The following is a 115343-nucleotide window of genomic DNA, read 5'->3' on the forward strand; positions in this document are numbered from 1 at the left end:
AATGAAGTGACTCGTGCTACAGCTGCCGAAGCTGCCATTGCTGATGATTTGGCAACAGAAACTTCTGCAAGAACTACAGCAGACGCTACTTTGACTACTAATTTATCAAATGAAGTTACCCGTGCTACAGCTGCTGAAGCTGCCATTGCTGCAGACTTAGCTATAGAAACTTCAGCAAGAACTACAGCTGATGGAACTCTGACTACTAATTTATCAAATGAAGTGACTCGTGCTACAGCTGCTGAAGCTGCCATTGCTGCGGACTTAGCTACAGAAACTTCTGCAAGAACTACTACTGATGTTACTTTACAAACAAATATTGATGCTGTTCAGGCTGATGTAGATGCGAATGAAACTGCTGTTACTACTGCTTTGAATTTAAAAGCACCATTGATATCACCAGCTTTAACAGGAACACCAACAGCGCCAACTGCAACTGCAGGTACTAATTCGACTCAAATTGCTACTACAGCATTTGTTACAACTGCAATTACTAATGCTAGTACACCAGATGCTACTACAACAGAAAAAGGAAAAATCCAATTGAGTGGTGATTTAACAGGAACAGCTGCTTCACCTGTAGTTGCAAATGATGCAATCACATCTGCTAAAATAGTAGATGGTACAATTTCAAACACAGATATTAGTTCAACGGCAGCAATCACTTATAGTAAATTAAGTTTGGCAAGTTCGATAGTAAATTCAGATCTTTCAGCGAATAGTATAACCACTTCAAAAGTTGCTGATGGAACGGTAACCACATCAAAAATAGCTGATGGTGTAATTACAACCGTTAAAATTTTTGATGCTGCTGTTACTACAGCAAAAATAGCTGATGGTACAATTTCCAATGCCGATATTAGTTCAACAGCAGCAATTGCTTATAGTAAATTGAGTTTGGAAAATTCTATTACAGCTTCTGATTTGGCAGATAATAGTGTTGTTACATCAAAAGTTGCTGACGGAACGGTAACCACATCAAAAATAGCTGATGGTGCAATTACAACCGTTAAAATTTTTGATGATGCTGTTACTACAGCCAAAATAGCTGATGGTACAATTTCCAATGCCGATATTAGTTCAATAGCAGCAATTGCTTATAGTAAATTGAGTTTAGAAAATTCTATTACAGCTTCTGATTTGGCAGATAATAGTGTTGTTACATCAAAAGTTGCTGACGGAACGGTAACCACATCAAAAATAGCTGATGGTGCAATTACAACCGTTAAAATTTTTGATGACGCTGTTACTACAGCCAAAATAGCAGATGGTACAATTTCCAACACAGATATTAGTTCAGTTGCTGCAATAGATTTTTCTAAATTAAATGTTTCAAAATCGGATATCGTAAGTTTAGGTATTCCAAGTGAAGATACTGATACCACTTACAGCGCAGGTTCAGGACTTCAATTGAGTGGGACAACTTTTTCTATTGGATCAAATGTTGTAACAGCTAACTATTCCGGAGTTATAACTACTACTGGATTTGTGAAATCAGGTGGTACATCTTCACAATTTTTGAAAGCAGATGGGTCTGTTGATTCAGCTTCTTATGCAACTTTAGCTTCTCCGGCTTTAACTGGAACACCAACTGCACCAACTGCACCAGCAGGGACAAATACGACTCAAGTTGCTACTACATCATTTGTAACTAATGCTGTAGTTGATGCAACAACAGGTAGTTTTGTTGATTTAACTACTTCACAAACTATTGCAGGGACAAAAACATTTAGTTCTGATTTAACTATTAATGCTACAAAATTTGGTAGAGGAGCTGGTAGTGATTCAAGTAGCAGGAATATTGCAATAGGGAATTTTTCTTTATCTTCAAATTCTACAGGATCATGGAATACAGCAATTGGGACTTATGCTTTGCAAAAAAATACAGGAGCTTCAGCAAATACTGCTATTGGAAATGAAGCAATAAGTGAATCTGCTCCTGGCTCAAATAATACAGGTGTTGGAAGTCGTGCTTTGATGTATACCTCTGGTGCGGGTAATACCTCTGTAGGTACAAATGCCTTAATTAATAGTGCTGCGGGAAATAATAATACGGCGATTGGATTAAATGCATTCTCAACAAATACAACAGGATCAAATAATACAGCCATAGGGGCATCTACAGTTGTTTCATCAACTGGACTAACTAATGCGACTGCAATTGGATATGGGGCTACGGTAGCGAATGATAATACTATTCAATTGGGAAATGTATCAATAACTGATGTCAAAACTAGCGGTGCTATAACTGCTTCTGGTTACAAAATTCCGAGCGGAACTGCATCTCAATTTTTAATGGCAGATGGAAGTGTTTCAACAGGAGGTTCGGGTACTACTGTTACTGAAGAGGCAGATGAATTTACTGCAACAGCTGCTCAAACCAGTTTTACATTAACACAAATACCATCTGAAAACAGTAAAGTGAAAATGTATATCAATGGTATAAGAATTAGTAATAATGCTTATAGTTGGACAGGTACAACATTAAATTATGTTCCCGCTAATAATGGGACATATTCATTAACAGCCGGAGATAGAATCCAATTCGATTATTTTCATTAAAAATCGTTTTAGTAATAAAAAAAAGTATGAATGAATCATTATTAAAAGATAGTTTTAGGATGAGTAATTTTTTTAAAATTATAATTAAAATCTTTGTTTTTTATGTTTTAATTATTTTTAAATGTAATGCTCAATCTATACCGCCTGGCTTTGAACTTATAGCTTATGAAGGATTCGACTATCCAAACAATACAGATATAGCTAATCAAAGTGGAGGATCAGGTTGGTTTGGGAATTGGGAGGCGGGTTTTTATGGAAATAGTACAATGATTGTCAATTCTTCGGGACTTTCCTATACGGGCTTAAATATTAAAGGAAATAAACTTCAATGGGGAGGATATGGGCAATATCAACCACATTCAGTTAGAAGAGCTATTAAAAACCCCAATAGTGGTATAGTATACTTGCAATTTATTTCTGATTTTAATTCTTCGGGCGGAGGAACAGATAGATTAGACCTTAATTCAGGAGGAACTACCATAGCTTCTTTTGGTGGGAATAATGCACAACAAAAAATGAGTATTTTGGCAGGAGGACAAATAATTAATTCTAGTTATTCTGTTTTTGATCTTAGTTTAGTAATTATTCAAATTGATTATAATAACAACACGACTAAAATGTGGGTTAATCCCGTTTTATCAACTTTTGATTATTCGAATCCTGGGAATCCTGCTGCTATTTATAATAGTTCAATTCCTTTTGATACTATTGCTTTGACATTTAGATCAGGTGGTCAAATTGATGAAATTTCAGTTTTTAAGAAAAAAACTTTTATTACGGGTAATGGAAATATTACAGATATGGCTACCGCTCATTTAACTAAATATGGAGCTCTTTCAACAAGTGAAAGAAATGGAAGTATTAATTCCAATGGAAAGATTTCTACAACTATTCCAGACGCTCCAATTATAGGAACAGCTATAGCAACCAGCTCTCAAACTTCAGTTTCTTTTACCGCCCCCATTTCAGATGGAGACTCTCCGATTACTTTATATACAGCAGTAGCGTCTCCCGGAGGGAATACAGGAACTTTAGCACAGGCTGGAAGTGGTACTATCATTGTACCAAATTTGATTAATGGAAAAGCTTATACTTTTACTATTTCTGCAACTAATGCTGTTGGAACAAGTGTATCAAGTGGAGTGTCTAATTCAGTAATAAATATTACTCCTCCTGTTTCGAGAACACTATCCTTTGAATTTGGTGGGAGTAATTTTCCACAGACTGTAAACAGTTCAACTTGGAGTACTTCTGGTTCAGCATACAGTTATAATACTAGTTGGCCAGTAAATTCGGGCAATAATGCCTGGGCAGTTGATTTAAGTGATTATAGTAATACTATAGAATTAATAAACACTGACAACTTTAACGCTAAAAGTATTTGGATTGCAACTACAGATATGACTTCAATTAGTCAAATTACTTTTAAAGGATATGATGCAAATGATATGCTTATAGGTACTGTCATAGCAAACATTTCTCCTAATAATTACTATAATTATGAGCAAGTGATAATTAATATTGAAGGGATTCGTAAGTTAGAAATATCTTCAAATGCAAGCAATTCTATGGATGATACTGTGTATTTTGATGATTTAATTTTTGAGCAATAATAAAGATAATCTTATCATCTTTATTATAAGTTTTGACACTATTATCCTGTTGAAGTTAATGAAATTGAATTGATAGACAGTGGATAAAAGTTTAAAGGAAAATCTCTTTAAAAGATTGACTAGTCCTAAATAGTCGATACAGATTATTTAGGACTAGTCAATATAATTTACAAATCACCCCTCCTTAACAATCTCCCTAACCGCCTGCTCATAATTTCGGATACTTTTCGCTTTTTTTATCTTTTTATGCACTTTATGTGGATTAGAAAAAATCACCGAAAAATACTCCCATAGATGGTGCATTTTCAACAAAATATGGGTAGCTCCCGATAAGGATTCGCTATAACCGTCGTACAAAGTATCATGAAAATCGCTGAATAATTCCATTTTATTGGATGGATATTCGGCGTTATTGTTTTTAATCATAGTGGGTAAGAATGGATCGGCAATTAAACCACGGCCTATCATCCAATGGTCTATGGTTGGGAATCGTTCCTGCATTTTGTGGAATTGGGTTACCGAAGTAATATCGCCATTGTAATACAATTTCAATTTAGTGTTATCCACACATTGTTGGAAACCGTCTAAGTTCACGCCGCCATTGTACAATTGTTTTCCAATGCGGGCATGAATCGCCACATTTTTGATAGGATATTTTTCCAAAAGTGGCAATACATCCAGAATTTCGTTGGCATTATCATAACCCAAACGCATTTTCATAGAAACTATAATGTCTGATTCAGTATGAACTCTTTCCAGAATATGATCAATTTTTTGAGTTTGGCAAATCAGTCCCGAACCCATTCCAGACTTCGTTACCATCGGATAAGGACAACCTAGATTCCAATTCAGTTCTTTATAACCTAATTCCTGAACATATTTAGATACAAATAAAAATTCGTCGGCATCATTAGTAATTACCTGTGGGATAACTTCTAATCCTTCGTTATTTTCAGGAAGTAAATCACGTTGATAAGAAGATTTGATAACCAGTTTTCCATTCAAACGAATGTAAGGCGAATAAAAAGTGTCAATTCCACCAAAGTATTTATTCTGGGCATTTCTAAAACGAAAATCAGTAAATCCTTGTAGTGGGGACGAAAGTAGGGTGTAGCTCATGAAAATTATAATTGTGCAAATATACTCAATGTAGAACTAAACTGCACAAAACCAAAAAAGACTTTCGAATGAAAGCCTTTTTGATTTAAAGTTGAGTTTTCTTTTTTTGAACCATTAAGAAAATTAAGCTCAACTCTTAATGAAACTTAATTTTCTTAATGGTTTTAAAAAAGGTTAAAAGTTTACACTTTACCCAAAGTATATAATTGTTCCATTGTAGGTGTTAAACTTCCTCCGGCTGGTTCCAATGTAATTCCAAATGCCTGAGCGTCTCCGGTATTGCTAACTGCAAAGAAACGTTGGTCATTTGTATCAAAGTTATCCAATAACCCAATACTTGTTGGCGTAAGCGGATTGAGTTTCAATGCCCAAACCTGGTACACCATGCCTTTAGGAGGTTCTGGTAAACCGGAAGCATCTACATATACTTTTTGGGTTTCTTTGTTCCAATATATTTTTGCTGAAGATTCCGGAGCTACGGTTTGACCTCCAAGAGCTACTACGGTATTTTTGTCGTCTTTTATTACGGCTAAAGTGGTTTCAACAGCTACTTTTTTGATAGCTAATTCTTTTAATTCTTTTTCAATTTTAGCTTTTTCATTTGTTGTATTTACGACTTGAGTATTACTTTGTTCTAATTGGGTATATTGAAAACCAATTCCAACTAACAACAGTATTGCTGCAGCCCAACCTATAAATGCAGCCCAATTTTTCTTTGGAGTCATTGGGATTACCTCTGTTTCGTTTAAGCCTAGCTTTTCCTTAATTTTAGTGTAGTTTTCTACAGATTGAAATGGCGAAAAACTGGAAGATAATGATATAATAGATTTTTCAATTGCTATAATTTCAGCATTAATTTCGGGGTGTTTTTTAGCCATTGCTGCTACTTCTGCGCTTTCAGCTTCGGTTAATGAGCCGTAAACGTAAAGTTCTAATATGCCTGATTCTATATATTCTTTCGTGTCCATTGTACTATACTTTCAAATAGTTTCTTAAATCATTAATACAGTTTCGGTTGTGCGTTTTGACAGTTCCCAGAGGAATTTCCAGTTCTTCCGCAGCTTCTTGTTGTGTATAGCCTTTAAAAAACAATAAATCTATTATTTGAATACATTTAGGCTTTAATCTTTTTATGAATTCCTGTATTCCAATTCCATCAACTTTATTAACCAGTTTATTGCTGTCTTCTAATAGATTTACGAAATTATCGGCAGCTAAGTTTTTTTGACTGTTGTTAAAGTTTTTAGAACGTAATTTATCAATAGCGGTATTACGTGCAATATTGAGTATCCAGGTGTAAAAACGACCTTTACTTTCGTTATAACTTTCGATGTTTTTCCATATTTTGATAAAAACTTCCTGTAATACATCTTCGGCTTCTTCGGTGTTTTTAACTAGAACACTAATTACCGAAAAGAGACTTTTAGCATACATATCATAAAGATAAGTAAAGGCTTTTTCGTCCTTTTTATAGATTAAAACTAATAATTCGTCCTGGCTCATAGTTTTTTATTTTTCAATACAAACATAATACAAACTTATTTAGTAATGAATAGCTTTTAGTAGATTAAAGAAATAAAAACCTTATTTTTTCTTTTCTTTCAGCCCAAATGAGTTTCCCTGAAGTAAATTATTAGGGTTTATTTAACCTTTGTTTATCTAAAATTAGCGGTTGAAAATAATTTCGATGAACTGAATTTGATTAATTTTAGCAAAAAAAAAAAGCACATGAAAAAAATAGTATTGATGGTTTGTAGTGCCATGCTTCTTTTTAGCGGATTGGTTCAGGCGCAAAACAAAAAGGTAAAAAAAGTCGATTCCCAAAGTATTTATCAATTTAAAGTTGAGAAATTAGATGGAGATACCTTTGATTTTTCGACTTTAAAAGGCAAAAAAGTATTGATTGTCAACACAGCTTCTAAATGTGGTTATACGTCACAATACGAACAACTAGAAGCAATTTATAAAGAATACAAAGCCAAAGGTTTTACAATTATTGGTTTTCCAGCGAATAATTTTAACGGACAAGAACCGGGAACTAACAAGGAGATTGAAACTTTCTGTAAATTAAATTACGGAGTAACTTTTCCTATGATGGCTAAAATCTCAGTAAAAGGATCTGATATGAGTCCGATTTATCAATTTTTAACTCAAAAAGAGAAAAACGGAGTGAAAGATTCAGAGGTAAAATGGAATTTCCAAAAGTATTTAATTGACGAAAAAGGACATTTGGTAGAAGTGTATTATTCTAAAACCAAACCGGACGCTCCGGAAATTGTAAACTGGATCAAACAATAATTTTTTTCAATTTACCATTAAGAAATTAAGAAGAGTTAATTTGTAAATATTTTTTAATGTTCTTTTAAAATTAAAACTTTGAAAGAGTAAAAAACTTCAATGACTTATATGTTAAAAAATATCATTTTCACGAAGTCTAAATTTTCTTAATTTCTTAATGGTTTTTAAAAAGGTTTTAACAGAATAAAATTCAGTTTTAAAAACCTTAAAAGTAATGCAACTTTGTATCTTTGTTTCTTTTTGAAATAAAAACAATGATTTACCCCAAAATACCTTTAGCACAAAGCATCATCCAAATTTGTCAAGCCAAAGGAATCCTCGATATCGTCATTTCTCCCGGTTCAAGAAATGCACCTTTAACTATTGGTTTTGCCAATAATCCTGATTTTAATTGTTATAGTATTGCCGATGAGCGTTGTGCGGCATTTTTTGCCTTGGGAATGGCACAGCAAATCAAGCGTCCGGTGGCTGTTGTGTGTACTTCCGGTTCGGCATTGTTGAATTATTATCCCGCTGTTGCCGAAGCTTTTTACAGTCAGATTCCTTTGATTGTTATTTCGGCAGACAGACCGCAAAGTAAGATTGATATTGGCGACGGGCAAACCATTCGTCAGGAAAATGTTTTTGCTAATCATTCTTTGTATAATGCTAATTTGACTGAAGAAGTTTCAAAAGAAAACGATTATAAAATCAACGAAGCCATAGATGTAGCCTTTTATAAAAAAGGACCGGTACATATCAATGCGCCTTTTGAAGAACCTTTGTATGAAACAGTTTCAGGACTTTCTATTGATGTGATGGTACATCATTTTGCGAGTTTGAATCCAATAACTCCTTTGGAAGATTTGAGTTCTTTTGTTGAAATTTGGAATAAATCCACTAAGAAATTAGTATTAGTAGGAGTTAACGATCCTAATGCTATTTCGGATGCAGCTATTGAGGCTTTAGCCCAAGATGAATCGGTGGTGGTGATGACCGAAACAACTTCTAATTTACATCATCCTGATTTTATTTCGAATATTGATACTATCATTACACCGTTTGATAATGGTGATTTTGAAGATTTCTGTCCGGAAATCTTAATTACTTTTGGCGGAATGATTGTGTCTAAGCGTATCAAAGCTTTTTTACGCAAGTATAAACCAAAACAGCATTGGCATATTGATTCTTTACGTGCTTATGATACTTTTGGAGTCTTGACTAAACATTTCGAAGTCAATCCCAATACTTTTTTTGAAGCTTTTTTACCATTAACTATTGCTGTAGAAAGTGATTATTTTGAAAAAAATAAGCAAGTTCAATTGCTTCGAAAGGAGAAACAGGAAATTTATTTAGCCAAAACACCTTTTTCTGATTTCACGGTTTTTGATACCGTAATTAAAAGTTTGCCTAAAAACAGCCAATTGCAAATTAGCAACAGCGCAGCTATTCGTTATGCGCAATTAATAGCTATCGATTCTTCAATCGAGGTTTATTGTAATCGCGGAACCAGCGGTATTGACGGCAGTACTTCAACAGCTATTGGAGCGGCATTGGCGAGTAAAAAGCAAACGGTTTTTATTAGCGGAGATGTGAGTTTCTTGTATGATAGTAATGCACTTTGGAATAATTATATTCCGAAAGATTTCAAAATTATTTTGATTAATAATGGAGGTGGAGGTATTTTCAGAATTTTACCGGGGCATGAAGAAAATGCTGTTTTTAATACTTTTTTCGAAACTTCACATGGTTTAACAGCCGAACATTTGGCTAAGATGTATGGTTTGGAATACATAACAGCCACAGATGAAAACAGTTTAGAAAGTGGTTTGAAGCAATTATATGCGCAAAACACTAAGGCAGCTATTTTAGAAGTATTCACGCCTACAACGGAAAACGATGTTATTTTGAAGCAGTTTTTTAAAGAGCTGGTATAGTTTTTCAATCCAATTGATTTTTAGAATTTTAATCTGATAATTCTTTTGAATAAGATTTTTTCATTTTGTTAATTAATAAGATTTTTACATATCTTTAAGCGCTTTAGATATTGTTTAATTTTAATTTACATTTTAAATGTTGACATCTTTTCGAGGAATGAAAAAATACTCAGTTCTTTCTTTTTTATGGCTTGTTTTCGCTGTTAGTTTTATACAGGCGCAGAATAAAAAAACGATTGCTGATGTTGAAAAAGTTTATCTTCATACTGATAGAACTACTTATTTTATTGGTGAAGATTTATGGTATAAGGCGTATAATGTACGTGCTTACAATAATATTCTTTTTGATAACAGCAACATTTTATATGTCGAATTAATTTCTCCGGATTCTAAAATAATTGCCCGAAATAAGACCAATCTGGAAATGGGACTGGGGCATGGAGATTTTCAATTGCAGGATTCTTTGGGGGTAAAACCGGGAAAATATCAATTAAGAGCTTATACAAATTGGAATCGAAATTTTGGAGAAGATTTTGTGTTTAAAAAAAATATCGAAATAATTGATGTTTTCGAAAGTCACTCTAAAGCAAAAAAAACGCAAAATTTAGCAATTGAAAATAAAGTTTCAGTAAAGGGTAAAGAAACTAATTTTAAGCTTGAATTTTTCCCAGAAGGTGGTTCGCTTATAGAAAATGTAGCCAGTGTTGTAGGTTTTAAAGCCGTTGATAGTAGTGGAAATCCAATAGATGTTAAGGGAGAAATTGTTGATTCTAATGACGAGTTAGTTACCATGTTTTTGAGTCCTCATGATGGTATGGGAAAATTTCAAATACTGCCAATGGAGGGGAAAAAATATTTTGCAAAGGTTCAAACATCATCCGGAGAAGAAATAAAATTAGAACTTCCTAATGTCCTCAAACAAGGTTATGTAATAGGTTTCAGAGCTTTGAAAGGGAGAAATATTCTGAGCATTACTACCAACGAAGCTACTTTGGCACAAAATCCGAATCCGGTACTTACAGTGATTTGCAAATCCAAAGGGATTTCTTATTTAGAAACTGAATTTACAATAAAACAAACTGTATTGTCTTTTGAACTGCCAAAAGAGAAAACACCAGATGGTATCAGCCAAATCACAGTTTATGACAGTAACGCTAAACCGCAAAGTGAACGTTTGATTTATATTGAAAAAGAGTCGGACTTAGATGTGCAATTAGTTGCTGACAAAACGATTTATAAACCAAGTGAAAAAACAACAATTGCTGTTTCGTCAAAAACGAAGGCTGGTGTGGCTAAATCAGCAAGTTTTTCGTTGAGTGTTACGGATATGAATGGGGAAACAGAAGATAAAGATAGCGGGACTAATATAAGTTCGTATTTCCTGATGGAGTCAGATATTAGAGGAAAATTACATCATCCGGCTTATTATTTTGATACCAATAATCCAAAGAGACTGGAGCATTTAGACAATTTATTGTTAACCCAGGGTTGGCGTGATTTTGTATGGAAAACGACACCTCAATCTAAGGATACTATTAGTTATAAAGCAGAAAAAGGAATTACTATTTCAGGTAGGGTTAAACAGCTTCTAGGCGAAAAACCATTGGTAAATATAAATTTGACACTGGCTTTAATCAATAAAAAACACATGAATATCTTTAATGCAATAACAGATGCCAATGGAGGATTCAAATTTGAAAATATGATGTTTTCTGAGAAAACCAATATGTTTTTAAATTCCAGAAATGATAAAGGTAAGTTCAGAGGGGAAATAATAGTGAATCCTATTGAGCAGACTCCGGTTGCGGTTTCATTCCAAAAAGAAGCAATAAATTGGACCAATCCTTTACAAAAAGTAGTTGACCATGTGTTTAAGAAAAATGTAGCTTTTGGGATACAACCCGAAAATATTTTGGATGAAGTTAAAATTACCGGAAAAAAGAAAAACACCACATTCAGTCTTCATGGTATTCCTGATTTTTCATACGTTGTTGATGAAAAATCGCCTGTAACGAGTGATATCTATAATTTTATTCAGTTTGTAATTCCCGGAGTCATCACAACGGGTAATTCGGTTCGATTCATGCGTTTTGACGGACCGGCACTTTTTATATTAGATGGTTTTCCTGTGATGAATCAATCCGATATTGATATTATCCAGCCCAGCGATATTGAAAAAATCGAAGCATTAAAAGGACCGGGAACTGTGGTCTATGGTTCAGAAGGAGCTAATGGAGTTATTGCTATTTATCTTAAAAAAGGAGTAAAACCTGTTGAAAAAGGAGGTTTTAATAATATTAAAAAAGAAATAGACGGCTTTTATTCTGCTCGGTTTTTTTATATGCCCAATCCGGAAAAACCTAATTTAGAGTTGGATGATAAAGCAGCCGTAAGAAACACTATTTATTGGAATCCGTATGTACATCCTAACGAAACAGGAACCGCAACGGTAAGTTTTGAGAATACTAAAGTAGAAACCAAAGTTAAAGTAGTTTTAGAAGGAATTACAGCCTCGGGAATCCCGGTAGTTAAGAAAACTTATTATAACATTAAAAAGCAAGAGAATTTAAAGTAGTTTTTTCTATTTTTTTTTAGTTGTTGTAATTAATTTGATACAAGCAGTAAACCGTTGAAAAGAGCAAAGATTTAATTTTTTTGTTTTTTTACAACGGTTTTTTTGTAAATGAAATCATCATTTTATTTGGAATTAATATTTTTTTTGTAATTAATGGCTTAATAATTGTGAGATGATTTATTAAGAATTTTAGGCGTTTTTAGTTGTTGTATTGTATAACGTAAACTTTAATTTATATGGTTTCGATTTTTTTAAGAAGTAAAAAACACAGTTTAGTCGCTGTTTTTTGGTTATTGGTATCATTTGGTTTTTTACAGGCTCAACAACAAAAATCCATTCCTGACATTGAAAAAATATATCTTCATACTGATCGATCCACTTATTTTGTTGGCGAAGATTTATGGTACAAAGCTTATAATGTAAGAGCTTCTAATAACTTGCTTTTTGATAACAGTAATATTTTATATGTCGAATTAATTTCCTTTGATTCAAAAATGATTGCCCGCAATAAAACTAATTTAAAAATGGGATTGGGTCACGGCGATTTTCAATTAGTAGATTCTATTAAAGTAAAACCCGGAAAATACCAATTAAGGGCTTATACCAATTGGAATCGAAATTTTGGAGATGATTTTATCTTTAAAAAAGATATAGAAATTATTGATGTTTTTGAAGCGCAAGACAAAACGAAAAGATCCAAAAGTATTTCTTCAGAATCGAAACCGGCTAAAAAAGAAGTCGCCAAACAAAATTTTTATAAAGTTGAATTTTTCCCCGAAGGTGGTTCACTTTTAGAAAATGTAGCCTGTGTCGTTGGTTTTAAAGCCGTTGATAGCAACGGAAAACCTATTGAAATTAATGGAGAATTATTGGATTCTAATAACGAATTGGTTACCACTTTTGAGAGCGTTCATGATGGTATGGGAAAATTACAAATGTTACCCATGGAAGGAAAAAGCTATTATGCTAAAATTAAAACTTCAACAGGAACAGAAATTCGTCAAGAACTTCCTAATGTTCTTCAACAAGGTTATTTGCTCAATTTCAGGACAATAAAAGGTCGAAATATTATCAGTATTAGTACCAATGAAGCCACTTTATCACAAAATCCTAATACAAAGCTTACAGTGATTTGCAAAGCCAAAGGAATTCCCTATTTAGAAACTTCTCAAATACTAAACGAAACTTCTTTATCATTTGAATTGCCAAAAGACAAAACCCCAGAGGGAATAAGCCAAATCACTTTATTCGACAATAACAAACCCCAAAGCGAACGATTAATTTATGTCGAAAAAGAAAAGAATTTTGAGGTCGAACTCGAAACTGATAAAGAAATATATGAACTCAATGAAAAAGCCGTGATAACGGTTTCTTCAAAATCAAAATCAGGTGAAGGCAAATCAGCCAGTTTTTCATTGAGTGTAACCGATATGAATGGAGTTGAAAACGACAATTTCGAATCAAATATAAGTTCTTATTTCCTGATGGAATCTGATATTAGAGGTAAAGTGTATCATCCTGCTTATTATTTTGATACGAATAACCCAAAACGTTTGGAACATTTAGATAATTTATTGTTGACCCAAGGTTGGCGTGATTTCGTTTGGAAAAACGTGCATCAGATTGACCAAAAAAAATTATTTAAAGCAGAAAAAGGAATCACCATTTCAGGCAGAGTCAAACAACTTTTTAGTGAGAAACCATTAATAAATAATAATTTGACATTAGCTTTAATGAGTAAAAAGAATCGGAATATTTTTAGTACTGTTACTGATTCTATTGGACGTTTTCAATTTGAAAATTTGATGTTTTCAGGAAAAACAAATATGTATCTCAATACTAGAGATGAAAAAGGGAAATTTAGAGGCGAAATTGTTTTGGATTCTATTGAACTAGCTCCAATTCCAATTTTATTAAAAAAGGAAGTAATGAGTTTACCTGATACAATAAGCTCATTTGCTGAAAATGTATTGAAAAAATTTATTGCTAATGGAGTAAAACCAGAAAACATTTTGAAAGAAGTTGTAATTAAATCCAAAAATAAATTTGTCCGACCAGTTTTTTATGGAGTTGCTGATTACAGCTATACAGCCGATGAAAGCACTAAAAAATTAACAACTATTTACGATGTTTTAGATAAAGTTCCGGGTGTTGTAGTTGTTGATAGAAGTGTTTATGTTATAGGGGCTAGTGTTATTGGTGTAGGAGCACGTGACGAAACACCTGAAGGGGAACTTATACCAGATAAAACACCGCTAATTTTAATAGACGGTAGTCCAATGATAGATGCTAGGGAATTAGATTGGATTTTGCCTAATGATGTAGAAAAAATAGATGTAATACAAAGTTCAATTGTTAAAGATTTATTCATATTGGAAAAGGAAACTGATGGTAGCGTTATTTCTATTTTTACAAATGGAAATAGAGGGAATAAATCTAAAAAAGATCCTTTTCATTCCATTAAAAAAGAAATAGAAGGTTTTTACACCGCAAGAATATTCTATTCACCAGATCCGGAAAAACCCAATCCAGAATTAGATAAAAACGCAGCAGTTAGAAATACCATTTATTGGAATCCTTATGTACATCCCGATGAAACGGGTAATGCCAGTGTGAATTATTACAATACTAAGGTTGAAACAAAAGTAAAAGTAGCTCTGGAAGGGATTACCGCTAATGGAATTCCTGTGGTTAAGAATACTTATTACACTATTAAAAAATAAACAATAATCTTAATTCACATTTAAAAGAATAAAAAGAATGAAAAAAATAAAAAATTGCTTTAGGATTATTATACTATTGAATAGTATTATTTCCTATTCTCAAAATAGAGCAATTTTGATATTAGACAGCGTAACTAAATTACCCATTGAAACAGTAAATATTTATTATCCTGAAATTCAGGAAGGTACTTTTACAAATTCAGATGGAGAAGCCTCCATAAATATTAGGGATTATGATTTAAAAATTTCACACATTGCTTATCAGGAAAAAAACATTAATTCTAAAGAGTTACAAAATTCGAATACTTTTTATCTAACTCCAAAATCAATCGATCTCGATGAAGTTGTTGTCAGTTCTTTTAACTTAAATAAAGCATTACTTTATGTTCTTAAGAATTATGAAAAATTATATGAGAATCAGGCTTTTGAAAAAGAATGTAATTTTAAAGAAACACTTTCAATAGATAATAAATTAAAACGATTAATATTGACTAAGGTCAATTGGTGGAGTAAAAGTTATCAAATCAAGCATTTAAGTGATTTAAAAATGCGTTTAGGTGCCATCGATTATAATATTAATAATCCGATGGATGTTTTTATGGATATTCCTAAAGATAATATTCCTTCGAATAGCGGATTTATAAATACAACAAACCTTATTAGTTCTATTTATCTAAATAGCTTTCTGGTTAATTTTATAAAATATAATCCAGATTTGGAGGCTGTTATAGAAAAATCTTCTGATAATGAATTGATTGTTTCTTTTACGTCTGATTGGAAAAGTACTTCTAATTATTTATACAGAAGTAAGGGAAAAATTATTTTTGATAAAAAAACTAAAGCAATCATTTCAATTACTAATGAAGTTGAAAATCAAAACAGAATTACTAAAAGTTTTACTGTCAGAGGAAACAAAAGGTTTTCATATGAAAATATTAATTCTGTTTCAATATTAAATTTTATAAAAAATAAGAGTAATCATTGGTCCCTAAATTCCTTTGAGGTTAGCGCCGATTTTAATATTACATACAATGATGTAAAGCATAATGGAAATATAAAAAACAATTTATTTGTTTTAAAAGATACTCCTATGGAAAAAGTTAAGAATTTGGGGCTGATTAATTTATCAAAACCAATTTATCAAAATTTGCCCAAAGATAATATTACAACCGCAAGCTCAATATTATTATCAAATGAGGAAAGAAGTTTTATTGATGTAAATAGTGGTATTAAAAATAGATGAATGTAACTTTTAAAGTATAGTTTATGCAAAAAGATTTTATCTGTAATAAAAAGTATGTTTTAGGACTTTTATGGGTTGTTTTTTTTCTTCCTTTTTGGATTAAAGCCCAGGACAAAAAATCCATTCTTGACATAGAGAAAATCTATCTTCACACCGATCGATCCACTTATTTTGTTGGCGAAGATTTATGGTACAAAGCTTATAATGTACGTGCCTCAAACAACCTGCTTTTTGATAATAGTAACATTTTGTATGTCGAATTAATTTCCTCAGATGCTAAAATAATTGCCCGAAACAAAACCAATTTAGAAATGGGTTTAGGTCATGGCGATTTTGCATTACAGGATTCTCTGGGTGTAAAACCCGGAAAATACCAATTAAGGGCTTATACGAATTGGAATCGGAATTTTGGAGAAGACTTTGTATTTAAAAAAGACATTGAAATCATTGATGTTTTTGATTCGAAAGAGAACACAAAAGTTACTCAAAAACCGGTTTTGGAATCTCAAAAATCGAATAGAGAAGTCGCCAAACAAAATGCTTTTAAAGTTGAATTCTTCCCCGAAGGTGGTTCACTTATAGAAAATGTATCCAGCGTTGTTGGTTTTAAAGCCGTTGATAGGAACGGAAAACCTATTGAAATTATAGGGGAATTATTGGACTCCAATAATGAATTGGTTACCACTTTTGAAAGTGTTCACGATGGCATGGGGAAATTTCAGTTTGTACCGATGGAAAGTAAAAAGTATTATGCTAAAATTAAAACTTCAACAGGAACAGAAATTCGTCAAGAACTTCCTAATGTTCTTCAACAAGGTTATTTGCTCAATTTCAGGACAATAAAAGGTCGAAATGTTATCAGTATTAACACTAATCAAGCCACTTTATTGCAAAATCCTAATACTCAACTTACGGTGGTTTGCAAAGCCAAAGGAAATTCGTATTTGGAAACCGCACAAACTTTAACCGAAACAAGTTTATCTTTTGAATTGCCAAAAGACAAAACTCCCGAAGGAATTAGTCAAATTACATTATTTGACAAAACCAATAGACCACATAGCGAGCGATTGATTTACATTGAAAAAGAACATGATTTGGAAGTTGAACTCTCAACTGATAATGATACTTACGAACCTAATGAAAAAGCTATAGTTTATGTCTCATCTAAGTCAAAAGAAGGATTGCTAAAATCAGCCAGTTTTTCTTTGAGTGTTACCGATATGAATGGAGTTGAAGATGCCAATTTTGATTCAAATATAAGTTCGTATTTCCTGATGGAATCTGACATTAAAGGAAAAGTAAATCATCCGGGCTATTATTTTGACACCAATAATCCCAAACGATTAGAACATTTAGATAATTTATTGTTGACCCAGGGTTGGCGTGATTTTGTATGGAAATCAATGCCAAAACTGGATGAAAAAAACTGTTTTAAAGTAGAAAAAGGGATTACTATTTCAGGAAGAGTGAAGCAAGTTTTTGCAGATACTCCATTGGTAAATAATAATTTAACATTGGCTTTGATGAGTAAAAAAAATCATGGAATTTTTAATGCAACCACCGATGCTACAGGCAGATTCCAATTTGAAAACTTGCTGTTTTCTGATAAAGCGAATATGTACTTAAACAATGTTAATGAAAAAGGAAAATTCAGAGGGGAAATTGTTTTGGATTCGATTGAACGGACTCCAATGTTTGTTAGATTAAAAAAGGAAATCATTCTTTTGCCTGAAACAACTCATTCGGTTGTTAAAAATGTTTCTAAAAAATATATTGCTTTTGGAATAAAACCGGAGAATATGTTGAAAGAAGTTGAAGTGAAGGCTAAGAAAAACAAAATTAATCCATTTTACGGAGTTCCTGATTATAGTTATAAGGTAAATAAAATAGAAGCCAATAAATTTTACAATTTTGTTGATTATTTGGAACAAGAGTTGAGAGGTGTTGTTTCTGTTAATTATGACAGTATAGTAGCAAAAGATGCTTCCAAAATGCCTTTTGCAGTATTAATAGATGGTTTTCAGGCGGTGAGTGGAGATCAATTACTTTCAGTATCTCCTGATGAAGCACTTAGAATAGAAGTTGTAAGTGGAATACACATACGGGAGCTATATGGCAAACTAACTCTAGTTTCCATTTTTACAAGTGCAAAAGATGGGCAACGTAAAAAAATAGTTCCTGTCTATGCCGTTAATAAAGAACTAGAAGGCTTTTACACCGCACGCACTTTTTATTCGCCAGATCCTGAAAAACCAAATCCTGAGTTGGATAAAAATGTAGGAGTTAGAAATACTATTTATTGGAATCCTTATGTGCATCCTGATAAATCTGGAAATACCAATGTGAATTTTTATAATACCAAGGTAGAAACTAAAGTAAAAGTAGCTTTAGAAGGAATTACTGGTAGCGGAATTCCTGTGGTTAAGAATATTTATTATAACATTAAAAAATAAATGAAGTCCTGCTGTAATATTTTATTCGGGACAGTACAGGACAATTGTATGATTGAACTCTTATATCTTAGCTTTTTAATTTTTCAATTATGTTAAAAAAACAATTATTAGGGATTACTTTGGTGCTATTGTGTTTCTCAATTGAAACAAAAGCACAAAATCAAAACATTAAAAATGATGTTTTTTGGGATACCAAAGACGGATTGCCTATTTACAGTCAGGGAGGTGGGGTTTTTAAGTTTAAAGATCCCAAAGATGGGATTGAAAAATATTTTTGGTACGGTGTACATTATGAAGAGGCTGAGAAATACAGAAAAGAGCCTGTGAAAAAATACGATCATTGCACCTTTAAATCAGTAAGCTGTTACAGTTCAACCGACTTGGTCAACTGGACTTTTGAAGGGGATGTTTTAATGGAAGCTACCGCTAATCCTGACGGCAGGAGAACTTGGGTAGGACGTTTAGGAGTCGCTTTTGTGAAGGAAATCAATAAGTATGCTTTGTTTGTGCAACACGGAAATCAGGTTTTGGTAGCATTAGCCGATTCTCCTGTGGGGAATTTTATTTGGCATCAAAAAATAAATATGCAGCCTTGGATTGGAACTACCAATACCGGCGATCAAACCGTTTTTACGGATGAGGATGGAAAATCTTATCTGATTTATTCTTACGGGCAGGGACGCAATAAAATTTATGTTTCCGAAATAGGAGTAAAAGACGGCAAAGTGACTATTTTAGACTGTACTAAAATTTTTCAGGGAGCAAGTCGCGAAGGAAATTGCATGTTTAAATACAAAAACAAGTACTACATGGCAGCTTCCAATATTTATGGTTGGGATGCCTCTTTTGCTTATTATTTGGTTTCCGATAACATCAGAGGACCTTATTTGCCAACGAATGATATGCAAATCATGCCTGGCTCTGAAGAAGATTATGCACATGTAACACAAACCGGATTTTTTTATACCATAAAACAAAAAGACAAAGAAACGGTTTTGTATTGTGGTGACCGTTGGGCCGATTTTGCGGGGAATGGTTTGGGTTATAATCAGTGGTTTCCACTTTCTTTTAATGGAAGTGAGCCCTATTTTAATTCATTAAGTTCGTGGAATCTGGACGAAAAAACCGGAAATTGGAATGTAGCAGCAGATAATAATTATGTGAAAAACGGCAGTTTTGAAGCCGACAGAAATAAAATCCCGAGTAGTTTTAAACCCGTTCAGGAACAACTTTTGGGTTGGAAAACAGAAATTATAAAAGGAAATAAAATAAGTATTACAGATAAAAATTCGCCACAATTGAATTATTTTAATACCGAGGAGGATAGAAAAGAAGTAATTGGCGAAAAAAGTCTGAATATTACCGACACAATTGATTTTACAAGAGAAATCAGCCAGGAAATCAGTTCGACACCTTATGTTATTTTAGAAGATGGCGTATATGTTTTTACAGCAAAAGTTAAAAATAGTCCAGGTTTTAGCGAATTGAAAATTTATGCCAATAGTGGCGGTGTTGAATATAAAGTTGACATGAAAGACGAAAATGTTTCTTGGAAAACCATTCGTATTGATGATGTTTTGGTTAAAAATGGTAAAATCACTATCGGATTTTTTGCCAATGGAACAGCAAATGCTTTTTGTTTAATTGACGATGTGACTTTAGTTAAGAAATAAAAAAAGTTTTCTTGGTTTAAAAATAAACCGCAAAGTTCACAAAGACTTGCGCAAAGTAAACGCAAAGCTCTTTAAAGTTTTATTTTAAATCTGCTGAATCTGAGTGCTGAAATTTTTTTTAGCATATTTTTTAAACTTTGTAACCTTTGCGAAAAACTTTTGCGCACTTTGCGGTCAAAATCATCCCGCAACGTTGTACCTTTGCGACTTAGAAAAAAGAAGAAAATGCTTAAAATAGGAAAATACAATAACTTAAAGATATTACGTGATACCAAAGTAGGTTTGTTTTTAGGGGATCCTGAAAAAGATCCTGAAGGAATTCACGATGTCCTTTTGCCTAATAAATATGTCCCTAACGAATTTGAAATAGGAGAGGAACTGATTGTTTTTGTTTATTTAGATCACGAACAACGTCCTGTGGCTACCACTTTAGAGCCTTATATTTTGTTGAATGAATTTGCGCTTTTGCGGGTAAATTACATCAATCAGGTAGGTGCTTTTATGGATTGGGGAATGGAAAAAGATATTCTGGTACCGTTTAAGGAACAAGCCCGACCAATGGAAAAAGGGAAACGCTATTTGGTTTACCTTTATATGGACGAAAAAACCAATCGATTAGTTGCTTCAAGTAAAACGAATCAATTTCTTAATAACGAAACGCTTACGGTTGAAAAAGGCGAAGAAGTGGAGTTGATTGTTTCTCACATTACCGAAATCGGAATTAATGTGATTATCAACGAAAAACACAAAGGACTTTTGTATAAAGATGAGGTGTATGACGACAGTATTCGTACCGGTGACAGAATGCGTGGTTATATTAAAAACATTCGACCTGATAACAAAATAGATGTTTCGTTACAAAAACAGGGTTATGAAAGTATTGAGCCTAATGCCGAGAAAATTTTGGACGAACTAAGAGCCAGCCGTGGTTTTTTAAGACTAAACGATAATTCACATCCCGAAGATATTAAAACGGTTTTGAAGATGAGCAAAAAGACTTTTAAGAAAGCCATAGGTGCTTTGTACAAAGAAAAGCTGATCGAAATTAAAGAAGACGGAATTTATCTCGTAAAAGAATAAAAGAATTATTGAAAAGGTTTTCGATGTTTCGAAAAAAGCAAAAGCCATCTTTGTAAACAGGAGATGGCTTTTGTTGTTTAGATTATCTTTTTGATTACCCTGAGTTTGTGGGTGTGTTTGTTAGTTTCGGCATTAAAAATCCCCAGGTGATCGATGCGGTCAATTCTGACCTTTCCGCTGGCATGGATAATGTAATTGTTTTCCATAATAATCCCAACGTGGATGATGTTGCCTTCTTCGTTGTCAAAGAAAGCCAAATCTCCGGGCTCACTTTCCTCAATAAAACTTAAGGCTTCTCCCTGAGTAGCCTGTTGTGAAGCATCTCTTAATAGTTTATAGCCATTTAATTTATAAACCATTTGGGTAAAACCGGAACAGTCAATTCCAAAAGGTGTTTTTCCTCCCCATAAGTAGGGAGCATTTAAGTATAAATAAGAAGTGTTGATAATGTTCTTCTTGTCCTTGATTCCGTTGACTTTAGTGCCTTCAAACTCGTAATTTTGAGTATTAATTTCGCTGTTATTCAAAAAAGATAATGAAGCTCCCAGCGGAATAGGAATTAAAGTGTTAGAAGGTCCTGTAATGTATTCGATTAAATCCGAATTTAAAATCAGCGTTTCTTTGGATAATTGTTCGTAATTGGATTCTGAAATTTCCTGATACTGTTTTGAATCTACCCAACCTTCGTAGTCATCGTATTGTAATTTAATACGAGACCATTGTTTGTGTTTTTCCAATATTTTAAAATGTTCGCCAAACAATACCTGAGAAACAATTTCGCTTTTGTCACTAGGTTCAAATCGAAGTGGGATAATGGCTAAATTACAGATTCCAAACATTAATTCTACTTTTTTAGATTCTTTCAATAACAATTGCTGAAGCTCCGCCACCACCGTTGCAAATTGCGGCAGCTCCTATTTTTGCATTATGCTGTTCTAAGATATTGAGTAAACTTACAATGATTCGGGCACCAGAACATCCCAGAGGATGACCTAAGGCAACTGCTCCTCCGTTGACATTTACTTTTTTACTATCTAAACCAAGGATTTTCATATTAGCCAGACCTACAACGGAAAAAGCTTCGTTGAATTCGAAAAAATCCACATCGTTAATTGAAATGCCTGCTTTGTCTAAAGCTTTAGGTAATGCTTTGGCAGGACTTGTGGTAAAACATTTAGGTTCTTGTGCAGCATCGGCATAACTTTTTATATAAGCTAAAGGTTTTAGATTTAATTCGGCTGCTTTTTCCTCGCTCATAATTACTAAGGCAGCAGCACCATCATTTATAGTAGAAGCATTGGCGGCTGTTACGGTTCCGTCTTTGGAGAACACAGGGTTCAGAGAAGGAATTTTATCTAATTTCACATTAGTGAATTCTTCGTCTTTATTGATGATAATTGGTTCGTCACGTCTTTGCGGAACAGCAACAGGGACTACTTCGTTATCGAATTTTCCCGATTCCCAGGCTTCGGCAGCACGTTTATAGGATTCAATGGCAAAATTATCCTGCTCTTCTCTGCTAATATTGTATTCCGAAGCGCAAAGGTCGGCATAAACGCCCATAGCCTGATTGTCGTAAGCGTCCATAAGACCGTCTTTTTGCATACCGTCAACAAGAGTGGTTGGTCCAAATTTAGTTCCGTTTCTTAAATGCGTATAGTGAGGAATCAGACTCATGCTTTCCATACCACCAGCTACAACAATTTCGGCATCGCCAGCCTGAATGGCCTGAGCAGCCATCATAACCGATTTCATTCCTGAAGCACAAACTTTGTTAATAGTAGTACAAGGAACAGTATTGTTTAGTCCGGCATAAATAGCGGCCTGACGGGCGGGTGCCTGTCCGGTGCCGGCCTGGATGACATTTCCCATGAGTACTTCGTCAACCAGAGTTGGGTTAAGTTTTATTTTATCTAAAGCTCCTTGTATCGCAATAGCACCAAGTTTTGGGGCTGAAATATTGGATAATGCTCCCATAAAACTTCCGATTGGTGTTCTAACAGCTGAAACGATAACAATTCTTTTACTCATGACTGAATGATTATTTAATAGTATAGTAGAAGCAAATTTAGTCTTTTTTGTATAAAATTTAGATTTTCAAGAGTTGATTCTATTTTTATAAAAATAGTTTTGTTGATATCCGAATCTATATATTTGATTGTGAGAGTATTTAAAATAAAGTAAAAAAAATAATAAAAATAATCGCCAAAATAGTTGTGAGAAATGGGATGATGTGTTACATTTGCAACCGCAAAACGAGATACATTCTTTGAGCTTAGGAGAGGTGCCAGAGCGGTAATGGAGCAGATTGCTAATCTGTCGACGGGTAACCGTCGCCAGGGTTCGAGTCCCTGTCTCTCCGCTTAATTTTTGCCTCGGGGTGTAGCGTAGCCCGGTTATCGCGCCTGCTTTGGGAGCAGGAGGCCGCAGGTTCGAATCCTGCCACCCCGACCAAAACTTTACCATAAAGTTTTAAAACAAATGGTTCCATAGCTCAGCTGGATAGAGCAACGCACTTCTAATGCGTAGGTCGAAGGTTCGAATCCTTCTGGAATCACATTAAAACCCCTTGATTTCAAGGGGTTTTTTGTTTTTGTGACTTTTTTGTTTTTATATTTACAGCTGCAAGAACCTGCTTTTTACAACAAAATCAAGAAATTACCGCGGATGAAAATCGAAATAAAACTACTTATGGTCAAAAAACAAATTCTTAAGGATTTTCTGTTTGTAGTATTGGTTTTGTTAGTTGGTGTTTCCGTTTTTGGTCAGGTTAAAAAAGACACCGTTTCTTTATCCGAATTAGTTTTAACTGCTTCACCTATACGGAATACAATTCAAAATTCTGCTGTTGCGGTTTCAGTTATAAGTGAAAAAGAGATCAATCAGGCTGACGGCGTAATCCTGACTCCTGTTTTAAACAAAATCCCGGGTGTATACATGCAGCAGGGCGCTTTGAATACTAATCGGATTACGATTCGCGGTATCGGGGCGAGGACGCAATATGGAACCAGCAGAATTAAGGCTTATTTTGAGAGAATTCCGCTTTCGGATGCCGAAGGAGAAACGGTTTTAGAGGATATTGATTTAGAAGCCTTGGGCGGAATCGAAATTATAAAAGGACCTAATTCGACCAGTTTTGGTGCCGGTTTGGGAGGTGTCATCAGTTTGAAGGCAAAGCAATTAAATCAGGAAACTACTTTTGCAAAATCAGGAAGTACATTTGGGAGTTTTGGGTTGCTAAAACAAATTTTATCGGTGGGTTCTGCTGATTCAAATTCTTCTGTTTTTGCTAATTATAGTAATTTGCAACAAGATGGTTATCGAGCTAATAGTGATTATAACCGACAATCATTAAATTTATTTGCTAAGCAACAGCTTTCTAAGAAATCGATACTTTCGTTTTTTAGCATCGCTACAAGATTGAAAGCTTTTATTCCGAGTTCGATAAGTGAAAATGCTTTTAATAACAATCCGAAGTCGGCGGCGGCTACCTGGCTCGCTGCAAAAGGCTATGAATCCTATGATAAATTGTTAGCCGGTTTGGGGTTTGAACATCAGTTTTCTGAAAGTTGGTCGGCTGATATTAGTCTTTTTTCTAATTTGAAAAATGCTTATGAAGCACGCCCTTTTGATATATTGGAAGATAAAACCAAGTCGGCAGGTTTTCGTTCCAAAGTAAATTATTTGGATTATTTATTCACTTTGCCTAATATTATTAGCGTTGGTACTGAATTTATAACGGAAAATTATAATTTTTCACTATTTAGAAATTTGTACCAATCCAATTCCGGACAAGGAAGTTTACAAGGTGAACGATTTGCTCAAATGGAACAAAACAGACGTTATTGGAATGCTTTTTTTCAAATGGAAACCAAACTCTCAACAAAGCTCAATTTGGAATCCGGAATTGCATTCAATACAACTCATTACAATCAGGCGGATATTTTTTCACAGCTTGGAACAAAACAAAATTACAGCTTTGAGAGTATTTGGTCGCCTCGATTGGGTTTGTCTTATAAAATAGCCGATGGCAAAAATATTTATGCTTCGTTGAGCAAAGGGTTTTCTATTCCGGTAGTTGCCGAAACCTTAACAGCCGAAGGACAAATTAATACCGATTTAAAACCTGAAATTGGGGTGAACTATGAAGCAGGTTTTAAAGGGAACTTTTTAGGAAGGAAACTTTATACAGAACTGATTTTTTATTCCACTCAAATCGGCAATTTATTAGTGGCGCGCAGGGTTGCCGAAGATCAATATGTGGGAATTAATGCAGGAGAAAGTTCGCATCAGGGAATAGAATTTTTAGTGAATTATAAATTTGATGCTAATGCAAATATTCAGTTGAATCCTTATTTTTCGGGAACAATCACTCATTTTAAATTTAAAGATTTTGTAGACAGAGATACTGATTTTTCAGGAAAATTGTTGCCGGCTGTACCTAATGTGCAATTGAATGCCGGATTGGATTTGGTAACGGCAATGGGGTTGAATTTTAATGCTTCTTATCGATATACAGGTAAAAGATATCTTGATGATGCCAATTTAAAGGAAACAAAAGGATACCAACTTCTTGATGTAAAAGCCAGTTATGTTTTTTATATCCTTAAAAAGTTAAAAATGGAAATCAATACAGGAGTTCTAAATGTATTGAATGAGAAATATGCTGCGAGTATATTGCCTAATGCTGTTGGTTTTGGAACTGCTCCGGCCCGTTATTATTACTCGGGAAATCCGGTGAATTATTATGGTGGCTTCAATGCCGTCTATACTTTTTAATTAACGGGCTATTTTGTTTTTGTATTCTTTAGGCGTGTTTCCGGTGTTCTTTTTGAATAGCTTATTGAAATTAGAAACGGTTTTGTATCCGCATTCATAAGCTATTTCCGAAACGCTCATGTCGGTTTCTATAAGGTGTTTGCAGGCATTTGAAATGCGTATTTCGTTCAGGTATTCAATGAAATTCTTTTTGGTTCTTGATTTGAACATTCTGCAAAAAGAAGTCGGTGTCAGATTGGCAATTTGAGCTACTTCATCCAGTGAAATCTCTTTTTTGTAATTGTCTTTTATGTATTGGTAAACGTCCGAAAGACGGTCTTTTTTAATAGAATCATTAGTAGGTGAATAGGTTTCGCTGTTTATGAAATCTAAATCAGTAGTGGTAGCTGATAAAACAGATAAAATTTCAAAAAGCCCAATAATAACTTCAAAATCCTGTTTGATAACGAGTTGTTCTAATTTTTCAGCGATAAGTTTGTTGGTTTTTCCTTTAATGGAAAGTCCTTTTTTTGCTTTTTCAAAAAGGCTGTTGATTTTTTGAGCTTCTTTTAATTCGTAAAAAGCAGGACCGAAAATATCTTTGTTAAAATAAACTACAATAGCTTTGGCTTTAAGTTTATTGATGTTGTGATAATAGATTTCATCGTTTAACCAAACATGGGGAATATCGGACCCCAGAAAAACCATGTCGCCTGATTCAAAATTATCCACCGAATTACCTATAATTCGTTTGCCAAAACTTTCTTTTACATAAACCAGTTCCAATTCAGGATGGGAATGAAAGGGTGCCTGAAAGAAAGATTCCTCTCTGGCATGTACAGATATGGCGCTGTTTAAGTAAGACGATATTTTGGTTCTCTCTAGTTTCATCAGGCTTCAAAGATAAATAATAATTAGATAAGGATAAAATCGAATTATTATTTAGGGTTGTGGCACAGTACCTTTATTTTTTTATATTTTGCCATATGAAAATATCGTAATCAATTGATAGATAAGGCAGTAATGAATTAGGTGTTGTGAGGAAATTGAATCCTTGTTTAAAAAAATACAACAAATTAGTGCTATTTTATCTCTTGAAAACGAAGCATTTATTTATAAATTTGTCCTTTTTAAAATTAATATCATTTATAATAATTTAATACTACGTTAAAATGTTCTCATTAAAAGATAAAAAAGCAATCATAACAGGTGGTGGAAGCGGAATTGGAAAAGCCATTTCGGTATTATTTGCTAAACAAGGAGCTGAAGTTCACATCATAGAATTAACAGCCGAAAGTGCTCAAAATACAGTTGACGAAATCACTGCCGAAGGAGGAAAAGTTTTTGCACATGCTTGTAATGTTGCTAAACATGATGAGGTGGTAGCTACTTTTGAAAAAATTGGTAATATCCATATTTTGGTTAACAATGCCGGAATTGCTCACGTAGGTAAAGTGGATACAACTGGGGAAGCTGATTTTGACAGAATTATGGATGTGAATGTAAAAGGAGTTTACAACTGTTTGTTTGCCTCAATTCCTCAATTCCGTAAGTCGGGTGGTGGTGCTATTGTTAATATGGCTTCGATTGCTTCATGGGTTGGGATTTCGGATCGTTTTGCTTATTCAACGGCTAAAGGAGCGGTGATGTCTATGACATTATCAGTTGCCAGAGATTATATTAACGAAAATATCCGTTGTAATTCGATTTCTCCCGCGCGTGTACATACACCGTTTGTAGATGGATTTATTGCTAAAAATTATCCTGGAAATGAGGCTGAAATTTTTGATAAGTTATCAAAATCACAGCCTATAGGAAGAATGGGAAAACCGGAAGAAATTGCTACTTTAGCATTGTTCTTAGCAAGTGAGGAAGCTGGATTTATTACAGGATCAGATTATCCAATTGACGGGGGATTTATAAAATTGAATAACTAAAAAAAGGTACTAAGGTTCTAAGCTACTAAGTCTTTAAAAAAAGTGCAGTACCTTAACAACTTAGAATTAAAAAAATAATAATAAAAAATATAGAGAAATGAAATTAATACGTTTTGGAGCAGAAGGCAGCGAAAAACCAGGGATTTTAATTGGAGAAAAGAGATATGATGTTTCTTCAATTGTAACTGATTATAACGAATCTTTTTTTGAGAATAATGGCTTGGAAAAATTAAAAGCGGCTATCGATGCAGGTACTTCTTTTCCGGAAGTTGGAGCTGATGTTCGTTTAGGTTCAGCTGTTGCCAGACCTTCAAAAATCATTTGCATTGGGTTGAATTATGTGGACCACTGTCATGAAACTGGTGCTCCAATCCCAACAGAACCAATTATTTTCTTTAAATCGACTACTTCTTTATGTGGGCCAAATGATAATGTGATTATCCCAAAAGGAAGTGAAAAAACAGACTGGGAAGTAGAATTGGCTTTTGTTGTTGGTAAAAAAGCAAGTTATGTTGAAGAGTCTGAAGCTTTAGATTATGTAGCGGGTTATTGCTTATTAAACGATTACAGCGAAAGAGCTTTCCAAATTGAAATGGGAGGTCAATGGGCAAAAGGTAAAGGATGCGATACTTTTGCACCTCTTGGACCATACTTAGCAACTCAGGATGAAATTGCCGATGTAAACAATCTTCCAATGTGGTTGTCTGTTAATGGTAAAAAATTCCAAAACAGTAATACTTCTAACTTAGTATTTAAAATTCCATTTTTAGTACATTATTTAAGTCAGTTTATGACTTTGCTACCGGGTGATGTTATCAGTACAGGAACGCCTCCGGGAGTAGGTTTAGGGATTAAACCGGATCCTATTTATGTAAAAGCAGGTGATGTTATCGAATTAGGAATCGAAGGTTTAGGTTCTAGTAAACAAGTTGCTGTGGCTTATTCTAAATAAGTTTTAGTAAATATATTTTAAAAGGAGTATTGGATTTAAGATTCAATGCTCCTTTTTTTTGTTCTCTTTTTAGAAAATCTTATTGCTGTAAAAGGGTGAAAACCTTTGTTTTAATCAGGAGGTAGTTTGATTAAGTTGTGTAATTTGAAGTGTTTGTGAAAACAATCCATAGATTAGCACAAATTGTCCATATTGAGCTTTGGTTTAGATTCTATTTTTGTGTAGATAGTCTCGCTATTGACTATAATAAACCAAACCAACAAAATTATGAATGCATTACAAACAGCAGATTACATTGTTTTCCTTATTTATTTTGTAATAGTCACCTCTTATGGTATGTATATTTACCGAAGTAAGAAAAATGCAGTTACAAGTTCGAACGACTATTTTTTAGCCGAGGGTTCGCTTACCTGGTGGGCTATTGGAGCTTCATTGATTGCTTCTAATATTTCGGCGGAACATTTTATTGGAATGAGTGGTTCGGGCTTTGCACTTGGGTTAGCAATTTCTTCTTATGAGTGGATGTCTGCGGCAACATTAATTATTGTAGCGGTATTTATTCTTCCGGTGTATTTGAAGAATAAGATTTTTACAATGCCACAATTCTTGGCAAAACGGTATAATGATACCGTAAGCGCCATTATGGCTGTAATTTGGCTGTTGATTTATGTTTTTGTAAATCTTACTTCGATTATTTATTTGGGAGCTTTGGCTATTTCATCGATAGCACCTGTTAGTTTTGAATTTTGTGTTATCGGATTGAGTTTATTCTCGGTTATTGTTACCTTGGGAGGAATGAAAGTAATTGGATATACTGATATGTTTCAGGTAATTGTATTGATATTGGGAGGTTTGGTAACTACTTATTTAGCATTAACCTTACTTTCAGAACAGTTTGGATTTGGGAAAGATATTTTTAAAGGATTGTCTATTATAGCCGATAAAGCTCCGGGACATTTGCAGATGATATTTGATAAATCAAACCCACATTATTCAGAATTGCCGGGAATGTCAGTGATTATAGGAGGGATGCTAATTAATAATCTGGCTTATTGGGGCTGTAATCAGTATATTGTTCAAAGAGCTTTGGGAGCCGATTTAAAAACGGCCCGAAAAGGAATTTTGTTTGCTGCCTTCTTGAAATTATTAGTTCCGGTTATTGCAGTTTTGCCTGGTATTGCTATGTATGTGATGCATGAAAACGGAATGTTCCAACAGGAAATGCTGGATGCCGCAGGAGTTTTAAAACCGGATCGCGCTTACCCTACTTTGATGAATTTATTGCCGGCAGGTTTGAAAGGAATTGCTTTGGCTGCTTTGACAGCTGCAATTGTAGCTTCTTTAGCCGGAAAAGCGAATAGTATCTCGACGATTTTTTCTCTGGATATTTACAGAAAATATTTCGATAAAACGGCATCTGAAAAAAAATTGGTGCGTGTGGGAAGAGCTGTTGTTGTAGTAGCGATGCTTATCGGAGCCATTGTGGCTCCATCGTTAAAATCTTTAGATCAGGCTTATCAGTTTATACAGGAATATGTAGGTTTCTTTTCTCCGGGAGTATTGGCAATATTTATGTTAGGAATGTTTTGGAAAAAAACTACCGCTAATGCCGGACTTGCAGGCGCATTGTTGACTGTGCCTATTGCTACAGTTTTGAAGTTTTTGCCTGTGTGGACTAACGGAGCTTTTCCTGACTATCCTTTTTTAGACAGAATGAGTATTACTTTTGTTATGATAGTTGCCATCATGGTAGGGGTTAGTCTTTTAAAACCGGAACCGCAGCAATTGCATGAAAAACACAAAATTGAAGTAGATACATCAATGTTTAAAGTATCATCAGGATTTATAATTGGTTCGTTTATTATTTGTAGTGTATTAGTGGCTTTATATACTGTTTTTTGGTAAAAGGTAAATTTATTTTATCTTTTCAAAAAGAGTATAAGTGAAAAAAAATATAGATTATAGTTTAGTTTTTAGATTGAAAAGGATTTTGCTTTAAATAGTGAAATCCTTTTTTTTGTTAAGCTAATGCTGTGAAATTTTAGCTAAAAAGCTATTAGTTATTCTCAAATACGGAATAGTTTGTTCTCATGATAACAGAAAATTGTAGTATCTTTAAGGATGATTTTAGTGATTATTTAAAGCCAAATTTTAAAATATACAGTATTATGATTTCGATTACAGCCATTATAAAAAGCAAAAAAGAAAACATTGAAGAAGTAAAAAAAATGGTTCATAATCTGGTAAGCAATACAAGGAGAGAAGCAGCTTGTGTTCGTTATGATTTGCATTATACCGAAAATGTATTTATCATTTGGGAAGAATGGAAAGATCAGGCCGGACTTGATATCCATAATAATCAGTCGTATTTAATCAATTTTATTGCCGATAGTGAGACCTTATTAGCAGCACCTATTCAGGTTTACAAGACTACTCAGGTAATGTAAGAGATTGTTTTTGTTTAATTCAGGATTAGTCTTTGAATATAAAACCCAATCCCATTTTGCGAAGCATTTTTTTTTCGAATGCCCAGAAAAATTTGAATTGGCCAAACAAAAAACCAATTAGAACTAAGAGAATTTGGTATAAAGGAAAAATTAAAATGAGACGAATAGGAGTGTGCCAGAAACCAAAATCCTCTTTAAGGATTCCTAACCAAATACATACTGGTTTTGAAATCCATGCCGAAGCTGATCCTGTAATGGCAAAAACGATAAAAACTATTGTAAGTTGAAAATTAGAAGTAATTCCCCAACGTTTTTTTAATCCCTTCATCTTTATTTATAATGATAACAAATGTAGTAAAGATTATCTTAAAGGAACGTGACCCCATAGTTTTTGACGGTAATTATTTTGAAAATAAATCATATAATTGTAAATCAAATAATTTACTTCATAGCCATAATCAATATTAGGGTCGTAATCAATGGTCATTTCGTATAAATTTCTGCTGTAACGTTGTGGTTGCAAAAAGCGATTATTCCATTCGTTTATGTATAATCTGTTTTTGTTTTCTAAATAACTTTGGGTGTAAAAGCCACGAGGATAGGCCATAGAATTAAGCCACATATTAAAACCGGGATCAATAATGATTACTTCATATTCTAAGTCTTTGTTAGCAATTTTAATTGTGTCGTTACTGCCCGAAGTTAAAGCTTCTTTTTGAGGAATAGTTGTTTTTTGACTGGCACAACTTAGTAGTATGAGTCCTAAAATCAATGTTAATATGTAAAGTTTATTTTTCATGATATTAGCCGGATTTGAGTTACTTAAATTTACGAATTAAATCGCTGATATAAGTCGGTTTTTATCAAAAATGCCATTTGTGAATAAGACAAATGGCATTTTTAAAAGAATTTTATTTGATATTTACTTCCCGAAAAGTTTTCCCAGCATTCCGCCTAAACCTCCTTTTTTAGTTAGTTCTTTGGCATCTTCTAAGTCAATTTTTCCATCGGAGTTTTGATCTAAACCAAAATGAAGTCCGTATTTACCTATAGCGTCCATGATGCTGGCATGTTCAGGACTGTCGCCACCGGTTAAGGCATCCAGTAATCCGGAAAGGCTGATGCTCTTATCTTTAGGGTCATTAGCTTTGTTAATTAAGGAACTGAGTACTTTAGGAATCATGCTTGTAGCTGTGCTAATGGCAGTAGTAGAATTAATTCCTAATTTTTGAGTCAATGAATTGGATACTTCATCGGTGATTTTTTGTATAGTGGGATCATTTTTATTAATGTCCTTACCTTGTAATAAGCCCGCAATTTGAGATAAATCAGCTTCGGTTGCTATTTTTTGTAAACTTGAAAATATAGAATTGCTGGTTTCTTTCAAAACTGCCTCATTTTGTTCGTTTGGGATAGCCTCGTTTTTTACAACAGCATCTTGTCCAAATTCTTGTACTAGTTGATTTAATTGTTCTAACATGAGCTTTTTTTTTTTTTAAATGGTTTAATCAAATATAATGAAAAAAGGACTCATTACCAATTGATAAAGAGTCCTTTTGTGTTATATAATTCTTAAACTATTAGCTCAAAATGCTAATGATTTGAGATGCTAATTCAGTTCCAATTCTGTCCTGAGCTTCTCCAGTTGCAGCTCCAATGTGTGGAGTCAAAGAGATTTTTGGGTGCATTAAAAGTTGAGTAGCAGGAGTTGGTTCGTTTTCAAAAACATCTAAACCGGCAAAAGCAACTTTTCCGCTGTCTAAAGCTTTAACTAAATCAACTTCGTTGATAACTCCACCACGAGCACAGTTTACAATTCCAACTCCGTTTTTCATTGTAGCGAATTCTTTTTCGGTTACAATATAACCGTTTTGTGCAGGAACGTGTAATGTGATGAAATCTGATTCAGCGAATACAGACTCTAATGACTGAGTTTTGATGGTAGTAGTGATAGATTGTCCGTCAAAGAATTCAACTTTTACATCTACCTGAGGAATAAAACTATCCGCAGCAATCACTTTCATACCTAAACCTAGAGCCATTTTAGCTGTAGCCTGACCAATACGACCAATACCTACAATTCCTAAAGTTTTACCTCTTAATTCAACACCGTTAGCATAGGCTTTTTTCAAATCGTTGAATTTAGTGTCTCCTTCTAAAGGCATGTTTCTGTTAGAATCGTGTAAGAAACGTACACCTGTTAATAAATGACCAAAAACCAATTCAGCTACAGATTCTGAAGATGAAGCAGGAGTATTGATTACGTGAATTCCTTTGCTTTTAGCATAATCCACATCAATGTTATCCATACCTACACCACCACGACCGATGATTTTTAGTCCTGGACAAGCATCGATAATATCTTTACGAACTTTAGTTGCACTTCTTACTAAAACTACGCTTACGTTGTTTTCGTTTACAAAGTTAGCTACTTGTTCCTGAGCTACTTTTGTAGTGATTACTTCAAAACCACCTTTTTCTAAAGCTAAGATTCCACTTTTTGAAATCCCGTCGTTTGCTAATACTTTCATTTCTTTTTTTTATTTTTAAAGATTCGAATTCTTTTTGGTTGAAATAAAGAACGATTAAAAGTTTTTGACCTTTAATCGTTCTCTTTATTTGTATGTTTTGTTTTTAAACGTTTTTTTCTAAAGCTTGCATTACATCTACTAACACTTGTACGCTTTCAATTGGCATAGCGTTGTAGATAGAAGCTCTGTAACCACCTACTGAACGGTGTCCAGGTAATCCTGAAATTCCGGCTTCTTTCCACATTTTGTCAAATGTTTCAGTGTGCTCCGGGTTAGTTAGTAAGAAAGTAACATTCATATTAGAACGGTCTTCAACAACAGCAGCACCTTTAAATAATGGATTTCTGTCGATTTCTCCGTAAAGTAATTCCGCTTTTGCGTTGTTTAATTTTTCAACAGCTGCAACTCCGCCTTTTTCTTTAATCCATTTCATAGTCAATAAAGAAGCATAAACAGAGAAAACAGGTGGTGTATTGTACATACTGTCTGCTTTGATATGTTTAGCGTAGTCTAACATACTTGGGATAACACGACCGTTTTTACCAAGGATTTCTTCTTTAACAACTACTAAGGTAGTTCCTGCAGGTCCCATGTTTTTTTGAGCTCCGGCATAGATAATGTCAAATTGAGAAAAATCAATTACTCTTGAAAAGATATCTGAACTCATATCGCAAACCATTGGAATATTAGTTTTTGGGAATGATTTCATTTGTGTACCAAAAATGGTATTGTTAGAAGTACAGTGGAAATAATCTGCATCAGCAGGAATTTCATAATCTTTAGGTACATAAGTGTAGTTGTCTTCTTTTGAAGAAGCAACAATTACAGTTTCTCCAAAGAATTTAGCTTCTTTAATAGCTGCAGTAGCCCAAGTTCCTGAATCTAAATAAGCGGCTTTCCCGTTTTCTTTCATCAAGTTGTAAGGAACCATTAAAAATTCAAGGCTTGCTCCACCTCCAAGAAAAAGAGCTTTGTATCCTTTTCCTTCTAATCCTAGTAATTCAAGAGCCAAAGCTCTTGCTTCGTCCATAACAGCAACAAAGTCTTTGCTGCGGTGCGAAATTTCTAAGATAGATAATCCTGAATTATTGAAGTTTAAAACAGCTTGTGCTGATTTTTCAAAAACTTCTTGTGGTAAGATAGATGGTCCTGCGCTGTAGTTGTGTTTTTTCATGGTGTATTTAAGTCCAAAAAATTAAAATGCAAATTTCGGTAATAGGAGTTGAATAAGCATTAAATTATTCATAATAATTATTAAAAAAAAATCTATGTTATTAACAAAAACGATATAGTATCGGTATTATCGGCATAATCCCATAATTTAGGCTGTTGTGTCTGTCCAAATGCGACACTGTTTTTTACTAAATTATTACTCACAATACATTGAATATTGTCGGCTTCTGAATTCAGTCTTTTTTCTAAATCAGCAAGGTTTTCGTAATATTCATAAAAAATACTCGAAATAGGAGAGGCGTGGCTATTATCTTCTTTGATAGTTAAAAAACCATTGTCTAATAATTTGAAATTACTCATTAGGAAAACAGCTTTGTTGTAATCATAATTATTAGCATATTTTTCATATTTGATAATATCCTGATATTCAAACATGGCTTCGAAAAAAGCGTCAAAATTATATCCTTTTGGAACAAAAAGTTTAGAAACATTGCGGCATCCTAGTCCAAAATACCTAAAAATGTCCTCGCCTAAAGCTACTAATTGCTCTTTGGTTTCTTCTCCGTTTAAAATAGCAACAGAATTTCGGCTTTTGCGAATAATAGACGGTTTGTCTTTAAAATAATATTCAAAATAACGGGCGGTATTGTTGCTTCCGGTGGCAATTACAGCGTCGAAATTTTCTAATTTTCCTTCGCTAAAAGTGATTTTATTAGCTAATTCCGGTTTGATATGGATAAGATATTTGACTAAAAAAGGCAATAAATGTTGGTCATTTGATGATGTTTTTACCAAAACATCATGTCCGGTGATTAATACCGACAGAAAATCGTGAAAACCAACCAGCGGAATGTTTCCGGCTAATATCAGTGCAATTTTCTTTGGTTTTACATTCGTAAAATCATAAGCGTTTAACCAGGTGTTCAGATTTTCTTCAGTCAGGGCATTTGCCCAGGATTGAATTGCATAATACACTTGTTCAGGTGTGTACCAGCCATTATGAGATTGAGATAAGTGAATTAAATCAACAAAGGAATCAAAAAAAACAGCATTGCCTAAAACGTCTTTTTTGGGACTATTTTCGGCTTCGGAAAATTGACTTAAAAATTTTCCCAATTCGATAAACGCATTTTTTTTATTTTCTAATGTCATAATGTTTGTTTATGAAATGTTTTGATTGTAATTTTGCACAAAAGTAAGATTTAATAAGTCGAAAGTCAAAAGTCTTCTATCAAATGTTTTTTTGGTTGTGTGATTTTAACTTTTAAAAAATAAATACAGAATAAAATGGCAATTATCATAACAGACGAATGTATCAATTGTGGTGCATGTGAACCGGAATGTCCAAATACAGCAATCTATGAAGGAGCTGACGATTGGAGATATAAAGATGGTACAACATTAAAAGGAAAAGTAGTGCTTCCAGACGGAACTGAAGTAGATGCTGATGAGGCTCAAACTCCAATTTCTGATGAAGTTTATTATATTGTTCCGGGTAAATGTACAGAGTGTAAAGGGTTTCATGACGAGCCACAATGTGCTGCTGTATGTCCTGTGGATTGTTGTGTTCCTGATGATAATCATGTAGAGGATGAAGAAACCTTGTTAAACAGACAGGCTTTCTTGCATAATGAATAGTTGATTATATATAATTTCAATTTAAAAATCCTGAGTGAACCACTCAGGATTTTTTTTGCGCTACAATTACAAAAGTATCGTAAGCATAAGTTTTTCTGTCAATAATTTCAATGATTTCAAAGTGATTGAGATAGAGGAATAGCTGTATTTCGTTTAGTGTAAAGACTCTTACGGTGGCGTAGTCATTTGCAATTATTTTAGTGTCGTCTATTGTGTCACTATAATATTTAGCGGTCCATTCGAGTAGAAAATTGTCGTGCAGGCTTACTTCCCAACTGCTTTTTCGACTATAATTAACATCTTTGTGTTGGGCTGAGTGAATAATAGGGCTGTTTTCTTTGATATATGGAATGAACCTGTTGGCGTCTATGAAATCAAAAATTATCACACCATCTGTATTAAGATTGTTATGCAGACAGTTAAAAGTATCATTGATGTCGTTGTTTGAAATTAAGTAACTCGTAGAACGACTGGTGATAATTATAGCATCAACTTTCTTTTCGAGATTAAAATCGCGCATATCGGCGTGAATAAAGTGACATCCGGGATTCCTTTTTTGTGCAATGCTAATCATGCTTTTGCTGTAATCAAGACCGATGTAGTTTTGTTTGTTTTCGATAAAGCGTTGAGCCAGATTCCCGGTTCCGCTGCCTATTTCTAAGATGTTTTTAGGTTTGTTTTTTTGCAGTAAGTTGTTGTAAAAAGTATATTCCCTGTCGTAGTCTATGAAACTTTGGTACATAGCATCATATATTTCGGCCATTTTATCAGGATAAATACTGGTCATAATAATATACAATTAGTTATTGATAGCTTTGCTATAAAATCTTTAAATAAATCGAAGTTAATTCGGTTGAAAAGGGCAATTGCAAGATAAGATTTTTTGCTGAAAACATTGGTTTTGTAATTTTAAAATTACCGGCTTAGAATTAGAAAAAAGATAAGAAAAAAGTATTTTGGGGGCTTGTTTTGCGGTCTTGAAAGTAGTGTTGGATTAATTTTGCAAATATGCTATCTATAGATTTTTATATCTTATATTTGCAACCGTTTAAATTAAAAAACTAAAAAAAAGTCTGGTGATAAAAGCGCCGGCTGTAAACAATACGATCATGAAAGCAGGAATTGTAGGATTACCAAATGTAGGGAAATCAACTTTATTTAATTGTTTGTCAAATGCTAAGGCGCAAAGTGCCAATTTTCCATTTTGTACTATCGAGCCTAATATTGGTGTGGTAAATGTACCGGATCCAAGAATTGCCCGATTGGAAGAATTAGTAAAACCGGAACGAGTACAAATGGCAACTGTTGATATTGTGGATATTGCAGGATTAGTGAAAGGAGCCAGTAAAGGTGAAGGTTTGGGGAATCAATTTCTTGGAAATATCCGGGAGTGTAATGCGATTATTCATGTTTTGCGTTGTTTTGATAATGATAATATTGTACACGTTGATGGAAATGTGAATCCTATTCGTGATAAAGAAACAATAGATATCGAATTGCAGTTGAAAGACTTAGAAACGGTTGAAAAACGTTTGGAAAAAGTAAATCGTGCGGCTAAAACCGGAAATAAGGAAGCTCAGGCTGAAAAAGCGCTTTTGGACCGAATTAAAGACGCTTTATTACAGGCAAAATCTGCTAGAACAGTTGTTCCGCAATCGAATGAAGAAGAGGTTTTGATGGAAGAATTCCAATTGATTACTACCAAACCGGTTTTATATGTTTGTAATGTAGATGAAGCTTCGGCGGTAAACGGAAATAAATATGTAGATCAGGTACGTGAATTAGTAAAAGATGAAAATGCAGAGGTAATTGTGCTTTCTGTTGGTGCTGAGGCTGATATTACCGAATTAGAAAGTTACGAAGAGCGTCAGGTTTTCCTGGAAGATTTAGGATTAACTGAGCCGGGTTCGGCAGTATTGATTCGTGCGGCTTATAAATTATTGAATTTACAGACTTATTTTACGGCAGGTGTAAAAGAAGTTCGTGCCTGGACCATTAACATTGGAGATACTGCTCCCAAAGCGGCTGGAGTTATCCACACCGATTTTGAAAAAGGTTTTATTCGTGCGGAGGTAATTGCTTATGAAGATTTTTCGAACTATGGTTCGGAATCTAAAGTGAAGGAAGCTGGAAAATTGCGTGTGGAAGGAAAAGAATACATTGTAAAGGATGGTGACGTAATGCACTTTAGGTTTAATGTGTAGTGTTTTTTAAAATAACACATGATTAAATAGATGAAAAAGAACCTGCAATTAATCTTGTAGGTTTTTTTTGTTTTTGTTAAGTTTTTTTTGTTATTTTATACAACCCAAATCAATACTTTTTAGCTTATGAGACTTCAGCAAATCATTTTAAATGATAAGAAAGAAGAAAGAATTTTATTTACTTCAAAAGATTTTAATGCAAATAAGGCTGATTTGGTATTAGCTTTTGGGGAAAGGATTTTTCTAGATGAAATAAAACCCTATACAACACTAAATAATATATATCCTAACGCTAATATTGTTATCTGTTCAACTTCAGGACAAATTTCTAATACATCTTTGATTGAAAGAAATCTTGTAGCAACTTCAATAAATTTTGAAAAGACAACGATTAAAGCTATTGAAATTGATATTACAGCGAACCATAATATTCAGCAAATAGGAAATATTATACATAAAGATTTTTTTACTGAAGATCTTAAATCGTTATTGATACTTTCAGAAGGTAGTTTTGTTAATGGAACGGAACTTATTAACGAACTGGTTAAAGAAACCGAAGGTAATATTCCTATTTTTGGAGGTTTAGCAGGTGATGAATATCATTTTGAAAAAACAATTGTGGGTTTAAATAAAGATGCTTCTCCTGAAAAAATTGTAGCAGTTGGTTTTTATGGTGATGCCATTCATTTTGGTTTTGGTTCAGAAGGAGGCTGGAGTGATTTTGGTCCGGAAAGAGAAGTGACACTCTCAGAAAAAAATGTTTTATACAAAATTGGTGATAGGTATGCACTGGATTTGTATAAGGAATATCTGGGTAAATATGCAGATGAATTACCGGGTTCATCATTGTATTTCCCACTTTCAATGAAAGAAAATGAAAATTCAGAACCAATAGTACGAACTATTTTGTCTATTGATGAAGAAAAAAAATCGATGACTTTTGCAGGTAATATTCCTGAAGGTTCTTTTGTCAGACTGATGAAGGGAAACTTAGATAAATTGATTGATGCTTCTTATAGTGCGGCTTCTCAAACTTTTTCAAAACAATCTGTAAAACCGGAATTAGCATTATTAGTGAGTTGTGTGGGGCGAAAAATTGTTCTTGGAAATAGAATTGAAGAAGAGTTAGAGGTTGTACAAGAAGTATTTGGCGAAAATACATTGCTTTGTGGTTTTTATTCCTATGGTGAAATTTCTCCAAAACTAAAAAAAGTAGCTTGCGAATTGCATAATCAAACAATGACTATTGCAACGATTTATGAGGAGTTATAATGGAAAGAGAAAATTTACATAGACTTTTGAACAGACAAATCAAAAAGCATTTTTCGGATGATTTCATTGCGAACAATGAATCTGTTCAAAAGTTTATAGAAGTAGTTAATCTTTCGTATTTAAATTTCGAAAAAGATGCCGAATTGTTTGAACAATCTTCGCGGTTGAATGATTTAGAATACAATAAAATAACTGAAAAACTAAAACTTGAATTACAGAAAAAAGAACATATTGAGAGTAAATTAATTGAAGCAATAAAGCAATTAAATGAAAATGAAGTAAAGTTTAGTAATGGAGATGATTCTGAAAGTTTATTAAAAGTTTTGCAAAATGAAATAGATTATAAAAGGGAATTTCAGGATGAGTTGTATCAGGCTAAAATGAATGCTGAAAAAGCAAATGAAGCCAAATCTGATTTTCTTTCCATTATGAGTCACGAAATTAGAACTCCGCTCAACGCTATCATTGGTTTGATTTACATAATGGAAAAAGAAAATACTTTGAATAGTTTTCAGGAAAATCTGGAGGTTTTAAAGTATTCGGCTCAAAATTTATACATGCTTATCAATGATATTTTGGATTTTAACCGCATTGAAGCCGGTAAGGTGGAGCTTGAAAAAATACCGTTTGATTTCAAAGAATTAGTTGTACATATCGCGCAATCGTTAAAAATTAAAGCCTCAGAGAATTTAAATACAATTGAGGTGCTAATTGATGATGATTTCACTCCTTTTTTAATTAGTGATCCTTTAAGGATAGGTCAGATTATAACTAATTTAGTTTCAAATGCCATCAAGTTTACTAAAAACGGAAGCATTAAAATTAAGGTTGATCAGATTGAAAAAAAAGAAAATATTTCAGTCTTTAAAGTTCAGGTTATCGATAGCGGAATTGGGATTGATGTAGTTAAGTTTAAATCTATTTTTCAAAAATTTGAGCAGGCCGAAGTAAAAACTACACGTCAATTTGGAGGAACAGGTTTGGGCTTAGCGATTACTAAAAAATTACTTCGTTTATTAAATTCAGATATAGAATTGGAAAGTGAAATTGGAGTTGGATCTAATTTTAGTTTTATTTTGGAATTGCCATATTTTTTGACCGATTTAGAAATAAAAAATAATATTGTACATCACGATTATAAAGAGGAAAGTTTAGACGGTTTAAAAGTTCTTTTAGTAGAAGATAATTTGATAAACATTAAAATAGCGGAAAAAATATTGAAACAGTGGAATGTACAAGTAGATAAGGCTGAAAATGGACTTATTGCTGTTGAAAAGTTTAAAACAAATACCGATTATGGAATTATTTTAATGGATTTATCCATGCCGGTTATGGATGGTTACGAAGCTACTGCAATAATAAGAAAATCGAATGCACAGATACCTATCATAGCTCTGACCGCCTCATCATCTTATAGTTATCTTGAGAAAGCTTTACAGATTGGTGTTAATGATTATGTTATCAAGCCATTCAATCCCAAAGAGTTGAACATGAAATTAAAGAAATATTATAAATAATGTTTTTTATAGTTAGCAATAGTATTAATTTCAAGTTCAAATAATTCAGCGGAAATCATAGCGTTTTTTCTTGTTGTTATAATCATAATTCCTTAGATAATAATTTTCATTATGTTTAAATTGCATACGAAAGCAGTGTTATTATTATGAGAAAACAATTTGGTGCAAAAGTAACGAAGAAAGAAATAGAAAAATATTCTAAATCTGTTCATTGGAAGGGTAGTATTTTTGAAAATTTAGAAGAAACGAAGATGAGTTTTTCATTATCTAGTATGCCGGCATTTCTTCGTAAACAGTTTTGTGAAAAAGAAAGAAGAGAAGCGAAAAATCTCCCGATTGTTTCTTTTGGAAAATCATTGATTGATGAGGCCTATACCAAAATGCAAAGTATTTGGTATGGACATTCGGCTATTTTTATGAGATTGAATCATAAAAATATATTAATTGATCCTATGTTTGGTAATGACGCTGCCCCGATAGCTCCTTTTAAGATTAAAAGGTTTAGCCAGAACACATTAAATATCTTGAATGAATTGCCGGAAATAGATTTGGTTCTGATTTCTCATGATCATTATGATCATTTGGACTATGAAAGTATTTTGATGCTTAAAAGTAAGGCTAAATTATTTTTTGTCGCTTTAGGAGTCAAAAGACATTTGGTTTCCTGGGGAATCCCTAGGCATATTATTACTGAATTTGATTGGTGGGAAACTCATGATTTTGAAGATATTAAAATTACATTTACACCTACAAGGCATTTTTCAGGAAGAGGTTTAACCGATAGAGCTAAATCATTGTGGGGAGGATGGGTTTTAAAAGCTGCTTCCGAGAATATCTGGTTTAGTGGAGATAGCGGTTATGGTGAGCATTTTAAAGAGATTGGCAAACGTTTAGGTCCATTTGATTTTGCATTTATGGAATGTGGTCAGTATAATGAAAATTGGCATCAGATTCACATGTTTCCGGAAGAAAGTGTTCAGGCGGCTATAGATGCAGGTGTTCAAAAATGTATTCCGGTGCATTGGGGAGCGTTTGCTTTAGCGCAACATCCCTGGAAAGAACCTGTTGAGCGATTTTTAAATAAAGCAATGCAGGAAAAACTAAGTTTTTTAACGCCTAAAATAGGAGAACTATTCAGATGTAATTCAGATAGTCGCTCTCAAAAGTGGTGGGAAGATATAAATTAAAAATACCAAATCATGAAAATAATCGCATTTGGCGGAAGCCCTAGTAAAAACTCCATCAATAAAAAATTAGCCATTTACGCCAGTAGTTTATTCGAAAATGCCGAAGTGGAAATTTTGGATTTAAATGATTACCAAATGCCACTTTTTAGTGTAGATATTGAAGCAGAAGTTGGTCAGCATGAGTTAGCAAAAGCCTTTTTGGCTAAAATTGAATCAGCTGATTTTTTAGTGGTTTCTTTAGCTGAAAATAACGGAAATTACTCTGCTGCTTTTAAAAATTTGTACGATTGGTGTTCCCGAATTAATGGAAAAGTGTTTCAGGGAAAACCAATGTTATTAATGGCAACTTCGCCAGGAGGTCGAGGAGGAGCATCGGTTTTGGAAATAGCCAAAAATGCTTTTCCCCGTTATGGAGCGGATATTAAAGCCACTTTTTCGTTACCGAGTTTTAATGAGAATTTTGATGCTGAAAATAACAGAATATCCAATTCGGAATTTGATAATCAGTTGAAAGAGATTGTTATGAGTTTAGAAAAATAGACTATAGATTTTAAAATTTTTAGAGGTAGAATCATCAAACAAGAATCTTTGGGTTTATTTAAAGAATCTTGATTGATGATTTTTTATTTTTTATATTGAATTCTTTTGATAATTTTTGTTTTTGTGTAATATTTCGCTCTTTTTGATGTTTTTATGTTAATTAAGTGTGGAATTAATTTTGTGTTTCTTTTCGATAATTTTAGGTTTAGAGTGGATATTTTTTATATTTGCTTTAGTATCTTTTTTGTAGTTTTTTTAATTTAAAGCATAGAAAAGATTGAATATTTGATTTAGTTAACGCAAAAATATGATAAATAGAAAGCAAGCATCTTTAGAACTGACTTTGTTGGTGTTTATCATGTCTTTATTTATCATTGGTGTTGGAATTTACGGTGTTTTAAAAATTCGAGAATCAAATAACAATTCAAAAGAATTATATACTGATAGAATAGTACCAATGGATCAATTGGCGGATATTCGTTTTTATACTTCCAATATCATTGCAACTGCTCACCAAATTGATGGAAAACAAATTGGATATAAAGAAGCACTTCAAAAGATTACTCAATCACAAGACAGTATCAAAGTAAACTGGGAAAATTATCAGCAAAGTTATCTTACGAATAAAGAAAAGCAATTGGTTTTAAACGCCAAAATACAGATTGATAAATCCGATAATACTATTGAAAAATTGAAATTGGCGTTGAAAGAAGAAGATGCTAATTTACTGGATTCCATTCTTAAGAATGAGTTGTATCCTAATTTGAATTCGGTTATTATTGAAGCGAGTAATTTGCTTCGTTTGCAAGTTAAAATTGGTAAAGCAATTAATCAAAATAATGATAGTATCTATAAAGCCTACACATCTGAAATTATTTGGATTATACTCATTGCTTTTGGATTTGCAGTTCCGTTTTTATATTATCTTATAAGAAAAAATAGTGCTATTGTCAGTGATTTAAAATTAAACGATGCTAAATTGTTTCTTACTGAGAAGAATTATCGCAACTTGATTGAATATGCGGGGGAAGCTATTTTGATTCTTAATGAAGAGACGGAAATTATTGATTTGAATGAAGCAGCTTGTACTTTGTTTGGTTACACACGGGAAGAATTACTTCGTATTAATATTTCTGAATTAGTGCCTTCCGATGAAATTGAAAAACAAGTAGAAGATGTTGCTTTAATAAGGAAAAACAAATTTGCACAAATAAGCAGAAAAATAAGAAGAAAAGACGGTTCTTTTATTCAAACAGAAATTAGTAACAGATTAATGGATGGAAAAGGTTTTTTTGCTATTATACGCGATGTTACTGCTCGAAAAAATGCTGAAGAAGTAATAAAAAAATCAGAAGAAAAGTATCGTTATTTGTTTGATAATAGTCCTGCTTATATTATAATTTGGGATTTAGAAACGTTGGAAATTTTAGAAATAAATAATGCTGTATTGTGTAAGTATGGCTATAGTAAAGAAGAATGGTCAAAAATGTCAGTTTTGGATTATCGTCCCAAAGAGGATTATTCTAAAATAGAAGAATTTGCGAAGTATATGTTGGTAAATGAGGAGCCAATTGTAACAAGAAATTGGAGGCATCATAAGAAGAATGGAGATGAAATGATTATGGAAATTGCTTCTCATAAAATTGAATATAATAATCGAAAAGCTATATTGTCTCTTGCTAATGATGTTACAAATCAAATAAAAGCAGAAGAGAAATTGAAGGAACGAGAAGCACAATTGGATTTATTTATTGGACACAGTCCGGCATCTTTGGCTATGTTTGATACAAAAATGCACTATATTAAAACCAGTAATCGCTGGATTGAAGATTATAATCTTTCAGGACAGAATATAATTGGAAAAAGCCATTACGAAGTTTTTCCTGAAATTGGTCAGGAATGGAAAGATATTCATCAACGTTGTTTGCAAGGAGTTATAGAAAAAAGAGAGGAAGATTCGTTCTTGAGAGCAAATGGAAATGTAGATTGGGTAAAATGGGAGATACGTCCTTGGCATAAATCTACTGGAGAAATCGGAGGTGTAATTATGTTTACTGAAGTGATTACCGAGCGTAAAAAAGCTACAGAAATGTTTAAAAATCAGTTTGATAATGCTCCGGATATTATTCTTTATGTAAATAAATTGTATAAAATAGAGGCGATAAATAAAGATTCGCCAATAGGGAAGACAGTTGATGAGTTGATAGGTGCCGATTGTATTGAAGTTTTGCCTGAAGAAAGTCGAAAAGATGCAAAGGAAAGATTGGACAGGTGTTTTGCTACAGGGGAGAATCAGGAATTTGAAAATCAGCTGAATTTTGGACGTTGGGTTCGTTCCCGATTAGTTCCCATTGAAGTTAATGGTGAAGTGCAGCATGTTATGATTTTTGCCACGGATATAACCGAGAGAAAACAAGCCGAAATTCAACTGCTACAAGGTGAAGAAAAGTACCGTGTTCTAACCGAAAATATAAGTGATGCTATTTTACTTTTAGATAAAGAGGGTGGGATTTTGTATCAAAGTCCTTCAGCTGAGCGAATATCTGGGCGTAGTTTTGAAGATGTCAAAGAAAAAAGTTTTACCGAGTTTTTAGTTTCAGATGAATTATTCCGTGGACAGCTTTTTTTGAAAGAAATTTTAGAAAACCCTAATGTGCCTAAGCAAAATCAATTTAGAATTAATCATAAAAAAGGACATGAAATTTGGATTGAAGGAACAGCCATCAATCTATTAGAAAATGAAAGTGTTAAAGCAATCATTCTGAATTATAGAGATGTTACTGATAAAAAAATATTTGAAAATGAATTAATTCGCTATAATTCAGAATTAAAAAAAACCAATGCCGAATTAGATCGTTTTGTTTACAGTGCTTCCCATGATTTGCGTGCACCACTAAAATCGATGTTGGGACTTATTTATGTGACTAAAGAATGTGCTGATCCGGAAGATAGTGAGTTACATGAAAGGTTGGCAATGCTTAATAATAGTGTGGGGAAATTGGATGATTTTATTGAAGACATATTGCATTATTCCAGAAATGCCCGTCTGGTTTTAGATAAAGATGAAATTAATTTTAGAAAAATAATCGAAGAGATTAAAGGAAGTCATAAGTTTATAGAAGGAATCAAAGGAGTGCAATTGCATGTAGAGATCAGTTCGAGTGGTTTATTTGTTTCCGATTATCGAAGGCTAGGTGTGGTTTTGAATAATCTTCTTTCTAATGCTCTTAAATATAGAGATCTTTCTAAAGAAAAGTCTTTTGTGAATATTATAATTCGTAGTGATAGAACCAATGCAATTATTGTTATTGAAGATAACGGAGTAGGTATTGCCAGTGATGACAAAGAGAAAATATTTGAAATGTTTTATAGAGGAACCACACTTTCTTCGGGTTCAGGTCTTGGTTTGTATATTGTAAAAGAAGCTCTGGAAAAACTGGGAGGGACAATTAATGTAGAATCAGAGCAGGATAAAGGAACTAAGTTTATTGTTGAAATTCCTAATCAAATTAGTAATTTAAATTAATTTTATGAAAGTCAAACATGTTCTCCTGATAGATGACAACGATATAGATAATTATGTAAATAATCATATTATCACTAAAAGTAAAATTGCAGAAAAGATTACGGTTAAAAAATCTGCAATAGCGGCGTTGGAATATTTAAAAAGTATAGAAGAAAATACGATAGAATTTCCGGGTTTAATTTTTTTAGATATTTCGATGCCTATCATGGATGGATTCGGATTTCTGGAAGAAATAATCAAGTTTCCTCAAACAATTGAAAAACAATGCGCTGTGGTTATGCTTAGTTCGTCAGATAACCCTAACGATATTAAAAGAGCAATGAATTTTGAAGTAGTTATGGATTTTTTTACCAAACCATTGCGAATTGAAATGATTGAAAAATTAATTGAGAAAGGAAATTTATAAAACACAGTATTCTAAATTCTAAGTTTTCTTTTGTCAATATCATTTTTGATAACTTTGGCTGTTAGCCCTTTTAAAATAGGGTGATATATGCTATATTAGCAAAAAATCCACAAAATTTAATGTCAGATCAAAGTAAATACACCGAAGATAATATTCGGTCGCTGGACTGGAAAGAGCATATTCGTATGCGTCCCGGTATGTACATCGGGAAATTAGGTGATGGTTCTTCACCTGATGACGGTATCTATATTTTATTAAAAGAAGTACTCGATAACTGTATCGATGAGTTTGTAATGGGCTCAGGGAAAACTATTGAAGTGACTATCAAAGATAAAACCGTAGCAGTACGTGATTACGGTCGTGGAATTCCTTTAGGGAAAGTGGTTGATGTGGTTTCTAAAATGAATACCGGAGGTAAATACGACTCGCTGGCATTTAAGAAATCAGTTGGTTTGAATGGGGTTGGTACCAAGGCAGTGAATGCTTTGTCTAATTATTTCCGTGTAGAATCGGTGAGAGAAGACAAACAAAAAGCAGCTGAATTTTCAGCCGGAAATTTGGTTTTGGAAGAAGATATTATTGAAACTACCAAACGTAAAGGAACCAAAGTAACCTTCACTCCTGACGAAGCTATTTTTAAAAACTACAAATTCCGTAACGAATATGTAGTGAAAATGCTTAAAAATTATTGTTACTTAAATACAGGTTTGACAATAATTTATAATGGAGAAAAATTCTTTTCAGATTACGGATTAAAAGATTTATTAAACGAAAATATTGCCGAAGAAGATAAGGTTTACGATATCATTCACTTAAAAGGAGATGATATCGAAATTGCAATGACGCATAGTAAATCCCAATACAGTGAGGAATACCATTCATTTGTAAACGGACAAAATACGACTCAGGGGGGAACACACTTGGTTGCTTTTCGTGAGGCAATTGTAAAAACGGTCAGAGAGTTTTACAATAAAGGTTTTGAACCTTCTGATATTCGTAAATCGATTGTTGGAGCGGTGAGTATTAAGGTGATGGAACCTGTTTTTGAATCGCAAACCAAAACTAAATTAGGTTCTACCGAAGTAGGTTCTGAACCGGGGATGCCGTCAGTGCGAACTTTTGTCAATGATTTTGTCAAAAATAATTTAGACAATTATTTGCATAAAAATCCGGAAACTGCCGATTTATTATTGCGCAAAATTTTACAGGCTGAAAGAGAACGTAAAGAACTTTCAGGTATTCGAAAATTAGCCAAAGACAGAGCGAAGAAAGCGAGTTTGCACAATAAAAAGCTGCGTGATTGCCGCGTGCATTTACCCGATATTAAAAATCCACGATATTTAGAAAGTACACTGTTTATTACCGAGGGAGATTCGGCTTCGGGTTCGATTACTAAGTCGCGCGATGTGAATACACAGGCGGTATTTAGTTTGCGTGGTAAACCGTTGAATTCGTATGGTATGAGCAAGAAAATTGTTTATGAAAATGAGGAATTCAACTTGTTGCAGGCAGCTTTGGATATCGAAGACGATATGGAAAACCTGCGTTACAATAACATTGTTATCGCTACCGATGCCGATGTCGATGGAATGCACATTCGATTATTGCTGATTACCTTTTTCCTGCAATTTTTTCCGGAATTAATCAAAGAAGGGCATTTGTATATTTTGCAAACACCTTTGTTTAGGGTTCGAAATAAAAAAGAAACGATTTATTGCTATTCGGAAGAAGAACGAAAAGCAGCTATCGAGAAATTAAAACCTAAACCTGAAATCACCCGATTCAAGGGATTGGGAGAGATTTCGCCAAATGAATTTCAGTTTTTTATTGGTGAAGATATTCGATTGGATCCTGTTATGATGGACAAACATACTTCGGTAGAGCAATTATTATCTTTTTATATGGGTAAAAATACGCCGGACCGACAAGAGTTTATCATCAAGAACCTGAAGGTGGAGTTGGATACCATTGAAGAAGCTTAATTTTAAAAATAATTAAGTATGGAGAATCAGGATATTCGTTGGAAACAGAGGTTTGAACATTTTGTAAATGCGTTTAAGCAATTAAAAAATGCTAAGCAGCTTAAAGAAGAAAGGGATTTTACCGAATTAGAACTTCAAGGAGTAATTCAGGCATTTGAGGTTTCTCAGGAATTGTCTTGGAAAGTAATGAAAGATTTTCTGGAAGAGCAAGGAAAAACAGACTTGTTTGGTAGTAAAAATGCAGTGAAAGAAGCTTTTAATGTAGGACTTATTTCTAAAGGAGATATTTGGTTAGACATGATTAAAAGTAGAAATCTAACTTCTTATATTTATGATGAAAAAGAGGTTTTGGCCATTTTAGAAATTATTTTGAATGATTATTTTCCTGTTTTCATCGATTTTGAAAATAAAATGAAAAGCCTTTTATAATGTTTGGAATTTATCCTAAAAGCTATCAGGAAATTTTGGTAATTTTTGAAGATTGCCTTTCGATTGATGAGGTAGTAATTTATGGTTCCAGAGCTAAGGGGAATTATAGAGAAGGTTCAGATATTGATATTACTTTAAAAGGAGATGTGACAAAAGAAGATTTAAACAAATTATGGCACAAATTAGATGATAGTTTTATCCCTTATAAATTTGACATATCCATTTATAAGGATTTAAAATCTCAAAGTTTAATAGAGCATATTGAAAGAGTTGGTAAAACTTTTTATAAAAGAAAAAACTGAAATAAATTCAGCATAAATGAAAGACGAAGAAGACGATAACATCATTCCAAACAACGAAGAAAATAATTCAGAAGAGAATCCTATTGATGAAAATCAGGATGGGGAAGAGGCTGATGAAATTATTGACGCAGATGCCAAGCAGTTTGAAGGTGAGCATTTTTATGATCATAACGAAGAAGATGCCAATGATACCATTACCAAAGTTACCGGTATGTACAAAGACTGGTTTTTGGATTATGCTTCTTATGTAATTTTAGAGCGTGCCGTTCCTGCCATTGAGGACGGATTTAAGCCCGTTCAACGCCGTATTATGCACTCTTTGAAAGAGTTGGATGATGGTCGTTATAATAAAGTCGCCAATGTTGTAGGTCACACTATGCAGTATCACCCGCACGGAGATGCCAGTATTGCTGATGCGATGGTGCAGATAGGTCAAAAAGATTTATTGATTGATTGTCAGGGAAACTGGGGGAATATTTTAACCGGAGACGGAGCTGCGGCTTCCCGTTATATTGAAGCACGTTTGTCAAAATTTGCTTTAGAGGTTTTGTATTCTCCAAAAATCACCGATTGGGGTGTTTCTTATGATGGACGTCGTGCTGAACCCAATAATCTTCCGGTAAAGTTTCCATTGCTTTTAGCACAGGGAGCAGAGGGGATTGCGGTAGGTTTATCAACAAAAGTTTTACCGCATAATTTTAATGAATTAATCGATGCTTCTATTAAAATATTAAAAGGAAAGCCGTTTACGCTGTATCCGGATTTTATGACGGCAGGTATTGCCGATGTGTCTAATTATAATGACGGAATGCGTGGCGGGCGTGTGCGTGTGCGTGCTAAAATTGCCCAGATTGACAAAAATACTCTGGCAATTACTCAAATTCCGTTTTCGACCAATACTTCGACTTTGATTGACAGTATTTTGAAAGCCAATGATAAAGGCAAAATCAAAATCAAAAAAATTGAAGACAATACCGCCGCCGATGTTGAAATTTTAATTCATCTTTATCCGGGAGTTTCTCCTGATAAAACGATTGATGCACTGTTTGCTTTTACAGCTTGTGAAACTTCTGTAGCGCCTTTAGGCTGTGTGATTGAAGACAATAAACCTTTGTTTATTGGGGTTTCGGCAATGTTGAAAATTTCGACCAACAGAACAGTCGATTTACTTCGTCAGGAATTAGAGATTCATTTAGAGGAATTAAAAAACAAATGGCATTTTTCGACCTTAGAAAAAATCTTCATTCGTGAAGAAATGTACATTGATTTCAAATTGTATCATGACAAAGAATCTTTGTTCCAATACATGTACGATCGATTTGAGCCTTTCAAAAAATCCTTTGTCAGAGAAATCAATGACGATGATTTACAGCGATTGACTCAAATTCCAATGATTCGTATTACCCGTTTTGATTCGGATAAGGCCGATGAATTTATCGCTAAGTTAGAAGCCGAAATGAAAGAGGTAGAATATAATTTAGAGCATATTGTTGATTTTGCCATTACTTATTTTACCAAGCTAAAAGAGAAATATGGTAAAGGACGCGAGCGTCAAACTGAGTTGCGTATTTTTGATGATATTGAAGCAACAAAAGTTGTGTTACGCAATACGAAATTATATGTTGACAGAGCAGAAGGTTTTGTGGGAACCAGTTTGAAAAAAGACGAATATGTAACGGATTGCTCTGATATTGATGATGTAATTGTTTTTCTTCGTGACGGAAGTATGATGGTGACCAAAGTGGATGCTAAAACTTTTGTGGGGAAAGACATTATTCATGTAACTGTTTTTGACAAAAGTGATAAACGCACCATTTATAACATGGTATATCGCGACGGAAAATCTGGGCCGTCTTATATTAAACGATTTAATGTTTCCGGGGTTACCAGAGATAAATTGTACGATTTGACTAATGGAACTAAAGGCTCGCAAGTCTTGTATTTTACTTGTAATCCAAATGGAGAAGCTGAGGTAATTACAATTCTTTTGCGTCAAATAAGCAGTATTAAGAAATTAAAATTCGATTTGGATTTTGCTAAATTGGCGATTAAAGGTCGTGCTTCTAAAGGTAATTTAGTAACTAAATACCCAATTAAGAAAATCGAAATTAAAGAAAAAGGAATTTCTACTTTATTGCCAAGAAAAATTTGGTACGATGATACTGTACAACGCTTGAATGTTGATGCCAGAGGAGAATTGTTAGGCGAATTCAGACCGAGTGATAAAATTTTGATTATTCAGCAATCCGGAAAACTAAAAGTAATCATTCCTGAGTTATCTACTCACTTTGACGAAGATATGATTGTTTTGGAAAAATGGATTCCTAAAAAACCTATTTCGGCCATTTATTACGATGGGGAAAAAGAGCGTTACTATCTGAAACGATTTTTAGTAGAGAATGAAGGTAAAGAAGAAAGTTTTATTACGGAACATCCTAATTCGCAACTGGAATTGGTTTCTACCGATTATCGTCCTGTGGTGGAATTGGTTTTTCCTAAAATTAAAGGAGTTCAAAAAGAATCAATAACCGTTGATGTGGAGAGTTTTATTGCCGTAAAAGGATTTAAAGCACTAGGAAATCAATTGACTACTGATAAATTAAAACAGGTGAATGCTTTAGAATCGCTCCCTTATGAAGAGCCTGAAGAAATTATAGCACAATCACTGGAAGTAAGAGGAGAACTGAATGCCGATGACAGTGAAATTCAACTGGAAGACGACGGACAAATAACCTTATCTTTAGATTAGAAAAAAAAAGCGAATCAGAAAAATTGATTCGCTTTTTTTGTGTTTTTTAGATAGCTGTTACAATCGCAACAAAATCATCTGCTTTTAAAGCAGCTCCACCAATAAGACCTCCGTCAACGTCTGGTTTTCCAAAAATTTCTTTAGCATTATCCGGTTTTACTGAACCTCCGTAAAGAATAGTTACATTTTCAGCAATTTCTTTTCCGTAAGCTTTAAGAACTGTTTCTCTGATGAATTCGTGCATTTCCTGTGCTTGCTCAGGAGAAGCAGTTTCACCGGTTCCAATAGCCCAAACTGGTTCGTAAGCTAAAACAACTTTATCCCATGATTTAGCATCAATTTGGAATAATCCGTCTCTTAATTGGTTTTCTACAATGTTGAAATGTTGGTTTGACTGACGGTCTTTTAATTCTTCACCAAAGCAAAAAATAACAGTCATATCATGTTTTAAAGCCGTATTTACTTTATCAGCGATTAGAGCATCAGTTTCATGAAAGATAGCTCTACGCTCAGAGTGTCCAAGGATTACAGTGTTTACACCAACTCCTGTCAACATATCAGCAGAGATTTCTCCTGTAAATGCACCACTTTCGGTTTGGTGTACGTTTTGTGCAGCAACACTAATGTTAGTTCCTTTTAGTTGGTTTACTGCTGCAGCTAAGTTTACAAATGTAGGTGCAACAATTACTTGTGCTGTAGTATTTGCAGGTACTTTTGCAATTAATTCACTTAATAATTCGCTGGTTTGTGCTGCGTTTTTGTGCATTTTCCAGTTTCCTGCTACAATCTTTTTTCTCATTTTAGTAGTGTTATATTTGAATTTTATTTTTTGTTATTGTTTTTCTAATTGATTTAAAACAGTATTGATTTGTCCAAAATCAGTTTCTACAGCCCGGTATAAAGCAATTTTTCCTGTTTTGTCGATAATGATATATCTTGGAATCCAGTTTACATCAATCGCTTTAGCAAAAACACCTCCCATTTGGTCATTAGCCATATAATGTGATCCTTTTAATTGGTGTTTTTCAATTCCCGCTTTCCATTTATCTGTGGTTTTATCCATCGAGATAAATACATAAGCTGTTTCGGGATGTGCAGCTTGTAATTCTTTTATTTTAGGCATTGCTTTCACACAATCGCCACACCAGGAAGCCCAGATTTCGATTACTATGTTCTTTCCTTTATTTTTAGATAAAATAGTTTCAAAAGCCACCTGATTATTACTGATATCTAACAAAGTTTCAGATAAAGCTTCTTTAGAAAATGCCGTTTTTTGAGCATTGGATTTAGTACAGGAAATAGTAACTAAAAGAAGTAAAAAAGCGATAAATTTTTCTGTTTTTTTCATTGTAACAAAGTTAAAATAAACAATTTGATTGCTGTTTACAGTTGATGTTTTTTTGGATAAACTGATTAAAATTAACAAATACAGCATTGAGAGTTATAAAAATACAAATGAAAACGTAATAGTAAACCCGATTTGTTTTTGATGTCCAAAAATAATTTGAAGAAAATCTTTAAATAAGCCTGTTTTAGCTGCTTTTTTAGCCTTTTTTAAACATAAAAAAAGCTCATAAATACAATTTTTAGTCTTTATGAGCTCTTTTTTTAGAATTTTAAGTCTTGTATATCGTTATAATGAACTTTTTGTTTTACTGTTCCTTTTTCTAAAATTACAATACTTGGATTAGCTCTTTCTATTGTTTTTAAAGTAGTGGCATCGCAGCTGTAAAAGTCAAAATTCAAATGGTATTTTTTCTGTGCTTTTTCGATTTCTTCAACAGATGAATTGGTCATCCCGATTACTTTGTATCCTTTTGAAACAGCGTCTTGATTTAATTTTTGCAATTTTAGCATTCCCTTTTCTTCGGATAAAGCAAGATCATAAGTTACAATCATTAGTAATTTAGGTTCTAATAATAATTCGTCTTTATAGTCAGACCCGTCTTTTGTCATCGTAAAATCATGAATAGGAGGAACAAAACCTTCGCTGATTACTTTGTCTTTTCGATCAACAAATTCAGCTCCTTCGGGGATATTTGCTAAATCTTTTTCTGAAAATTCTTTTTCTACACCTTTTACTTTGTATATGAACTTCATTTCTACAACAGGCATCTGGGCTCCTTCGGGAATTTCCATTCCTTTCTGAATATTGATTCCTACTTTATAAGGACGAAAATCAATTATTGGTAAATGATTTAAAACGGTGTATGCCATAATGATACAGCCTGCTAAACCAAGAAAAACAAGGGCATTTTGAAAACTGTTATTGAAAAATAAAGGTTTTACAAGTTTGCTGTTTGCAAATAAAATAAGGATAAAAAACAATAAAACCACATCTTTCGTAAACGATTCCCAAGGGGTAAGATGCAGGGCATCTCCAAAACAACCACAGTCTTTTACCACATTATAATAAGCTGAATAAAAAGTTAGGAAAGTAAAAAATACAATCATTAATAATAGGCTCCAAATAGTAAACTTGGTTTTGTAACCAATAAGAAGCATAATTCCTAAAAGGACTTCTACAATTACTAAGAATAAAGCCAGATACAAACTAAAAGGAGCTAAAAAAGGCAGGTTGAAAACAGGCTCGCTAAAATATTCTGCCAGTTTGTATGAAAAGCCTACAGGGTCATTTAGCTTGATTAGACCGGAAATGATAAATAAAATTCCAACAAAAACTCTTGAAAACTGAGTAATAAAATTTTTCATAATGCTATTTATTTCTTATCGGCAAATCCCATTAAAATTAAGGCAAAAACAGAGTAATTAATCATGTCCTGATAATTGGCATCAATTCCTTCCGAAACAATGGTTTTACCTTTGTTGTCTTCAATTTGTTTTACGCGAAGTAGTTTTTGCAAAATCAAATCTGTCAAAGAACTCACCCGCATATCACGCCAGGCTTCTCCATAATCATGGTTTTTGGCTTCCATTAAGTCTTTAGTCAACTGCACTTTGGCATCATATAATTTGGTTGCTTTTTCCACATTCAAATCAGGTTGATCGACAACGCCTAATTCCAGCTGAATTAAAGCCATTATTGAATAATTAATGATTCCGATGAACTCTCCTGATTCGTCTTCATCTATTTTTCGAACTTCGTTTTCCTGTAAACTGCGAATTCTTTGTGCTTTAATGAAAATTTGATCGGTTAAAGAGGGTAATCGTAAAATGCGCCAGGCACTACCGTAATCCTGCATTTTATTTGTGAATAAAGAACGGCAAATTGCAATTACCTTATCGTATTCCTGAGAAGTATTCTTCATTATTGATGTATATTTGTCTAAAAATTTTCTCAAAAATAGGGAAAAGGTTTCAACTTTAAAACAAAGATTAAAAAATGACTATTAACTGTAAAGGACAGCTGATTGATTTGTCACAACCCAAAGTAATGGGGATTTTAAATATAACACCTAATTCCTTTTTTGATGGCGGAAGGTATTCGGGTGATGCAGCAATTTTAACTAAAGTCGGAAAAATGCTGGATGAAGGAGCTACTTTTATAGATGTTGGCGCTTATTCGAGTAAACCCGGTGCCGAATTTGTATCAGCAGAAGAAGAACTCAATCGTATTGTTCCTGTTATACAATTATTAGTGAAACATTTTCCCGGAATTATAATTTCAATTGATACTTTCAGGAGTGAAGTTGCAAGGGCCTGTATCGAAAACGGAGCGGCTATTATCAATGATATTTCGGCAGGAAATCTCGATGTTAAAATGCTGGATGTTATAGCTAAATATAATGTTCCTTACATTATGATGCACATGAAAGGTACGCCGGAAACCATGCAATCGATGACAGAATATGAAGATATTGTGAAAGAAGTTTTGTTGTTTTTTTCAGAAAAAGTAAGCCAGGCCAGAAGTTTAGGAATTAATGATTTGATAATTGATCCGGGTTTTGGATTTGCTAAAACTATTGAGCAAAATTTTGAGGTAATGCAAAAACTGGAATTGTTTCATAATTTAGAATTGCCACTTTTAGTTGGGATTTCCAGAAAATCGATGATTCATAAATCGCTTGCTATTAGCGCTGATGACGCATTAAACGGAACTACTTTTTTAAATACAATTGCTTTGACAAAAGAGGCTCATATTTTGAGAGTACATGATGTTAAAGAAGCTGTAGAATGTGTAAAATTATACGAGAAATTGAATTCTTAAAAAGATGAAATACATTAGTCTGATACTAGTTTTATTATTAATTTCCTGTGGAAATAAAGAAGATATTTTACTACCTAAAGCAAATACAACGATAATTAATAATGTTGCGGATCATTCGCCAATTTATATTTTTTTCAGAATAAAAGACAAAGATACTTTGGCAGAAGTGAATAGAAAAAACAGCATTATTACAACCAATTGGATTTTTAATATCGATAAGCGTTTGCCGTTGAAATTAGTGATTCCCGAAGTAATGAAGTTGCAGGATAAAAAACGCAAAGAAAAAGCACATAAAAACGAGAAAGCAGAGAATTATTATTCCTATGCGGATTCCATAGGGAAAAATATGGCTTTTATTCCTTTTACAAAAGTGTATTATATTGTAGGAAAACCCAAAAAAGATGACTTTGTTATTTATTTTAAAAAAAATACCGACTTGGTTTCGTTAAACGGTAAATATGTCAAAAAATCAGATTTGTTACAGGAATTTTTCAGTATTCAGTTTATACTAAAACCACGTATTGTAATCCAATTTGACAAAAACATGTCTTATGAAGAATATATTCAAAACAAGATTTTAGTTCGAAAATTTGATTTATACAAAACCAATCCAATTTCGCCAAAAGAATTCATTTTCTAAAAATCTAATGATTTAGGAAACAATTAATTTATTAAAAAAAAAGACTTTCTTCTAATAGGGAAAGTCTTTTTCTGTTTTTTAGATTCAACGAGGAGAATTAATATCCACCACCGCTTCCTCCTCCGCCGCTTCCTCCACCTGGATTTGTGGTTATAAGTTGTCCTCTAATTTCTCCTCCCGGGAATGCTGCGGTGTGTAAATTTACGTAATAGAGATTAGCCATTAAATCAGCTTCCTGTTCAGCGCTTAAAGTCATACTTGTATAATTCATAGGTGAAGTTAAATCGCTAATAGGAAATATTACGCCACCATCAACACCTATAGCTCCTTTATGAATATGAGCATCTGTAAGTGTTATACCTGAAAAATTGACTGTTAATGTGAAAATTTTGCTTGTTTTGTTATAAAGAAGTACTGCTGTTCCGGTTGCAGTGGATGTATTGCCGGGTACTTCACTTGAACCGTTTAAAGTAGCATTAAATGTTACAATAACCGGGGTTGGATCAGAATCATTACCATTATCGCTATCACATGAAATTAATCCTGATAGAATGATAAAAATAGCTAAAAATAAAATTGAACGTTTCATGATCAAATGTTTAAAGTTCGAAAAGGAACATCTTCTTGAAAAGGGAGGTGATTTTATAATGATTGATAATTATAAATTAAACCTTGAAATCGATCCTTATAAAGTTAAGCATTTTATCTAAAAAAGACTGCTAAAGAAAGTTTAAAACAACAGTAAGTTGTTGGTTGTTAGTTGTTTTTAGACTATTGATGGTGGTAGGGTTCATTTCTTAAAATTGTAAAACCACGATACAATTGTTCGATAAAAAATAAACGAACCATTTGGTGTGAAAAAGTCATTAGCGAAAGCGAAATTTTTCCTTGTGCTTTGGCATAAACCGTATCCGAAAAACCATAAGGCCCACCAATTACAAAAACCAAAGTTTTAATTCCTGAGTTCATTTTCTTTTGTAATTCTTCCGAAAATGCTACACTGGAAAAGTTTTTTCCGTTTTCATCTAATAAAATAAGCTGATCTGTGGAACTGATTTTCGATAAAATCAATTCACCTTCTTTTTCTTTTTGCTGACTTTCGGATAAGTTTTTTACATTCTTAATATCCGGAATAATTTCCAAATCAAATTTGATGTAAAAAGACAAACGTTTGGTATAATCGTCAATTAAAGTTTGAAGCGATTTATTATCGGTTTTGCCTATGGCGATGAGTTTGATGTTCATTTAAAAGGATGATTTTTCGAAGTGACAAAGATATTAAACTAGCTTTAGATTATTAGATAGTTTAAAAAATGAAAAGCTAATGCTTAAAGAATAGTATTTTTGTAAAAACATTTTTCATGGATTCATTTACCCAAATTCTTTTAGGAATCGCTACAGCCGAATTATGTGCAGGCAAAAAACTGCAACGTAAAACCTTTGTGTACGGAGCAATTTTGGGAACATTACCCGATTTGGATGTTGTAGTAGCTCAGTTCATGAATCCTGTTGATGGAGTAGCGATTCATCGGGGAATAAGTCATTCGGTATTATTGTTTTTATTGCTCTCGCCATTTTTAGGCTGGATAATTACTAAAATTGAGCGGGGAAAAATTAATTTTTATTTGGCTACTAAGATGGTATTTTGGTGTTTACTCACACATGTATTTTTGGATATTTTTACATCCTGGGGAACACAAATTTTCTGGCCGCTACCGGATAGAGTTGCCTTGAAAACTATTTTTGTAATTGATCCTTTATATACCATTCCGTTACTAATTTCTTTGATTTTTGCCTGGAGAAAAAAAGATGATTTCCATTCGAGAAGAAAATCTGTTCTTATTGGTATTTATCTGAGTTCGTTTTATCTTTTAATAACTTGTAGTTTAAAATTGTACGCCCTAAAGCAATTTGATGAAGCACTTAAAACACAAAATATTACTTATGATGATTTAATTGTAAAACCAACAGCTTTCAATTGTATTTTGTGGAATGCGAATGTTGCTACTAAAGAGGCCTATTTTTTAGCTGATTATTCTTTGTTTGACACACAATCGATCACTTTTAAGAAGTATCCAAAAAATAATGAATTGGAATACCAACTTCAGGGAAATGCTGATTTTGAAAAATTAAAAGAAATAAGCGAAGGCTGGTTTATTGTTACCAAAAACGAAGATCAGTTTTATTTTAATGATTTACGATTTGGTTTATTAACGTCCGATTCGAAAAAAACACAATTTGCTTTTAGTTATGTTTTTAAGGAAGAAAACGGAATTTTAAAAGCACATGAAGTTCCTAAAGAAAAAAGAGATGGAATGGCGTTAATGAAAAATATTTTTAATCGTATAAAAGGAAATTAAATCATAAAAAACTCAGATTTTATCTGAGTTTTTTATGATTATAAATTGTTTTCGATTTAGGTTCTGAAACCACAAGTGCATTTATATTTATGTTTAAAAAACATTTAGGAAAAACACCTTCAAACTATATTTTAGAGAATAATAATTAATTATTTCGGGTTATTGGTGGTAATAACAAAAACGATCAAAACTTCGTCAGTAGTATTAATCAGCGAATGAAAACCTTCGCGACTCATAGCGGTAATGCTTCCTTTTTTGAGTGTTTTTTTTCTGATGATGCCGTCTTTTTTTGTCATTTCGGTATATTCGCCTTCGCCGTGCATCACGATATAAAGTTCTTCTTCATGGCGGGTACCGTGGGTGTGAAATCCGGCTTCGTCACCTTTATTGAAGAAAACCATATAAGCGCCAATGCGGTTATTGGTCAATTCGCCTTCGTCAAACATTTGTAGCAAATAAACAATTCCGTTTCCGCCATACATAGGGTCGCGTTTATCGACTTTTACAACAGTTCTTTCGGGTTTGTTGAAAGGTGTAACGCTAAGATCAATGTATTGGGATACTAGTTCGATTATTTTATCGTTTTCATTTTCGGGAGTTATGGAAGGCATTTGGATTGAATTAGATATTGATTTTGTTCAAATATAGTATTTAAATCTTTGACAGAATTAGCTTCAGAATAAATTTGAGGGAAACAGAAACAAATTTTAGAATCCACAAAATATGTCCTACTTTAGCAGGATAAAAATTTCGAGTAAAAATGATTAGCGAAGCACAATTTCAAAACGAATTAGAATTATTAATTGCCAATGCCATCAGAGAAGATGTAGGTGATGGAGATCACAGTTCGCTGGCTTGTATTCCGGCGTCTGCACAAGGTAAAGCGAAGCTTTTGGTGAAAGACGAAGGTATTATTGCAGGTGTTGCATTTGCGAAAATGATTTTCAATTATGTGGATGCTGATTTAGAAATTGAAACGTTTATAGAAGACGGAAGTCCGGTAAAATTTGGCGATGTTGTGTTTCATGTTTCGGGAAGTTCTCAGTCGATTTTAAAAGCGGAGCGTATGGTCTTGAATTCGATGCAACGTATGTCAGCCATTGCGACCAAAACCAATTCTTATGTGCAATTGCTTGAAGGTACAAATACTAAAATTTTAGATACCCGTAAAACGACTCCTGGTTTTCGTGTTGCTGAAAAATGGGCAGTAAAATTAGGAGGAGGAGAGAATCATCGTTTTGCGTTGTATGATATGGTAATGCTCAAAGACAATCACATCGATTTTGCCGGCGGAATAACATTGGCTATAGCCAAAACCAAAGCTTATTTAAAAGAAACCAATCGGGATTTGAAAATTATTGTAGAAGCCAGAGATTTGAATGAAGTAAAAGAAATTGTGGCTGCAGGCGGTGTTTTTAGAATTTTACTGGATAATTTTGATTACGAAATGACTAAAGAAGCAGTTGCTTTTATTGGAGATAAATGTCAAACGGAATCGTCGGGAAATATTAATGAAGACACCATTCGTCATTATGCTGAATGTGGGGTTGATTATATTTCTTCGGGTGCTTTGACGCATTCTATTTACAATATGGATTTGAGTTTAAAGGCAATTGAATAATTTTTCTTCGGTAAAAAGATACTATTAATGTCAGTAGAAATAGAAATAAAACTTCAGAAAATCCCTCTATTACGCAATTTTGTTCGTTGGGCAAAAACGGTAAAACTCAATTGGCTCAGCGGATTGTCCTTGTATGATTTGTTAGAATTGTACATTATAGGGATAACTGAAGCGGCACTCTCAAACCGTGCAGGATCTATTGCGTTTAGTTTTTTTATGGCTTTATTTCCGTTCGCTCTTTTTATTCTGAATTTGATTCCTTTTATTCCTATTGAAGGGTTTCAGGATGATTTTTTAGAATTTGTTGCCGATGGTGTTCCGCCCAATACTTTTTATGCTATTAAAAATATTATTAATGATATTCTTCATAATAGTCATTCGGGATTAGTTTCTTCGGGATTTTTATTGTCTGTTTTTTTGATGGCCAATGGTTTGAATGCTATTTTGGGAGGTTTTGAAAACTCGAAACACGTTTTAGTGAAAAGAGGTTTTTTTCATCAATATTTTGTCTCTATTGGTTTGTCGTTGTTTTTAGCTCTGTTGTTGATCGTTACTGTAGCAACTATCGTTGTTTTTGAGGTTTTTATCCAAAAACTAAATGCAACTGATTTTTTAAGTGATAAAATTCCGTTGATGGTCATGGGGCGTTATGCTTTTTTGATTTTAATGATTTTGATAACAACATCTGTTCTTTTTAAATTTGGAACTAAAAATCAGGAAACCCGCTCTTTTATATCGATAGGTTCTGTGTTTACTACTGTTTTAACTATTATAAGTTCCTATTTTTTTGGAGTATGGGTTATCCGTTTTTCAAAATACAACGAATTGTATGGTTCTATTGGAACTTTGTTGATTGTGATGTTTTATATTTGGATTAACTGCATGATTTTATTACTTGGATTTGAATTGAATGAGGTAATTAATAAGCTGAAGAAACGAAAAGGAGGGCATTTAGAGTAAAATCAAAAAAAAAATATCAGGATTTAGTAGTCACAAGAATAAGTTGTAATAAATGTATTTTGTTGAAGTAATTTTACCGTTGGCGCTTGCCAAAACCTTTACTTATAGTATTTCTGAAGCAGAATACCATTATATTCAAAAAGGGATGCGGCTGGCTGTTCCTTTTGGGAAAAGCAAAATTTATACAGCTTTGGCAATTGATTTGCATCAAAATCAACCTACTTTATACGAAGCGAAAGAAATTCATCAAATTCTGGATGAAAAACCAATAGTTACCGAAAATCAAATTAAACATTGGCAATGGATAGCATCTTATTATATGTGTGCTATTGGCGATGTTTATCGGGGAGCTTTACCGAGTGCTTTGTTGCTGGAAAGTGAAACTTTAATTTCGCAAAAAACAGATGTTTTTGTGGATGAAAGTCAGCTTTCGGATGATGAATTTTTGGTTTATCAGGCTTTGCAACAGCAATCTTCTTTGAAAGTACAGGATATTATTGGGATTTTGAATAAAAAGAATATTTTTCCTGTAATTCAAAAACTGATTGATAAAAATATCCTGGTTTTACAGGAAGAAATCCAGGAAATTTATAAGCCTAAATTGGTGCGATACATTCGCCTGCATTCTAAATATGAATCGAGTGAAGGCTTGAATGATTTGTTGGAAGTTTTAAAAAATGCCAACAAACAAAAAGAAATTGTCCTGACTTATTTTCAATTAAGTGCTGCTGAGAAGAAAAAACCAATTTCGGTTAAGAAATTAGTCGAAACTTCCAATGTTACTTCTGCGGTTGTAAAAGCTTTAATTGACAAAGAAATTTTTGAAGAATATTATATTCAGGAAGATCGCGTGAATTTTACAGGAGTATCCAATGATAGTCAGTTACAATTAAGCCAAGCACAGCAAAAAGCTTTTGAAGAAATTAAAATAAGTCTTCTGGAAAAAGAGGTTTGTCTTTTGCATGGCGTGACTTCGAGCGGAAAAACGGAGATTTACATTAAGCTTATTGAGGATTATTTGGCAACCGAAAAACAAATTTTGTATTTGTTGCCCGAAATTGCTCTGACCACTCAATTGGTAACAAGGTTACAGGCGCATTTTGGAAATAAAGTGGCTGTTTTTCATTCGAAATATAATAATAATGAACGGGTTGAAGTATGGAATCAGGTGTTGCAAAATTCGGAGAAAGCACAAATTGTAATAGGAGCGAGGTCGGCTTTGTTTTTACCGTTTTCAAATTTGGGTTTTATTATTGTTGATGAAGAACATGAGCAGACTTTTAAGCAAACAGATCCTGCGCCAAGGTATCACGCCCGTGATGCTGCGATAGTGTTGGCTAATTTTTTCAAAGCTAAAGTTTTGTTGGGTTCGGCTACGCCAAGTATTGAATCCTATTATAATGCAACTATTGCCAAGTATGGTTTGGTTGAAATTAAGGCACGTTACGGAAATGTAATGATGCCTGAGATAGAATTGGTTGATTTGAAAGATAAGTATTTCCGAAAAAAAATGACCGGACATTTTAGTGATGTCCTGATTGAGGGAATTACAACTGCTTTATCTTTAGAAGAACAGGTCATTTTGTTTCAAAATAGGAGAGGATATTCTCCTTTGTTGGAATGTATGACTTGTGGTCATGTGCCGCAATGCCAGCAATGTGATGTGAGCTTGACTTATCATAAACATAAAAATCAGCTGCGATGTCATTACTGTGGTTATTCGATTGCTAAGCCTACTAATTGTCACAGTTGTTCCAGTATTGATTTGTTGACTAAGGGTTTTGGAACAGAGCAAATTCAGCAGGAATTAGTACAGTTGTTCCCGGAGCGAAAAATTGGAAGAATGGATCAGGATACGACTCGTGGAAAATTTGGTTTCGAAAAAATTATCGATAGTTTTAAAAACCGAGAGATCGATATTATGGTAGGAACACAAATGCTTGCCAAAGGTTTGGATTTTGACAATGTGAGTTTGGTGGGGATTATGAATGCTGATAATTTGTTGTTTCATCCTGATTTTAGAGCTTTCGAAAGAAGTTTTCAAACTATGACTCAGGTTGCTGGGCGTTCAGGTCGTTCGGAAAAACAGGGAAAAGTTATTATTCAAACCTATAATCCGTATCATAATACGATTCAGCAGGTAACTAATAATGATTATTTCGGAATGTATCAGGAGCAGTTGTATGACAGGAAAATTTATAAGTACCCTCCTTATTTCAGGATTATAAAACTCACCTTAAAACACCGTGAATTTGAAAAATTAAAAGAAGGATCCTTGTGGTTGTATCAGGTCTTGAGTCAGCATTTGGGTATTCCGGTGCTTGGGCCTGAGGAGCCGGCTGTTAACCGAATAAGGAATGAATACATTAGAACAATTATGATAAAAATCCCTCAGGATTCCTCAGTTATAGGTACAAAAAAAACTATTCAAAAAATATTGAATAGTTTTGATGCTGTTCCACAATACAGAGCTATCAAAGTAGCGCTAAATGTAGATTTTTATTGAAAGTAGTTTTTAGACAACCGAAAGTGCTTTTATTAAGTCTTCTTTTTTATTCCTGCTCAAAGGAATTTTAGTTGTACCAATTTCGGCAAATTTGCTATTGAAACGTTCTACCTTATCAATATTAATAATATAGGATTTGTGAACACGTACAAATTTCTTTTTCGATAAATCGTTTTCAAAAGATTTCATGGTTGAAAGCACCAGGTTGCTATCATCTTCAGTAACTACTCTTACGTAATCACCAAAGGCTTCAATCCATTTAATTTTTGAAGTGTAAATTTTTAATTTTTTCAAATTACTTTTGATGAAGATGTGTTCTCCTTCTTCTTCTTTAGTGTCTTGTTTGAGTAAATGCAAGTCCATTGCTCTTTTGACAGAAGCACTAAAACGATCTACAGCTATAGGTTTTTGCAGATAATCAGTGGCATCATAATCAAAAGCTTTCAGAGCATACTCTGCTTTTGAGGTAATAAATATAATTTGGGGTTTGTTTTTTAATCCGTCCAGAAAATCAAAGCCGCTAATTACGGGCATTTCAATATCCAGGAAAATTAAATCAACCGAATGCACAGACATGCAACTTTTGGCTTCAATTGCATTCGAAAAATCACCTACTAAATGTAGATTAGGGTGATTATTTACTAACTTTGCGATGATCATTCGTTGGATCGAACTGTCATCTACTACGACACAATTAAGTTTCATATTTTTGTGTTTTTAAGATTTGGATACGTAAAAGTATTGTACTTTTTCTATAAAAACTAATTTTAATCGGTTTTTTTTGCAATACAACGAATAAAGTTGTTTTGTGTTTTTTTATTCAAATATTTTTTTTACTTTTGCAGCCAATTTTAACAAATTAAATGAAATTTTATGAATCACTATGAAACTGTTTTCATTTTAAATCCCGTTTTATCTGACGTTCAGGTAAAGGAAACAGTAAGCAAATTTGAAGATTTTCTTACTAGCAGAGGAGCAGAAATGGTAGCTAAAGAGGATTGGGGTCTGAAAAAAATGGCTTACGAAATCCAAAACAAAAAATCTGGTTTTTACCATTTATTCGAATTCAAAGTATCAGGAGAAGTTCTTTTGGCATTTGAAACTGAATTTAGACGTGACGAAAGAGTTATGCGTTTCTTAACTGTAAGTCTTGACAAACATGCTATCTCTTGGGCTGAAAGAAGAAGAGCAAAACTTAAATCTCAAAAAGCTTAATTATCATGGCAACATTACAACAATCTGCTTCAGGAAAAAAAGACGGAGATATCAGATATCTTACTCCTTTAAATATTGAGACTAACAAAACTAAAAAATATTGTCGTTTCAAAAAATCTGGAATCAAATACATCGATTATAAAGATGCTGATTTCTTATTGAAATTTGTTAACGAGCAAGGTAAAATTTTACCTCGTCGTTTAACAGGTACTTCATTGAAATACCAAAGAAAAGTGTCTGTAGCTGTAAAAAGAGCTCGTCACTTAGCTTTAATGCCATACGTGGCCGATTTATTAAAATAATTAAAAATTAACAGTTGTTGTTCCGATACTGTCGGGACTAACTTCTATAACAAAGGACATCAACATGGAATTGATTTTAAAGAAAGACGTTCAAAACTTAGGTTTTAAAGATGATATCGTAACTGTAAAAAACGGATACGGTCGTAACTACTTAATCCCACAAGGATTTGCTCAATTGGCTACTGCTTCTGCAAAGAAAGTATTGGCTGAAAACCTAAAACAAAGAGCGCACAAAGAAGCTAAAATTGTTGCTGATGCTAAAGCGTTGGCTGAAACATTAAAAGCTCTTGAAATTAAAATTTCTGCTAAAGCAGGTGGTGAAAAATTATTTGGTTCAATCACAAATATTGACATCGTTGGAGCTTTAGAAAAAGCAGGTCAATCAATCGACAGAAAATTCATTACTTCTGGAATCGTTAAACGTACTGGAAAATATTCAGCTACTGTAAGATTACACAGAGATGTAATTGTTGAATTAGCTTATGAAATCGTTGCTGAAAAAGCTTAATTTCTAAGTATATAAAAATAAAATCCCGATGCAAGTCGGGATTTTTTTGTTTGATGTCATTGTGATTCCGAAACTTCGGGAGAAGCAATCTCATCTTTTTTTTAATTTTTAATAATTTGGAACGGTATTGCTTTGTTCCTAGTAATGATATGAAATATTCGAGATTAACAAAAGAGCAGTTTGAGGAATTGCATCCGGAGTTTGTAAACTTTCTGGCTACTCAGTCTATTGATAAAGCGGAGTGGGATAAAATAAAAGCAGAAAAACCGGAAGTAGCCGAACAGGAATTGGATGTTTTTTCTGATTTGATATGGGAAGGTGTTTTGTCTAAAGCAGAATATTTAGAGCATTTTTCTAAAAATCATATTTTTCTTTTTCAGGCTTTTGATACCCATGTGCAGTCTATTGTTTTGAAATCATTAGTGGCTGATGTTGACTTTTTGACAAAAGAAGGTTTGCAATGGCTTAGTGATAACATGTTTACGGAAACCATCGAAATGAAAGTAGGGAAAAAAGTGTTTACCGAAGAGCGAAATGCTTCAATTTTTGCATTAATTCAACAAGGTGCTTTTTTGAGTGATGGGCAATTATTTAAACAAATAAATTCGATTATTGAGTCGTAATTTGAAATAATAAAAGCTGTTATTTCTTTTAAATTGGTTATTTTAGTAGGCTGTTTACGGCAACTAAAATGACCAATTTTTTTATATGGATGTTCTAAATACGATTCAAAAATTAAGAGAAGAACTCAATCTTCATAATTACAATTATTATGTGTTGGATAATCCGACGATATCTGATTATGAGTTTGATATAAAATTAAAAGAACTTCAGGATTTGGAAAATAAACATCCTGAATTTTTCGATCCTAATTCGCCAACGCAAAGAGTAGGTGGTACAATCACTAAAAATTTCCAAACCGTTCCGCATACACATCGTATGTATTCTTTGGATAATTCGTATTCTAAAGAAGATTTACAGGATTGGGAAACTAGAATTCAAAAAGTTTTAGGAAATGTTGATTTGCAATATACCTGCGAATTGAAATATGATGGCGCATCGATTAGTATTACGTATGAAAACGGAAAATTACTTCGTGCGGTAACGCGCGGTGATGGTTTTCAGGGTGATGATGTAACCAATAATATTAAGACCATCAGGTCGATTCCGTTACAATTAAAAGGAGATAATTATCCTGATAAATTTGATATTCGCGGTGAAATTATTCTGCCTTTTGCCGGATTTGAAAAAATGAATCAGGAGTTGATTGAAATTGGGGAAACGCCATATTCTAATCCCCGAAATACAGCTTCAGGTAGTTTGAAATTACAGGATAGTTCAGAGGTGGCTAAGCGTCCTTTGGAATGTTTGTTGTATTTTGTAACGGGAGAAAAACTATCGTTTACCTCTCAGTTTGATGGTTTGGAGTCAGCTCGAAAATGGGGTTTTAAAGTACCAAAAGAAGCAAAATTAACTAATAGCTTACAAGAGGTTTTTGAGTTTATTGATTATTGGGATGTGCATCGTCATGATTTGCCTTATGAAACCGATGGGGTAGTGGTGAAGGTAAATAGTATTCAGTATCAGGAGGAATTAGGATATACGGCAAAATCGCCGCGTTGGGCAATAGCTTATAAATTCAAGTCGGAACAAGTAGCTACGAGATTGGAATCGATTTCTTATCAGGTAGGAAGAACGGGGGCAATCACGCCTGTGGCTAATTTAGAGCCGGTACAATTGGCGGGAACCATTGTAAAAAGGGCTTCTTTGCATAATGCTGACCAAATTGAGAAATTGGATATTCGAATTGATGATACTGTTTTTGTTGAAAAAGGAGGGGAGATTATTCCTAAAATTATTGCAGTTGATCTGACTAAGCGACCGGAAAATTCAGTTCCTACAGTTTATATCAGTCATTGTCCCGAATGTCAAACAGAATTGGTTCGAAACGAAGGAGAGGCTAATCATTATTGCCCAAATTTTTATGGCTGTCCACCGCAGATTATTGGTCGAATTCAGCATTTTATTTCCCGAAAAGCAATGGATATAGAAGGTTTAGGAGGGGAAACGGTGGCTTTGTTGTATAATAATCATTTGGTTCAAAATTATGCCGATTTGTACGAACTGACAGTTGAGCAAATTTTACCTTTAGAGCGAATGGCTCAAAAATCGGCGGAGAATTTAGTTAATGGTGTTAAAAAATCTACAGCTATTCCGTTTGAAAGTGTGTTGTATGCTTTGGGAATTCGTTATGTTGGCGAAACTGTAGCTAAAAAACTGGCAAAACATTATAAAAATATAGAGGCGCTAAGTCGGGCTACTTTGGTGGATTTAGTTTTGGTAGATGAAATTGGAGAACGTATTGCTCAAAGTGTAGTTGATTTTTTCGAAAACGAAGAAAACAAAATTATTATCAATCGTTTAAAAGAGTATGGAGTTCAGTTAGAAATTGTAGAAAAAGTAAATCTGAATGCTACAAATATTCTGGAAGGTAAAATCTTTGTGGTTTCCGGAGTTTTTACTCAATTTTCAAGAGACGAACTTAAAAATGCTATTGAAGATAATGGCGGAAAAGTAGGTAGTTCAATATCTTCTAAAACGGATTTTGTGGTAGCCGGAGATAATATGGGGCCTGCTAAATTAGAAAAAGCCAATAAGTTGAATATTCCAATTATCTCCGAAACGGATTTTATGCAAATGTTGACTGTAAATTAACGGGAATAGTTTGGAGATAAATTTGATTATAATTTCAGAATAAGTGTTAAGAATTTAACAAAAAGTTTCAAATCGTCATTATACTTTTTTAGATTTGCCACCTTTAGTCTGACTTAATTAATTAATTTTGTTTACTAATAAAGACAAGTTATGTTTTTAAATTACTTAAAAGAGTTTTTTGTAAAGAAATTATTAGAAAACAGTTTGCTCGATGTTAAGGCAGGCACTTTTAATGGTAAGATAGAAACAGTAGGATTAATTATTGACGAAAGTTATTTTAATCAGACACAGCAGTTGATTAGCGAATTAGCAGCAAACGGAATTGTAAAGGAAAGAATTGAATTATTGCTTTATAAAAGTAAATCGAAAGAGAATTTGACTTCTTTGGTTACAAAATTAGAATCAGGGCATTTGAATTGGAAAGCTCAGATTAAAAATCAGGTAGTAAATGATTTTTTGGCTAAAGATTTTGATTTATTGATAAGTTATTATGATGTTGATAAAGCTGTTTTGCTGGTTGCAACGCATGAATCAAAAGCTAAATTTAAAGTTGGTTTTTCAACAATAGACAAACGATTCAATAATTTGATGATTAATACTAATTCAGAAAATTACAAAATCTTTGTTCAGGAATTATTCAGGTATTTAAAAATATTAAACAAAAAATAGAATCTAAAAACATGCAATCATTAATAGGAACTGGTGTTGCTCTTGTAACTCCTTTCAAAGAAGATTTTTCAATTGATACTGAAGCATTAAAAAGAATTGTAAATTTTTCTGTAGATGGAGGAATTGAATACCTGGTTATTTTAGGGACAACTGCAGAAAACGCAACGCTAAGCAATGACGAAAAAGAATTAGTAATTCAAACTGTTATTGAAGCTAATAATGGTCGTTTGCCGTTAGTTTTAGGAGTAGGTGGAAATAATACTATGAAAGTGGTTGAGGAATTAAAAACAAGAGATTTGTCTCCTTATGTTGCGATTCTTTCTGTTTCTCCATATTATAACAAACCTTCTCAAGAAGGAATTTACCAGCATTTTAAAGCTGTATCAGAAGCTTCTCCAATACCTGTGATTATTTACAATGTTCCTGGCAGAACTTCGAGTAATATGTTACCAAAAACGGTTTTGCGCTTAGCAAATGATTTTGAAAACATTGTAGCGATTAAAGAAGCAGCTGGCGATATTGTTCAGGCAATGCAATTGTTGAAAGACAAACCAAAAGATTTCCATGTGATTTCAGGAGATGATATGACAGCGCTGGCAACTGTATTGGCAGGAGGTTCGGGAGTTATCTCGGTTATAGCGCAGGGCTTTCCAAAAGAATTTTCAGAAATGATTCGTTTGGGCTTGAACAGAAAAGTGGACGAAGCATTCAAATCACAATATTTATTGTTTGATTGTATTGATATGATTTTTGAACAAGGAAATCCGGCAGGTATTAAGCAGGTTTTTCAGGCTTTAGGAATAGCTGAAAATACTGTTCGACTTCCACTGGTGAGTGTAGATGAATCCTTACAACAAAGAATCGTTGAGTTTGTAAAAAAAATAGACAAATAAGTCGTTTTTACTCGATTTTTTTAAGCTAAGAAATATTTTGTAGTCGCTAAATTAATAACTAAATTTGCCACCGAAACTTCGGTATGATTTTTTATAGACTGTAAAAGTCTGTATTTTAAAGATAAAAATAAAAAAATGAAGAAAATTATATCCTTATTGCTTCTTGTTGTTCTTTTTGGTTCCTGTAATGAGTATCAAAAAGCATTGAAAAGCGAAGATGTTTCGAAGAAGTTTACGATGGCAGATACATTGTTTGCACAAGCTAAATATTCTAAAGCATTGCGACTTTTTGAGCAAATAGCTCCAGAATTCAGAGGAAAACCTCAGGCGGAAAAATTGTTTTATATGTTTGCACAATCGTATTACAAAACAAAACAATACCATTTGGCAGCTTATCAGTTTGAAAGCTTTGTTTCAGGATATCCAAAGAGTGTAAAGGCAGAAGAAGCTGCTTTTTTAGGTGCTAAAAGTTATGCTGTATTGTCGCCCGTGTATAGTTTAGATCAGGCGGATACCCACAAGGCGATTGAGAAAATGCAGTCTTTTATCGATAGGTATCCTAATTCGGCTTATTTAGCTGAAGCAAATGGTTTGACTAAATTATTATCGGAAAAAATAGAAAAGAAAGTTTACGAAAACGCAAAAGGATACAATACGATTTCTGACTTTAAATCAGCCTTAGTGGCTTTTGATAATTTTATTATCGATTTTCCGGGTACCAAATTTCAGGAAGACGCATTGTTTTATAAATTTGATTCAGCATACCAATTAGGTATTAACAGTGTACCTGAAAAAATGCAGGAAAGATTGAATGTGGCTAAAACTTCGTATCAAAATCTGATCAAGTTTAAAGCTGATACCAAATACAAAGAAAAAGCAGACGAGATGTATGCTCGTGTGGAACAAGAATTACAAAAATATACTAAATAAATATAAGTCATGGATTTAAAAAAGACGAATGCTCCGGTAAATACAATAACGTATAATAAAACGCTTATTGAACAACCTACCGGAAATGTGTATGAAGCAATTACCATTATGGCTAAAAGAGCGAACCAAATTAATTCTGAAATCAAAAAAGAATTGACTGAAAAATTGGAAGAGTTTGCTACATATAATGACAGTCTTGAAGAAGTTTTTGAAAACAAAGAACAAATCGAGGTTTCTAAATTCTATGAAAAATTACCTAAACCACATGCTTTAGCAGTTCAGGAATGGTTAGATGGTAAAATCTATCACAGAGAATCAAACAAATAAGATACTATGTCAGTTTTAAGCGGTAAAAAGATTTTGCTAGGTGTTTCTGGCGGAATTGCCGCCTATAAAACAGCGTCTTTAGTACGACTTTTTATAAAAGCAGGTGCACATGTCCAAGTGATAATGACACCTGCTTCTAAGGATTTTGTAACCCCACTTACATTATCCACCTTATCTAAAAATCCAGTTTATTCTACATTTTTTAATCAGGACGAAGAAAATGAAAAATGGAATAATCATGTGGAATTTGGGCTTTGGGCCGATTTAATGCTTATTGCTCCCGCAACTGCAAATACCTTGTCAAAAATGGCAAACGGTACATGTGATAATCTGCTTGTTGCAACATATCTTTCAGCTAAATGTCCGGTTTATTTTGCGCCTGCAATGGATTTGGATATGTACAAGCATCCTTCAACTTTAGCAAGTTTTAAAGCCTTGGAAAATTTTGGTAATATCATGATTCCTGCCGAAAGCGGAGAATTAGCCAGTGGATTATCCGGTGAAGGCAGAATGGCTGAACCTGAAAATATTATTGCTTTTCTGGAAGCTGATTTAGAGAGTAAATTACCTTTAAAAGGTAAAAAAATACTAATTACCGCCGGACCAACTTATGAGGCTATTGATCCTGTTCGTTTTATAGGGAATCATTCTTCGGGTAAAATGGGGTTTGATATTGCTAAAAGTGCTGCTAATTTAGGCGCTTCTGTTGTTTTAATTTCCGGACCCACGCATTGTGTTGTAAATCATTCTTTGGTTCAGGTTGTCAAAGTTACTTCGGCTCAGGAAATGTACGATGCCTGTCATCAGTATTATGCTGATGTTGATGTGGCGATTGCTGCCGCAGCGGTGGCTGATTACAGACCTAAAAACGTGGCAAATCAAAAAATAAAGAAAGCAGCTGAAAAATTTGTTATTGAACTCGAAAAAACAAAAGATATCCTGTCTTCGCTGGGTGATAATAAAAAACAGCAGTTTTTAATCGGTTTTGCTTTGGAAACTGAAAATGAAATTGAGAATGCTAAGGCTAAAATTCAGAAAAAAAACTTAGATTTGATTGTTTTAAATTCTTTACAGGATGAAGGTGCCGGTTTTCAAAAAATGACAAACAAGGTTACTTTTATTGATAAAGATTTTAATATTGAACCGATGGAGTTAAAATCCAAAGAAGCGGTTGCTGATGATATTTTAAATAAAGTAATAGCGCATTTTCATGAATAAGATAATTGTCTTTGTTTTTCTGTTAAGTTTTGCTTTTGTTCAGGGGCAACAGTTGAATTGTACTGTGACTGTTAATGCTCAAAAAATGGGTAATCCCAATCAGCAGGTGTATAAAACGTTAGAAACTTCTCTGAATGAGTTTGTTAATAAAACCGATTGGACTACGCAAAATTACAAACAACAGGAAATGATTAATTGTTCGATGTATATTACTTTGCTTTCTCATAGTTCGGATCAGTTTACAGCAACTATTCAGGTACAATCTTCCCGTCCTGTTTTTGATTCTTCTTATGAAACTCCGGTTTTAAATATTAACGATAAAGATTTTAATTTTACTTATACCGAATTTGAGAATTTAGTATTTAATGTTAATTCATTTCAGTCCAATCTTATTTCTGTGATTTCTTTTTACAGTTATGTAATTATCGGAATGGATAAAGATACATTTGAATTAAAATCCGGTGATCCGGTTTATCAAACAGCACAAACTATAGCTACAATTGCCCAGCAAAGTGGTTATAAGGGCTGGAGTCAATTGGACGGAAATCAAAATCGTTATTTTTTAATTAATGATTTATTATCGCCAACTTTTGCAGAAATTAGAAAAACAATTTTTGATTACCACCAGGCTCTGGATGGAATGACTGCTGATACTAAATCGGCTAAAGAAAAAGTAAAAAAATCTTTAATTGCATTAAATAAATTGAATAATTCAAAACCAAACGCTTTTTTGACCCGCGGTTTTTTTGATGCTAAGTCAGATGAAATTGTTTCTATTTTTTCAGGAGGTCCAAATTTAAGCATTACTGATTTAGTTGATAATTTGAATAAAATTTCACCTATGAATTCCAGTAAATGGGCAACATTTAAGTTTTAGTTCTTCTTGTTTTTTTTAGATTTCCAATACAATAACTTACATAAACACAATTAATGATTACGGCACTATCAATAAAAAACTATGCTTTAATTGAAAAATTAGCTATTGATTTTTCTAAAGGATTTTCCATTATTACCGGAGAAACAGGAGCAGGGAAATCTATTATTTTGGGTGCTTTAGGGATGGTTTTAGGTAAACGCGCCGATTTGACTTCGTTAAAAAATAAAGAAGAAAAATGTATTATCGAAGCGCAATTTGATATTTCAAAATACAATTTAAAAGCTTTTTTCGAAGCTAATGATTTGGATTACGAAGATGAAACAATCATAAGAAGAGAAATTTTACCTTCTGGAAAATCGCGTGCTTTTATTAATGATAGTCCTGTGAATCTTCAGGAATTGCAGGATTTAGGATTGTTTTTGATTGATATTCATTCGCAGCAACAAACAAGGGAACTTACCGATGAAAATGTGCAGTTTGATATTATTGATGCAATTGCTGTAAATTCAGGAATTATTTCAGAGTATCAATCACTGCTTAAAAGTTATAAATCAGATAAGACCCAATTAAATTCGCTTATTAAAAAACAAAGCGAATCCAATAAAGAACAGGAATATCATACTTTTTTATTGAATGAATTGCTTGCAGCTCAATTAAAATCGGGAGAACAGGAAGAACTGGAAAGCGTTTTTGAACAACTAAATAATGTTGAAATCATTAAGGAATCCATTGATAAATCTTTGGCTATTGCCAATGAAGAGCAATTTGGTGTTTTAAATAATCTGAAAGAAATTAAAACAGCTATTCAAAAAATTGCTTCTTTTTCGACTGAGTACAAAGAGCTGTTGGAAAGAATCGATAGTTTGACGATAGAATTTGATGATATTGCGACGGAAATGAATCGTTGTTCTGAAAAAATAACGCATGATCCCGAGCAATTAGAGCAAATTAATCAAAAATTACAATTGATTTATAATTTGCAAAAAAAGCATCAGGTTGCAACCGTGGATGATTTGTTGGCTATCCAGGCGAAATTGGAAAACGAGGTTGTTGAATTAGGAAATATTGAAGAAGAAATTACGCTTTTAAATACTGCTATTCAGGAGAAAACGTCAGAACTAAACGTTTTGGCTACCACCATTCATGATAACCGAATTCAGGCAATTCCTGTTTTGTCTGAAAAAATGATTCAGATATTAGCGACTTTAGGGATGCCTAATACGCGTTTTAATATAGAAGTTACTCAAGGCGAAACTTATTTTGCTAATGGAAAAGACGAATTGCAATTTTTGTTTTCGGCTAATAAAGGAACTGATTTTGGTTTGTTGAAAAAAGTGGCTTCGGGAGGAGAGATGTCCCGAATCATGCTGGCTGTAAAAGCTATTTTGGCTCAGTATTCTAAATTACCAACTTTGATTTTTGACGAAATTGACACCGGAGTTTCGGGAGAGATTGCTATTAAAATGGGGGAAATCATGAAGGAAATGAGTAAGACCATGCAGATATTTGCAATTACCCATTTGCCACAAATTGCCGCTAAAGGGGATGCTCATTTTAAAGTGTTTAAATCAACAATTGACGAGGATACCCAATCAGAATTAAAATTACTATCAGAAGAAGAGCGTGTTGTTGAAATAGCACAAATGCTATCGGGAACTATTGTTTCAGATTCGGCTCTAAATCATGCAAAAGCCTTGTTGAACTAAAAAAATGCTCTATATTTGCCAACCAAAATGATGGCTTTTTCTTGATAAAGTCATTGTTTTATTTGCCTTAAAAAAAAATAAAAATATAATATTGATACCCTATGATCATAGAACCTAGAATGAGAGGATTTATTTGCTTGACAGCACACCCGGTTGGATGCGAGCAAAGTGTTAAAAATCAAATTGAGTATGTTAAATCAAAAGGAGCCATTGATGGTGCTAAGAAAGTACTGGTAATTGGTGCTTCTACAGGTTTTGGTTTGGCTTCAAGAATTTCAAGTGCTTTTGGTTCTGATGCAGCAACTATTGGAGTATTTTTTGAAAAACCACCTATGGCTGGAAAAACGGCTTCACCAGGTTGGTACAATTCAGCAGCTTTTGAAAAAGAAGCGCATAAAGCTGGTTTATATGCAAAAAGTATTAATGGAGATGCTTTTTCGAATGAAGTAAAAAGAGAAACTTTAGATTTAATTAAGGCTGATTTAGGTCAGGTTGATTTAGTAATTTACAGTTTAGCTTCTCCGGTTCGTACCAATCCAAATACAGGAGTTACTCACCGTTCGGTTTTAAAACCTATCGGAGCAACTTTTTCTAATAAAACAGTAGATTTCCACACTGGAAAAGTTTCTGAGGTTTCTATTGAGCCATGTGCAGGTGATGATATCGAAAATACAATTGCCGTAATGGGAGGTGAAGATTGGGCTATGTGGATTGATGCTTTAAAAGCTGAAAATTTATTAGCTCCGGGAGCAAATACAGTTGCTTATTCTTATATCGGGCCATCAGTCACTGAGGCGGTTTACAGAAAAGGAACAATTGGTCGTGCAAAAGATCATTTGGAAGCTACTGCTTTCGAAATTTCAGATAGTTTGGCTGATATTAACGGAAAAGCGTATGTTTCGGTAAATAAAGCTTTGGTTACTCAGGCAAGTTCGGCTATTCCTGTAATTCCATTGTATATTTCTTTATTGTATAAAATAATGAAAGCCGAAGGAATTCACGAAGGTTGTATCGAGCAAATCCAACGTTTGTACCAACAAAGATTGTTTACAGGAGGAGAAGTACCGGTAGATGAAAAAGGTAGAATTAGAATTGATGACTGGGAAATGCGCGAAGATGTTCAGGCTCAGGTAGCTCAATTATGGGAGCAGGCTACAACTGAAAATCTTGCAGAAATTGGAGATTTAGAAGGATACAGAAAAGATTTCTATAATTTATTTGGTTTCGATTTAGCCGGAGTAGATTATAAGGCTGAAGCTGACGAAATGGTTCAGGTGGAAAGTATCGCCTAATTTTATTTCGAAAAAGAATAAAATATAATTTTTTTGATAATGCGTCTTGATTTTAAATGTATAAAAGCATTTAAAATTAAGGCGCATTATTGATTAAAGGTTATCTTTGTTAAAATATTACATTTATATTGTATAATTAATACCGCTTTTAAGAATATGTATTTTTCTTTGATTATTCCCGTGTATAATCGTCCGGACGAAGTCGATGAACTTTTGGAAAGTTTGTCAAAATCAGATTATAAAGAAGATTTTGAAGTTGTGATTGTAGAAGATGGTTCTACAGTTAGATGCGAAGATGTTGTCAATCAATATGTAAGCAAATTAGCCATCTCCTATTATTTCAAAGAAAATTCAGGTCCCGGAGATTCCAGAAACTACGGAATGAGAAAGGCTAAAGGTGATTATTTTATCATATTCGACTCGGATTGTATTATTCCGTCTGAATATTTGACTGAAGTGGATAAGGCTTTAAAAGAAGATTATGTGGACTGTTTTGGTGGACCAGACAGAGCTTTGAAGAGTTTTTCAGATATTCAAAAAGCAATTAATTTTGCTATGACTTCTTTTCTGACAACAGGAGGGATAAGAGGTGGTTCGGAAAAAATTGGTAAGTTCCAGCCGCGAAGTTTTAATATGGGAATTTCCCGTAAAGCATTTGAGGCTTCTAATGGTTTTGGAAATATTCATCCCGGTGAAGATCCTGATTTATCGATTCGATTATGGAATTTAGGTTTTGAAACCAGACTTTTTTCTAAAGCCTATGTTTATCATAAGAGAAGAATTGACTGGGATAAATTTTCGGTTCAGGTAAATAAATTTGGAAAAGCACGGCCAATTTTGAATAGTTGGTATCCGCAATACAGCAAGTTGACTTTCTTTTTTCCATCGGTATTTATTATCGGTTTAGCGCTGGCAATCGCGTTGCTGATATTCACATATGATCTTTTAGCAAAATTGTATTGTGTTTACTTTTTTGTAATATTTTTAGTGTCAAGTATTCAAAATAAGAGTGTTAAAATAGGTTATCTTTCGGTAACAGCAGTTTGGAAGCAGTTTTCGGGTTATGGTTTAGGCTTCCTGGAGTCTTATATTAAAGTGATTATTTTAAAACAAAAGCCGGAAGAAGCTTTTCCTAAATTATTTTTTAAAGTATAATTATGCCTAAAATTATTGGTTTAACAGGAGGGATAGGCAGCGGTAAAACTACTATTGCTAATTATATTGCTTCATTAGGAGTTCCGGTTTATATAGCTGATGATGCAGGTAAAAAAGTGATGCAAACTCAAGAAATACTTGAGGCCATAAAAGAGCAATTTGGTGCGGCTGTTTTTGATGAAAACGGATTGAACAGGGCAAAATTAGCAGCGATTGTTTTTGAGAATCCGGATAAATTAAAAGCATTAAATGCTATTGTGCATCCGGCTGTCAGGCAAGATTTTAACAATTGGTTGATTCAGTATAAAGAAGCTCCAATTGTAGTTTATGAATCGGCAATTTTATTTGAAAGTGGTAGCTATGTTAATTTTGATTGTATCTTGACGGTAACAGCACCTTTAGAAACCAGAATCAACCGCGTTTTAGAAAGAGAAACTATTAGTCGGGAACAAGTGGTAAACAGAATTAATGCGCAATGGACAGATGAACAGCGTATTGTTAAAAGTGATTTTGTTGTTGAGAATATAGATATTGATTTGGCTAAACTTAAAATTGATGAAATTCTTAAAATTTTGTCGATTAAGCAATAGGACGCACAGATGTTAATGTTTGGTTAATACATTATCAACTATAGTGTTAAAAAGTTAATTTTGGTTTGATGAATAAATTATTTTTTAGATTTCTTGTTTTATTGATGAGTTTGTCTCTTATAGGGATTATACTTGTTCAGGTATATTGGTTCAATACTTCATTTAAAAATAATGATGAACAGTTTAAATATCACGTTACACAGGTAATTGATAATGTAGCAGATAAACTTGAAAAACAGGAAGAGTATAGTTTTTATGATAAAATTAATCATATAAAGGACAGTACGGGTAAAATTCCTGAGAAAGAAGATTTATTGGAGATTTTATTTGTTCAGAGAAATACCAAGACTAATAAAACAATCATTTATAAAAACAGTATTACATCTGAGAAATATGACTATAATGGTCCTTTATTCAATAAAAAATTTAATTCAGATGGTTTTAAGAGTTTTAGCTCTACAAGATTAACAGAGGTTTATAATAACAAAAAAACGATTGATAATTCGACTTTAAATAAAAGTCTAATTCCGGATGAAAAATATTTGAAAGAGGGAAATCTTGACGTTTTAAATAAAGCGCAATTGCAGATTTCATATAAGGATTACGCGTCAACATTATCTATTGACGAAAGGATTTCAAAAGAAAAATTAAGAAGTCTTTTGAAAAAAGAATTGGTTGAACATGGAGTGAATACCAAATTTGAATTTGGAATTTTCAGCAACAAAAATTTGACAAAAATAAAATCGGATGATTTTCATTTTGATAAGGATGCTACTTATTCAATTCCAATTCTTGCTGACAATGAAGGAAATGAGAAATATGAATTATCAGTTACTTTTCCCAATAAAAAGAAATTTTTATTATCAGAATTAGTAAGTATTACAATCTTATCGATAGTATTTACGTTGATTATTTTAATTGCTTATACCAGTGCATTAAATCAATTAATTCGTCAACGCCAAATTTCGGAGATTAAGACTGATTTTATAAATAATATGACGCATGAGTTTAAAACACCTATTGCTACGATTAATTTGGCTTTAGATGCGATAAAGAATCCTAAAATTATTGAAGACAAAGAAAAGGTTTTCAGGTATTTGCAGATGATTCGGGATGAAAATAAACGAATGCACGCACAGGTAGAGAATGTATTGCGAATTTCGAAATTAGAGAAAAAAGAATTAGATATCGAAAAAGGTTCAAGCAATGTAGAAGAAGTGATTTACGATGCGATTGATCATGTAAATTTAATTTTGCAGGACAGAGGAGGAGAAATAAATAAACATTTTGAAGCAGCAAGAACCAGTGTTTTAATTAACGAAGTGCATTTTACAAATGTGATTGTAAATATATTAGAAAATGCAATAAAATATTCGCCTGAAACCCCTAAGATTGATATTTATACTGAGAATATTAAAGATATGATTCTGATAAAGGTTAAAGATCAGGGCTTAGGAATGAGTAAGGTGGCTCAAAAAAGAGTTTTTGAAAAATTCTATCGCGAGCATACAGGAGATTTACATAATGTAAAAGGTCACGGTTTGGGCTTAGCTTATGTAAAAAGAATAGTAGAAGATCATAACGGACAAGTGTTTGTTGAAAGTGAAAAAGGAAAAGGAAGTACCTTCATTATAAAATTACCTCTAATAAATTAGATTATGGAAAATATAAATAAAAAAATTCTCTTAGTAGAAGACGACTTAAATTTTGGAGCTGTTCTAAAAGATTATTTAATGCTAAATGACTTTGATGTTACTTTAGCTAAGAATGGAATGGAAGGTTTTGAGAAATTTAAAAAAGATTCTTATGATTTATGTATTTTAGATGTAATGATGCCTTATAAAGACGGATATACATTAGCTAAAGAAATAAGAGAGAAAAATGCCGAAGTGCCTATTATCTTCCTTACTGCAAAATCAATGAAGGAAGATGTTTTGAAAGGTTATAAGGCGGGTGCAGATGATTATTTGAATAAACCATTTGATTCGGAAGTGTTATTGATGAAAATAAAAGCCATCATTCAAAGAAAAGCTTCTGATGTTAAAGCTGAACAGGTTCCGTTTGAATTTACAATTGGTAAATTTCATTTGAATTCTAAATTGAGATTCTTAAGTTACGCAGGGGAAGAACCTGTGAAATTATCTCCAAAAGAGAATGAATTATTGAAAATGTTGATTCTTCATGAAAATGATTTAATGCCAAGAGAATTAGCCTTGACAAAAATATGGAGAGACGATAATTATTTTACTTCCCGAAGTATGGATGTTTACATTGCTAAATTGAGAAAGTATTTGAAACTTGACGAAGATGTTGAGATTTTAAATATTCACGGTGAAGGTTTCCGATTGGTAATTAAAAATAAAGCCTAAACAAAACAAAAAGTCCCGATAATTCGGGACTTTTTGTTTATAAATAAAAAATTAATCAAATAAATCAGAAGATAAGTAACGATCTCCACGGTCGCAAATAATAGCTACAATTACACCCGATTCCAGTTCTTCGGCAATTTTGACAGCAACAGCAACTGCGCCGCCACTACTCATTCCTGCAAAAATACCTTCTTCTAAAGCCAAACGTTTCGTCATTGCACGGGCTTCTTTTTCACTTACATCAACGGTTCGATCCACTTTGGAAGGATTGAAAATTTTTGGTAGGTATTCTTCCGGCCATTTTCTGATTCCGGGAATTTGTGAACCTTCAGAAGGTTGAGCTCCAATGATTGCTATACCTGGATTTTTTTCTTTTAGGTAAGTAGAAGTTCCTATGATAGTTCCCGTTGTTCCCATAGCTGATACAAAATGGGTGACTGTGCCTTCGGTATCGTTCCAGATTTCAGGGCCGGTGGTGTTGTAATGCGCTTTCCAGTTATCATTGTTTGCAAATTGATTCAACATGATATAACCGCCTTCGGCTACTTTTTTATCAGCATAATCTCTTGAACCGATGATTCCTTCAGCAGCGGGAGTAAGGATTACTGTTGCACCATAAGCACGCATAGTTTGAGTGCGTTCCTTGGTGGAATCTTCAGGCAAAATAAGTTCAATTTCGATGCCTAATAATTGAGCAATCATTGCCAATGCAATACCGGTATTTCCACTGGTAGCTTCAATTAATTTGTCTCCTTTTTTGATTTCGCCGCGATCCAGTGCGCCTTTGATCATATAATAGGCCGCTCTGTCTTTGACACTACCGCCGGGATTGTTTCCTTCTAATTTTAAAAGTAGTTTTACGTTTTTATTTTGTACTAAATTGACTGTTTCTACAAGTGGCGTATTCCCAATTAAGTCAACTAATTTTTGAGACTTCATAATTATTTAATTTCTTTTACTTTTACTTCGGTAGTTGTAGTATTCATAACGATTGATTTTGGCGGAACCGACTTGGTTACCCAGGCATTTCCACCTACAATACTGTCTTTGCCAATAATGGTTTCTCCACCTAAAATGGTTGCATTGGCATAAATACAAACATTTTTTTCAACTGTTGGATGTCGTTTTGCATTTTTCATGTTTTTGCTCACGCTGAGGGCTCCCAGTGTTACTCCCTGATATATTTTTACGTTTTTTTCAATAACCGTTGTTTCGCCAATAACAATTCCTGTAGCATGGTCTATAAAAAAGGGCGAGTCAATTTGAGCTCCGGCATTAATATCGGTTCCGGTTGTTTTATGTGCATATTCGCTCATTAATCTCGAAAAAAGCATTAAATCCAGATTGTAGAGTTCGTGACTTAAACGGTAAATAGCAATTGCATAAAATCCCGGATAAGCTAAATATACTTCTTCAATGCTGTTGGAAGCCGGATCATTTTCTAAAATGTATTCGGCATCCTGATTTAATTTTTCAAGGACAGTTGGTAATTTGTGAAGAAAACTATCCCACATCGATTCACAACGATCCTGTGGTTTTTGACAGGCTACTTTAGAGATTTCTTTAAATAAAACTTCCAGTTCGTCAATGCTTTCTGCTAATGGAGCATTAGAGTCAAATAAAGTATAGAATAATTTTTCGGTAAACTTCTCTATTTTAGTTTTTATTCCGTAATTAATGGAGGTGTGGCTTTTAAGCGCAGCAATATTTTGTATAACTAAATCCTTTGTCATGATTTTGGATTGTGATGTTTGTAGAAAGACGTTTGCTTTGAAACAGTGTCTATATTTGAAACAAATATATTGAACTATTTTGAATAAAATGCTTTTGAGAAATGGGTTTTATTGGAATTATAAGAAGCGTTCTTAAAACTACATTTTAAATTTTAGTACTTTTGAAATCTGATATTCTAAACCATGAAAAAGATTTTAATCCCTCTAATGATTATAGCTGTTGTAGTTGCTTTTTATGAACAAAGCAGTACTAACCAAAATGTGTATGTAACTGTAATAGCAATGGCTGTTTTTATGTTTGGAATGATGCAATTAAGTGCTAAAACACCTAGTAAAAATCAAGAAAAAGAAAAAGAAGATGTTGATTAAAGGAGATAAAGTAGCCGTACTCGATGAGGCTATTAATGGCGTTGTTTTGAGTGTTAATGCTCAGAATGTTACTATTGAAACCGATGAAGGTTTTGTAATGAATTTTTTGATTAACGAACTGGTTAAAACTAACGAGTCCGGTAATTTAATGGATTCTGTTAAAAGATTTAATGTAGATGAAATTAAGAAGGAAAAAGCAATTCCAAAACCAAGAAGTTTTGTAAAAGAACGCAAAGAAAAAGAAGTAGGAGTTCCTGAATTTGACCTGCATATTGAGAAATTAGTCAAGAACAAACACGGCATGTCGAATTATGATATTTTGACTCTACAGGCTGAAACTGCACAAAGACATATAGAATTTGCCATTAAGAATCGTATTCCAAAAATTGTTTTTATCCATGGAGTGGGTGAAGGTGTCCTTAAAGCTGAACTCGATTTTCTTTTAGGACGTTATGATAATATAGATTTTCAGGAAGCTAATTATCAAAAGTACGGTCAGGGTGCCACAGAGGTTTTTATTAAACAAAGCAAGAAATAGAACTGATTAGATTATCCCTCATATCTTTTCAATTTTAGTAGAAATGGTTTATGCCGTTAATCTATTCGAAAGACAGGAGGGATAATTTTATACCTGAATAACTCCTAAATTAAAAGCTTTTTCGATTGGAGCGTGGTTAGCAGCTTCAATACCCATCGAAATCCATTTTCGGGTTTCCAACGGATCGATAATAGCATCAGTCCACAAACGGGAAGCAGCATAATAAGGAGATACCTGCTCATCGTAACGTGCTTTGATTTTAGCAAATAATTCGGCTTCTTTAGTTTCATCAACAGTTTCTCCTTTGGCTTTTAATGATGAAGCTTCAATTTGAGCCAAAACTTTAGCGGCCTGAGTACCACCCATAACAGCGAGTTCGGCACTTGGCCAGGCTACAATTAATCTTGGGTCGTAAGCTTTACCACACATAGCGTAGTTTCCTGCTCCATAAGAGTTCCCAATAATTACGGTGAATTTTGGTACCACCGAATTACTCACGGCATTCACCATTTTAGCTCCGTCCTTGATGATTCCGCCTTGTTCTGATTTGGATCCCACCATAAAACCAGTTACATCCTGCAAGAATACCAGTGGAATTTTTTTCTGGTTGCAATTAGCAATAAAACGCGTGGCTTTATCAGCACTATCAGAGTAGATGACCCCGCCAAACTGCATTTCGCCTTTTTTGGTTTTGATTACTTTTCGCTGATTGGCTACAATCCCCACAGCCCAGCCGTCAATACGTGCGTAACCCGTGATGATGGTTTGTCCGTAACCGTCTTTGTAGGCTTCAAACTCTGAATTATCGACCAGACGACTGATGATTTCCATCATATCGTATTGTTCGGTGCGAGCCTTTGGCAAAATGCCATAAATTTCGTTTTCGTCTAAGGTCGTTTTTTGAGATTTGATACGGTTGAATCCCGCTTTCTCATAATCACCTATTTTGTCAACGATATTTTTTATTTTATCTAAGGCGTCTTTATCGTCTTTGGCTTTATAATCGGTCACACCTGAGATTTCACAATGTGTAGTAGCTCCGCCCAGACTTTCATTGTCGATAGTTTCACCAATAGCTGCTTTGACTAAATAGCTTCCGGCAAGAAAAATACTCGCCGTTTTATCGACAATTATGGCCTCATCACTCATAATAGGAAGGTAAGCACCACCGGCAACACAACTGCCCATAATAGCCGAAATTTGGGTAATTCCCATGCTGCTCATCATCGCATTGTTTCTAAAAATACGTCCAAAATGTTCTTTGTCAGGGAAAATTTCGTCCTGCATAGGCAAATACACTCCGGCACTGTCAACCAGATAGATAATTGGAATTTTGTTTTCCATCGCAATTTCCTGAGCACGAAGGTTTTTCTTAGCCGTAATAGGAAACCAGGCACCTGCTTTTACGGTAGCGTCATTGGCAACAACAATACATTGTTTTCCTTTGATATAACCAATTTTTACTACAACTCCTCCCGAAGGACAGCCACCATGTGCTGCGTACATTCCTTCTCCTGTGAGTGCTCCGATTTCAATACTTTCGGCTTTGGCATCCAGCAAATAATCAATGCGCTCACGAGCAGTCATTTTTCCTTCACTGTGTAATTTTTGAATTCGTTTTGCTCCGCCTCCTAATTTTACTTTGGCTAGTTGCTGTTTTAATTCAGAGAGTAAAAGTTTATTGTGATCTTCGTTTTTGTTGAAGTTTAAATCCATGGTGTTTGTAATTGCAAGAAAATTGATGGCTAAAATACAAAACCAATTGAAGTTTTTTGTTTTTTTAACCATATAAGTCATTTAAGTTTTTGATTTTATCTAAAGTAAAAAGCTAAGTCAATATAAGTTTTATTCATTTATGAGAATCTGTGTAATTTGTATTAAAGGAATGTTGACTTCAAAGCTTATTTGGACTTGAATCCGTTCTGGTTTTTCAAAAAAGCTTAAATGACTTATATTTTAAAATAAAAGAACCACAGATTGACAAAGTTTTAAATTTGCTAATCTGCGGTAAAAAAATAAAAATAAAAAAAAATTATTTCTTAGAATCGTTCACGAGTCTTTTTAGAATAGCCCATTGTTTTAAAGCATCACGAGCCTCAACTGCAGGATAACCCAACATGGTTTTTCCGGCAGGAATGTCGCAGGTAACTCCAGAACCGGCACCAATAACAGCTCCGTCTCCAATAGCGGTGTGGTCTTTTATAGAAGCACTTCCTCCAATGATAACACCGTTTCCTAGTGTGACTGAACCAGCTAAACCACTATTTCCTGCCATAATACAAAAGCGCCCCAGTTTACTGTTATGACCTATTTGAACTAAATTATCAATTTTACAGCCATCACCTAAAACAGTAGAACTGAATTTACCTCTGTCGATACAGCTATTGGCACCAATTTCGACATTGTTTCCAATGATTACATTTCCAATCTGAGGAATTTTAACCAAGCCTTTTTCAGGACAAGGACGGAATCCAAATCCATCTGCACCAATAGTAGCATTAGGGTGGATAATACAGGCATGACCAATATGGCAACGTTCTCTAATAACTGTTCCTGACCAAATCACCGTATTTTTCCCAATAGTTGATTCGTCAAGAATGGTAACATTTGGATAAATGGTGCTGTTTTCTCCAATTTTTACATTAGGTCCAATATAGCTTCCTGCACCAATTTTTGTTCCTGCACCAATACTGGCAGTTTCATCAACTATTGCACTGGGATGAATAGCTATAGTAAATTGAGGCAAAGGAGGTGCAAAAAGCTCTAATATTTGCGACATTGCCAAATCTGCATTTTTTACTTTTATAAAAGCTCTGTTTTCTCCGGGTTCAATAGCAATATCTTCATTTACTACAGCAGCACAAGCTTTGGATGTAGCCCAAAGTTTTTCGTATTTTTTGTTTCCAATAAAAGAAATTTCAGAATCAGAGGCGATTTCCAGTTGTTCAGCAGCAGTAATATTTTGTAGCGTATTACCTGAAATTCTGCCTTTGAGAACATCGTTTATTTCATGTATAGAGTAAGATTTCATAAGGTGGTTAGGGAAATTAGTTAAATAGAAGGCTCAAATGAACAGATTCTATATAGATAATCCTAATATTTTAAGAATACCGGGCTAAAGTTTAACAAAGACTTATTCTTAAGGAGTGTTTTGTAATCTTTTTAAGAAATAAAAAATGAGCAGAATAGGGTGTAAAACAATAAAACTACTTGCAGAAGTAGTTTTATTGTTTTAATTTAGAGTGGTTTTATATCTTAACCTTGATGACAATTTTTTTGATCTTTCCATCGCTAATCATTGCTGCATGGACATCTTCAGGGAATAAGATGGTAAATTGTCCCGGATTTAATTCAAAAAACATATCAGGTTTGTCAAAGAAAAAACGAACGTCTTTTTCGTCGCTGTAATCGCCGTTTGGACTGACACATTTTTCTCTTGGTTTCCAGGCATAGGTTTCCGGTCCGGCTACGCAAACCTGAATGTCGATATTTTTATCATGACATTCAAAATGAACTAAACTTTGCTCTTTTGAATTTCCGTTTCCTGAATTAACGATAATTTTTAAATCATCCGAATATTGGGTTACGCCATCAGCCAGATTAGCCAAGTCGTTTTCGTTTAAAAATTGGAATGCTTTTTCGAAAGCAGGGTGTAAACCATAGTATTTCGCAGCATTGTTTAATGAATCTACAATCATTTTAAAGTTATTTTAATTTAGGGGTAAATAATAGTTGCTTTTTTTTTGAAACAAAAATTAAAAGTACATTTTTAAATTTAATAGCCTAATGTAATTTGTACAAAAAAAGGATTTTTTTTTTAGTGAATCGAAGATTTCAGCGACCGATTTTTTTAGTGTAGGTTTTGTACATTTGTTTTCTAATGAGGTTTTAACTTCTTTTAATCGATGTGTATTGTTGAATTCAAAAAGAATCATTTATGATTTCTATTATAAAAAATAGTCTGTTAGTTTTATTTTTAGCTGTATTTGTGTCGTGTAAAGCGCAGAATGTATCCGTGATTGCAACTAAAGAAAGAATAGTTGCTGATACCACTTTTGTAAATCTAAAAGATTATAGTTCGGATTTTGTGTACGATATGAAATATGCCACCGAAGACAATTTCTTGAAAGCTAAAGTTTATGATTGTGCGGAATGTTATCTGAGGCTAAAAACGGTGAAAGCCTTGATTTCAGCCAATCAAAAATTTATAAAAAAAGGCTATAGAATTAAACTTTTTGATTGCTACAGACCATTAGATATTCAAAAAAAAATGTGGACAATTGTTCCTAATCCGGAATATGTTGCTAATCCTGCCAAAGGTTCGATTCATAATCGGGGAGGAGCTGTAGATATTACTTTGGTTGATAGTAATGGAAAAGAACTGGATATGGGGACTAAATTTGATTTTTTCGGACCAGAAGCCAGTCATTATTATGTAGGTGTTTCTGAAGAAGTGAAGGAAAATAGGAAATTATTAAAGAGAGTTATGCTTAAGAAAAATTTTATTTCTTTTGATTCAGAATGGTGGCATTACAATCTAAAAGCCGCTTTAACTGATAAAGTTGCCAATGAAAAATGGAAATGTAAATAGTTGTTAAAATATAAAACCCCATTTTCGAAACGAATACGTTCGAAAATGGGGTTTTATATTGGGGAAAAGTTTAATTTTCCACGCATTTTAAATTATTGATAAAATACGTTTCAGGCTGATAGGTTTTACCATTTAATTCAGAAACCAGCTGTTTTTTAACAATATAGTCTTCGGTATCCGATAGGTATTTTATTCGCATTAATGAAAGAGGAGAACTTTTTAAGTCTTCCATCGTTCCTTTCATAAACATAAAATTCCCAACAATGACGCGGTTGTCAAAACCATTTTCGTCTCTAATCATGCTTCCACAATATTCCAAATTAGTGTGTACCAGAGTAATTACTTTTCCGTTGTTAAGCTGTAAATACAATCGGGAATTTTTATCAAAACAATTGGCTTTAATAAAACCTTTACTTTTTTGAATGAGTTGTACATTGAGTGTAGGTAAGCCATCCGTTAAGGACAAAGTGTAAAAAATGTAACTGGAAGTTCCAGCAAAAATTTTCTCTGAAATCAGGTATTCTTTGGTTATTTTGTAGGTTCCTACGGAATCCTTTACGTTAGTAGCGTATTCGCAATCTGTTTGTGCAAAAGAATTTAGTGATAAGAAGAATAAGGCAGTAAGTAATAGTTGTTTCATTATTTATGATATTTTGGCGCAAATTAATACTATTTTATTATTATTCGCATCAGTAGTAAAAAAAGTATATAAATTTCCTCCGTCTTTGATTTTCCATTTTTTTCGAATGTTTTCCACTGTTTCGGGAAAATTACGAGTAGTTATATTGGATTGTTTTCCGCTTAAGTAGCTTTTCATTTCGTTTTTATTGTATGGAAAAGCAGCTGTGATTTCGAAAACCCTGCCCGGAAAATCTATAATTTCATCACGGGTGTACAAATGCGAATGTTTGTGCAATTTAGCTACATTATAATTAACTGCAACCGCATCAAATCCACCTGATTTCATAATGGCACTGTTGGGTTCGAATAAATATTTTTTAGGCAAACTATAATCCGGAAAAACCGATTCCTGATTCATATTGAATTCAAAAGTATCAATAATTCCTTTGTTGATGTTGACCGTTTTCAAAGTGATTTCACCCTCGTAATCTTTGTGCAATTCCCATAAAAGTTCTTTTACTTCGTTTTCCAGGGCTACAATATGAATGGCTTTTACGTTTTTCAATTCCGATAATCCTGCCGAAAGATCCAATAAAGGTGCAGTTTTGATTAAAATAGCATTCGAATTTTCGAAATAAAAATCTAAATTTTCGGGAACATTAGGCAAGCAGTCTTTGAGCATAAAAACTTTGCCTTTGGCATCATTTCGTCTCGAAGGATCAATGTAAATCCAATCCCATTTTCTATTTAATCTTTTTAAGGTTTCGAAGCTGTCACCGGCAAGGCATTCGATATTTTCAATATTAAGCTGTTCGAAATTGTGTTTGACAATTTCAGAAAGTTCGGGATTAATTTCACAATGCACTACCGATTTTATTTTGGAAGCAAAAAAAGAATCATCTACACCAAAACCTCCGGTTAAATCAATCAGACTTTCTCCTGAAACAATGCTGGTTTTGTATAAAGCTGTTGGCTCGGAAGAGGTTTGTTCAACCGAAATTTTACCGGGATAAATGATGTTTTTGGTGTTAAACCAAGTAGGTAATTTGTCTTTAGCTTTGGTTTTGGCTTCAATTTGATTTAAAATCGAAATCCATTCTACATCAGGAAAAGGATTTTTTTGAAGGGCTAATTTCGAAATTGAAGTATTTATATTTTTGTTTATAAATTCCTGTATTGAAGGCTGTAAAATAGTCGAATCCAAACCTAAATATCTTTAGTTAGCAATTGAATGATTTTGTTCTCAGGAAGGAATTCTTTTCCAATAACTTTCAGAATGGTGTACAACGGAACAGCAATAATCATCCCTAAAATTCCCGAAAGAAATCCTGCAATCAAGATGATAAGAAAGATTTCTAAAGGATGCGAACTAACGCTTTTTGAAAAAATAACAGGTTGCGAAACATTATTGTCTATAATTTGAACAATCCAAAAACCGATTAATACATATATAGTTACAGGTAAAATTTCAGTTTGAAAATCGCTTCCTAAATAACTCAGCATCGTCAATAATGCTGCTAATACAGAAGCTATCAATGGACCGATGTACGGAATGATATTTAAAACCGCGCATAAAAAAGCAATAATTAAGGCATTTGGGATTCCAAAAATGATTAAAACAATCAGGTATAAAAGGAATACAATGAATAATTGCAATAATAATCCAATAAAATAACGGGAAAGTAAGTCGTTGATTTTTTCGAAAGAGTTTAAAAATTGCTCCTCGTAATTATCGGGAATTAGTTTTTTTGCTCCGCGTAAAAAGAGTACTCTGTCCTTTAAAAAGAAAAAAGTAATGAATAATACCGAGCCTAATCCCACACCAAAACTGCTGATGGTTCCCAGGATGCTATTTAGAAAATCAGGAATGAAAGTAAAGTTAATTTTAGAGGTGATATTAGCTTCTTTTAAAACTTTGGAAGAATCAATATTATGAGAATCCAGAAAAACTTTAATTTGATTGACTAATTCAGTTATGTTTTTCTCTATTTCAGCGGTATTAAGCAATGATAAATTTTGTCCTTGCGAAGAAACCAAAGGAACAAACATCAAAATAAATCCCATAATAATCAATACGAAAATAGTTACTGTGGTAATAGTTGCAAAGATATGGCTGAATTTGAGTCGTTTTTTAAAGAAACTTAAAATAGGTTTTCCAATCATTGTGAGAATTAGAGATACAACCAAATAAGTCAGTACAGTACTGATTTGATAGAGGAAAAACAAAGTTAAACCGATAACGACTATGGTTAATAAAGCGCGAAGAATACCGTTAGAAATTGTTTTTGATGTAATCATAGCCTTGTTTTAGTTTATAAAGATAAAAAAACTCAAATCATTTTTGAAGTAAATTCATAAAGCGCAATGCTTGCGGCCTGAACGACATTCATACTGCTGTTTTTGCCAAACATATTGATATGAATATGCTTAGAAATAGCTAACAGTTCTTCGCTAACGCCATTGATTTCACTACCAATAATCAGTGCAATTTTTTTATCCGAAGGTAAAGTCAATTCTTTTAAAGTTTTGCTGGTGGATGTGATTTCTAACGAAATTATTTCATAATTATTCTCTTGTAGATATTCAATTAATGTATTGTTTTCCTCGATTACACTATAGGGGATATGTAAATGAGTACTTCTACTGGTTTTGTTTATTTTTCTGAGGTTCAATGGAATGTCTTTTCCTGAAAAGATAATTTTTTCAATTCCAAAAGCCTCCCCAATTCTAAAAAGCGAACCGATATTCTGCTGGAAATAAATATTGTCACAAACCAAAGTTATGGGAAATTTTGTTGGTTCGAATTGATTTTCGTCGTGTGTTAATTGCACCGGATTAATTATTGAAAATGTAGTTAATAATATTAGCGCCCATTTTTAAGGCTTTTTCGCGAACAGTAATTGGGTCGTTATGGACTTCGGGATCTTCCCAACCATCTCCTAAATCACATTCAAAAGTATATAGCAGTACTAATCGATTGTCAATAAAGATGCCAAAAGCCTGTGGGCGTTTGCCTTCGTGTTCGTGAATTTTAGGTAAACCATTGGAAAAAAGATATGGTTTTTGAAAAATAGCATGATTGGCAGGAATTTCGACTAAGGCTTTATCTGGGAATATTTTTTTGATTTCTCTTCGGATGTATTCATCCATTCCGTAATTGTCATCGATATGTAAAAAACCGCCGCCTTTTAAATATTTCTGAAGATTTTCAACATCAGAAGGACTAAAAACCACGTTGCCGTGTCCGGTCATGTGGATAAAAGGATAAGCAAATAAATCAGGACTGCCGGGTTCTACCGTTGCGGGTTTTGGATTAATAGTTGTGTTGATATTGCTGTTGCAAAAACGGATCAGGTTAGGAAGCGAAGTAGGATTAGCATACCAATCGCCACCACCGCTGTATTTTACCAAGGCGATTTCCTGGGAAAAGGAAGCGAAAGAAGTAACTAAAAAGAGAAAAAATATTTTTTTCATATTGAATTTATATTTTTTGTCATTTCGACGAAGGAGAAATCACATTCAGAGAGCAACGAATTATAGATTCTTTATGTGATTTCTCCTTCGTCGAAATGACATGGTCGTGTTTTAATTAGCCGTTTCGTTAAAAAACACCACGCTATGACAGGCAACCACAGCAGCTGTTTCGGTTCTTAATCTGGTATTTCCTAAAGAAACCGGAATGTAATTGTTTTCTAAAGCCAATGCAATTTCTTTAACCGAAAAATCCCCTTCAGGACCTATAAGTAAAGTAACATCTTCATTGGCTTTTAAAACCGATTTTAATGTTTTTTTATCGGTTTCTTCGCAGTGGGCAATCAATAATTTACCGGTATTTTGTTTGTTGATGAATTCTTTAAAAGTTATAGCTTCGTTCAATTTTGGTAAGTAAGCTTCATTGCATTGTTTCAATGCCGATAAGATAATTTTGTCAAATCGTTCTTTGTTTATGACTTTTCTCTCGGAACGATCACAAATAATAGGTGTGATTTCCTGAATACCAATTTCGGTTGCTTTTTCCAAAAACCATTCGTAGCGGTCGTTCATTTTGGTAGGTGCTACGGCCAGATGTAAATGGAATCGGGGAGCTTCTTTTTTTTCAAAGGAATTAATTTGTACGGTACATTTGTTATCGGAAGCTAAGGTTATTTCGCATTCAAATAAAAACCCCAATCCGTTGGTTACAAATAAAATATCTCCATCTTTTTTACGTAAAACTTTAATGATGTGTTTACTCTCTTCTTTGTCGAAAGAAAAAGATTCCGTTTGTCCGTTAATAGTTGGATTGTAGAATAATTGCATAGTTTAGAATTGAATTCGTGCTTTAGAAACTACCGAAGCATTTTCGAAATTTTGAGATAAAAACTTTTGATAACCTACAATTCCTATCATCGCAGCATTATCGGTAGTGTATTCAAATTTAGGGACAAAAGTTTTCCAACCGTATTTTGTTTCGGCTTCTTTCAGTGTGTTCCTAATTCCAGAATTGGCCGAAACACCACCTCCAATAGCGATTTGTTTAATACCGGTTTCTTTTACGGCTAATTTTAATTTGTCCATTAAAATTTCGATAATGGTATATTGGATAGAGGCGCAAATATCGTTGATGTTCTCGTCAATGAAATTTGGATTTTTTTGTTTCTCTTTTTGGATAAAATACAGGATTGCTGTTTTCAAACCGGAAAAACTAAAATCTAATCCCGGTACTTTAGGCTTGGTAAATGCAAAGGCTTTTGGGTTTCCTGACTGAGCATTTTTGTCAACTAAAGGACCGCCGGGATAAGGAAGTCCGAGGATTTTAGCTGTTTTGTCAAAAGCTTCTCCTACGGCATCATCCGTAGTTTCGCCAATAATCGTCATGTCAAAAAAGTCGTTGACTTTTACAATTTGAGTGTGTCCGCCACTGATGGTTAAAGCCAGAAAAGGAAATTCGGGTTTGTTGTAACCTTCTTCATCAATAAAATGAGCCAAAATATGGGCGTGCATGTGATTGACTGCAATTAACGGAATTCCTAAAGCGAGTGCAATCGATTTGGCAAAAGAACTTCCCACCAACAGAGAACCCATAAGTCCCGGTCCTTGTGTGAAAGCAATTGCTGACAATTGTTCTTTTAGGATATTGGCTTTTTTCAAAGCGGCATCAATTACAGGTACAATATTTTGTTGGTGCGCACGTGAAGCCAGCTCAGGAACGACACCCCCGTATTGGTTATGAATAAGTTGATTAGCAACAACATTTGACAGTACTTTGTCGTTACATAAAACAGCTGCGGCTGTGTCGTCACAAGAACTTTCGATAGCAAGAATATAAACCTCGGGATTTAGCATAAAAAGGCACAAATTTTGGATTATCTTTTTAGAAACCGATTTTATTTTTTATAATTTTACGGCGCAGCCAAAATTAAAGAATTTTTATTAAAGGTTTCGCTCTTTCCTTGGGCAAAATAATATTTCATTACTATAATAGTAGAGCATATCAAAAAAACGATTAAAATAACTTCGAGTATAATTCTGGGGCTCATCATTCTTTTGTTGATGCTCGGTATTGCTTTGTCGTTGCCTGCGGTTCAAACTAAAGTAGGTAAGTACCTCATGAACCGTATTAATAATGATTTTGGAACAAATATTAATATTGATAAAGTTAAAATTTCTGTTTTTGGTGGTGTGAAAATCCAAAATGTGTTGATTTTAGATCATCATAAGGATACTTTGATTTACACGAAGATTTTGAATACGAATCTTTTGGATGTGAATGCAGTTTTAGAGGGCGATTTGATTTTTAAAACCATTCGTTTGAATGGGGTTTTGTTTGATATGAAAACCTATAAAAACGAAAAGAAAACCAATATGGATGTTTTTATTGATGCTTTTGATTCAGGAAAACCACCCTCCGGTAAGCATACGCTTTTTATCTCCGATAAGGCTTATATCAATAATGCCCATTTCAGATTGTATGATTATAACAGAGCCAATCCAAAAGATGTTGACTTTAAAAAGGTTAATGCCGAATTGACTGATTTTAAACTCTATGGACCAGATGTCGATATAAAAATCGATAAATTATCTTTTTTAGATCACCGTGGATTGTTTGTGACTGATTTAAGTACGGTTTTTAGTTATACCAAGAAAAAAATTCAGTTGAAAAAATTGGATTTAAAAACGCCTGAATCCGAAATAAAAGCTGAATTAGTATTGAATTATAAAATACAGGATTTTGCTCATTTTAATGACAAAGTAAAATGGGATTTAAAAATTCATTCGGCTTCGATAGCAAGCAATGATATTCGGCATTTTTATAATGAATTAAGCAGAAATCATTTTTTTTACCTCAATAATACCGATGTTACAGGAACTTTAAACGATTTGTATATAGATCGTCTGCGTTTAGTGGCTTCGGATAAAACCCGAATGGAGGGAGCTATTAATTTTAAAAATATTTTTGGAAAAGCGCATCAGCGATTTTATATGGATGGCAATTTTAGCCGAATCAATTCCAGTTATGATAATCTGGTGGCATTATTGCCTAATGTTCTTGGTGAAAAACTGCCGGTTGAATTAAAAACGCTGGGTTATTTCTGGATGGAAGGAAGCACGCAATTGACAGCAACAGCTATCGATGCTGCATTCAATTTAAAATCGGAAATAGGAAGAGTGCAATCTGTTTTTTCGATGACTAATATTGATTTTATTGATAAAGCCGCTTATACCGGAAATGTAGTTTTTGAAGATTTTAGTGTGGGAACTTTTTTAAATCGAAAAGATTTAGGGAAAGTAAGCATGGATATAAATGTAGATGGTAAGGGATTCACGGAGAAATTTTTAAATACTCAGTTAAAAGGAACCATTAATACAATTGATTATAATAATTATAACTACAGCAATATTGTAGTTAATGGTAATTTTAAATTGCCTTATTACAAAGGTCAGATTTCGGTTAATGATCCTAATTTGGACATGGAATTTGATGGCTTAGTGGATTTGAGTACCAAAGAAAATAAATACGATTTCCATATTAATGTGGCTCACGCCGACTTGAACAAGCTGAAATTTGTAAAAGACAGTATTTCAAATTTTAAAGGGGATGTGGTGGTACAGGTGACAGGAAATACCATTGAAAATTTACAAGGAAATATTTATATTAAAGAAACATCTTATCAAAATGTAAAAGATACTTATGTTTTTGATGATTTTAATATCAATTCCACTTTTGATGCACAAGGAATCCGAACCCTGACAATAGATTCTCCGGATATTGTTGAAGGAAAGGTGGTAGGACGTTTTCAGTTCAGTCAATTGGGAAGATTGGCTAAAAATTCACTTGGTAGTTTATATACTAATTTTAAGCCCGAAAAAGTTAATAAAGGACAGTTTTTAAGGTTTAATTTTACTGTTTACAGTAAGATTGTTGAGATTTTGTATCCCGATGTTGCTTTGGCAACTAATACTGTTTTGAAGGGAAATATTAAATCAGAAGGTCAGGAATTTAAGATGAACTTCAATTCGCCTAAAATTATTTATGCTAAAAATACTTTTGATAATATTCGGGTTTCAGTAGATAATAAAAATCCGTTGTACAATGCTTATGTGGAATTAGACAGTATTAAAACGCCTTATTATAAAATGCGTGACTTTAGTTTGATTAATATTACCACTAAAGATACTTTGTTGTTCCGTTCAGAGTTTAAAGGTGGTGAAAAAGGAGAAGATTATTTTAACCTGAACTTGTACCATACGATTGATGAGGATAATAATAATGTGGTTGGAATTAGTAAATCGGAAATGAAATTCAAAGAAAACTTATGGTATTTGAATCAGGAAGACGGCTCTGATAATAAAATCGTTTTTGATAAATCGTTTAAGAATTTCGATTTTGATAATATCATTTTATCACACGAAAATCAATCGGTGGCTTTGAATGGTACCATCAAAGATAATCTGAATAAGGATTTAGAACTCAGTTTTGACGATATTGATTTGTATAAAATTACACCTTTGAGCAGCAAGTTTGTTTTTAACGGAAATTTAAACGGAGCTATTCATTTTAAACAAAATAATCAGATTTACAAACCAACAGCTTCGTTAACAGTTAATAAACTGAATATTAATAAAACAGATTTAGGTACTTTGAAGTTTGATATAGAAGGAGATCAAAATCTGGAAAAATTCAGTATTAATTCATATTTACAAAATGACAATATAGAGTCTTTTAATGCCAACGGAAGTTTTGAAATTGTAGATAAAAAAACAGTACTTGATTTAAAGCTGAAACTGGATAAGTTCAATTTAGGTGTTTTTAGTTCTTTAGGCGGCGATGTTTTATCTAACATCAGAGGATTTGTAACAGGGAATTCTATTATAACCGGAGATGTAAATAAACCAAAAATAAGTGGGCGATTATTTGTGGATAAGGCGGGAATGACTATTCCATATTTAAATGTGGATTATCAGTTAAGTGATCGTTCGGTTGTGGATTTGGTGGATGAAACTTTTTTGTTTAGAAATAATACCATTACAGATTCAAAATTTAATACCAGAGGTTTGTTGAATGGTAGTATTGAGCATCGTAATTTTTCAGATTGGAAACTGGATTTCGGAATTACTTCTAAAAGGCTGGTTGTTTTAGATACAAAGGATTCAGAAGATGCTGCTTATTATGGTACCGCTTTTATTAACGGAGCGGCTACTATTAAAGGTCCTACAAATGCTTTGTTGATAAAAATTGATGCAAAATCAGAGAAAGGTTCTGATGTAAAAATACCGATTAATTATGCGGAGAGCGTTGGAGAAAATTCCTTTATTCATTTTGTAACTCCCAAAGAAAAGTACAATAAGAAGATGGGGATTGTTGAAAATACCCGAAAATACAATGGTCTTGAGTTGAAATTTGATTTGGATATCACACCTGATGCCGAGGTGGAAGTGATATTAGACCGCAATTCAGGTCATGGAATGCGAGGCAGGGGTTATGGTTCTCTTTTGTTTGAAATTAACACTTTAGGTAAGTTTAATATGTGGGGTGACTTTCAGGCTTATGAAGGAACTTATAATTTTAAATACGGAGGTTTAATCGATAAGAAATTTGATGTAAAAAAAGGAGGTTCTATTTCCTGGGAAGGGAATCCGATGCGGGCGCAGTTGAATTTACAGGCTGTTTATAAAACCATTGCTAACCCGGCGGTTTTATTGGATAATTCTTCTTTTAACCGAAAAGTACCTGTGAATGTAGTCATTGGTATTCAGGGAGACTTAGCCAGTCCGGATCCGGATTTTAATATCGAATTCCCAACAGTGAGTAATGTTTTAAAGTCGGAAATCCAGTACAAGTTATATGATAAGGATGTGCGACAAACACAGGCTTTGTATTTGCTGTCTTCTGGTGGTTTTCTGAGTCCGGAAGGGGTGAATCAGTCTGATTTTTCAGGAAGCTTGTTTGAAACTGCGTCCAGTTTATTGGGTGATATTTTAAAAACCGATAGCGATAAATTTAAAGTAGGATTGAATTATGTTTCTCCGGACAGAAGGATTGGCAGGGAAACCGATGGAAGAGTAGTAGCGACTATTTCGTCAAAAATTAATGAGCGTATTTCGATTAATGGAAAAGTAGGGGTTCCGTTTGGCGGAATTAATGAATCGGCAGTAGTGGGTGATGTCGAAGTTTTGTACAGGGTAAATCAGGACGGGACAATGAATTTAAGACTCTTTAACAGAGAAAATGACATTAATTATATTGGTCAGGGCATCGGTTATACTCAGGGGGTAGGGGTGACTTATGATGTTGATTTTGATACTTTTAGAGAGTTAGTGAGTAAGATATTTAAAAAATACAAAATTCAAAATACCGGAGGTACAAATGAGTATTTTCAGGATTCTAATGTAATTCCGGAATATATTAATTTTAGTAAAAAGAAAAGTCCTAAAAAAGCGAATTCAAAAAAGAATAGCGAAGCGGTTAAAGCTGATGAAGAAGATTGATTTTCATAGCTGTTGTTATTTTATTAAAATGTTAGATAAAGGTTAAAATAAGGTATTCTTAGTTAAGTTGTCTAAAAATCGATTTCTTTCAAAAAAAAGTTGTGTTTTTTTGTTTTTTGTGAAACTTATTAACGAAAACGTTTGAATTTAAGCTGATTAGTTAAAATATTAAGTGATACCCTTTTAAAGTAATTAATGTTTCTTAATTTTACCTTCCAAAACAAAAACTATGCTAAAAACAATTAAAAAAATAGGTGTTTTAACCTCTGGTGGAGATTCACCGGGGATGAATGCTGCAATACGATCTGTAGTTCGAACTTGTGCTTATCATGATATTGAATGTGTTGGGATTTACAGAGGATATCAGGGAATGATTGAAGGAGATTTTAAAGAAATGGGACCTCGTAGTGTGAATAACATTATCAATAAAGGAGGGACAATTTTAAAATCGGCTCGTTCATCTGAATTCAGAACACCGGAAGGAAGAAAAAAAGCACACGATAATTTAGTTAAAGAAGGAATTGAAGCTTTAGTAGTTATTGGTGGAGACGGTACATTTACAGGAGCTTTAATCTTTAATTCAGAGTATAATTTTCCTGTAATGGGAATTCCGGGAACTATCGATAATGATATTTACGGAACAACGCATACATTAGGATACGATACCGCTTTGAATACAGTAGTGGACTGCATCGATAAAATTAGAGATACAGCCAGTTCTCACAACCGTTTATTCTTTGTTGAAGTAATGGGAAGAGATGCCGGACATATTGCTTTGAATGCAGGTATTGCGGGTGGAGCTGAAGAAATTTTAATTCCCGAAGAAGATTTAGGATTAGATCGTTTGTTGGAATCACTTCAAAAAAGTAAAGCTTCAGGAAAATCATCAAGTATTGTTGTAATTGCAGAAGGAGATAAAATAGGTAAAAACGTATTCGAATTAAAAGATTATGTTGATGCTAATTTACCGGAGTATGATGTTCGTGTATCTGTATTAGGTCACATGCAACGTGGTGGTTCACCTTCTTGTTTTGACAGAGTATTGGCCAGCCGTTTAGGAGTTAAAGCAGTTGAGTCATTATTAGACGGAGTATCTAACTTTATGGTAGGATTAAAAAATGATACAGTAAACCTTACTCCATTATCATTAGCTATAAAAGGTAAGTCAGAAATCGACAGAGAGTTATTGAGAGTTTCAGATATTATCACAACTTAATAAAAATTGTAGCAGAATTAATCATTAAATTTGCGCAAATTTTTCAATCAGAATAATAAACAATAAATAAATAAAGAAATGTCAAAAGTAAAATTAGGAATAAACGGTTTTGGAAGAATCGGAAGAATTGTTTTTAGAGAGTCTTTCAACAGAGACAATGTAGAAGTAGTTGCAATCAACGACTTATTAGATGTAGATCACTTAGCTTACTTATTAAAATATGATTCTGTTCACGGTCAATTTAACGGAACAGTTGAAGTAAAAGAAGGAAAATTATACGTAAACGGAAGAAACATCCGTATCACAGCTGAAAGAAACCCGGCTGATTTAAAATGGAATGAAGTTGATGTTGATGTAGTTGCTGAATGTACTGGTATTTTCACAACTATCGAAACTGCAAATGAGCACTTAAAAGGTGGTGCTAAAAAAGTAATCATTTCTGCTCCTTCTGCTGATGCTCCAATGTTTGTAATGGGAGTAAATCACGAAACTGCAAAAGCTTCTGACTTAATTGTTTCTAATGCTTCTTGTACTACAAACTGTTTAGCTCCATTGGCTAAAGTTATTAATGATAATTTTGGAATTGTTGAAGGTTTAATGACTACTGTTCACGCTACAACTTCAACTCAAATGACATCTGACGGACCTTCTAGAAAAGACTGGAGAGGTGGACGTGCTGCTGCAATTAATATCATTCCTTCTTCAACTGGAGCTGCTAAAGCGGTTGGTAAAGTTATTCCTGCTTTGAATGGAAAATTAACAGGTATGGCTTTCCGTGTTCCTACTGCTGACGTTTCTACAGTAGATTTAACTGTAAAAGTGGCTAAAGAAACTTCTTATGAAGAAATTATGGCTGTATTGAAAAAAGCTTCTGAGAACGAATTGAAAGGTATCTTAGGATATACTGAAGATGCTGTTGTTTCTCAGGATTTTATCTCTGACAAAAGAACATCTATCATCGATGCTACTGCAGGTATTGGTTTGAACTCTACTTTCTTTAAATTAGTATCTTGGTACGATAATGAGTATGGATACTCTAGTAAATTGATTGATTTATCTGTACATATTGCAGGTTTAAAATAATATTTTACAATTATAGAAAATCCCGTTATTTTTAAATAACGGGATTTTCTTATTTTAGCCCTCTTTAAATTAATGTAAAAACAACATTTTTAATTTAAAGACTCACATCTTATCTAACAAAAACTAAAATAAATGAAATTAATAGTTGATAGTGGTTCTACCAAAGCCGATTGGATTGCGATAGACGATCATGGAAAAATATTATTTACAACTCAAACACTGGGTTTGAATCCGGAAATTCTTGAAGGAGATCAAATTATTGCGCGTTTGGAAGATCGATTTGATATTCAACAAAGTAAAAAAGAGGCAACTCATTTATTTTTTTACGGAGCAGGTTGTGGAACTGACAGAATGAAAATTAGTTTGACTGCTGTTTTTCAGGATTATTTTCCAAATGCTAAAATTGTTGTAGAAGAAGATACTTATGCAGCGGTTTATGCAACAACACCTAAAGACGAAAAAGCAATTGTTTGTATTCTGGGAACAGGTTCTAACTGTAGTTATTTTGACGGAAAAGAATTGCATCAAAAGGTGCAGTCTTTAGGATATATTGTTATGGATGACGCCAGTGGAAATGTTTTTGGAAAAGAATTAATCAGAAAATACTATTTTAATAAAATGCCTAAAGATTTGGCTGTTGAATTTGAAAAAGAATTCAATGTTGAACCTGATTTTATTAAAAATAAATTATACAAAGAAGAAAATCCAAACGCTTATTTGGCCACTTTTGCTAAGTTTTTAATTCAGCATAAAGAAACGGAGTTTTGTCAAAAAATTATCAGAAAAGGGATGAAATCTTTTGTGAAAAATTATATCCAGCAATACGATAATTGCAAAGAAGTTCCGGTTCATTTTATTGGCTCAATTGCTTATTATTTAAAAGATGAATTGCAGCGTACTTTTGATAAATACGACTTACAATTAGGTAATGTATTAAGAAGACCAATTGATGGTTTAATTTCGTATCACGTAGCTAATAAATAAGAATTATGGAAATTGCTATTATATCACACGATGGTAAAAAAGTTGACATGGTTCAGTTTTTAAATAAAAATAAAGATATTTTATCAAGAGAAAGTGTTCAGCTTATAGCTACCGGTACTACCGGAGGCAGGGCAGAGCAAGCCGGATTTAAGGTAATGAGAATGCTTTCAGGTCCGATAGGTGGTGATGCACAAATTGCGGCCAGAGTTGCTGAAGGGAAAACGAATATGGTTTTCTTTTTTAAAGATCCTTTGTCGAGCCACCCACATGAACCAGATGTAAGTATGCTCGTTCGTGTATGTGACGTGCATAATGTGCCTTTGGCTACAAACGAAGCCACTGCTCAATTATTATTGGATGCTATTGCTACTAGATTATAGCAATTACAGAAATCTCAACATTTACATTTTTTGGCAAACATGCCACCTGAACCGTTTCACGAGCTGGAGCGGTTTTTTCGTTAAAATAAGCGCCGTAAATACCGTTAATAGCCCCAAAATCGTTCATGTTCATAATGAAAATAGTTGATTTAACAACATTTTCAAAAGTCATTCCTGCGGCTTCTAAAACAGCTTTTAGATTTTCCATGACCTGTGTTGTTTCAGCTTCTATGGTATTGGTAACTAAACTTCCATCGGCTGGATTTATAGCGATTTGTCCCGAAGTGTATAAGGTGTTTCCGCTAAGTACGGCTTGATTATAAGGACCAATAGAAGCAGGGGCTTTTTCGGTAAAAATTACTTTTTTCATGACAATACGGTTTTATATGAAACGAATATTTTTGTTTTTTATACTGTTGATTAACGTGTAGGATAATTGCGTTTTTCCCACTTAATATCACTCAGCATTCCTGATTTGATACCAATAAAGAAATTCCAGTTGGCGTTATTTCCAAAGGGTGTCCAGTTAAAACTTAATCTCCAACTTGCTAAATCACGTTCAAATCGTAATTGGGTATAAGTAACTCCGTTTTGAACAAAATCATATCCTGTAGAAACTCCTACTTTCCATTTAGGAGTTAAATCTGTATTAGCAGAAATCATTAAAGAATTTCCTGTAATTCTGCTTTCTCGGTTATTGTTGCTATAAGTAAAAGAATAAGCAAAAGTCATATCCCAGGGCAATTTAGCATTAAAAAACTCCGAAATAGTGTCTTCGCCTTCTTCTTCGCTACCATCAAACAAACTTTGTCTGTTGTCATTTAAGTCTGTTGCTGTTCCGAAAAGGTCGTCTTCACGACCACCATTTCTGGTAGTTTGAGCTGTGTTTTTATTTTTTTTGTCCTCTTTGTCTTTACTGGATAAGGCGTAGTTTAAAGTAATATTGGCACTGGTCATTCTAAATAAACTACCTCCATTGTCAATGTTGAATCTGTTAATTCTTCGTCCTGAATTATCAATTGCATAAGGATCTAAAGTAGTAGCAAAGTTAGCATTCAGTTTGTTTTGAAAAAATTGAGCTCCCGTACTTACCCTTACCGGAGACCAGGCCAGAGCGGTTACCCCGTCGGCATCAAGATTGTAACTCGTAGATAGATTTAAGTTGTTTAATAACATTACTTTTTTCGGCTCTGTTTTGGTCGAATCCGCATCTCTTACTTTGGCTTCAAATGTATTACTAATGCTAATTCCCATAGTGTTGGAATTGTTCAATCCCGGAGCTCCATAAATTCCGCCTTCAAATCGGGTGTATTGTTTGTCCATTGTTCCGCTGGCATCAGAAGCATAGGTGTCGTAATATTTCTCAAAACTAGGCGTATAAGCATACGAAATCGAAGGACGCATCACGTGTCTGATGGCTTGAATTTTTTTATTTTCACCAAAATTAAAAGTTCCGTAAATAGTTGTTCCCAAACTTGCAGATAAGTTGTAAGTTCTAAAAGCATCAAATCCGTTTACTGTTCGGTTAATAACAGCACTTTGTTCTGGATCATACTCTTTTCGAATGGTTTTTGCGTACCATATCTCTTCGTAGTTTACAGAAGTCGAAGCACTAAAATATTTGAATAGTTTAAAGTTGGTACTCAAAGGGATACTGTGTTGCATTCCCATTTGAGCATCTTTGAACATTTCAGGTTTGAAAAATAACGAATCGGTAGTGGTAATAGAATTACGTCCGTTTAAGTTATATTGTAAGTTAATGTTTTTGAAAAAACCTTTTTTTACACCATCTTTTCCAACAAATGGATACATTCTGTCTAAGCTAAATTGCAAAGTTGGCAAGGTCATGTTGATAGTTTCTGTTTGGGTATTTTGTGAATGGGTAGCAGACAAAGATAAACGTGCCTGAGGAATTATATTGAATGTTTTGGAATAAGAAACAGACGAACTCAAAGTGTTGTTTAATGACGAACCAATATTCGATTGATTAATAGATTGCTGGTAATATTTACTGCTCCCTAGGTTAACCGAAGCTGAGAAACTCGAATTAGGATTAGCCTTAGAATCTCTGGAGTGCGACCATTGGATGTTGTAGATATTTTGTCTTGAGTAGTCAGGATAACCTCTTTCGCTATTGATAAGGTTTTCAAAACGAATATTAACGTTTCCTCTGTATTTGTATCGGGTGGCATAGGACGACTCAAAACGCATTCCATAGCTTCCATTAGTGTAATAATCTCCTAAAACGGTTAAATCATAATGATCGCTCAGTGCAAAATAATATCCTCCGTTTTGTAATGAAAAACCACGATTGTTTGAGTCGTTATAACTTGGTAAAATTAATCCCGAAACACTGGTTTCTTTGCTCATTGGAAAAAAGGCAAAAGGAAGGGCAATAGGTGTAGGTACATCGGCAATAACTAAATTAGTTAATCCTGTAATTACTTTTTTACCGGGAATGAATTTTACTTTTGAAGTTCTAAAATAATACTCAGGATTTTCTTTGTTGGTAGAGGTGGTGAAACGGGCACCTTTTAAAAAGTAAACCGAATCGTTTTCTTTTTTGGTAATAGCTGCTTTTACGTTAAATTCTCCCTGATCGGTTTTTGAATTCCAGATTAAAGCTTTTTTTGTTTTGAAATTAAAGCGTATCGAGTCGGGTTCTATGATATTTTCGCCCTGTTTAAAGTTAGGATACTGAGTATATTTCCCTAAAGAATCTTTAATTCGACCGGCATAAACTTCATTTTTTTCATAATCCATTACAATTTTACCCGATTTTAACTCAATATCCTGATAATAAAGTTCGGCATTGTCGTACAAAGTGATTAATTTCTTTTTTTGGTCAATTTTTGCATATTGATCGGCTTTGTATTTTACTTTACCTTCAAGAAATGCTTTTTTAGGTTTGATGCTATCGGTTTTTACGCTGTCCTTTTCCTTTATTATAGTGTCAGTTACAGTGATTTCAGGCTTTTTCTGAGTTGTTGCAGTTGGTTGTTGTTTCGGAACGGCAATAGGCTTCGTTTTTTTTGCTATATCCTGAGAATATATCTTAGTTGCCCCAAATGTTAGGAAAAAGGATAGTAAAACGATATGAAATAAGTTTGTACGCAAAGGGATAAATACTATTTTTGTAAAATTATGGCTCGATTTTTGGCTTCGCAGAATTAAATCTAATTTCCCGGTCAAAAGCGGGTCAAAAATAAGTAAATAATACTTCTATAGGAAATACGTTTTAATTAAAATTAACTTTTGCAGATGAAATTCAATTATAAGAATCCACTTTTAAGCATCGTTTTAATCTTAGTTCTTTGTAATTCAGTTTTTTCGCAAAAAAATCACAGTTTTACAATCATTTTAGATGCAGGTCACGGAGGTAAAGATCCCGGTAATATGTATCACGGCTTCAAAGAAAAAGAAATTGCTCTTAAAACCACACTCAAAGTAGGGAGTTATCTGGAACAGGATAAAGATTTTAAAATTATTTATACCCGTACTTCTGATGTGTTTATTGAATTAGAAAAACGTCCTAAAATAGCCAATAAGGCTAATGCTAATTTGTTTGTTTCTATTCACTGTAATTCGGTTAAAAACCTTACTCCTTCGGGGACTGAAACCTTTGTAATGGGATTGTCACGCAGTGATATGAATATGGAAGTGGCTAAAAATGAAAATTCGGTTATTCTTCTCGAAAAAAATTACAAGGAAAAATACCAGGGGTTTGATCCTAAAAAACCTGAATCACTCATTGGTTTGACCATGATGCAGGAAGAAAACTTAAATAGCAGCATTAATCTGGCTACTAAAATTCAGAGTAATTTTACCAATCGTTTAAAGCGAAATTCAAGGGGGGTTAAGCAACAGCCACTATGGGTTTTGGATGCAGCTTATATGCCAAGTGTTTTGATTGAATTGGGTTTTCTTTCCAATAAGTCCGAAGGTTCTTTTTTAAATTCGAATGAAGGTCAGGAAAAAATGGCACGACAAATTGCTGATGCAATTATCAAATACAAGAATGAATATTTTGGTGATGGAAGAAATAGCTCAGAGTCTTTAGTCAAATCAGGTAAAACAATTAATAAAAATAGTGATAGCAGGAATGCTACAGATTCGGTTTATAAAGTACAGATTGCCGTAAGTACAAGAGAACTAAGTTTGGTTTCCAGTAATTTTAAAGGACTCAAAAATATATCAAGTATGCGAGCTGCCAATTTTTTTAAATACATGTATGGCGAAACATCTGATATTGATGAAGCTAAAAAGATGGAAAAAGAGGCTAAGAACAAAGGTTATTCGGATGCTTTTATTGTAACGGTTAAAGACGGTAAAGTATCAAGAGTAAACTAACATCTGTTAGAAATTAAGGACTAAATTTGTAATTTTGTAAAAATTTTTATGTTGAAAATAATGAGAAAATATAGAAAAACGGATGCACTGCTTACTGTTTTAATGATGATGGTTTGCAGTCTTGTTTTTTCACAATCCGATCAGGTATTTAAGGTTACATTAGACGCCGGACATGGCGGACACGATTTTGGAGCTGCTTATAATGGTCATGTTGAAAAGAATATTGCCTTGGCGGTAGTTTTAAAAGTGGGTAAAATTTTAGAAGCACATCCAAAAGTGAGTGTTATTTATACCCGAAAAACGGATGTTTTTATCGATTTGATTGAACGAGCCAATATTGCTAACAGAGCTAATGCTAATATTTTTGTTTCTATCCATTGTAATGCCAACAGAAATACTGCTGCCGATGGAACGGAGACTTATGTGATGGGGATGACTAAAATTGCGTCTAACTTAGAAGCATCTAAGAAAGAAAATGCCGTAGTTACTCTGGAAAAAGATTATCAAAGAAAATACGAAGGTTTTGATCCAAATTCTCCTGAAACAATGATAGGTTTTACTTTGATGCAGGAAGAATATTTGGATAACAGTATTTCATTGGCCAGTAAAATACAAAATGGTTTTGCGGCATTAGGTAAGAAAGTTAGAGGAGGAGGAGTAAAACAAGCTCCTTTTATGGTACTTCACAAGGCTTATATGCCAAGAGTTTTGATAGAAATGGGTTTTATTTCTAATTATGTTGAAGGAAATATTTTAGCTTCAGAAGAAGGTCAGGATGATATTGCCAAGGCTATTGCTGATGCGATTATTAGCTATAAAAATGAATATTTTGGAGGTGAGGAATCAGAAGTGATTAAGCCTTCACAACGCATGGCTGAAAATTCAGAAGACTCAGCCGCAAGTACAAAATCAGTTATTGACGAACCTAAAAAATCAAATCAGCCAAATTCAGATGTTGTTTTTAAGGTTCAGTTGGCTGTTTCGCGTAGAAAATTAGAGTTGGCTCCTAAAAATTTCAAAGGATTGAAAGATATATCGATGATCCCTGTGGGTAAAAACTACAAATATTTTTACGGTCAAACTTCTGATTATGAGATTTCCAGAAATCTTTTGAACGAAGCTAAAGCCAAAGGTTTTGATTCTGCCTTTTTAGTTGCTTTTAAAAATGGTAATGAAATCGATATTCAGGAGGCAATTAAATAACAACTGGTTCTAATATTTATATTAAATTTGCACTAAAACTTATATTTTGATACTAACAAGAGAGATTAAAACTGCAATTTTAGTAATTGCATCGATATTATTATTTATTTGGGGTTATAGTTTTTTAAAAGGTAAAGATCTTTTCAATAATTATACCACATTGTATGTGGAATATGACAGTGTGGAAGGTTTGTCTTCGGCAGCTCCGGTAACTTTAAATGGATTGGTTATTGGAAAAATAGAACAAATTACAATCAACCCTAATACTGGTAAATTATTAGTTGAATTGCAAATTGATACCGATTTCCCTATTTCTAAAAAGAGTACAGCAACTATTTATGAGCCTGGATTTATTGGCGGAAAGCAAATTGCTATCGAACCTGATTTTTCAGATAAAACCTATATTGAATCAGGAGATCATTTAAAGGCAAATGTGCGATTAGGAATGACTGAATCTTTGAGTAAAAAATTAGTTCCGCTTCAGGATAAAATCGAAAAAATATTAGTTAATGCTGATAATTTGATTACCGGAATCAATAATGTTTTAGATAAAAAAACGCAGGATGATTTGAAGAAAAGTTTAGCTGAGTTGAGTAAAACAATGGAACAGTTTCATCAGGCTTCTGCTGGAGTCAATTCGATGTTAGCAGAGAATAAAGCTCAAATTACAGGAACTGTTGCTAATATTAATAAGGCTTCCGGTAATTTTGCTAAAATGTCCGATTCTTTAAACAAAGCCGATATTGGTAAAACAGTCAAAACTCTAAATACAACTCTGACTAAAGTAAACGGAATTATGGCTGGTTTAGAAGCAGGAAACGGAAGTATGGGCAAACTTTTAAAAGACGATGTTTTTTATAATAATTTATCAAGTACTTCTAAGGAGTTGGAATTATTGCTTCAGGATCTTCGTTTGTACCCAACCAGATATGTAAATGTTTCTCTTTTTGGAAAGAAAAACAAACCCTATAAAGCACCCAATGACACCATATCTAATGCTAAAAAATAATATACTATGAGTTATTTAGATAATATATTATTTGCAGTTGTTCTAATTGTTGGTTTTGGCTATTTTATTTTGAATATCAAAAAAATCTACAGAAATGTAAATTTAGGAATTGATGTCAATAGAAATGACAATTCAAAACAGCGATGGAGAAATATGGCTTTGGTGGCTTTAGGTCAGAAAAAAATGTTTACCAGACCAATTCCGGCTGTGTTACATTTTATGCTATATGCAGCATTCATAATTACTCAAATCGAACTATTAGAAATTTTTGTTGATGGTTTATTTGGAACACATCGTTTCTTTAAAGGTGGTTTAGGAGGTTTTTATACTTTTTTAATCAGTTTTATAGAGATTCTTTCATTACTAGCTTTAATTGCTACAATTGCTTTTTTATTGAGAAGAAATCTTCTGAAATTACCACGATTAAATAAGGCAGAATTATTAGGATGGCCTAAAAAAGACGCTAACTTAATTCTTATCATGGAAATTATTTTAGTACTGTGTATTTTTACAATGAATGGGACAGATGAAGTTTTGTATTCATTAGGAAAATCTCATTTTGAAGGAACGGGTTCGTTTAATTTTGCTGTTTCTCAACATTTGGGTCCGGTTTTATTTGGCGGAATGGGTGAAGGAACTTTACATATTTTAGAAAGAATAGGATGGTGGGGACATTTTTTAATGGTTATTGCTTTTTTAAACTATTTGTATTATTCTAAACATTTACATATTCTGTTAGCTTTTCCGAATACTTATTTTGCTAATTTGAAACCTTTAGGGGAGTTTGATAATCTAGCCTCTGTAACTAAAGAAGTTAAAATGATGATGGATCCTAATGCAGATCCATTTGCCGCTCCGGCAGCTTCGGAGGGAGAAGTGCATGCTAAATTCGGAGCTAGTGATGTACAGGATTTAAATTGGGGACAATTGCTTAATGCTTATACTTGTACCGAATGTGGAAGATGTTCTTCTGTTTGTCCGGCGAATATAACAGGTAAAAAATTATCGCCTCGTAAAATTATGATGGATACCCGTGACAGATTGGAAGAAGTGGGTAGAAACATTGATGCTAATAAAGGTGTTTTTGTATCAGATAACAAATCATTACTGAACGATTATATCACTCCCGAAGAGCTTTGGGCTTGTACCTCTTGTAATGCTTGTGTCGAGGAATGTCCTGTAAGCATTAGTCCGTTGTCTATTATCATGGATATGCGTCGCTATCTGGTAATGGAGCAAAGTGCTGCACCAATGCCTTTGAATTCGATGATGACGAATGTAGAAAACAATGGAGCACCCTGGCCATATAATCAGCAAGACCGATTGAATTGGAAAAACGAATTATAATTGGTTTGTGGTTAATTGTTAATGGTTTATTGTTGGGATATACTAAAACATTTAGAATTGAAGATTAAATTTTGAGAGTAAAAATTAACTAACAATAAACTACTAACTACAAACAATAAACATATAGAAAATGTCAGAAGTTTTAATAGTACCTACAATGGCAGAAATGCTGGCTCAGGGGAAACAACCCGAAGTGTTATTTTGGGTAGGTTGTGCAGGGAGTTTTGACGATAGAGCCAAAAAGATAACCAAGGCGTTTGTACGTATATTGAATCGTGCCAATGTTTCATTTGCGGTGCTGGGTACCGAAGAAAGTTGTACAGGTGATCCTGCAAAAAGAGCCGGAAATGAGTTTTTGTTTCAAATGCAGGCCATGATGAATATTGAGGTTCTGAATGCTTATGAAGCAAAAAAAATAGTTACCGCATGTCCGCATTGTTTCAATACGTTGAAAAATGAATATCCTGAATTAGGCGGACAATACGAAGTGATTCATCATACTGAATTTTTAAAATCATTGTTGAATGACGGCAGATTGACTATTGAAGGCGGTCAGTTTAAGGGCAAGAAAATTACTTTTCATGATCCTTGTTATTTAGGAAGAGCCAATAAGGTTTATGAAGCTCCTCGTGATTTAATTGAAAAATTAGATGTGGAGTTGGTCGAAATGAAGCGTTCTAAATCCAATGGATTGTGTTGTGGTGCCGGTGGAGCACAGATGTTTAAAGATGCCGAAAAAGGTGATAAAGAAATCAATATCGAAAGAACAGAAGATGCTTTGGCAACGCAATCGGAAATTATTGCTACCGGATGTCCATTTTGCAATACTATGATGACCGACGGAATTAAAAATAAAGAAAAAGAGGCCGATGTAAAAGTGATGGATATCGCCGAATTAATTGCTAATGCACAGGATTTATAAGCTTAGATGCTAAGTCGCTAAGACTCTAAGTTGCTAAGATTTAAAAATGAATCAGCAATTTAAAATCAACAATCTAAAATCTAAAATTAAAATGTACGTACCATTTGAAAATTTACCCGAGGATTCCAGAATTTGGATTTATCAATCAAACAGAAAATTTTCGGATGCCGAATTTTCGGAAATCGAAAAAGATTTAGAATTATTTCTAAATGGTTGGGCTGCACACGGTACCAGTCTGGAAGCTTCCTATCAGTTAAAATACAATCGATTTATTATTATTGCAGTAAATCAGGAAGTTCAGGCCGCTACAGGTTGTTCCATTGATGCTTCGGTAGCTTTTATTCAAAGTTTGGAACAAAAGTATGGAGTTGATTTATTGGATAAAATGAATGTAACTTTCAAACTGGGAGAGCACATTGCTCATAAACCATTGCTTGATTTTAAAAAAATGGTAAAAGATAAGGCCGTTACCGAAAACACAATTGTTTTTAATAACCTGATCAACACTATTCAGGAGTACAATGAATCCTGGGAAGTACCTGCAGCCGATAGTTGGCACAGCCGATTTTTTTAACAGCATAATTAAAAGGAGATTTTTTTCTCCTTTTTTTGTGCTTATGATTTTCTTTGATAGCTTAGTTTTAACTTAATTTAACTCTTTTTTGTTGCTTTTTCAGTACATTCGTAGTACTAAAATTTATACATGAAAATAGCAATAGTTTGTTATCCAACCTTTGGAGGAAGTGGTGTTGTAGCTACTGAATTAGGTTTAGAACTAGCCCGTTTAGGACATGAAGTTCATTTTATTACTTACAGTCAACCGGTGCGTTTGGCTTTGTTGAATCCTAATGTGCATTACCACGAAGTTAACGTTCCTGAATATCCTTTATTTCATTACCAGCCTTATGAATTGGCCTTGTCGAGTAAATTAGTTGATATGGTTAAACTTTATAAAATAGAGTTACTACATGTGCATTATGCCATACCACATGCTTATGCAGGTTATATGGCTAAGCAAATGCTTAAAAATGAAGGGATTGAAATTCCAATGATTACTACGCTTCATGGTACTGATATTACTTTGGTGGGTAATCATCCGCATTACAAGCCTGCAGTAAGTTTTAGTATCAATAAATCAGATGTGGTAACTTCGGTATCTCAAAGTTTAAAGGACGATACCTATAAATTATTTAATATCAAGAGAGACATTCATGTAATTCCTAATTTCATCGAGTTAGATAAAAACAGAGAATTTCACGGTCCGTGCCAGCGTTCGCTTATTGCCAAAAAAGAAGAACGAATCATTACTCATATTTCTAATTTTAGAAAAGTTAAACGAATTCCGGATATTATTCGAATATTTTATAAGATTCAACAACAAATTCCGGCCAAATTATTAATGGTAGGAGATGGTCCTGAAAAGGAAAAAGCCGAATTATTATGTCAGGATTTAGGAATTTTAGAAAAGGTAATCTTCTTTGGTAATAGTAACGAAATCGATAAGATTTTAAGTAATTCCGATTTGTTTTTACTGCCATCAGAAACTGAGAGTTTTGGACTAGCAGCACTCGAAGCAATGGCTTGGGGTGTTCCGGTAATTTCCAGTAATTCAGGAGGTTTGCCTGAGGTGAATTTTGAAGGTGTTTCAGGTTATTTAAGTACTGTAGGTAATATTGACGAAATGGCCGAAAATGCCTTGAAAATTTTAAAAGAGGATACTGTTTTGGCTCAGTTTAAAGAGAATGCTTTATCGGTGGCTAAGAAGTTTGATATCAAACATATATTGCCTATTTATATTGATATTTACGAGAAAGCGATTAAGAAATACACAAAAAAATCCAAACATTCGACTAAGCCTCACGATGATTAAACGGTTAATTGATAGTACAATAAAAATGAAAAAAACGATACTTTTATCAGCCATGGTTTTGCTCTTGTTTTCTTGTAGTACAACTAAAAAAATGAATGTGGAAAAACCTTTGTTTGAAGTTTTATTACAACAAAATGACGGAGGTGCCAATATTAATTTTTATGAAATTCTGTCAGAATCTAATGAAATTAAAATGCTGTTAAACGATGAAAAATTGAAAGGAAAAATCAATAGTACTGATGTCCAGCAATCGAATTTTGTGGTACTGAATATGGGAGAAAAACCCACAGGAGGTTATAGAATAACAGTTGATAATGTAACTGAAACCGAAAAAGAAATTGTTATCACAGTAAAAGAAATAACGCCTGAACCCGGAGCAATGCTGATACAGCAAATTAGTTATCCTTATACTGTAGTGAAAATTAATTCGAAAAAGCAAATTGTTATAAAATAGAAAATGCCACTAGAAATAGTGGCATTTTTAATATGTAATTCTTTTAGATTAGAATCGGTATCTGATTCCTAAAGCGATATCCGGACCAAAGTTGTCATTTCTGAAATCATCAGAATTGAAGTATATTTCAGGTCTGATGTCTAAAGAAAGTTGAATTGGCACTTCATCAAAATTATATTCGATACCAAGGTCACCAGCTACAAAAGCAAAAGTTCCGCTATCGTCAACAGCATTATTGTCAATGCTCCAGCTACCTAAACCTCCACCAACACCAGCGTACCAGTTGAAACCTCCGTCGATGTTCCAAACCCATTGGTAGATACCGGTAAGTTTAAAAGCGTCAACATTGTTGTTGTTTCTCCAGCCCAAATCCAATTCTAAACGGTTGTTGTCAGACAATCCTCTTTGGTATGAAATTTCACCACCAAAACCATCATTGTCTCCTAAACGCAAACCTAAAGCATTTTTTGAAATGTCCTGTGCTTGTGAGCTAAATGCTAATCCCATTAGCATGAAAGCTGATAAAATAATTTTTTTCATAAATAAAGTTTTGTTTTATTTTATTACAAATCTACAATTATTATCAAACGCTAAGTTTATTATATAATTATAAAATTTTATAGAATTCCCATCTTTTTTTAGCAAAAAGCTATAATGAAGGTTTATTTTGAAAGAATAATTGATGCAATTAACTGTTTTTCAGTTAGTTCTTCTTTTTCTGAGAGGTTTTCTATTTCGCTGCATTTGGATTCCTGATAGCGAAATAATTTCCATTTTTTTCTGTTATATTCTAAAGCTGTGAGATTTTCGACCCAATCTCCCGAGTTCAAATAGACAGTAGAACCGATTTTGTTCTCTTTTTTGATGATTTTAGGTTC

At 33.5% G+C, this 115343-nt stretch carries 103 protein-coding genes and 3 tRNA genes (1 of these 106 running past the window's edge); 69 read left to right on the forward strand and 37 right to left on the reverse strand.

Features of this window, described 5'->3' with window-relative positions:
- The coding region (locus IEV84_RS04785) for a beta strand repeat-containing protein (protein WP_188492998.1) at nt 1–2562 on the forward strand (2562 nt) is incomplete at its 5' end.
- A 26-nt stretch (nt 2563–2588) separates the two neighbouring features.
- Nucleotides 2589–4175, forward strand: coding sequence for a fibronectin type III domain-containing protein (locus tag IEV84_RS04790; RefSeq protein ID WP_188493000.1), 1587 nt, complete (start codon nt 2589–2591; stop codon nt 4173–4175).
- A gap of 174 nt (nt 4176–4349) precedes the next feature.
- On the opposite strand, the gene IEV84_RS04795 is transcribed toward IEV84_RS04790, so the two are convergent.
- The 3 genes from IEV84_RS04795 to IEV84_RS04805 all read right to left on the reverse strand — a co-directional run bounded on the left by IEV84_RS04795 (nt 4350) and on the right by IEV84_RS04805 (nt 6797).
- Entirely contained in the window at nt 4350–5294 is a 945-nt protein-coding gene (locus IEV84_RS04795) for a tRNA dihydrouridine synthase (RefSeq protein WP_188493002.1), read from the reverse strand.
- A 182-nt stretch (nt 5295–5476) separates the two neighbouring features.
- Nucleotides 5477–6262 (reverse strand): anti-sigma factor, encoded by a 786-nt coding sequence (locus IEV84_RS04800; protein ID WP_188493004.1) that lies wholly within the window; start codon nt 6260–6262, stop codon nt 5477–5479.
- 4 nt (nt 6263–6266) lie between these two features.
- Nucleotides 6267–6797, reverse strand: a complete 531-nt coding sequence (locus tag IEV84_RS04805; protein ID WP_188493006.1) for an RNA polymerase sigma factor — start codon at nt 6795–6797, stop codon at nt 6267–6269.
- 225 nt (nt 6798–7022) lie between these two features.
- On the opposite strand from IEV84_RS04805, the gene IEV84_RS04810 reads away from it, so the two are divergent.
- The 8 genes from IEV84_RS04810 to IEV84_RS04845 all read left to right on the forward strand — a co-directional run bounded on the left by IEV84_RS04810 (nt 7023) and on the right by IEV84_RS04845 (nt 21255).
- Nucleotides 7023–7592, forward strand: coding sequence for a glutathione peroxidase (locus IEV84_RS04810; protein WP_188493008.1), 570 nt, complete (start codon nt 7023–7025; stop codon nt 7590–7592).
- Between the two features lie 254 nt (nt 7593–7846).
- Nucleotides 7847–9508, forward strand: coding sequence for a 2-succinyl-5-enolpyruvyl-6-hydroxy-3-cyclohexene-1-carboxylic-acid synthase (gene menD / locus IEV84_RS04815; RefSeq protein ID WP_188493010.1), 1662 nt, complete (start codon nt 7847–7849; stop codon nt 9506–9508).
- 157 nt (nt 9509–9665) lie between these two features.
- On the forward strand, nt 9666–12083 hold the full coding sequence (locus IEV84_RS04820; protein WP_188493012.1) for a TonB-dependent receptor: 2418 nt from the start codon (nt 9666–9668) through the stop codon (nt 12081–12083).
- A 236-nt stretch (nt 12084–12319) separates the two neighbouring features.
- Complete coding sequence (locus IEV84_RS04825; RefSeq protein ID WP_188493014.1) at nt 12320–14806, forward strand: TonB-dependent receptor plug domain-containing protein; 2487 nt, start codon at nt 12320–12322, stop codon at nt 14804–14806.
- A gap of 37 nt (nt 14807–14843) precedes the next feature.
- Complete coding sequence (locus IEV84_RS04830; RefSeq protein ID WP_188493016.1) at nt 14844–16049, forward strand: carboxypeptidase-like regulatory domain-containing protein; 1206 nt, start codon at nt 14844–14846, stop codon at nt 16047–16049.
- A 23-nt stretch (nt 16050–16072) separates the two neighbouring features.
- Nucleotides 16073–18502: a hypothetical protein gene (locus tag IEV84_RS04835; RefSeq protein WP_188493018.1), complete on the forward strand. Its 2430-nt coding sequence runs from the start codon at nt 16073–16075 to the stop codon at nt 18500–18502.
- An 89-nt stretch (nt 18503–18591) separates the two neighbouring features.
- Nucleotides 18592–20175 carry a family 43 glycosylhydrolase gene (locus IEV84_RS04840; RefSeq protein ID WP_188493020.1) on the forward strand — a complete coding sequence of 528 codons (1584 nt, stop codon included), beginning with the start codon at nt 18592–18594 and terminating at the stop codon, nt 20173–20175.
- Nucleotides 20176–20400: 225 nt separating this feature from the next.
- On the forward strand, nt 20401–21255 hold the full coding sequence (locus IEV84_RS04845; RefSeq protein ID WP_188493022.1) for a CvfB family protein: 855 nt from the start codon (nt 20401–20403) through the stop codon (nt 21253–21255).
- A 77-nt stretch (nt 21256–21332) separates the two neighbouring features.
- Here the strand turns inward: IEV84_RS04845 and IEV84_RS04850 are convergent, their stop codons facing one another.
- On the reverse strand, nt 21333–22094 hold the full coding sequence (locus IEV84_RS04850) for a C40 family peptidase (RefSeq protein ID WP_188493024.1): 762 nt from the start codon (nt 22092–22094) through the stop codon (nt 21333–21335).
- A 13-nt stretch (nt 22095–22107) separates the two neighbouring features.
- Entirely contained in the window at nt 22108–23286 is a 1179-nt protein-coding gene (locus tag IEV84_RS04855) for an acetyl-CoA C-acyltransferase (RefSeq protein ID WP_188493026.1), read from the reverse strand.
- Between the two features lie 247 nt (nt 23287–23533).
- Between IEV84_RS04855 and IEV84_RS04860 the strand changes: the two genes are divergently transcribed.
- From IEV84_RS04860 to IEV84_RS04875, 4 genes are all read left to right on the forward strand, one after another.
- Nucleotides 23534–23617 (forward strand) — tRNA-Ser (locus tag IEV84_RS04860).
- A 14-nt stretch (nt 23618–23631) separates the two neighbouring features.
- Nucleotides 23632–23709: transfer RNA gene (locus IEV84_RS04865), tRNA-Pro, on the forward strand.
- Between the two features lie 29 nt (nt 23710–23738).
- Nucleotides 23739–23812: transfer RNA gene (locus IEV84_RS04870), tRNA-Arg, on the forward strand.
- Nucleotides 23813–23922: 110 nt separating this feature from the next.
- Nucleotides 23923–26034, forward strand: a complete 2112-nt coding sequence (locus IEV84_RS04875) for a TonB-dependent receptor (protein WP_229732612.1) — start codon at nt 23923–23925, stop codon at nt 26032–26034.
- Here IEV84_RS04875 and IEV84_RS04880 read toward each other — a convergent pair whose 3' ends face one another.
- The gene (locus IEV84_RS04880) at nt 26035–26904 is read right to left on the reverse strand and encodes an AraC family transcriptional regulator (RefSeq protein WP_066329802.1); all 870 of its coding nucleotides are present in this window, start codon (nt 26902–26904) and stop codon (nt 26035–26037) included.
- 281 nt (nt 26905–27185) lie between these two features.
- Here IEV84_RS04880 and IEV84_RS04885 point away from each other — a divergent pair, with 281 nt between their 5' ends.
- The 4 genes from IEV84_RS04885 (at nt 27186) to IEV84_RS04900 (ending at nt 31349) form a co-directional block, all read left to right on the forward strand.
- Nucleotides 27186–27950: an SDR family NAD(P)-dependent oxidoreductase gene (locus tag IEV84_RS04885; protein ID WP_188493028.1), complete on the forward strand. Its 765-nt coding sequence runs from the start codon at nt 27186–27188 to the stop codon at nt 27948–27950.
- 97 nt (nt 27951–28047) lie between these two features.
- The gene (locus IEV84_RS04890; protein ID WP_188493030.1) at nt 28048–28902 is read left to right on the forward strand and encodes a fumarylacetoacetate hydrolase family protein; all 855 of its coding nucleotides are present in this window, start codon (nt 28048–28050) and stop codon (nt 28900–28902) included.
- Between the two features lie 267 nt (nt 28903–29169).
- Entirely contained in the window at nt 29170–30807 is a 1638-nt protein-coding gene (locus tag IEV84_RS04895) for a sodium:solute symporter family transporter (protein ID WP_188493032.1), read from the forward strand.
- 263 nt (nt 30808–31070) lie between these two features.
- A complete protein-coding gene (locus IEV84_RS04900) occupies nt 31071–31349 on the forward strand; it encodes a putative quinol monooxygenase (RefSeq protein WP_188493033.1) in 279 nt (92 codons plus the stop codon).
- Between the two features lie 25 nt (nt 31350–31374).
- Here IEV84_RS04900 and IEV84_RS04905 read toward each other — a convergent pair whose 3' ends face one another.
- From IEV84_RS04905 to IEV84_RS04930, 6 genes are all read right to left on the reverse strand, one after another.
- A complete protein-coding gene (locus tag IEV84_RS04905; protein WP_188493035.1) occupies nt 31375–31677 on the reverse strand; it encodes a DUF6787 family protein in 303 nt (100 codons plus the stop codon).
- 33 nt (nt 31678–31710) lie between these two features.
- Entirely contained in the window at nt 31711–32148 is a 438-nt protein-coding gene (locus IEV84_RS04910) for a DUF6146 family protein (RefSeq protein WP_188493037.1), read from the reverse strand.
- A 123-nt stretch (nt 32149–32271) separates the two neighbouring features.
- Nucleotides 32272–32829: a hypothetical protein gene (locus IEV84_RS04915; RefSeq protein ID WP_188493040.1), complete on the reverse strand. Its 558-nt coding sequence runs from the start codon at nt 32827–32829 to the stop codon at nt 32272–32274.
- 100 nt (nt 32830–32929) lie between these two features.
- On the reverse strand, nt 32930–33880 hold the full coding sequence (locus tag IEV84_RS04920; protein WP_188493042.1) for a D-2-hydroxyacid dehydrogenase: 951 nt from the start codon (nt 33878–33880) through the stop codon (nt 32930–32932).
- A gap of 103 nt (nt 33881–33983) precedes the next feature.
- Nucleotides 33984–35054: a 3-phosphoserine/phosphohydroxythreonine transaminase gene (gene serC, locus IEV84_RS04925; RefSeq protein ID WP_066330059.1), complete on the reverse strand. Its 1071-nt coding sequence runs from the start codon at nt 35052–35054 to the stop codon at nt 33984–33986.
- A 92-nt stretch (nt 35055–35146) separates the two neighbouring features.
- Entirely contained in the window at nt 35147–36205 is a 1059-nt protein-coding gene (locus IEV84_RS04930) for an acyl-CoA reductase (RefSeq protein ID WP_188493044.1), read from the reverse strand.
- 135 nt (nt 36206–36340) lie between these two features.
- Between IEV84_RS04930 and IEV84_RS04935 the strand changes: the two genes are divergently transcribed.
- A complete protein-coding gene (locus IEV84_RS04935; RefSeq protein WP_066330057.1) occupies nt 36341–36691 on the forward strand; it encodes a 4Fe-4S dicluster domain-containing protein in 351 nt (116 codons plus the stop codon).
- A gap of 43 nt (nt 36692–36734) precedes the next feature.
- Here the strand turns inward: IEV84_RS04935 and IEV84_RS04940 are convergent, their stop codons facing one another.
- Nucleotides 36735–37478 (reverse strand): class I SAM-dependent DNA methyltransferase, encoded by a 744-nt coding sequence (locus IEV84_RS04940; RefSeq protein WP_188493046.1) that lies wholly within the window; start codon nt 37476–37478, stop codon nt 36735–36737.
- A gap of 322 nt (nt 37479–37800) precedes the next feature.
- Here IEV84_RS04940 and ychF point away from each other — a divergent pair, with 322 nt between their 5' ends.
- The 11 genes from ychF (at nt 37801) to IEV84_RS04995 (ending at nt 52805) form a co-directional block, all read left to right on the forward strand.
- Nucleotides 37801–38895, forward strand: coding sequence for a redox-regulated ATPase YchF (gene ychF, locus IEV84_RS04945; protein WP_188493576.1), 1095 nt, complete (start codon nt 37801–37803; stop codon nt 38893–38895).
- Between the two features lie 126 nt (nt 38896–39021).
- On the forward strand, nt 39022–40167 hold the full coding sequence (locus IEV84_RS04950; RefSeq protein ID WP_188493048.1) for an FIST signal transduction protein: 1146 nt from the start codon (nt 39022–39024) through the stop codon (nt 40165–40167).
- Nucleotides 40167–41684: a response regulator gene (locus IEV84_RS04955; protein WP_188493050.1), complete on the forward strand. Its 1518-nt coding sequence runs from the start codon at nt 40167–40169 to the stop codon at nt 41682–41684. Before IEV84_RS04950 ends, IEV84_RS04955 begins: the two co-directional genes overlap by 1 nt.
- 146 nt (nt 41685–41830) lie before the next feature.
- Nucleotides 41831–42871 (forward strand): MBL fold metallo-hydrolase, encoded by a 1041-nt coding sequence (locus tag IEV84_RS04960; RefSeq protein ID WP_188493052.1) that lies wholly within the window; start codon nt 41831–41833, stop codon nt 42869–42871.
- A gap of 12 nt (nt 42872–42883) precedes the next feature.
- Nucleotides 42884–43411 (forward strand): NADPH-dependent FMN reductase, encoded by a 528-nt coding sequence (locus IEV84_RS04965; protein WP_188493054.1) that lies wholly within the window; start codon nt 42884–42886, stop codon nt 43409–43411.
- A 307-nt stretch (nt 43412–43718) separates the two neighbouring features.
- Nucleotides 43719–46937, forward strand: a complete 3219-nt coding sequence (locus IEV84_RS04970) for a PAS domain S-box protein (RefSeq protein ID WP_188493056.1) — start codon at nt 43719–43721, stop codon at nt 46935–46937.
- 4 nt (nt 46938–46941) lie between these two features.
- Nucleotides 46942–47343 carry a response regulator gene (locus IEV84_RS04975; protein ID WP_188493058.1) on the forward strand — a complete coding sequence of 134 codons (402 nt, stop codon included), beginning with the start codon at nt 46942–46944 and terminating at the stop codon, nt 47341–47343.
- A gap of 119 nt (nt 47344–47462) precedes the next feature.
- Nucleotides 47463–49325 carry a DNA topoisomerase IV subunit B gene (locus IEV84_RS04980; protein WP_066330046.1) on the forward strand — a complete coding sequence of 621 codons (1863 nt, stop codon included), beginning with the start codon at nt 47463–47465 and terminating at the stop codon, nt 49323–49325.
- An 18-nt stretch (nt 49326–49343) separates the two neighbouring features.
- Nucleotides 49344–49754 (forward strand): nucleotidyltransferase substrate binding protein, encoded by a 411-nt coding sequence (locus tag IEV84_RS04985; protein ID WP_188493060.1) that lies wholly within the window; start codon nt 49344–49346, stop codon nt 49752–49754.
- Nucleotides 49754–50056, forward strand: coding sequence for a nucleotidyltransferase family protein (locus tag IEV84_RS04990; protein ID WP_188493063.1), 303 nt, complete (start codon nt 49754–49756; stop codon nt 50054–50056). The genes IEV84_RS04985 and IEV84_RS04990 overlap by 1 nt, the downstream gene beginning before the upstream one ends.
- A 16-nt stretch (nt 50057–50072) precedes the next feature.
- Nucleotides 50073–52805, forward strand: coding sequence for a DNA gyrase/topoisomerase IV subunit A (locus IEV84_RS04995; RefSeq protein WP_188493065.1), 2733 nt, complete (start codon nt 50073–50075; stop codon nt 52803–52805).
- Between the two features lie 46 nt (nt 52806–52851).
- Here the strand turns inward: IEV84_RS04995 and tpiA are convergent, their stop codons facing one another.
- From tpiA to IEV84_RS05015, 4 genes are all read right to left on the reverse strand, one after another.
- Nucleotides 52852–53604: a triose-phosphate isomerase gene (gene tpiA, locus IEV84_RS05000; protein ID WP_188493067.1), complete on the reverse strand. Its 753-nt coding sequence runs from the start codon at nt 53602–53604 to the stop codon at nt 52852–52854.
- Nucleotides 53605–53637: 33 nt separating this feature from the next.
- Entirely contained in the window at nt 53638–54153 is a 516-nt protein-coding gene (locus IEV84_RS05005) for a TlpA family protein disulfide reductase (protein ID WP_188493069.1), read from the reverse strand.
- A 260-nt stretch (nt 54154–54413) separates the two neighbouring features.
- Complete coding sequence (locus IEV84_RS05010; RefSeq protein ID WP_188493071.1) at nt 54414–55517, reverse strand: BT_3928 family protein; 1104 nt, start codon at nt 55515–55517, stop codon at nt 54414–54416.
- Between the two features lie 8 nt (nt 55518–55525).
- On the reverse strand, nt 55526–56074 hold the full coding sequence (locus tag IEV84_RS05015) for a DUF1599 domain-containing protein (protein WP_188493073.1): 549 nt from the start codon (nt 56072–56074) through the stop codon (nt 55526–55528).
- Between the two features lie 74 nt (nt 56075–56148).
- On the opposite strand from IEV84_RS05015, the gene folP reads away from it, so the two are divergent.
- Together folP and IEV84_RS05025 are read left to right on the forward strand one after the other, a co-directional pair.
- A complete protein-coding gene (gene folP / locus IEV84_RS05020) occupies nt 56149–56973 on the forward strand; it encodes a dihydropteroate synthase (protein ID WP_188493074.1) in 825 nt (274 codons plus the stop codon).
- Nucleotides 56974–56977: 4 nt separating this feature from the next.
- Nucleotides 56978–57613 carry a hypothetical protein gene (locus IEV84_RS05025; RefSeq protein ID WP_188493076.1) on the forward strand — a complete coding sequence of 212 codons (636 nt, stop codon included), beginning with the start codon at nt 56978–56980 and terminating at the stop codon, nt 57611–57613.
- A gap of 97 nt (nt 57614–57710) precedes the next feature.
- Here the strand turns inward: IEV84_RS05025 and IEV84_RS05030 are convergent, their stop codons facing one another.
- Together IEV84_RS05030 and rlmH are read right to left on the reverse strand one after the other, a co-directional pair.
- Nucleotides 57711–58202 (reverse strand): CHRD domain-containing protein, encoded by a 492-nt coding sequence (locus IEV84_RS05030; protein ID WP_188493078.1) that lies wholly within the window; start codon nt 58200–58202, stop codon nt 57711–57713.
- Nucleotides 58203–58384: 182 nt separating this feature from the next.
- Nucleotides 58385–58858 carry a 23S rRNA (pseudouridine(1915)-N(3))-methyltransferase RlmH gene (rlmH, locus tag IEV84_RS05035; protein ID WP_188493080.1) on the reverse strand — a complete coding sequence of 158 codons (474 nt, stop codon included), beginning with the start codon at nt 58856–58858 and terminating at the stop codon, nt 58385–58387.
- A 116-nt stretch (nt 58859–58974) separates the two neighbouring features.
- Between rlmH and IEV84_RS05040 the strand changes: the two genes are divergently transcribed.
- Complete coding sequence (locus tag IEV84_RS05040; protein WP_188493082.1) at nt 58975–59973, forward strand: metal-dependent hydrolase; 999 nt, start codon at nt 58975–58977, stop codon at nt 59971–59973.
- Between the two features lie 149 nt (nt 59974–60122).
- Here IEV84_RS05040 and IEV84_RS05045 read toward each other — a convergent pair whose 3' ends face one another.
- Nucleotides 60123–60584, reverse strand: coding sequence for a cupin domain-containing protein (locus IEV84_RS05045; protein WP_188493085.1), 462 nt, complete (start codon nt 60582–60584; stop codon nt 60123–60125).
- Nucleotides 60585–60733: 149 nt separating this feature from the next.
- Here IEV84_RS05045 and nadC point away from each other — a divergent pair, with 149 nt between their 5' ends.
- The 3 genes from nadC to priA are packed head-to-tail and all read left to right on the forward strand — an operon-like array spanning nt 60734 to nt 65060.
- Nucleotides 60734–61594: a carboxylating nicotinate-nucleotide diphosphorylase gene (gene nadC / locus IEV84_RS05050; RefSeq protein WP_188493087.1), complete on the forward strand. Its 861-nt coding sequence runs from the start codon at nt 60734–60736 to the stop codon at nt 61592–61594.
- A gap of 27 nt (nt 61595–61621) precedes the next feature.
- On the forward strand, nt 61622–62554 hold the full coding sequence (locus tag IEV84_RS05055) for a YihY/virulence factor BrkB family protein (protein ID WP_188493089.1): 933 nt from the start codon (nt 61622–61624) through the stop codon (nt 62552–62554).
- Nucleotides 62555–62606: 52 nt separating this feature from the next.
- The gene (gene priA, locus IEV84_RS05060) at nt 62607–65060 is read left to right on the forward strand and encodes a replication restart helicase PriA (RefSeq protein WP_188493091.1); all 2454 of its coding nucleotides are present in this window, start codon (nt 62607–62609) and stop codon (nt 65058–65060) included.
- 9 nt (nt 65061–65069) lie between these two features.
- Here priA and IEV84_RS05065 read toward each other — a convergent pair whose 3' ends face one another.
- Nucleotides 65070–65765: a LytR/AlgR family response regulator transcription factor gene (locus IEV84_RS05065; RefSeq protein WP_188493093.1), complete on the reverse strand. Its 696-nt coding sequence runs from the start codon at nt 65763–65765 to the stop codon at nt 65070–65072.
- A gap of 168 nt (nt 65766–65933) precedes the next feature.
- On the opposite strand from IEV84_RS05065, the gene rpsF reads away from it, so the two are divergent.
- The 17 genes from rpsF (at nt 65934) to IEV84_RS05150 (ending at nt 81826) form a co-directional block, all read left to right on the forward strand.
- Nucleotides 65934–66275, forward strand: coding sequence for a 30S ribosomal protein S6 (gene rpsF / locus IEV84_RS05070; protein WP_071185910.1), 342 nt, complete (start codon nt 65934–65936; stop codon nt 66273–66275).
- A gap of 5 nt (nt 66276–66280) precedes the next feature.
- Nucleotides 66281–66577: a 30S ribosomal protein S18 gene (rpsR, locus tag IEV84_RS05075; RefSeq protein WP_007138295.1), complete on the forward strand. Its 297-nt coding sequence runs from the start codon at nt 66281–66283 to the stop codon at nt 66575–66577.
- A gap of 64 nt (nt 66578–66641) precedes the next feature.
- Nucleotides 66642–67085: a 50S ribosomal protein L9 gene (rplI, locus tag IEV84_RS05080; RefSeq protein WP_188493095.1), complete on the forward strand. Its 444-nt coding sequence runs from the start codon at nt 66642–66644 to the stop codon at nt 67083–67085.
- Nucleotides 67086–67234: 149 nt separating this feature from the next.
- Nucleotides 67235–67708: a DUF6495 family protein gene (locus IEV84_RS05085; RefSeq protein ID WP_188493097.1), complete on the forward strand. Its 474-nt coding sequence runs from the start codon at nt 67235–67237 to the stop codon at nt 67706–67708.
- Between the two features lie 85 nt (nt 67709–67793).
- Nucleotides 67794–69800 (forward strand): NAD-dependent DNA ligase LigA, encoded by a 2007-nt coding sequence (ligA, locus tag IEV84_RS05090; RefSeq protein WP_188493099.1) that lies wholly within the window; start codon nt 67794–67796, stop codon nt 69798–69800.
- A gap of 150 nt (nt 69801–69950) precedes the next feature.
- Complete coding sequence (locus IEV84_RS05095) at nt 69951–70469, forward strand: DUF6913 domain-containing protein (RefSeq protein ID WP_188493101.1); 519 nt, start codon at nt 69951–69953, stop codon at nt 70467–70469.
- Nucleotides 70470–70480: 11 nt separating this feature from the next.
- A complete protein-coding gene (gene dapA / locus IEV84_RS05100) occupies nt 70481–71362 on the forward strand; it encodes a 4-hydroxy-tetrahydrodipicolinate synthase (RefSeq protein WP_188493103.1) in 882 nt (293 codons plus the stop codon).
- Between the two features lie 135 nt (nt 71363–71497).
- Entirely contained in the window at nt 71498–72292 is a 795-nt protein-coding gene (locus IEV84_RS05105) for an outer membrane protein assembly factor BamD (RefSeq protein WP_188493105.1), read from the forward strand.
- A 9-nt stretch (nt 72293–72301) separates the two neighbouring features.
- Nucleotides 72302–72619: a DNA-directed RNA polymerase subunit omega gene (locus tag IEV84_RS05110; protein WP_035657230.1), complete on the forward strand. Its 318-nt coding sequence runs from the start codon at nt 72302–72304 to the stop codon at nt 72617–72619.
- A 6-nt stretch (nt 72620–72625) separates the two neighbouring features.
- Complete coding sequence (gene coaBC / locus IEV84_RS05115; RefSeq protein WP_188493107.1) at nt 72626–73837, forward strand: bifunctional phosphopantothenoylcysteine decarboxylase/phosphopantothenate--cysteine ligase CoaBC; 1212 nt, start codon at nt 72626–72628, stop codon at nt 73835–73837.
- Nucleotides 73830–74714 (forward strand): type IX secretion system protein PorD, encoded by an 885-nt coding sequence (gene porD / locus IEV84_RS05120; protein WP_188493109.1) that lies wholly within the window; start codon nt 73830–73832, stop codon nt 74712–74714. Before coaBC ends, porD begins: the two co-directional genes overlap by 8 nt.
- A gap of 53 nt (nt 74715–74767) precedes the next feature.
- Nucleotides 74768–76420: a DNA repair protein RecN gene (recN, locus tag IEV84_RS05125; protein ID WP_188493110.1), complete on the forward strand. Its 1653-nt coding sequence runs from the start codon at nt 74768–74770 to the stop codon at nt 76418–76420.
- Between the two features lie 101 nt (nt 76421–76521).
- Nucleotides 76522–77712 (forward strand): enoyl-ACP reductase FabV, encoded by a 1191-nt coding sequence (gene fabV / locus IEV84_RS05130; protein ID WP_188493112.1) that lies wholly within the window; start codon nt 76522–76524, stop codon nt 77710–77712.
- Nucleotides 77713–77868: 156 nt separating this feature from the next.
- On the forward strand, nt 77869–78867 hold the full coding sequence (locus tag IEV84_RS05135) for a glycosyltransferase family 2 protein (RefSeq protein WP_188493114.1): 999 nt from the start codon (nt 77869–77871) through the stop codon (nt 78865–78867).
- Between the two features lie 2 nt (nt 78868–78869).
- Nucleotides 78870–79457 (forward strand): dephospho-CoA kinase, encoded by a 588-nt coding sequence (gene coaE / locus IEV84_RS05140; protein WP_188493116.1) that lies wholly within the window; start codon nt 78870–78872, stop codon nt 79455–79457.
- A 68-nt stretch (nt 79458–79525) separates the two neighbouring features.
- Nucleotides 79526–81112, forward strand: coding sequence for a sensor histidine kinase (locus IEV84_RS05145; RefSeq protein ID WP_188493117.1), 1587 nt, complete (start codon nt 79526–79528; stop codon nt 81110–81112).
- Nucleotides 81113–81115: 3 nt separating this feature from the next.
- Nucleotides 81116–81826 (forward strand): response regulator transcription factor, encoded by a 711-nt coding sequence (locus tag IEV84_RS05150; protein WP_071185897.1) that lies wholly within the window; start codon nt 81116–81118, stop codon nt 81824–81826.
- A gap of 51 nt (nt 81827–81877) precedes the next feature.
- Here IEV84_RS05150 and cysM read toward each other — a convergent pair whose 3' ends face one another.
- Both cysM and epsC read right to left on the reverse strand, forming a co-directional pair.
- Complete coding sequence (cysM, locus tag IEV84_RS05155) at nt 81878–82765, reverse strand: cysteine synthase CysM (RefSeq protein WP_188493119.1); 888 nt, start codon at nt 82763–82765, stop codon at nt 81878–81880.
- A gap of 2 nt (nt 82766–82767) precedes the next feature.
- Nucleotides 82768–83559, reverse strand: coding sequence for a serine O-acetyltransferase EpsC (epsC, locus tag IEV84_RS05160; protein ID WP_188493121.1), 792 nt, complete (start codon nt 83557–83559; stop codon nt 82768–82770).
- A 183-nt stretch (nt 83560–83742) separates the two neighbouring features.
- On the opposite strand from epsC, the gene IEV84_RS05165 reads away from it, so the two are divergent.
- A complete protein-coding gene (locus tag IEV84_RS05165; protein WP_188493123.1) occupies nt 83743–83928 on the forward strand; it encodes a hypothetical protein in 186 nt (61 codons plus the stop codon).
- The gene (locus IEV84_RS05170; RefSeq protein WP_188493125.1) at nt 83918–84466 is read left to right on the forward strand and encodes a DUF8465 domain-containing protein; all 549 of its coding nucleotides are present in this window, start codon (nt 83918–83920) and stop codon (nt 84464–84466) included. Before IEV84_RS05165 ends, IEV84_RS05170 begins: the two co-directional genes overlap by 11 nt.
- An 87-nt stretch (nt 84467–84553) precedes the next feature.
- Here the strand turns inward: IEV84_RS05170 and IEV84_RS05175 are convergent, their stop codons facing one another.
- The 3 genes from IEV84_RS05175 to IEV84_RS05185 form a co-directional block, all read right to left on the reverse strand.
- Complete coding sequence (locus IEV84_RS05175; protein ID WP_188493577.1) at nt 84554–86182, reverse strand: acyl-CoA carboxylase subunit beta; 1629 nt, start codon at nt 86180–86182, stop codon at nt 84554–84556.
- 316 nt (nt 86183–86498) lie between these two features.
- Complete coding sequence (gene lpxD, locus IEV84_RS05180) at nt 86499–87497, reverse strand: UDP-3-O-(3-hydroxymyristoyl)glucosamine N-acyltransferase (RefSeq protein ID WP_188493127.1); 999 nt, start codon at nt 87495–87497, stop codon at nt 86499–86501.
- 217 nt (nt 87498–87714) lie between these two features.
- Nucleotides 87715–88164, reverse strand: a complete 450-nt coding sequence (locus IEV84_RS05185; protein WP_188493129.1) for a NanQ anomerase/TabA/YiaL family protein — start codon at nt 88162–88164, stop codon at nt 87715–87717.
- A 239-nt stretch (nt 88165–88403) separates the two neighbouring features.
- On the opposite strand from IEV84_RS05185, the gene IEV84_RS05190 reads away from it, so the two are divergent.
- A complete protein-coding gene (locus tag IEV84_RS05190) occupies nt 88404–89057 on the forward strand; it encodes a M15 family metallopeptidase (RefSeq protein WP_188493131.1) in 654 nt (217 codons plus the stop codon).
- Between the two features lie 70 nt (nt 89058–89127).
- Here IEV84_RS05190 and IEV84_RS05195 read toward each other — a convergent pair whose 3' ends face one another.
- The 7 genes from IEV84_RS05195 to tsaD form a co-directional block, all read right to left on the reverse strand.
- The gene (locus IEV84_RS05195; RefSeq protein WP_188493133.1) at nt 89128–89697 is read right to left on the reverse strand and encodes a hypothetical protein; all 570 of its coding nucleotides are present in this window, start codon (nt 89695–89697) and stop codon (nt 89128–89130) included.
- 3 nt (nt 89698–89700) lie between these two features.
- A complete protein-coding gene (locus tag IEV84_RS05200) occupies nt 89701–90882 on the reverse strand; it encodes a class I SAM-dependent methyltransferase (protein WP_188493135.1) in 1182 nt (393 codons plus the stop codon).
- A gap of 2 nt (nt 90883–90884) precedes the next feature.
- Nucleotides 90885–91976: an AI-2E family transporter gene (locus IEV84_RS05205; protein WP_188493137.1), complete on the reverse strand. Its 1092-nt coding sequence runs from the start codon at nt 91974–91976 to the stop codon at nt 90885–90887.
- Between the two features lie 32 nt (nt 91977–92008).
- Nucleotides 92009–92509: a TrmH family RNA methyltransferase gene (locus tag IEV84_RS05210; protein ID WP_188493139.1), complete on the reverse strand. Its 501-nt coding sequence runs from the start codon at nt 92507–92509 to the stop codon at nt 92009–92011.
- 4 nt (nt 92510–92513) lie between these two features.
- Nucleotides 92514–93152, reverse strand: a complete 639-nt coding sequence (locus IEV84_RS05215; RefSeq protein ID WP_188493141.1) for a DUF4159 domain-containing protein — start codon at nt 93150–93152, stop codon at nt 92514–92516.
- 111 nt (nt 93153–93263) lie between these two features.
- A complete protein-coding gene (locus tag IEV84_RS05220; RefSeq protein WP_188493143.1) occupies nt 93264–93977 on the reverse strand; it encodes a 16S rRNA (uracil(1498)-N(3))-methyltransferase in 714 nt (237 codons plus the stop codon).
- Between the two features lie 3 nt (nt 93978–93980).
- On the reverse strand, nt 93981–95003 hold the full coding sequence (gene tsaD / locus IEV84_RS05225) for a tRNA (adenosine(37)-N6)-threonylcarbamoyltransferase complex transferase subunit TsaD (protein WP_188493145.1): 1023 nt from the start codon (nt 95001–95003) through the stop codon (nt 93981–93983).
- Between the two features lie 207 nt (nt 95004–95210).
- Between tsaD and IEV84_RS05230 the strand changes: the two genes are divergently transcribed.
- The 5 genes from IEV84_RS05230 to IEV84_RS05250 all read left to right on the forward strand — a co-directional run bounded on the left by IEV84_RS05230 (nt 95211) and on the right by IEV84_RS05250 (nt 103310).
- A complete protein-coding gene (locus tag IEV84_RS05230) occupies nt 95211–99647 on the forward strand; it encodes a translocation/assembly module TamB domain-containing protein (protein ID WP_188493147.1) in 4437 nt (1478 codons plus the stop codon).
- Nucleotides 99648–99876: 229 nt separating this feature from the next.
- Nucleotides 99877–100863: a 6-phosphofructokinase gene (gene pfkA, locus IEV84_RS05235; RefSeq protein WP_188493148.1), complete on the forward strand. Its 987-nt coding sequence runs from the start codon at nt 99877–99879 to the stop codon at nt 100861–100863.
- 78 nt (nt 100864–100941) lie between these two features.
- The gene (gap, locus tag IEV84_RS05240; protein ID WP_188493150.1) at nt 100942–101946 is read left to right on the forward strand and encodes a type I glyceraldehyde-3-phosphate dehydrogenase; all 1005 of its coding nucleotides are present in this window, start codon (nt 100942–100944) and stop codon (nt 101944–101946) included.
- A gap of 132 nt (nt 101947–102078) precedes the next feature.
- Nucleotides 102079–102930: an N-acetylglucosamine kinase gene (locus IEV84_RS05245; RefSeq protein WP_188493152.1), complete on the forward strand. Its 852-nt coding sequence runs from the start codon at nt 102079–102081 to the stop codon at nt 102928–102930.
- 5 nt (nt 102931–102935) lie between these two features.
- A complete protein-coding gene (locus IEV84_RS05250) occupies nt 102936–103310 on the forward strand; it encodes a methylglyoxal synthase (RefSeq protein WP_188493159.1) in 375 nt (124 codons plus the stop codon).
- Here the strand turns inward: IEV84_RS05250 and IEV84_RS05255 are convergent.
- A complete protein-coding gene (locus tag IEV84_RS05255; protein ID WP_188493160.1) occupies nt 103300–103680 on the reverse strand; it encodes a RidA family protein in 381 nt (126 codons plus the stop codon). The genes IEV84_RS05250 and IEV84_RS05255 overlap by 11 nt on opposite strands.
- A 50-nt stretch (nt 103681–103730) precedes the next feature.
- Nucleotides 103731–106478, reverse strand: a complete 2748-nt coding sequence (locus IEV84_RS05260; protein ID WP_188493578.1) for a putative LPS assembly protein LptD — start codon at nt 106476–106478, stop codon at nt 103731–103733.
- 93 nt (nt 106479–106571) lie between these two features.
- Here IEV84_RS05260 and IEV84_RS05265 point away from each other — a divergent pair, with 93 nt between their 5' ends.
- The 8 genes from IEV84_RS05265 to IEV84_RS05300 all read left to right on the forward strand — a co-directional run bounded on the left by IEV84_RS05265 (nt 106572) and on the right by IEV84_RS05300 (nt 114465).
- The gene (locus IEV84_RS05265) at nt 106572–107660 is read left to right on the forward strand and encodes an N-acetylmuramoyl-L-alanine amidase family protein (RefSeq protein WP_188493161.1); all 1089 of its coding nucleotides are present in this window, start codon (nt 106572–106574) and stop codon (nt 107658–107660) included.
- Nucleotides 107661–107762: 102 nt separating this feature from the next.
- Nucleotides 107763–108863, forward strand: coding sequence for an N-acetylmuramoyl-L-alanine amidase family protein (locus IEV84_RS05270; RefSeq protein WP_229732628.1), 1101 nt, complete (start codon nt 107763–107765; stop codon nt 108861–108863).
- Nucleotides 108864–108909: 46 nt separating this feature from the next.
- Complete coding sequence (locus tag IEV84_RS05275; protein ID WP_188493163.1) at nt 108910–109872, forward strand: MlaD family protein; 963 nt, start codon at nt 108910–108912, stop codon at nt 109870–109872.
- Nucleotides 109873–109878: 6 nt separating this feature from the next.
- Nucleotides 109879–111219: a 4Fe-4S dicluster domain-containing protein gene (locus tag IEV84_RS05280; protein WP_188493164.1), complete on the forward strand. Its 1341-nt coding sequence runs from the start codon at nt 109879–109881 to the stop codon at nt 111217–111219.
- Between the two features lie 130 nt (nt 111220–111349).
- Nucleotides 111350–112141: a (Fe-S)-binding protein gene (locus IEV84_RS05285; protein ID WP_188493165.1), complete on the forward strand. Its 792-nt coding sequence runs from the start codon at nt 111350–111352 to the stop codon at nt 112139–112141.
- Nucleotides 112142–112232: 91 nt separating this feature from the next.
- The gene (locus tag IEV84_RS05290) at nt 112233–112715 is read left to right on the forward strand and encodes an ABC transporter ATPase (RefSeq protein ID WP_188493579.1); all 483 of its coding nucleotides are present in this window, start codon (nt 112233–112235) and stop codon (nt 112713–112715) included.
- A 129-nt stretch (nt 112716–112844) separates the two neighbouring features.
- Complete coding sequence (gene bshA, locus IEV84_RS05295) at nt 112845–114011, forward strand: N-acetyl-alpha-D-glucosaminyl L-malate synthase BshA (RefSeq protein ID WP_188493166.1); 1167 nt, start codon at nt 112845–112847, stop codon at nt 114009–114011.
- A 25-nt stretch (nt 114012–114036) separates the two neighbouring features.
- Nucleotides 114037–114465: a protease complex subunit PrcB family protein gene (locus IEV84_RS05300; RefSeq protein ID WP_188493167.1), complete on the forward strand. Its 429-nt coding sequence runs from the start codon at nt 114037–114039 to the stop codon at nt 114463–114465.
- A gap of 48 nt (nt 114466–114513) precedes the next feature.
- Here the strand turns inward: IEV84_RS05300 and IEV84_RS05305 are convergent, their stop codons facing one another.
- Together IEV84_RS05305 and IEV84_RS05310 are read right to left on the reverse strand one after the other, a co-directional pair.
- Nucleotides 114514–115005, reverse strand: coding sequence for an outer membrane protein (locus IEV84_RS05305; protein ID WP_188493168.1), 492 nt, complete (start codon nt 115003–115005; stop codon nt 114514–114516).
- Nucleotides 115006–115127: 122 nt separating this feature from the next.
- Nucleotides 115128–115343, reverse strand: the final stretch of a protein-coding gene (locus tag IEV84_RS05310; RefSeq protein WP_188493169.1) for a UDP-2,3-diacylglucosamine diphosphatase. Its footprint extends 609 nt past the window's final position; 216 of the gene's 825 nt are visible here — the last part of the coding sequence; its start codon lies beyond the right edge, outside the window; its stop codon occupies nt 115128–115130.

Origin of the sequence: Flavobacterium palustre, from assembly GCF_014639535.1 — a bacterium.
In the GTDB taxonomy this organism is placed as follows: Bacteria; Bacteroidota; Bacteroidia; order Flavobacteriales; family Flavobacteriaceae; genus Flavobacterium; species Flavobacterium palustre.

What these genes read in the sequence shown, in the direction of transcription:
- IEV84_RS04790 (WP_188493000.1), top strand. Translation starts at nt 2,589, where the DNA reads ATGAATGAATCATTATTAAAAGATAGTTTTAGGATGAGTAATTTTTTT.
- IEV84_RS04795 (WP_188493002.1), bottom strand. Translation starts at nt 5,294, where the DNA reads ATGAGCTACACCCTACTTTCGTCCCCACTACAAGGATTTACTGATTTT.
- IEV84_RS04800 (WP_188493004.1), bottom strand. Translation starts at nt 6,262, where the DNA reads ATGGACACGAAAGAATATATAGAATCAGGCATATTAGAACTTTACGTT.
- IEV84_RS04805 (WP_188493006.1), bottom strand. Translation starts at nt 6,797, where the DNA reads ATGAGCCAGGACGAATTATTAGTTTTAATCTATAAAAAGGACGAAAAA.
- IEV84_RS04810 (WP_188493008.1), top strand. Translation starts at nt 7,023, where the DNA reads ATGAAAAAAATAGTATTGATGGTTTGTAGTGCCATGCTTCTTTTTAGC.
- menD (WP_188493010.1), top strand. Translation starts at nt 7,847, where the DNA reads ATGATTTACCCCAAAATACCTTTAGCACAAAGCATCATCCAAATTTGT.
- IEV84_RS04820 (WP_188493012.1), top strand. Translation starts at nt 9,666, where the DNA reads ATGAAAAAATACTCAGTTCTTTCTTTTTTATGGCTTGTTTTCGCTGTT.
- IEV84_RS04825 (WP_188493014.1), top strand. Translation starts at nt 12,320, where the DNA reads ATGGTTTCGATTTTTTTAAGAAGTAAAAAACACAGTTTAGTCGCTGTT.
- IEV84_RS04830 (WP_188493016.1), top strand. Translation starts at nt 14,844, where the DNA reads ATGAAAAAAATAAAAAATTGCTTTAGGATTATTATACTATTGAATAGT.
- IEV84_RS04835 (WP_188493018.1), top strand. Translation starts at nt 16,073, where the DNA reads ATGCAAAAAGATTTTATCTGTAATAAAAAGTATGTTTTAGGACTTTTA.
- IEV84_RS04840 (WP_188493020.1), top strand. Translation starts at nt 18,592, where the DNA reads ATGTTAAAAAAACAATTATTAGGGATTACTTTGGTGCTATTGTGTTTC.
- IEV84_RS04845 (WP_188493022.1), top strand. Translation starts at nt 20,401, where the DNA reads ATGCTTAAAATAGGAAAATACAATAACTTAAAGATATTACGTGATACC.
- IEV84_RS04850 (WP_188493024.1), bottom strand. Translation starts at nt 22,094, where the DNA reads ATGTTTGGAATCTGTAATTTAGCCATTATCCCACTTCGATTTGAACCT.
- IEV84_RS04855 (WP_188493026.1), bottom strand. Translation starts at nt 23,286, where the DNA reads ATGAGTAAAAGAATTGTTATCGTTTCAGCTGTTAGAACACCAATCGGA.
- IEV84_RS04875 (WP_229732612.1), top strand. Translation starts at nt 23,923, where the DNA reads ATGAAAATCGAAATAAAACTACTTATGGTCAAAAAACAAATTCTTAAG.
- IEV84_RS04880 (WP_066329802.1), bottom strand. Translation starts at nt 26,904, where the DNA reads ATGAAACTAGAGAGAACCAAAATATCGTCTTACTTAAACAGCGCCATA.
- IEV84_RS04885 (WP_188493028.1), top strand. Translation starts at nt 27,186, where the DNA reads ATGTTCTCATTAAAAGATAAAAAAGCAATCATAACAGGTGGTGGAAGC.
- IEV84_RS04890 (WP_188493030.1), top strand. Translation starts at nt 28,048, where the DNA reads ATGAAATTAATACGTTTTGGAGCAGAAGGCAGCGAAAAACCAGGGATT.
- IEV84_RS04895 (WP_188493032.1), top strand. Translation starts at nt 29,170, where the DNA reads ATGAATGCATTACAAACAGCAGATTACATTGTTTTCCTTATTTATTTT.
- IEV84_RS04900 (WP_188493033.1), top strand. Translation starts at nt 31,071, where the DNA reads ATGATTTCGATTACAGCCATTATAAAAAGCAAAAAAGAAAACATTGAA.
- IEV84_RS04905 (WP_188493035.1), bottom strand. Translation starts at nt 31,677, where the DNA reads ATGAAGGGATTAAAAAAACGTTGGGGAATTACTTCTAATTTTCAACTT.
- IEV84_RS04910 (WP_188493037.1), bottom strand. Translation starts at nt 32,148, where the DNA reads ATGAAAAATAAACTTTACATATTAACATTGATTTTAGGACTCATACTA.
- IEV84_RS04915 (WP_188493040.1), bottom strand. Translation starts at nt 32,829, where the DNA reads ATGTTAGAACAATTAAATCAACTAGTACAAGAATTTGGACAAGATGCT.
- IEV84_RS04920 (WP_188493042.1), bottom strand. Translation starts at nt 33,880, where the DNA reads ATGAAAGTATTAGCAAACGACGGGATTTCAAAAAGTGGAATCTTAGCT.
- serC (WP_066330059.1), bottom strand. Translation starts at nt 35,054, where the DNA reads ATGAAAAAACACAACTACAGCGCAGGACCATCTATCTTACCACAAGAA.
- IEV84_RS04930 (WP_188493044.1), bottom strand. Translation starts at nt 36,205, where the DNA reads ATGACATTAGAAAATAAAAAAAATGCGTTTATCGAATTGGGAAAATTT.
- IEV84_RS04935 (WP_066330057.1), top strand. Translation starts at nt 36,341, where the DNA reads ATGGCAATTATCATAACAGACGAATGTATCAATTGTGGTGCATGTGAA.
- IEV84_RS04940 (WP_188493046.1), bottom strand. Translation starts at nt 37,478, where the DNA reads ATGACCAGTATTTATCCTGATAAAATGGCCGAAATATATGATGCTATG.
- ychF (WP_188493576.1), top strand. Translation starts at nt 37,801, where the DNA reads ATGAAAGCAGGAATTGTAGGATTACCAAATGTAGGGAAATCAACTTTA.
- IEV84_RS04950 (WP_188493048.1), top strand. Translation starts at nt 39,022, where the DNA reads ATGAGACTTCAGCAAATCATTTTAAATGATAAGAAAGAAGAAAGAATT.
- IEV84_RS04955 (WP_188493050.1), top strand. Translation starts at nt 40,167, where the DNA reads ATGGAAAGAGAAAATTTACATAGACTTTTGAACAGACAAATCAAAAAG.
- IEV84_RS04960 (WP_188493052.1), top strand. Translation starts at nt 41,831, where the DNA reads ATGAGAAAACAATTTGGTGCAAAAGTAACGAAGAAAGAAATAGAAAAA.
- IEV84_RS04965 (WP_188493054.1), top strand. Translation starts at nt 42,884, where the DNA reads ATGAAAATAATCGCATTTGGCGGAAGCCCTAGTAAAAACTCCATCAAT.
- IEV84_RS04970 (WP_188493056.1), top strand. Translation starts at nt 43,719, where the DNA reads ATGATAAATAGAAAGCAAGCATCTTTAGAACTGACTTTGTTGGTGTTT.
- IEV84_RS04975 (WP_188493058.1), top strand. Translation starts at nt 46,942, where the DNA reads ATGAAAGTCAAACATGTTCTCCTGATAGATGACAACGATATAGATAAT.
- IEV84_RS04980 (WP_066330046.1), top strand. Translation starts at nt 47,463, where the DNA reads ATGTCAGATCAAAGTAAATACACCGAAGATAATATTCGGTCGCTGGAC.
- IEV84_RS04985 (WP_188493060.1), top strand. Translation starts at nt 49,344, where the DNA reads ATGGAGAATCAGGATATTCGTTGGAAACAGAGGTTTGAACATTTTGTA.
- IEV84_RS04990 (WP_188493063.1), top strand. Translation starts at nt 49,754, where the DNA reads ATGTTTGGAATTTATCCTAAAAGCTATCAGGAAATTTTGGTAATTTTT.
- IEV84_RS04995 (WP_188493065.1), top strand. Translation starts at nt 50,073, where the DNA reads ATGAAAGACGAAGAAGACGATAACATCATTCCAAACAACGAAGAAAAT.
- tpiA (WP_188493067.1), bottom strand. Translation starts at nt 53,604, where the DNA reads ATGAGAAAAAAGATTGTAGCAGGAAACTGGAAAATGCACAAAAACGCA.
- IEV84_RS05005 (WP_188493069.1), bottom strand. Translation starts at nt 54,153, where the DNA reads ATGAAAAAAACAGAAAAATTTATCGCTTTTTTACTTCTTTTAGTTACT.
- IEV84_RS05010 (WP_188493071.1), bottom strand. Translation starts at nt 55,517, where the DNA reads ATGAAAAATTTTATTACTCAGTTTTCAAGAGTTTTTGTTGGAATTTTA.
- IEV84_RS05015 (WP_188493073.1), bottom strand. Translation starts at nt 56,074, where the DNA reads ATGAAGAATACTTCTCAGGAATACGATAAGGTAATTGCAATTTGCCGT.
- folP (WP_188493074.1), top strand. Translation starts at nt 56,149, where the DNA reads ATGACTATTAACTGTAAAGGACAGCTGATTGATTTGTCACAACCCAAA.
- IEV84_RS05025 (WP_188493076.1), top strand. Translation starts at nt 56,978, where the DNA reads ATGAAATACATTAGTCTGATACTAGTTTTATTATTAATTTCCTGTGGA.
- IEV84_RS05030 (WP_188493078.1), bottom strand. Translation starts at nt 58,202, where the DNA reads ATGAAACGTTCAATTTTATTTTTAGCTATTTTTATCATTCTATCAGGA.
- rlmH (WP_188493080.1), bottom strand. Translation starts at nt 58,858, where the DNA reads ATGAACATCAAACTCATCGCCATAGGCAAAACCGATAATAAATCGCTT.
- IEV84_RS05040 (WP_188493082.1), top strand. Translation starts at nt 58,975, where the DNA reads ATGGATTCATTTACCCAAATTCTTTTAGGAATCGCTACAGCCGAATTA.
- IEV84_RS05045 (WP_188493085.1), bottom strand. Translation starts at nt 60,584, where the DNA reads ATGCCTTCCATAACTCCCGAAAATGAAAACGATAAAATAATCGAACTA.
- nadC (WP_188493087.1), top strand. Translation starts at nt 60,734, where the DNA reads ATGATTAGCGAAGCACAATTTCAAAACGAATTAGAATTATTAATTGCC.
- IEV84_RS05055 (WP_188493089.1), top strand. Translation starts at nt 61,622, where the DNA reads ATGTCAGTAGAAATAGAAATAAAACTTCAGAAAATCCCTCTATTACGC.
- priA (WP_188493091.1), top strand. Translation starts at nt 62,607, where the DNA reads ATGTATTTTGTTGAAGTAATTTTACCGTTGGCGCTTGCCAAAACCTTT.
- IEV84_RS05065 (WP_188493093.1), bottom strand. Translation starts at nt 65,765, where the DNA reads ATGAAACTTAATTGTGTCGTAGTAGATGACAGTTCGATCCAACGAATG.
- rpsF (WP_071185910.1), top strand. Translation starts at nt 65,934, where the DNA reads ATGAATCACTATGAAACTGTTTTCATTTTAAATCCCGTTTTATCTGAC.
- rpsR (WP_007138295.1), top strand. Translation starts at nt 66,281, where the DNA reads ATGGCAACATTACAACAATCTGCTTCAGGAAAAAAAGACGGAGATATC.
- rplI (WP_188493095.1), top strand. Translation starts at nt 66,642, where the DNA reads ATGGAATTGATTTTAAAGAAAGACGTTCAAAACTTAGGTTTTAAAGAT.
- IEV84_RS05085 (WP_188493097.1), top strand. Translation starts at nt 67,235, where the DNA reads ATGAAATATTCGAGATTAACAAAAGAGCAGTTTGAGGAATTGCATCCG.
- ligA (WP_188493099.1), top strand. Translation starts at nt 67,794, where the DNA reads ATGGATGTTCTAAATACGATTCAAAAATTAAGAGAAGAACTCAATCTT.
- IEV84_RS05095 (WP_188493101.1), top strand. Translation starts at nt 69,951, where the DNA reads ATGTTTTTAAATTACTTAAAAGAGTTTTTTGTAAAGAAATTATTAGAA.
- dapA (WP_188493103.1), top strand. Translation starts at nt 70,481, where the DNA reads ATGCAATCATTAATAGGAACTGGTGTTGCTCTTGTAACTCCTTTCAAA.
- IEV84_RS05105 (WP_188493105.1), top strand. Translation starts at nt 71,498, where the DNA reads ATGAAGAAAATTATATCCTTATTGCTTCTTGTTGTTCTTTTTGGTTCC.
- IEV84_RS05110 (WP_035657230.1), top strand. Translation starts at nt 72,302, where the DNA reads ATGGATTTAAAAAAGACGAATGCTCCGGTAAATACAATAACGTATAAT.
- coaBC (WP_188493107.1), top strand. Translation starts at nt 72,626, where the DNA reads ATGTCAGTTTTAAGCGGTAAAAAGATTTTGCTAGGTGTTTCTGGCGGA.
- porD (WP_188493109.1), top strand. Translation starts at nt 73,830, where the DNA reads ATGAATAAGATAATTGTCTTTGTTTTTCTGTTAAGTTTTGCTTTTGTT.
- recN (WP_188493110.1), top strand. Translation starts at nt 74,768, where the DNA reads ATGATTACGGCACTATCAATAAAAAACTATGCTTTAATTGAAAAATTA.
- fabV (WP_188493112.1), top strand. Translation starts at nt 76,522, where the DNA reads ATGATCATAGAACCTAGAATGAGAGGATTTATTTGCTTGACAGCACAC.
- IEV84_RS05135 (WP_188493114.1), top strand. Translation starts at nt 77,869, where the DNA reads ATGTATTTTTCTTTGATTATTCCCGTGTATAATCGTCCGGACGAAGTC.
- coaE (WP_188493116.1), top strand. Translation starts at nt 78,870, where the DNA reads ATGCCTAAAATTATTGGTTTAACAGGAGGGATAGGCAGCGGTAAAACT.
- IEV84_RS05145 (WP_188493117.1), top strand. Translation starts at nt 79,526, where the DNA reads ATGAATAAATTATTTTTTAGATTTCTTGTTTTATTGATGAGTTTGTCT.
- IEV84_RS05150 (WP_071185897.1), top strand. Translation starts at nt 81,116, where the DNA reads ATGGAAAATATAAATAAAAAAATTCTCTTAGTAGAAGACGACTTAAAT.
- cysM (WP_188493119.1), bottom strand. Translation starts at nt 82,765, where the DNA reads ATGAAGTCTCAAAAATTAGTTGACTTAATTGGGAATACGCCACTTGTA.
- epsC (WP_188493121.1), bottom strand. Translation starts at nt 83,559, where the DNA reads ATGACAAAGGATTTAGTTATACAAAATATTGCTGCGCTTAAAAGCCAC.
- IEV84_RS05165 (WP_188493123.1), top strand. Translation starts at nt 83,743, where the DNA reads ATGAAAAAGATTTTAATCCCTCTAATGATTATAGCTGTTGTAGTTGCT.
- IEV84_RS05170 (WP_188493125.1), top strand. Translation starts at nt 83,918, where the DNA reads ATGTTGATTAAAGGAGATAAAGTAGCCGTACTCGATGAGGCTATTAAT.
- IEV84_RS05175 (WP_188493577.1), bottom strand. Translation starts at nt 86,182, where the DNA reads ATGGATTTAAACTTCAACAAAAACGAAGATCACAATAAACTTTTACTC.
- lpxD (WP_188493127.1), bottom strand. Translation starts at nt 87,497, where the DNA reads ATGAAATCTTACTCTATACATGAAATAAACGATGTTCTCAAAGGCAGA.
- IEV84_RS05185 (WP_188493129.1), bottom strand. Translation starts at nt 88,164, where the DNA reads ATGATTGTAGATTCATTAAACAATGCTGCGAAATACTATGGTTTACAC.
- IEV84_RS05190 (WP_188493131.1), top strand. Translation starts at nt 88,404, where the DNA reads ATGATTTCTATTATAAAAAATAGTCTGTTAGTTTTATTTTTAGCTGTA.
- IEV84_RS05195 (WP_188493133.1), bottom strand. Translation starts at nt 89,697, where the DNA reads ATGAAACAACTATTACTTACTGCCTTATTCTTCTTATCACTAAATTCT.
- IEV84_RS05205 (WP_188493137.1), bottom strand. Translation starts at nt 91,976, where the DNA reads ATGATTACATCAAAAACAATTTCTAACGGTATTCTTCGCGCTTTATTA.
- IEV84_RS05215 (WP_188493141.1), bottom strand. Translation starts at nt 93,152, where the DNA reads ATGAAAAAAATATTTTTTCTCTTTTTAGTTACTTCTTTCGCTTCCTTT.
- IEV84_RS05220 (WP_188493143.1), bottom strand. Translation starts at nt 93,977, where the DNA reads ATGCAATTATTCTACAATCCAACTATTAACGGACAAACGGAATCTTTT.
- tsaD (WP_188493145.1), bottom strand. Translation starts at nt 95,003, where the DNA reads ATGCTAAATCCCGAGGTTTATATTCTTGCTATCGAAAGTTCTTGTGAC.
- IEV84_RS05230 (WP_188493147.1), top strand. Translation starts at nt 95,211, where the DNA reads ATGCTCGGTATTGCTTTGTCGTTGCCTGCGGTTCAAACTAAAGTAGGT.
- pfkA (WP_188493148.1), top strand. Translation starts at nt 99,877, where the DNA reads ATGCTAAAAACAATTAAAAAAATAGGTGTTTTAACCTCTGGTGGAGAT.
- gap (WP_188493150.1), top strand. Translation starts at nt 100,942, where the DNA reads ATGTCAAAAGTAAAATTAGGAATAAACGGTTTTGGAAGAATCGGAAGA.
- IEV84_RS05245 (WP_188493152.1), top strand. Translation starts at nt 102,079, where the DNA reads ATGAAATTAATAGTTGATAGTGGTTCTACCAAAGCCGATTGGATTGCG.
- IEV84_RS05250 (WP_188493159.1), top strand. Translation starts at nt 102,936, where the DNA reads ATGGAAATTGCTATTATATCACACGATGGTAAAAAAGTTGACATGGTT.
- IEV84_RS05255 (WP_188493160.1), bottom strand. Translation starts at nt 103,680, where the DNA reads ATGAAAAAAGTAATTTTTACCGAAAAAGCCCCTGCTTCTATTGGTCCT.
- IEV84_RS05265 (WP_188493161.1), top strand. Translation starts at nt 106,572, where the DNA reads ATGAAATTCAATTATAAGAATCCACTTTTAAGCATCGTTTTAATCTTA.
- IEV84_RS05270 (WP_229732628.1), top strand. Translation starts at nt 107,763, where the DNA reads ATGATGATGGTTTGCAGTCTTGTTTTTTCACAATCCGATCAGGTATTT.
- IEV84_RS05280 (WP_188493164.1), top strand. Translation starts at nt 109,879, where the DNA reads ATGAGTTATTTAGATAATATATTATTTGCAGTTGTTCTAATTGTTGGT.
- IEV84_RS05285 (WP_188493165.1), top strand. Translation starts at nt 111,350, where the DNA reads ATGTCAGAAGTTTTAATAGTACCTACAATGGCAGAAATGCTGGCTCAG.
- IEV84_RS05290 (WP_188493579.1), top strand. Translation starts at nt 112,233, where the DNA reads ATGTACGTACCATTTGAAAATTTACCCGAGGATTCCAGAATTTGGATT.
- bshA (WP_188493166.1), top strand. Translation starts at nt 112,845, where the DNA reads ATGAAAATAGCAATAGTTTGTTATCCAACCTTTGGAGGAAGTGGTGTT.
- IEV84_RS05300 (WP_188493167.1), top strand. Translation starts at nt 114,037, where the DNA reads ATGAAAAAAACGATACTTTTATCAGCCATGGTTTTGCTCTTGTTTTCT.
- IEV84_RS05305 (WP_188493168.1), bottom strand. Translation starts at nt 115,005, where the DNA reads ATGAAAAAAATTATTTTATCAGCTTTCATGCTAATGGGATTAGCATTT.